A 115,343-nucleotide genomic window follows, 5' to 3' on the forward strand; every position below is an offset into this window, starting at 1 on the left:
CGCGCCGATGTCATCCTCGGGCACCACGATATGATAGGGATAGGCCCCGGCCCCCGGAATGGCGCGCGTGCGTCGCGCGCCGCCAAGGCTCAACACGCCCAGAACCGGCCCCGGCGTTTCCGCCAGAATGGCCCCGCCTTCTATGGCTCGCCGATAGCCGCGTGGCCCCGGCATGCCCGGAAGATTGGCGTCAAAGAACAGCCAATCTCCCAGCGCGCGCAGGTTCCAGGCGTCCACATCGCCCAACACCTCCGCGTCGATCGGAACGACAAGACGCTGGCGCAGATCGGCCACGACCCGATCGGACAGTTTCAGGATCAGCCCGGTGTCGTCATAGCGGATGACATCGCCGTTGCGCGCCCGCAAAAGCACCCGCCCGTCACCCGTTTGCTCGATACGTCTTTCGTCGGAAGACATTGCCTGCCCTTGCTGAACCCTGTTTCAAAGATAGTCCGGAATGTGTTGCCCTGTCACCCGGCCCTGTCACGACCGCCCTGCGTCACGTTCGGCTCCGATCGAAAATCAGCATGCCGCGATCCTGCCAGTCCTCGTTAAGGGCAAACCCGAGCCCTTCAAGCACGTCCTGATAAGCCTCCTGCGGCGCATCCTCACAGAACAGCTCCATCGGCAGAATAATTCGGCGCAACCGGTCGAGCTTCATGTTCACAAGCACGCCCGGCGTCACATCCCGGTCGCAAAGCCGCAAGACGGAAGGGCGGAAATCCTTGGCATAGGCCAGAAACCCGCTCGCCTCATCGGCCCCATCCGTGGCGAAAACGAGCGGCCCGTCGGTGACCCGTAACCGCGAGCTGTCCATCAGACCGTTGCGCCGTGCCAAGCCTTCGGTCACCCGCGCGATGTCGGGGCGGCTGTGCTGGGCCATGGCGATGAGATCGGGGACGGTCTTGAGCGCCTGAAGCACCACGACCCCCGCCTCGCCGCCGATGTTGAGCAACCGATCCCCGGCCTGCAACTGCGCGGTGATGAACCGCATGTGACGACGCGCGTATTTGCCCTCCGCGATCTGGTCGAGCGCATCGGGTCCGAACACGGCGGCATCGGCCGGGATCATGATGTCATGATTGGCGACCACGTCGATATGCGGATTGTCCTGCAATTTCACCTTCGGCGGCAGGAAATCGTCATGCCAGCCATCCGCGACCGGGTTGCGGCGCTCTTCTTTGGGTTTGTCGGAGGTGGTCTTTTCGACCTCGCTCATGAGCGCGGCGATCTTGGCCGGATCGCGGGCCTGCGGCGGTTTCGCGACCACCTTGTTGATCGGCACCTTGCCTGCCTCGATCAGCCCGCGCTTCATCTCGGCATAGGCTTCGGTCTGTTTGTACTCGTTGAGCCGCGCCTCCACCCGGTCGAGGGCCGCGAAATGGAGCCGGTTCAGAACCGGGTCCTTCAGCAACTCCTCCATGATCTCCGCTCGCCGCGCCGCATGACGCAGGATCGAGTCGTCTTTCACCTCGTTGCGGTCCTGAAGCGCCCAGTAATCCGCGTTATACTTGTCTTTCTTGTTGTTCACGTTGCCGCGGAACTTGCGGATCGCATAGGCGTCGATGCCCTTGACCGCATAGTGGTTCATCTGCGCCCAGTCATAGCCCAGCGTGCGCCGGATCGAGCGCCAGCCGCGAAACTTGAAATAATCCTCCATCGGCGCGCCCGAACCATTGAGCCAATGCACCGTGTCGGGATAGCCGTCCTTGAGATGCTTGGTCTTCATCTTCGGGCGGTGAATGCCGAGCTTCCAATATTCCGGGTCGAATTTGAACAGGGTCTTCACACCCCAGCCCTTGTTCCACAAAGGCGGTGCGGCATAGAGATATTGCTCGGTCACCGGATCGCGCGACCAGTCCTCGACATAGCCCGACCCGAAAATGCGCCATGTGATGACGATGCCATTGGCACCCTTCTCTTCCGCCTCGCTCAGCATGCCGTCAAGCGTGCCGTCGCCATGTTTGATGCAGAGAAACTCATCCGCATCGAACACCAACACCCAATCCGCCGCCGCCACCAGCGGCTCCTCCTGCGCATAGTTGAGCGCGGAGGGCTGCGGCTTGATACCTTCGGGGATGTCGTTGCGCCGGTGATAGCCAAGGCCCAGCTCTTCGAGCCGGATCAGCATATCGTCGGTGCCGTCGCTACAGTCGTTGGTATAGACCAGAATATCGGTAAAACCGACCGCCATATGATGGGCGAACCACTCCAGAAGATAGGGCGCTTCGTCCTTCATCATCGACACGGCCATCACCGTGCCATGCGGGCTGACATGTTTCTTCAGATCCATGCCGCGCGCTTACTCCAGCGCCAGAGACGGGTCGATCCCAACTTCCTTGCACATGCGATCGGCATAGGAATTCTCCAGCGGCACGTTCTTGCGCCACCACGGTTTGGTGCCGTTGGTGTAGAGATGAACGCTGACCGTGTTCTCGGTGAACCAGCCTTCGACACGCCCGTAAGGATCGTAGAAGATGTCGTTCAATTGGAACGGCACCGGATAGAGCACGTCGTTGGTCATCGCATGTTTGATGTCACCGGTCTGCTGGGCGAAATAGGTGAAAGCCTGCGGACCGAAGGCGGTGCGTTCGGTCTTGTAGATCCGAACCGGCAGAGGAATGGACGGGTCGAGCCGGTCCATCTTCTTGCGCTGGTTCTTGTTCCACCAGGCCGGGTAATCCGGCAGGTTGTCGTAATAATCCAGCAGACGGTCCATCAGCTCGCCCGTCTGCGGAATGCCGACCACACCACAGTTGAGCGCCCCGCGCATGCCGTGCCCCGCGTAGATATGCTCCCATTCGTCCGGGAAGGGCTTGTGGCAGAACGCATCGCAGTCGATCCAGATCGCGCCGGTCTTCTGGATCATCTTGTAGCGGAACACATTCGACAGGAAGGAAGCGGAGGTGTTCTCCACCACGCTCATGTCGATGTCCATGATCTCCGAGGCGGGGCGGATGTTGACGCCTTCGGGCGCGTTCGTCACCTCGTCGGTGCAATAGAGCGTCGTCGGATGGCCGTGCCGCAGGTGCGATTTGAGACACAACTGATTGAGATATTGCAGCTTGTCGCCGATCCACAGGGAGGCGACGGGACGACGGTTCAGTTGCATGATGATACTCTCTGCCCTGGTTGACCATATGAACGGGGTCTCTGCCCTTTTCTCGCGGAGCTTATCCCAAGCGCCCCGGCCTGTCTATTGCCGCTCACAGGCCGCCTAGGAGGAAAGTCGCGAGAAATCTTGCGAAACCCGGTGCTTGGCCCACCCGCACCACCGCAACTCGATTGCGCACAAGGCGATCTGTGCTAGTCTCCCGCAAAAGGCAAAATGTGACGAGATCCCGCCCCGTGTTCAATCCCCAGTCTCCCCTGACAGATGACATCGTGACACTCGAAAACGCGCTCATCGTGCCTTGGGGCGAAGGGCGTAAGCGCGGCATTTCCCGGCCCGCCGGGGTCTATGATGCACAGGGGGTCTATCAGCAGCTCAGTCAGTGTTTCCGCAACACCTCCGCCGCCACCACCACCGAGCCGAAAGGCCCGGTCCCAGAGGCAGAGGACGAGCTCAAGGGCACATGGCTGTTCGGCGGGCTGCTGTATCAGCATTTCGGTCACGCGCTTCTGGAATCCACCTCCCGGCTCTGGGCCCGCAGCGTGATGCCGGAGGTCGAAAACGTCGCCTTCCTGATGAAGAAACAGGTGAACCGCCCGCGTCGTTTCACCGATCCGATGGCGCCGATGATCGACATGTTCGCCGGAGGCATCGGCAAGCTCGCGGGGATCAAGGCCCCGACCCGTGTTGAGCGTCTTGTGCTGGCACCACAGGGGTTTGGCACCGGCGACATGATCGCCGGGAGCCCGGAGTTTCGCGCCCACATCCACAAGGTGCTCGCAGATCGCGTCAAACCCGAAGGGCCCGAAAAGATCTACATCTCCCGCACGGAGCTGTATTCGAAACGCGGTCGCTATTTCGCCGAGGACCGGATCGAAGCGCTGCTGAAAGCCGAAGGCTATCACATCTATCACCCGCAGACCCATGACCTCGAAGCGCAGGCGGCACAATATGCCGCGGCCCACACGATCATCTCGAGCGACAATTCCGCGCTGCACATGGCAGCCTTCTTCGCCCGGCCCGACAGTCGCCTGGCGATCATCCAGCGCCGCCCGGCCGATGTGCTCGACGACTATCTGACGCAATACCAATGGTTTGCCAGGATGCAGATCAACGTGATGGATGCGCTCAATGGCCGCTATTACCAGTTCGACGGAGCCGGACAATCGAACGAGCTTTACGCGGAGCTGGACTTCCCCACGCTCGGGCGCAAGCTTGTTGAAGCCGGCTACATCAATGACACAACGGGCTGGACCGCCCCCGGCCCCGAGGTGATCGAAGCGGAACGTCGTCTCTTGAGCGAGAAACTTGGCATCGAGATCCGGCTCGCAGAGATTTCGCACGAGGCTTAACACTCAACCGACCGGTCAGTTGCGTCCCAGCCCCTCTCACCCTATGGCTGGATCCCGTCATCAGGATAACGGTGGGCTTGAACCGAGCACACGAGAACATGTTTCATCCCCGCCATGCAAACGGTGAGCTTGTGGTACGTTCTGAAGGAAAGGGCATTGCGGAAATCGAATTCTGTTAAACTTTGTTAACAAAGAAATTCGATCTGTTGCCTATCCACCACACTGTTGAGCTCGCCCCATTTGCTTCCAGCGTGGTTTTTGGTACGCTACGGCCCAAACGCAAGAAACGCCCGGAAGGCGCCTATTGTTTTGTGTTATATGGGAATTTTGTATTCGACCTTGGTTGCGGGAGTAGGATTTGAACCTACGACCTTCAGGTTATGAGCCTGACGAGCTACCGGGCTGCTCCATCCCGCGACAGGGTCGAATGTGTGTTAAGCATCGTATGAGAGATTAATAAGCTGATTATTAGGTTTGGCGGTGACCTACTCTCCCACGTCTTAAGACGCAGTACCATTGGCGCAATCGTGCTTAACGGCCGAGTTCGGGAAGGGATCGGGTGTTTCACTGACGCTGTGACCACCAAACCGAATAATGAGCTTATGTCCAAGTCAAGTAAGTTTTGTGTATGCTTTTGATTTCGTTCGAGTAAGAGCAGTTTTGCTTTTACTGGATCAAATCAAGCCTATCGGGCAATTAGTACTGGTCAACTGAATGCATTGCTGCACTTACATCTCCAGCCTATCGACGTGGTGGTCTTCCACGGCCCTCAGGGATACCTTGTTTTGAGGGGGGCTTCCCGCTTAGATGCCTTCAGCGGTTATCCTTTCCGATCATAGCTACCCTGCACTACCGTTGGCACGATAACAGGTCCACCAGTGGATCGTTCACCCCGGTCCTCTCGTACTAGGGGCAACTCCTCTCAAGTATCCTACACCCACGGCAGATAGGGACCGAACTGTCTCACGACGTTCTAAACCCAGCTCACGTACCTCTTTAAATGGCGAACAGCCATACCCTTGGGACCTGCTCCAGCCCCAGGATGAGATGAGCCGACATCGAGGTGCCAAACACTGCCGTCGATATGGACTCTTGGGCAGTATCAGCCTGTTATCCCCGGCGTACCTTTTATCCGTTGAGCGATGGCCCTTCCACTCGGGACCACCGGATCACTATGGCCGACTTTCGTCTCTGCTCGACTTGTCAGTCTTGCAGTCAGGCTGGCTTCTGCCATTGCACTCAACGAGCGATTTCCGACCGCTCTGAGCCAACCTTCGCGCGCCTCCGTTACTCTTTGGGAGGCGACCGCCCCAGTCAAACTACCCGCCACACAGGGTCCCGGGCCCAGATAATGGGTCGCGGTTAGACATCAAGCAGAACAAGGGTGGTATCTCAAGGAAGGCTCCACAGGAACTGGCGTTCCTGCTTCAAAGCCTACCACCTATCCTGCACATGTTGTGCCTGATGCCAGTGTGAAGCTGTAGTAAAGGTGCACGGGGTCTTTCCGTCTAACCGCGGGAAGCCTGCATCTTGACAGGCAATTCAATTTCGCTGAGTCGATGTTGGAGACAGCGGGGAAGTCGTTACGCCATTCGTGCAGGTCGGAACTTACCCGACAAGGAATTTCGCTACCTTAGGACCGTTATAGTTACGGCCGCCGTTTACCTGGGCTTCAATTCAAGGCTTGCACCTCTCCTTTTAACCTTCAGGCACCGGGCAGGCGTCAGACCCTATACGTCGTCTTGCGACTTCGCAGAGCCCTGTGTTTTTAGTAAACAGTCGCCACCCCCTGGTTTGTGCCCCCAGCCAATACTTGCGTAGAAACTGGGCCTCCTTCTCGCGAACTTACGGAGGTATTTTGCCGAGTTCCTTCAACATCGTTCTCTCAAGCGCCTTGGTATTCTCTACCAGTCCACCTGTGTCGGTTTAGGGTACGATCTAATGAGAGGCTATTTCCAGGGACCGCTCAGCCGCCCATTCAATCCGATAAGGATGAACGACCTTTGCGATCCGTCACTTCTCTCTGGCCACTGAATATTAACAGTGTTCCCATCGACTACGCCTTTCGGCCTCGCCTTAGGGGTCGGCTTACCCTGCTCAGATTAGCTTTAAGCAGGAACCCTTGGACTTTCGGCGACAGGGTCTCTCACCCTGTTTGTCGCTACTCATGTCATCATTCTCACTGGTGATCTCTCCACGGGATCGCTCACGCGCCCGCTTCACAGAAAGCTTCGAGCCTCCAATGATCCCGAAGGATCTAAGGAGGCATGAAGCTATATCACACCACGCTCTGCTACCATGCCTTACGGCATCCTCGGCTTCGGCTCATGGCTTGAGCCCCGTTACATCTTCGCCGCAGGACAACTTATCTAGACCAGTGAGCTGTTACGCTATCTTTAAAGGATGGCTGCTTCTAAGCCAACCTCCTGGTTGTTTTGGTCGTCCCACCTGCTTTCCCACTTAGCCATGAATTAGGGGCCTTAGCCGGAGGTCAGGGTTGTTTCCCTCTCCACTACGGGCGTTAGCACCCGCAGTGTGTCTGCCATCTAGTACTCCCGGGTATTCGGAGTTTGGTTAGGATCAGTAAGCCTGTGGGGCCCCATTACCCATCCAGTGCTCTACCCCCCGGGGTATTCGGATGACGCTCTACCTAAATAGATTTCGCAGAGAACCAGCTATCTCCGAGTTTGATTGGCCTTTCACCCCTAGGCACAACTCATCCCGACCTTTTTCAACAGGTGTGGGTTCGGACCTCCAGTAAGTGTTACCTTACCTTCATCCTGGTCATGCCTAGATCACTCGGTTTCGGGTCTGATCCCACGAACTCATGCGCCCTATTAAGACTCGCTTTCGCTGCGCCTACACCTAACGGCTTAAGCTTGCTCGTAAGACCAAGTCGATGACCCATTATACAAAAGGTACGCCGTCAGGACTCGAGGTCCCTCCGACTGCTTGTAGGCGTCCGGTTTCAGAAACTGTTTCACTCCCCTCGTCGGGGTGCTTTTCACCTTTCCCTCACGGTACTGGTTCGCTATCGGTCAGTAAGGAGTACTTAGCCTTCGGGGGTGGTCCCCCGATCTTCAGACAGAATTTCACGTGTTCCGCCCTACTTAATACGTCCAATTGAGCTTCCTGTACGGGGCTGTCACCCGCTATGGCCAGACTTTCCAATCTGTTCCAGTCACTCTCATGGCTCGGCTGGTTCCCGTTCGCTCGCCGCTACTAGGGAAGTCTCTATTGATGTCCTTTCCTCCGGGTACTTAGATGTTTCAGTTCCCCGGGTTTGCTCTTAAAACCCTATGTGTTCAGGTTAAAAGTACCTGTTTCAGCAAGATATAAGCAGCCTAAGCTATTATATCGAACTGTCAGGTGGGTTCCCCCATTCGGAAATCCATGGATCAAAGCCTATTCTCGGCTCCCCATAGCTTATCGCAGAGTATCACGTCCTTCATCGCCTCTTACTGCCAAGGCATCCACCAAACGCCCTTCTCGCGCTTGATTTGATCCAGAAAGAGCAAAACTACATGATGTCCTACCGCCTGTCGGCGACTTGAGGACGAAGTTTGCGAGCAACGCGAGCTGGTAAAGACGCGAAGCTATACTTTCAGGACCAAAAGCATACTTTCCCGCTTCCGATCTTGTATGGGATCGGAAACGCGCTGCAGTTCCGCAGAACCGCAACTTGGTTAGTTTACTTGACTTGGGCAACATCATCTTTTCAGCCGCGATACAGACGTTGGACCGGGAATGTGGTCCGCTGAATGCCTTCCTTGCGGAAGCGACCGAGATCAACCCTCACTTGGGCGATCAACGATGTTGCATTTAATCTCTCTATACGATGTCAATTGTCGTCTAAGATTAGACGAGCAAACACTGATCTCAGTGCTTGCTGATGTAATCTTAGTGGTAATGGTGGAGCCTATCGGGATCGAACCGATGACCCTCTGCTTGCAAAGCAGATGCTCTCCCAGCTGAGCTAAGGCCCCATACTCGCTGTTTCAGCGAATTAGTGGTGGGTCGAGGAGGACTTGAACCTCCGACCTCACGCTTATCAGGCGTGCGCTCTAACCACCTGAGCTACCGACCCAAGTCCAGACCGGTAGGTCTGTGATACTTTACGAAGAGATATGAGGACGGCCTGGCCGAGTTTGATCAACTATTGTTGATCTATGCTACATTTTAGTGTCCTACCGCGCAGAGCGCTACTTGAGGACGTGTAGCTGCTAAGTGTTTCACGAGAAAGGCAAGCCATTCTGCTAGAAACATCCTTAGAAAGGAGGTGATCCAGCCGCAGGTTCCCCTACGGCTACCTTGTTACGACTTCACCCCAGTCGCTGAGCCTACCGTGGTCCGCTGCCCCTCCGAAGAGTTAGCGCACGGCCGTCGGGTAGACCCAACTCCCATGGTGTGACGGGCGGTGTGTACAAGGCCCGGGAACGTATTCACCGCGTCATGCTGTTACGCGATTACTAGCGATTCCGACTTCATGGGGACGAGTTGCAGACCCCAATCCGAACTGAGACATCTTTTGGAGATTAACTCACTGTAGATGCCATTGTAGCACGTGTGTAGCCCAACCCGTAAGGGCCATGAGGACTTGACGTCATCCACACCTTCCTCCCGCTTATCACGGGCAGTTTCCCTAGAGTCCCCGGCCAAACCGCTGGTAACTAAGGATGTGGGTTGCGCTCGTTGCCGGACTTAACCGAACATCTCACGACACGAGCTGACGACAGCCATGCAGCACCTGTCACTGATCCAGCCGAACTGAAGGAAACGATCTCTCGTAACCGCGATCAGGATGTCAAGGGTTGGTAAGGTTCTGCGCGTTGCTTCGAATTAAACCACATGCTCCACCGCTTGTGCGGGCCCCCGTCAATTCCTTTGAGTTTTAATCTTGCGACCGTACTCCCCAGGCGGAATGCTTAATCCGTTAGGTGTGTCACCGACAAGTATACTTGCCGACGACTGGCATTCATCGTTTACGGTGTGGACTACCAGGGTATCTAATCCTGTTTGCTCCCCACACTTTCGCACCTCAGCGTCAGTATCGAGCCAGTAAGCCGCCTTCGCCACTGGTGTTCCTCCGAATATCTACGAATTTCACCTCTACACTCGGAATTCCACTTACCTCTCTCGAACTCAAGACTAGCAGTATCAAAGGCAGTTCCAGGGTTGAGCCCTGGGATTTCACCTCTGACTGACTAATCCGCCTACGTGCGCTTTACGCCCAGTAATTCCGAACAACGCTAACCCCCTCCGTATTACCGCGGCTGCTGGCACGGAGTTAGCCGGGGTTTCTTTACCTGCTACCGTCATTATCTTCACAGGCGAAAGAGCTTTACGACCCTAAGGCCTTCATCACTCACGCGGCATGGCTAGATCAGGGTTGCCCCCATTGTCTAAGATTCCCCACTGCTGCCTCCCGTAGGAGTCTGGGCCGTGTCTCAGTCCCAGTGTTGCTGATCATCCTCTCAAACCAGCTATAGATCGTAGGCTTGGTAGGCCATTACCCCACCAACTACCTAATCTAACGCGGGCCGATCCCTCACCGAAATTCTTTCCCCCAAAGGGCGTATACGGTATTAAACCCAGTTTCCCGGGACTATTCCGTAGTGAAGGGTACGTTCCCACGCGTTACTAACCCGTCCGCCGCTAAACCCGAAGGCTTCGCTCGACTTGCATGTGTTAGGCCTGCCGCCAGCGTTCGTTCTGAGCCAGGATCAAACTCTCAAGTTGAAAGCATATTACTATGCTAACCTTGACGTCGAACCTCTGCACATCACTCCTGAAACCGGCTAAGGTTCCAGGAAACTGTTTCTCGTGCTTGGTATCAAAGATACCGAAAGCCGACAAACAGTGAAGCTGACACTCCATCATCGAACCTAAGTCCTAGGAGTGCGATATACAGACGTTCTTGTCGTTAAGACCAAACCGCCCACATATCTCTTCGTTCATCTATCAATTTCAAAGAGCCAGAGACAAAAACCAGACCAGTGCGCCCTAACTTACGGCGCGCCCGCCCAGATCTGCCTCAAAATTTTCTGCCTCGCTTCCCCTCAAGAACCCCTCTCTGGCGTCCCGTCCGTTCCGTCTGGCGTCCCGTGCCGCGCTGTCTGCGCCGCCGGTGAAGGGGGTTCTAAGGCGAGTGCTCAGAACCCGCAAGCAGTTTTTGAAAGAAAAATGAAAAAAGATCTCAAATACCTCCAAAACCCCTTATTTCATGCAACAAAACGCATAACTTTTTTGCAAAACCAAAGCCCCCCAAAAGCGCGCCACAAGCGCGCCCGCCACAATACTCTTGTGAATCACCGGGACATGCAGGTCGTTTTTCACCTCATGGGTGTAAACTTCCCCGAATTGCCCCGGCGTAAGGCGAGTAAAATGCCGGAATCATCTCGTTCTGTAGCCGTGTCGACCGCGAGTCGGTGCGACTCGGCTGCATTCTTGCCGACTCGCGTGACATGAAGACGACTCGGCCACGAAAAAGGGCGGGGTCTCCCCCGCCCTTTCCCATTTCCACTCTGTCGCAACGCTCAAGCGTAGCGCACATCCTCGTCACTGTCGCTTTCCAGCGGCTTGAGCGCATTGATCGCATCGTCGAGAGAGACAGCCCCGAGCGGTTCACCCGTGCGCGACACCACCGGACATTTGCGATCCGGGGCACGCGTGAGTTTCGGCAGCGCCTGCTCGATGGACATCCCGCCCTTGAGCGTCGCCCCCTGCCCTGTCTCGCCTTTCCTGGCAATCGAACGCAGGCGCACGACCTTGGCGCGGTTGATGTCGCGGATGAAGTCGGTGATGTAATCGTCCGCCGGCTTCATGACGATGTCCTGCGGGTCACCCGACTGAACGATTTCACCATCGCGCAGGATCGCAATCTGGTCGCCGATGTTGAGCGCCTCGTCGAGATCGTGGGTGATGAAGATGATCGTCTTGTGCAGTTCCTCCTGCAACTGCAACAGGATCGACTGCATGTCGGTGCGAATGAGCGGATCGAGCGCGGAGAAGGCCTCGTCCATCAGGAGAATATCCGCATCCGTCGCCAGAGCACGGGCGAGACCCACGCGCTGTTGCTGCCCGCCGGAAAGCTGCGAGGGATATTGCTCCTCGAACCCGGCAAGCCCGACCCGGTCGAGCCATTTGCGCGCCCGCGCGTCCGCCTCTTTGCCGTCGACGCCCTGAATCTCCAGACCGTACATCGCGTTTTCCAAAACGGTGCGGTGCGGCAGCAGGCCGAATTTCTGGAACACCATGGACATCTTGAAGCGCCGCAGATCGCGCAACTGCTTCGCATCCATCGCCAGAACGTCCTCGCCGTCGATCCAGATCTCGCCCGACGTGGGCTCGATCAACCGGTTGAGGTGGCGGATCAGGGTGGACTTGCCCGACCCGGACAGGCCCATAATCACCTGAATTCCCCTGGCCGGGATGTCGAGGTTGATGTTGTTGAGGCCCAGCGCATGGCCGTGTCGGTCCATCAGCTCCGGCTTGGTGGTGCCGGATTTGACATGTCCGAGCGCCGCAGTCGGGTTGTCGCCGAAAATCTTGTAGAGATTGCGGATCGAGACTTTGACATCTGCGTTCGGGGTATCGTCCATTGCGGGTTGTTCTGTCACGCTTGCATCAGTCATGGCCGGTCTCCCGATAGGCTTGCAGGCGTTTGCCGTAAGTCTGGCTCACCCGGTCGAAGATGATGGCCAGCGCCACAATGGCGAGGCCGTTCATCAGCCCCAGCGCCAGATATTGGTTGCCGATGGCGCGCAAGACCTGCGTCCCCAGCCCCTTCACCCCGATCATCGAGGCAATGACCACCATGGAGAGCGCCATCATGATCGTCTGGTTCACCCCGGCAAAGATATTGGGCAGCGCGAGCGGGATCTGAACCCCGAACAGCTTTTCGCGCGCCGACGCGCCAAAGGCATCGGCCGCTTCCATCACATCCTTGTCGACAAGTCGGATGCCGAGATTGGTCAACCGCACGATGGGCGGGATGGCATAGATGCACACCGCGATCAGCCCCGGCACCTTGCCGATGCCCAGAAGCATCACCACCGGGATCAGATAGACGAAGGAGGGGATGGTCTGCATCACGTCGAGGATCGGCGTCACGATGGACTGTGCCCGGTTCGAGCGCGACATCAGAATGCCGACCGGAATACCCAGCGCCACACAGACCAGAGTGGCCACAGTGATCATCGCCAGCGTCGCCATGGTGTCTTCCCACATGCCCATGAAGCCGATGAGCAACAAAGACAGCACAGCACCGATGGTGATTTTCCAGCTACGCGCACCGAGCCATGTGATGATCGCGATCACCAGAATGACAATCGGCCAGGGGGTGTTGATGAGAACCTTCTCGAACCAGACGAGAAATTTGAGAAGGGGATTGAAGAAGGCCTCGAGCGCTTCGCCATATTGGCGGGAAAAGGCGCGAAACCCTTCGTCGATCCCCTGCTTGAAAGCCGAGAGATCGCTCCGGCCCAGAGAGGGGAATTCAGTGAGAAACTCCAGCAAGTTTTCACTCCTATATATAGAGGATAGGGCCCGCGAGGGTATCGCAGGCCCAAAATGATCAGACAGATCGAACGGTCAGAGTGCGTCCTTGACCTTTTCGGCGACCTCGGGCGTCACCCACTGGGTCCAGATGTCCTCATGTTTCTCAAGGAACTCATAAGCGGCATCTTCGCCGATGGCCTGATTGTCCGTCATGTAAACGAGCATCTCGTTCATCACCTCGCCCGGGAAGACCCGCGCCTTGAGGTAATCGAGCACGCCTGCGGGCGCGATCTCAGGCACGTCCTTGGTCACGACGGTCGAGACTTCGGATTTGGTCCAGCTCGACGGTTGCGGATCGGCGCATTCATCGACCGATTTCACCATGCAGCCGTCCCAGTTCTCCGACCCGGCCCATTCGGTTTCGAACGGCAGAGACACGAGCTTGTACTTGCCGACCACGGCGGTCGGGTTCCAGTAATAGCCGAACCAGTACTCGTCCCGGTCGGCGGCTTTCGCAATCGCACCTTCGAGACCGGCCGCGGAACCCGGATCGACCAGCGTCCAGCCCTTGTCTTCCATGTCGAAGGCACGGAACATGTTCGCGTTGGCCGGCTGACAGCCCCAGCCCGCCGGACAGCCCATGAAGGCGCCTTTGCTTTCGTCTTCCACGTAGGGGAAGAATTCCGGATGTTCGAGCACCTTCTCGACCGTGTCGATTTCCGGGTGATCCTTCGCGAATGCCGGTGTGACCCACCAGCCCTCACCAAGCCCGGTGATCGGCCCATCGAGAAGCTTGATCATGCTGCCCTCTTCCAGCGCTTTCGCGAGAGGCTCGCGCACTGCGTTGGTCCAGAGCTCCGGCGCGATCTGCGGCTCGCCCTTCTCGTTCATCGAGGCGAACAGCGTGTTCGTACCGCCATTGATCAGCTCGACGTCACAGCCGAACCCTTCTTCGAGGATGATGGCATCGACATTGGCCATCAGCTCACCCGAGGCCCAGTTGAACTCGGCGATCTTCAGAGCGCCACAGTCCTCCGCCGCGAAAGCGCCGCCGGCCATGGTGCCCAGGGCCAGAAAACTGACCGCAAATAGTTTGTTGTTTTTCATAAGGGGGACTCCCGCTTACTTCGTGTGAGTTCTCCGATCCCCGCGCTCTTGGCGTCTCAGGACCAGTCACCACCCCGAATTGGGCGATTTCTCCGCGCTTGCCGTTCGCTGCCCATCGAAGGAGCGCCTCGGCCTCCCCCTCTCACATAAGCATGCAGAGAAGACCATGAGGCACGATCCGGCGGAGCGTGACCATAACCCAACATATCACGCCTCGTGATGCAACCATCTTCCCGGACACCGCGACCTCACGCCCCGTCTGACACGAAAAATTCACGAAACTTCGCGCAATCCCCGCAGGTGTTGCGCCAAAGCGACGCGCGCACTATCAGTCATGCACCTATGCGCACTTTACATATACGAAGGACAGGACATGGCCGCCGACCGCACTCTTACGGATGCCGCTGACCGCGAGAAATCGAAACACATCGGCGCCCTCGGTGCGCTCTGGCCTTTCATCCGGCCCTACAAGGGGCTGATGATCGCCGCCCTCGTGGCGCTGGTGATCACCGCCTGCATCTCCCTCATCCTCCCCGTCGCCGTGCGCCGGGTGGTCGACGGGTTCCAGAGCGCGGGCGTCGTCCTGCTCGATCAGTATTTCGGCGCGGCGCTGATGATCGCGGGTGCCTTGGCGCTCGGCACCGGCATGCGCTACTACCTCGTCACCCGTCTGGGCGAACGCGTCGTGGCCGACATCCGCAAGGCGGTGTTCGACCGGATGATCCGCATGTCGCCCGCCTTCTATGAGCGCATCATGACCGGCGAGGTGCTCTCGCGCATCACCACCGACACCACGTTGATCCTCTCTGTCATCGGTTCGTCCATTTCGGTCGCGCTGCGCAACGCGCTCATCATGGTGGGCGGGCTGATCCTCATGCTCTTCACCTCGGCGAAACTCACCGGGCTGGTGCTTCTGATCGTCCCCGTCGTGATCGTGCCGATCGTGGTTCTGGGCCGACGCCTGCGCAAACTGTCGCGCGAGAACCAGGAATGGATCGCCTCGTCTTCCGGCACCGCCTCCGAAGCGCTTCTCTCCGCCCAGACGGTACAGGCCTTCACCGGAGAGGCGCAACAGGCCGAGCGCTTCGATGCCGTCACCGAGAAAAGTTTCACCTCCGCCCACACCCGCATCAAAACCCGCGCCGTGATGACCGTGATCGTCATTGCGCTCATTTTCTCCGGTGTGGTCGGCGTGTTGTGGATCGGCGCGCGCGATGTCCGGACCGAGGCGATGAGTATCGGCGAGCTGGTGCAATTCGTGATCTACGCCATCATGGTCGCGGGCGCCTCAGGCGCGCTGTCGGAAATCTGGGGTGAATTGCAACGCGCCGCTGGCGCGACCGAACGCCTCGTCGAACTTCTGTCCTCCGAAGATCCGGTCAAGGACCCCGCCGATCCGAAACCCTACCCCTTGCCCGCCAAAGGCGCGATCTCCTTCAAAGACGTGCGCTTCTTCTACCCCTCGCGCCCGACGACGCCCGCCCTCGATGGTGTCTCCTTCGACATCCAACCCGGCGAAACCGTGGCGCTCGTCGGCCCCTCGGGTGCGGGCAAATCCACCATCATCCAGCTCCTGCAACGCTTCTACGATCCGCAGGAGGGTGTGATTTCGATCGACGGCATGCCCGTCGCAGACATGGCCCGTGGCGATTTCCGCCGTCACATCGCGCTGGTGCCGCAAGACCCGGTGATTTTTGCCGCCTCCGCCGCCGACAACATCCGCTTCGGACGCCCTGACGCACCGATGGAGGAGGTGATCAAAGCCGCCAAGGCCGCCGCCGCCGATGAATTTCTCTCGAAACTGCCTGAAGGCTACGAGTCTTATGTGGGCGAACGCGGCATCATGCTGTCGGGCGGCCAGAAACAGCGCGTCGCCATCGCCCGCGCCATCCTGCGCGATGCGCCAATCCTTCTCCTGGACGAGGCCACCTCCGCGCTCGATTCCGAATCCGAGCGCGCCGTCCAGAAGGCGGTCGAGGACATGGCCCGCACCCGCACCACGCTGATCGTCGCTCACCGCCTCGCCACCGTGAAGAAAGCCGACCGCATCCTCGTCTTCGAGGACGGCAAGATCGTCGCCACCGGCACACATGACGCCTTGGTGGCCGAGGGTGGGCTTTACGCGCGGCTTGCAAAGCTCCAGTTCACAAACGAAGCGTAACTCCGGGGAGAAACCGGTGAAATTCCCGTTTTCATTCCGTCACATTCGACGGATAGTCTGAGCCGACCCTATGACAGGAGATGAGTGATGGGACTGTTCAGCTTTGTGAAAGACGCCGGCAAGAAAGTGTTCGGCAAGAAGGAAGAAGAACCGAACGCGGAGGATCTTCTCGCCGAAATCAAGGCCTTGGGTCTTGAGGCCGATGGCGTCGAAGTGGCCGTGGATGGCGACAAGGTGGTGATCGGCGGCACGGTCACCGATCAGGCGACCAAGGAAAAGATCATCATGGCCGCCGGCAATGTCGAAGGCATCGCCTCCGTCGAGGACACGCTCGAAGGCGCCGACCCGGTGTTCCACGAGGTGAAGAAAGGCGACACGCTCTGGGCGATCTCCAAGACCGCGCTCGGTGACGGCAACCGCTACATGGAGATCTTCGAGGCCAACAAGCCGATGCTCTCCGACCCGGACAAGATCTACCCCGGCCAGATGCTGATCATCCCGCAGGGCTGATCCCGCCGAAACCGCCAAGACATCCGGAGGGCGTCCTAACAAGGGCGCCCTTTTGCATTTGGCAAAGGCCCTGCCCCGCTGTGCGCCTCTCCGCTTATCGTTTTCATTTGCGAAACAATGCAATAGTCGTTTCGAGACAATCTGATTAGTTTACCCCCCGTAGTGACGAGGAAACGGACCGCCCACGTTGGATGAGAGCACAAGACAGGATCGGCTCGAGGAACAGATCATCGCATGTCTTCTGATCGAACGGCAAAGCCCGTATGATACGCTCAAGACACTGTTGGCGCATCCCGATCTCGCCGACCCGATGGCCGCCGTCTTTGCCCTGACCACCGTGGCCGCCGATCTCTCCGGCTGGCACGAACCCGTCCTCCACGATCTGTCGAACCGCTGTTTCGAGGCCGCCACCCTGTTCATCTGTGAGTTCTGGGCCGATGGCTATCGGCTTGAACCGCCCGCAGATTGAGCCATCATAAGGGGAACCCCAAAGGCATAAGGCCCAGAGATGCCCGATGTTCTGAAAAAACCCCTGTTGCTGTTCCGGCGCTATTATCATGCGCTCTGGCTGCGGGTGACGCTCTATGCGCTTATGTCGCTCGCCGTCTCGCTGATCACGCTCGTGCTGCGCCGCTACATCCCCGAAGAACTGGCCCAGCGCATCGACACCGCGGCCGTGTTACCGGTCCTGACCATTCTCGCCTCCTCGATGCTGGCGGTCTCGACCTTCACCCTCAATGTCATGGTCAGCGCGCATAGTTCGGCAGCCAATACCGCCACGCCGCGCATTCACCGTCTGTTGCTTCAGGACACGACAACGCAATCGGTCCTGGCCGCTTTCATCGGCGCGTTCATCTTTGCGCTGAGCACCATCATCCTGTTCCGCACCCATCTTTACGGCGATGACGAGGCGGTGGTGGTCATGGCGCTCACCATTGTCGTCGTGGTGGTGATCATCATCGCCATGCTGCGCTGGATCGAGCATCTGAGCCAACTCGGCAGCCTCGACAACAGTCTCAATCTGGCCGAAACGGAAGCGCGGCGCAGCATGGCGGCGCTGCGCAAAGACCCTGCTTTGGGGGCCAACCCTCTGACGCCCGAGACGATCCTGCCGGAGGCAACATCGCCGCTCCGCGCTCCGAAAACCGGCTATATCCAGTTCATCGACACACGGGCGCTCAACAGTTGCGCAGGCGACCACGGGTTGGTCTATATTTTGCACCGCCCCGGCGCTTTCGTCCTCGAAGGCACGGCTCTCGCCCAGCTCTCCGGCATGTCGCCCGACAGCGATCTCGACGCCATGGCCCGCGCCTTCGTCATCGGCACAACCCGCACCCATGAGATCGACGCGGAGTTCAGCCTCAGCACCCTGTCGGAAATTTCCTCGAAAGCCCTCTCCCCCGGCGTCAACGATCCCGGCACCGCGATCGACGCCGTGACCCGGATGACCGCGCTGTTCTGGGAGGCCGCGCACATCGCGCCAACCGACACCGTGCGCGCGCCGCAGGTGTTCTGCCCGGCCCCCTCGGCACGAGCGCTGATCGACGCGGCATTTGCCGCCACCGCCCGCGACGGCGCCGGTCAGATCGAAGTCGCCCGCACCCTGCGCCGGTGTCTTCTGTCTCTGACGGGGGCGCCGGACGAGGCGCTTGCCGAAGCGGCTAGAGAGATGGCCGGGCGCGCTTTGGACTATGCCCGCGCAGCCTTGCCGCTTGAGAGTGAGAAACTGGAACTCGGCGACGTCCCGGCTCAGAGCTTCTCGACCACCACAGAGCCGACCGAATAGCCCGCCCCAAACGAGCAGATCAGCCCCAGATCGCCCGCGCTCATCCCGTCGTGATGCTGGGCAAAGGCAATGATCGAGCCGGCCGACGAGGTGTTCGCATAGTCCTGAAGGATGTTCGGCTGTTCTTCCGGCTCCGGCACCCGCCCCAGAACCTTCTTGCCGATGTAATCGTTCATCGACTTGTTCGCCTGATGCAGCCACATGCGTTTGAGCCCGGTCGGATCCTGCCCTTCTTCTTCCATATGCTGCGCGATGTGATGCGACACCAGCGGCAACACCTCTTTGAACACCTTGCGCCCGTTCTGCATGAACTGCATGTCGCGGCGGTCTTCCATCTGGTCATGCGCGCGGCGCAGGAAACCGTTGTTGTTGCGGATATTGTTGGAGAACTGCGTGGCACAGCGAGTGGAAAGCACTTTGAACTGCGGCGTCTCGGCTACGTCCGAGGACTCCAAAAGCACGGCGGTCGCAACATCGCCGAAGATAAAATGACAATCCCGGTCGCGCCATTCGAGATGGCCGGAGGGCAACTCCGGGCACAAAACCAGCGCGCGTTTGATCGAGCCTGCGCGGATCATGTCCACCGCCGTCTGGATGCCGAAGGTCGCCGAGGAACAGGCGACATTCATGTCGAAGGCAAAGCCGCCTGCGCCCAGAAGCGCCTGAATTTCCACGGCCATCGCCGGATAGGCGCGTTCCATGTTGGAGGCGGCGCAGAGGATCAGGTCGATGTCCTTGGCCTCGACACCGCCCATGGCAAGCGCCTGCCCCGCGGCATCGACGGCCATCTCCGCCATCAGCGAAGGCTCCTCGTCCAAGCGTGGCGCATAGCGCGGGCACATCCGGGTCGGGTCGAGAATACCCTCTTTCTCCATCACGTAGCGGCTTTCGATGCCGGAGGCCGCAAAGATGAACTCCGAGGAGGAATAGCTCTTCGTCTCGACCGTCCCTGCCGCGATCTCGTCGGCATGCTCGGCATTGTAAAGATCGACATAGGCATTGAACGACGCGACAAGCTCGTCGTTGGAAATCGCATAGGGCGGCGTAAAAACACCCGTTCCGCTGATCACAACCTCTTTCATCGCACCGCTCCTTTGACGTATTCAGAGTGCGCGCACACTAGTCAGGCGCAAGGGGTTCGTCCACTGTTCCTGACCGGGCGATATAAATTCTGACGTCGCGTCCAAGGGGGAATTTCGTGCATGACGCTGCGTTTCGCCTACCGGGGGCGCTCTTGCGCGGTGCGGGGATTGCCCGCATCATGACCGCGAGGAGACGCACGTGCCGGAACGAACCGCACGGCGGCATAAGGGGAGGACAGCATGCCATCCGATTTCAGCTCGCTTCAGGCGCGCAACGCTATTGACGCGGAAATGCCGTGGGAGGCACGCGATGTGCCGGTCACGATCTATGAACGCCTGAAGAAAACCACACAGGCATTCGGGGATCGCCCGGCGTTTTCCTATCAGATCACCTCCGGTCCCAAGGACAAGGCGGAGACCCTGACCTGGTCCCAGACGCTTCATAAGACCACGCAGGCCGCGAACATGTTCCGCGCGCTCGGTGTGCATGAGACCGACGTGGTTGCCTATATCATGCCCAATGCCAACGAGACGGTGCTGACCTTCCTCGGCGGCATGGTCGCGGGCATCGTCAACCCGATCAACCCGCTTCTCGAACCGGAACAGATCGCCGCCATCCTGCGCGAAACCAATGCCAAGGTCGTGGTGACGCTGAAAAGCTTCCCGAAAACCGATGTGGCCCAGAAGGTCGCCGAAGCGGTGCGTCACGCGCCGAATGTGAACACGGTGCTCGAGGTCGATCTCCTGCACTATCTGACCCCGCCGAAGAAATGGATCGTTCCGTTCATTCGTCCGAAGAACGACGATGCGCGCGCCCATCACGCCGACATGCTCGATTTCAACACCGAGTTGGCGAAATATCCCGGCGACAAACTCAGCTTCGCCGATGCCACGGAAGACCGCGTTGCCGCCTATTTCCACACCGGCGGCACCACCGGCATGCCGAAGGTGGCGCAGCACAAATATTCCGGCATGATCTACAACGGCTGGATCGGCTCGCGCCTGTTGTTCACCGAGCGGGACAACATCATGTGTCCGCTGCCGCTGTTCCACGTCTTCGCCTGTCAGGTGATCGTGATGAGCCAATTGGCCTCCGGCGCCCATGGTGTTTACCCGACCCCTGCGGGCTATCGCGGCGAGGGTGTGTTCGACAATTTCTGGAAGCTCTGCGAGCGCTGGAAAATCTCCTTCATCATCACCGTGCCGACCGCCGTCTCGGTCCTGATGCAGCGCAAGGTGGATGCCGACATCTCCTCCGTCCGCATGGCGTTTTCCGGCTCCGCGCCGCTGCCCGTCGAACTGTACAAACGCTTCGAGCAGGCCGCCGGTGTCGAGATCGTCGAGGGCTACGGATTGACCGAGGCCACCTGCCTCGTCTCCGTCAACCCGGTGGGCGGCCCGAAAAAGATCGGTTCCGTCGGTATTCCCTTCCCGCATACGGACGTGAAAATCCTGCGCCACACCCCCGAAGGTCCGGTGGAATGCGCCGTCGACGAGGTGGGCGAGATCTGTATCGACAGCCCCGGCGTTTTCGCGGGTTCGACCTACACCGAGAAGGACAAGAACCACGACCTGTTCCATCACGACGTCTATCTGCGCACCGGCGATCTGGGCCGGATCGACGCCGACGGTTATATCTGGATCACCGGGCGTGCAAAGGACCTGATCATCCGCGGCGGGCACAACATCGACCCGGCCGAAATCGAAGAGGCGCTGGCCGGACACGAAGCCGTCGCCATGGCCGGGGCCATTGGCCAGCCCGACGCGCATGCGGGCGAGCTGCCCTGTGTCTATGTCGAACTCGTGGAGGGGGCTTCAGTCACGGCGGACGAATTGATGGCCTACGCCAAGGTTCACATCCACGAACGCGCCGCGATCCCGAAACATGTCGAGATCATGGACGAGCTGCCGAAAACCGCCGTGGGCAAGGTGTTCAAACCCGACCTGCGCAAGCGTGCCATCACCCGCATCTACAACGCGGCTCTGGAGGCCGAAGGGCTCACCGCCCGCGTCATCCAGGTGATCGACGACAAGAAACGCGGCCTCGTCGCCCGGGTCGATCCGGCCGCCAAAGCCGAGGCCGAACAACTCTCCCATGTGCTGGGCCGCTTCACCAACCCTTGGGAATGGGCCGAGTGAATCAGAGAAGAAACATGGGCTGACGGCCCGAAACGACATTGCGAAAAGCCCCGCTCCAGCGGAGCTTTTTCGTGGGCCGGAACCTCATGTCTTTAAAATTCGACGGTCTTTTCTGGCCTTTAATCGAATTTCAACCTTTCCCACGCCATGATTGTGCCCAGATCGCCGCCTAGCGTGGTCACCAACCCGCCGGAATATGCCGGAATATATGGAAAACACCGGCCTCTTGACCCTTGAACCAAACGCCTAGACCCAAACGCTCTGAACGAAAGGACTGCGCCATGCTCGTCGGACTGCTTTCCCTCTCTTTGCTCACCGCAGCGCTCGCCACCGGACTTGGGCTGGGGATCGGCATGCCGCTTTGGCTCGGACTTGTGACCTTACCGATGATCGGCAGTGTGACGCTTCTCCTGCTGTCAGCCCTGCTCTACGGCTTGCGCGCCACCCCGAAGGAGCACACCGCACTTCCCGAGGGCGATCATCTCCTCGCCTGAGCGCTTTTAATCCTCCCGGATCTTGCGACCCATAAGCCGCGAGAGACGCCCCGGAGACAGTCGGTTGAGCCAAAAGGACAGCCGCGGCGATCCCGGCTGGCTGGTTTACGATCGGCGAATCGCCCAGGTCTTCGCCGACAACCGGTAGCGCGCAGACGGAGCGCTGTTTCGATCCGGCAGTGACGCGGCTGATGCAGGAAATCCGCAAACGACAGCCAGAGGCTAACCCGGTCAGGGGTGGCGCCTATTTCGTCTTCACCGTCTCGGCGATGCTCTCTGTCTGCACCTCACGCTGGCAGATCGCAGCGCTGGCCGGGGAAGAGCCGCCCCGAAAACAGCCTGCCCGATTTCTGCGAAGCAGGCTGCGAGACCGGGACACGGGCGTGATCCGCCTCAGAGCAGATCCTCTTCGCTCAGATGCGCATAGGCATCCGGGTAGATCAGCGTCTCCTGCGCCATGCCGGTGCCCGGTGCAATCGGATAGAGCAAAGTGTGTTCCGGCATCATCTTGGTTTCCAGACGCGACGCCGCCAGTTTGGAAAAGCCCATACGCGAGAAATAGCGTGCATCGCCGATCACGATCACAGCCTTCGCCCCCGCGCGCTTGGCATGATCCATGCCCCGCACCACAAGCTCCCGCCCCATGCCGCGCTCATGGTGGCTCGGCGAGACGGCCAGAATCGACATCACCCACCAGTCTTGCGGCAGCACCATCCGCGCGCAGCAGATATAGCCCAGAATGGACCCTTTATCGTCAAAGGCCACACGCTCCATCGCGACCGCCTCTTCGCGCCGCAATTCCCTGGTGAAGCGGTACATGTCGGGACCTCCGAATGTACTGTCCAAAAGGATTGACAGCGGAAGTTCATCGTCTTGCGTTAAAGCGCGTAAGTGCATTTCTTGCCCCATGAACATAAGGTTTCCCGTCAGCCTTGCAGATGCAGAAAGTCCAAGGCAAGCAAGAACATTCCCCGTGCAGCGCGGCAACGCCTTCTTTATCCGCTCGCCGAAATTTCATGCAACCGCATACCTGAAACTCATAAAAAAGGCTGCCCGAAGGCAGCCTTTTCATAGGTTTATGACGGGGCGATTACATCATGCCGCCCATGCCGCCCATGCCGCCCATGTCCGGCATGCCGGCGCCTGCGCCGTCTTTCGCCGGTTTGTCGGCAACCATGGCTTCGGTGGTGATCAGCAGACCAGCGACAGAGGCCGCGTCTTCCAGAGCGGTGCGAGTCACTTTGGCCGGATCGATCACGCCGAATTTGAACATGTCACCATATTCTTCGGTCTGAGCGTTGAAGCCGAAGGCGGTGTCGGTGGATTCGCGGACTTTACCGGCCACGACAGCCCCGTCCACACCGGCGTTTTCCGCGATCTGGCGCAGCGGCGCTTCGATGGCTTTGCGCACGATGGTGATCCCGGCGTTCTGATCGGCGTTCGCGCCTTCCAGACCTTCGAGAGCCTTGCCAGCCTGAACCAGAGCCACACCGCCGCCGACGACGATGCCTTCCTGAACGGCAGCGCGGGTCGCGTTGAGAGCATCGTCCACACGGTCTTTGCGCTCTTTCACTTCCACTTCAGTCATGCCGCCGACCTTGATCACGGCCACACCGCCAGCGAGTTTGGCAACGCGCTCCTGGAGTTTCTCACGGTCGTAATCGGAGGTGGTTTCCTCGATTTGGGTGCGGATCTGAGCCACGCGGGCTTCGATCTCGGCCTTGTCGCCAGCGCCGTCGACGATGGTGGTTTCGTCTTTGGTGATGGAGATTTTCTTGGCGGAGCCGAGCATGTCCATGGTGACATTTTCAAGCTTCATGCCGAGATCTTCGGAAATCACCTGACCGCCGGTGAGGATCGCGATGTCTTGCAGCATGGCTTTACGGCGATCGCCGAAGCCCGGTGCTTTCACAGCCGCGATTTTCAGACCGCCGCGCAGTTTGTTGACCACGAGGGTCGCCAGCGCTTCGCCTTCCACGTCCTCGGCGATGATGAGGAGCGGTTTCTGGGACTGGATGACCTGCTCGAGGAGCGGCACCATCGGCTGCAGCGAGGAGAGTTTCTTCTCGTGCAGCAGCACGATGCAGTCTTCCAGCTCGGCGACCATTTTGTCCGGGTTGGTCACGAAATACGGCGACAGGTAGCCACGGTCGAACTGCATGCCTTCGACCACGGTGGTCTCGGTTTCCATGCCTTTGTTCTCTTCGACGGTGATCACGCCGTCATTGCCGACTTTCTGCATCGCGTCGGCGATCTGACGTCCGATTTCGGTCTCGCCGTTGGCGGAGATGGTGCCAACCTGAGCGACTTCGTCGGAATCGGCAACCGGACGCGCGGAAGCTTTGATCGCTTCGACGACTTTGAGGGTCGCGAGGTCGATACCGCGCTTCAGGTCCATCGGGTTCAGACCGGCAGCAACCTGCTTGAGGCCTTCTTTGATGATCGCCTGCGCCAGAACGGTCGCAGTGGTGGTGCCGTCACCGGCTTCGTCGTTGGTGCGGGAAGCGACTTCCTTCACCATCTGCGCGCCCATGTTTTCGAACTTGTCTTCAAGCTCGATCTCTTTGGCCACGGACACACCGTCTTTGGTGATGCGCGGGGCGCCGAAGGATTTTTCGAGAACCACGTTGCGGCCTTTCGGGCCGAGGGTCACTTTCACAGCGTCGGCGAGGATGTTCACGCCTTTGAGCATGCGGTTGCGTGCGTCGACGTCAAACTTGACTTCTTTAGCCATTGTTCACTCCGTAAATTCGGTTTGAGGGGATCGGATGTCTCAGGCGATGATGCCGAGAATGTCCGACTCTTTCATGATGAGAAGCTCTTTGCCGTCCACGGTGATCTCCGTGCCGGACCATTTGCCGAAGAGGACGATGTCGCCCTCTTTGACGGACGGTGCGATCAGCTCGCCGCTGTCTTTGCGAGCGCCTTCGCCCACGGCAACGACTTTGCCTTCGGCGGGCTTTTCTTTCGCGCTATCGGGAATGATCAGACCACCTTTGGTCTTTTCGTCGCTCTCAACACGTTCGACCACAACGCGGTCGTGCAGCGGTTTGAATGCCATCTTCGAGGCTCCTTCGCTCAAAGTTTCAGGTTTGCATCCACCCTCTCGGGCGGGGATAAATCATGTGTTAGCACTCACCTCAGGAGAGTGACAACGACGCATAGTTAGGAAGGAGGCGGGAGTGAGTCAACAGGGGAGATGGGGAAAAATTTGAGCATAACCTTCGCAAGTTTCTCTTATCGCGCATGCACAAACCTCCCATGCACAAAGGTTTGAGATTACGCAAACATCAGATGCATTTCACACGAACGACAGCACCGTAAGGCACTACAGGATTTGAGAAATCAACGACAGGCACACTTTCACCTTGAATGCCAAGATCATTGATGTTTGCGCCAAATATCTGACCATTTGTCACATCAACAATCTTACGCAAATCGCTAGGGTTCGTTACGCGAGTTGGCTTAAGATCATCTGGAACGATACGGCGCCCCACGCATATTGTGCGCGCCGCGAGTTCTTGCGCAAAGCTAAGCAAAGCCTGGTTATTCTTGCGCTCAACAAGACTGACATATGCTTGTGCTCTCGTCATCGCTGCAACATCAACAAAGGCTCCCGAAGGCACACGTGCCGATTTGGTAATTCCTGTGGAAGGGCTGCTAATGTTTTGGAACTGTACGTCAACGTAAATGCCCTGCCGATCGCGAAGCACGTCGGTTGAATTGCGAATAATTGATGCGTGAATATACGCGTCTTTCTTAAGGGCGGGAACACTTTCCTTTTCCACCTTTAAGTCAACAATTTTATAGTAGCGCTCAAGTTCAGCGTCGCTCGGCTTAGGCAAGCGCACCAACTCATCTGCTTTTGAAGAAGCAGTCTCTTTCGCCATACAAGAAGCTAAAAATAATAAAAGAAAACTGATTAGAACTCGTCTCAAATTTCTTTCCCTCAATGAAACCAAACATGTGTTTCTTTTTCACACTGTGAACACGAAAATTGCAACCAATGAGCACGATGAAGAGCACAAATATGTGGCGGCGGCACGAGACCAGCCCCCACTCGTCGGTAGAATCCGAATTTCACGAAATCCTGTACAACCCCACCTCAACCTTCTCAAACCACCCATAATGATTGTCCCGCATCATCCGGGTGGCATTCTTAACCCCCGTTCCCCGCGCCACCTCCGCCCCTTTTGACGGCCCGTTCTCCAATAAATACGCCCGGCATTTCTCCGCATCCTGCCGATACGGCGTCACACGCCCGCCCGCCGGTGTCCCGCCCAAATTCGGGTCCCCCTCCCGGCGTTCGAACTCGGTCAATAACTTCCCCGCCTTCGCCTTATTCTTGCGCGGCACAAACGGGCGCGGTTCGTGATGCACCTGCACCGAACTCTCCGCCACATTCACCGAAATCACCCCAAGCCCCAGCCGCTTACAAAGCCCAAGGTTCCCCTTGAACATCCGCCACGCCGCCTTGCCCTTCCAACGCGGCACCGCCAGATAGACCTGATCGGAAATCGCCTGCCGCGCCACGCCCTGTTGCAACAGCAACAGCGAAAACCCGGTCTTCAGCTCAACGATCACCGTCTCATCGCCCCGGATCGCCACCACATCCGCATCCCGCACCTCGGCTTTCACGACATATCCCAGCCCCTCGAAATGGGCTTTCACGGGCGGATAAAGATCGGTTTCGCGCAGCTTGGTCATGTCCCATGTGTTACAGCCAAGCCGTGAGCGCTCGCAAGGCGTGACAACCCATGCTGCACCGCCTATAAGGCGTCCGAAATCGCCAATATCCATGGGACAGCTCACATGACCACGCTTGTTTTCGGCCACAAATCCCCCGACACCGATTCCACCGGCTCCCCGCTCATCTGGGCGTGGTATCTGAACGAAGTGAAAGGCGTCGACGCCAAAGCCGTCCTTCTGGGCGAGCCGAACACCGAGGCCGCTTTCGTCATCGAGAAGTGGGGCTTCGACAAACCGGAGATCATTTCCGAGGTTGCCGAAGGTCAGGACGTCGTCATCGTCGACACCAACAACCCCGCCGAGCTGCCCGCCGCGATCAACGACGCCAATGTCACCGCGATCATCGACCACCACAAACTCGTGGGCGGTCTTGAGACCAAAGGTCCGATCGACATCACCATCCGTCCGCTCGCCTGCACCGCCACCATCATGTACGACCTGATGGGCGACGACGCCGACAAGATGCCCGACAACATCAAGGGCGCGATGCTGTCCTGCATCCTCTCCGACACGCTGGAGTTCCGCAGCCCGACCACCACGGACGTGGACCGCGCACTGGCCGAGAAACTGGCCTCCGAACTGAACATCAACCTCGGCCAATACGCGTCTGAGATGTTCGAAGCCAAATCCGATGTGGCCGCCTTCACGGACGCCGAGTTGATCCGCATGGACTCCAAGGAATACACCGTCGGTTCGACCGACCTGCGTGTCTCCGTGCTGGAAACCACCGCGCCGAAGATGATCCTCGACCGCAAGGACAGCCTGATGGCCTCCATGCCCGCCGTGGCCGCCGAGGACGGCGCCCATGAGGTGCTGCTCTTCGTTGTCGACATTCTCAACGAGGAAGCCACGCTGCTGGTGCCCAACGACACCGTGAAAGCCATCGCGGAGGCCTCCTTCGGCTGCACCGTCGAGGGCGACACCGTGGTGCTTCCGGGCATCATGTCCCGCAAAAAACAGATCATCCCGAACCTCAAAGTCTGATCGACTTTTCAGGTTCAATAGGTTTTCAAGGGGTGCGGAAATCCGCGCCCCTTTTTGTTTGGTTGTGTCATGTTGTTCACCCCCCGCCGTCTTTGGCTGTTCACCCTTCTCTATGTCCTCGCCACCTTCGGCGCGGCGCCGATCCCGTTGGGGGAGTTGGCCGAAAAAGTCCCGGACGCCATTGGCGACGGCGGCGCAAGCGCCTTGTTCATGTCCGGGTTTCTCGGACTGGCCCTCGCGCCCCTCTTCGCCCCGCTCGCGCTTGTGCTCACGACGCCTCCCGTAGCGATCCGCGTCCTGATCTCGCTCCTGTGGCTGCCGAGTCTCCTGATCCTGATCATGTCGGGACCGGGGATGACACATATCTTTCTCTATATCTTCGTCACATGGGCGGCGCTGATTGGTCTCTGGGCCCAGCGCTCACGCATGGGGCAAGCCCTCCTCCTCACGGTCACGTTCATCTCCCTCTGGTCGCTCGGAACCATGGCCCTCGCAGCCTCTCAGATCATCGCCAAGACCCAAGGCGCGCCCTATTGCGTGGCCCGCTCCGGCGCCCCGATCCATTCCATCGCAGAGCTGCGCGGGCTGGCGTTTTACACCGACGAAACCGGGTTCAAATCGACATCGCGCTGGACCTTCCACGGCGTCCTCCTCACGGAAAATCAGGCCTGGAACTGGTCGCCACAGCGCCTGCGCTTCGATCCCATTCCCGAGCCGGTCTTCCCCGACACCCGCCGCCCGGAGTGTCCGCTTGAATCGCACTTCCTGCGCAGGCATATCTTCTGAACCAACCGCAGAAGCCCCGAAGGAAAGCCCCATGCTCAAATCCCCTGACTTCATGCGCGAGATGAAACGCGGCGAGGAAACCGCCGTCGCCGACCTCCTGACCGAGGCTTTCGGCCAGAAAGACGAAGCGCACCTGGTCGAGGCGCTGCGCAAATCGCGCGCCATCGCGGGGGAAATGGTCCTGCCCATGAACGGCGAAGTGATCGGATATGCCGCGCTCTCGACCATGCTCTCGCCCAAGGGCTGGCTCTGCCTCGCCCCCGTGGCAATCCGCCCGGACCTTCAGGGCCGCGGCTTTGGCCGTCGTCTCACCGGCATGATCACGCAATGGGCCGAGATGTCCGGTCAGACCGTCGTCGTCCTCGGCGATCCGGATTTCTACAGCCGCTGTGGATTCAAAATGATCGCCAACGGCTTCACCTCCCCCTACCCGCTCACACATACGTTGACGGCAGGCCCGGCCAAGGCCAAGGTGAAAGACCTGATCTATCCCAAAGCCTTCGGTGCCTGATGCCTTCATTTCCGCTTTTGTCCCGGATCACTGCCGGAATTTGTCTGGCCCTCGCGATCACGATTTTCGTCGCTCCGTCGTTGTTTTTCTGGCTCTTCCATCTCGACCCCTCCGTGACTGGTGCCGTCATGGCCCGCCGCGCCGCCGTTTTGTTCCTCGCCCCCGCCCTGTTGCTCTGGGGCCTTAAGGACATCGCCAAATCCGACATGGCGCGCATGGCCATCGCCCGCGCCATCGCCGTGACCATGCTCGCAATGGCGCTTCTCGGGCTGAGCGAATTCGCTCTGGGTCGCGTCGGACCGGGGATCGGCCTCGCCGTGATCACCGAGGCCGCGCTGTTCTGGCTCTGGTACGGTCTGATGAAAGACCCGCAGCGCTGATCTGTGCTGTCCTTTTGCGACCGCGCGCGCTAGGTAAGGCACAACGCAAACAGTGAGGCCGCGATGACCCGCCTGATCCGAGAGCTTTCCGAAATCTCCAACGAATACGACGCGTTGTTCGTCGACCTCTGGGGCTGCATGCACAATGGAGTCACCGCTTTTCCTGAGGCGGTCGCGGCGATGCAGAAGTACCGCGCAGGCGGCGGCAAGGTCGTTCTGGTCACCAACTCCCCCCGGCCCTGGCGCTCCGTCGCCGACCAGATCGCGGAATTCGGCGTGCCCGACGACGCCTGGGACGCCATCGCCACCTCGGGCGACTCGGCGCGGTTGGCAATGTATCTCGGCGTGGTCGGTCAAAAGGTCTGGCACATCGGCGAGATGTTCGAAGCAGATTTCTTCCAGCCGATGGAACTTCTCGACGCGCCGCTCGACGTGACCGTCGTGCCGCTCGAGGAGGCCGAGGGCATCGTCTGCTCCGGCCCCGAGGACCCGCTGGCCGACCCGGAGATTTACCGTCCGCAATTCCTCTATGCCAAACAGAAGGGGCTCAAACTCCTCTGCGCCAATCCCGACATCGTCGTGGACCGTGGCGAGGTGCGCGAATGGTGCGCGGGGGCATTGGCGGCGCTTTACACCGAGATGGGCGGCGAGAGCCTCTATTTCGGCAAGCCGCATCCGCCGATCTACGACCTCGCCCGCAGGCGTCTGGCACAGATCGCGCAGATCGACGACAACCGCATCCTCTGCATCGGCGACGGCATCGGCACGGATGTGATGGGCGCGATCGGCGAAGGGCTCGACGTGTTGTTCATCACTGGCGGTCTGGCGGCGCAGGAATTCGGCCCCGATCCGGTCAACCCCGATCCGATGCGCCTCAAGATGTGGCTGTCGGAACAGAACCTCTCGCCGACGGCGGCGATTTCCTTCCTGCGCTGAGTATTTTCGACAGCAAAGGAAACAGGGCGTCGGAGCGATCCGACGCCTTTTCTCATGTTTGAGAGGCCTGTCGGGGTCCGACAAAAGTCCGACACAAATCCGACGTTAATCCGACAGGGCAAACCGGGCCAGATCGCCCCCCTTTTTGCAACTTATTTACAATAATTGCGCAAACATGAAAATTTTCTTTCGCGCAATATTGTTTCTTAACTTCTTTTTCGCTATGCTGCACCGCAACATCACGAAGGAATCGGAGATCATGTTGGACAATCAGCCGCGCGGCACCATCTGCATCGAAGACATCGAGATCGGCATGACGCGCTCCCTGCGCAAAACCATCACCGATCATGACATCGAACTGTTCGGCGAGGTTTCGACCGACCGCAATCCGGTGCATTTCGACGACGCCTATGCCGAGGATACGATTTTCGAGGGACGCATTGCCCATGGCATGCTGACCGCCGGGCTGATCTCTGCCGTGATCGGCGAACAGCTTCCGGGGCATGGCACGATCTACATGGGGCAAACCCTCAAGTTTCTTGCCCCTGTGCGCCCCGGCGACACGGTGCTCGCAGAAGTGACAGTGACCGACATCCAGCACGCGAAACGCCGGGTTGCCCTTGATTGTCGCTGCACCGTGGGCGATACCGTGGTCCTGAAAGGCGAGGCCATGGTGCTTGCGCCCAGCAAAAAGTTCGACTGACGACGCGGGGGCTGCCTCGCGAGGAGCCCCATGCAGATCTACACGCACTGGACCGACATTCCCGACGAGGCCAAAGGCTGTTCCGCGGCCATTGGCAATTTCGACGGCGTCCATCGTGGCCACCGCCATGTGATCGACCTTGCCCGCGCCCATGGCCCGCTGGGCATCGTCACCTTCGAACCGCATCCGCGTGAATTTTTCGCCCCCGGCGCCCCGCCCTTCCGCCTGATGAACGCCGAGTCGAAAGCCAACCGTCTGGCGAAACTCGGTGTCGAACGCCTGTTCCAACTGCCCTTCAACGCCGATCTCGCCGCCAAGACGCCAGAGCAATTCGCCCGCGAGATCCTGGTCGAGGGGCTGGGCCTCAAACATGTGGTGGTCGGCGCGGATTTCTGTTTCGGCGCGAAACGCGCGGGCACGGTCGAAGAGCTGAAATGTTTCGGTGCGCAGATGGGGTTCGAGGTCACCGTGGCCGAGCTTCTGAAAACCGGCAGCGGCGTATCCTCCTCCTCGGCGATCCGCGCCGCGCTGGCCGAAGGCGATCCCCGCCGCGCGCAAGAGATGCTGGGCCACTGGCACCGCATCGAGGGCAAGGTGAACCATGGCGACAAGCGCGGCCGCGACCTCGGCTTTCCAACGGCGAACATGTCGATCGACGGGCTGCACGCGCCGAAATTCGGTGTCTATGCCGTGCTCGTCGATGTGCTCACCGGCCCGCACAAGGGCCATTACCAGGGCGCGGCCTCACTCGGCGTGAAACCGACCTTTGGTGCGAACCTGCCCTGTCTCGAGACCTTCATCTTTGATTTCAAAGGCGATCTTTACGACGAACATCTCTCCATCGCCTTCGTGGATTATCTCCGTCCCGAGCTGGTGTTCACGGGCCTCGATCCCCTGATCGAGCAGATGAACGCCGATTGCGATCAGGCGCGGGAGATCCTCGGGGCCCTGGAATGAGCAAACGCCCCCGGTTCTGGGAAACCGTTCCGCTCGCCAAGATGACCGAAGACGAGTGGGAAGCGCTTTGCGACGGCTGCGGCAAATGTTGCCTCAACAAGATCGAAGACGCGGACACCGGCGAGGTGTTCCTGACCCGCGTCGCCTGTCGCCTTCTGGACGATTATTCCTGCCAATGCGGGCAATACGAAATTCGCAAACGTCTCGTCCCAGAGTGCATTCAACTCACCCCCGAGAACATCGCCGATCACGCCTATTGGATGCCCGCCACCTGTGCCTATCGGCTGTTGTGGCAGGGACGCACCCTGCCCGACTGGCACCCGCTTCTGACCGGCGATCCGGAGAGCGTTCATGCCGCAGGCATTTCCGTCCGCGGCATGACCGTGCCGGAGTTTGAGGTCGACGAGGAGGATTGGGAGGACCATATCATCGAGGAGCCCAACTGATGTTTTTCGGATCTGACAACACCTCCGGCGTGCACCCCAAACTCATGGAAGCGCTTACGAAGGCCAATGACGGCTATGCCGCGCCCTATGCGAATGACCTTTGGACGGCCGAGCTGACCGAGCGGCTGCGCGACATGTTTCAGGCCCCCGATGCGCTGGTCTATCCGATGACCTCCGGCACGGGGACCAACGCCGCGCTTCTGGCCGCAATGACCCCGCCCTGGGGCATCATCTATTGCCACAAGACCGCACATATCGAGGTCGACGAGCGCAATTCCGTGCCGTTCTATTCGGGCGGGGCCAAGCTCAAACTCATGACAGGCGAAGGCAGCCGGATGACCCCGGAGGAGCTGCGCCAAGCGGTGATCAACGACAGCTCCAAGGACGATGTGCACGCCAGCCCGCCCGCCGCCGTCTCGCTGACCAACCTCACCGAGTTTGGCGAGTTCTACCGCCCGGCCGACATCGCGGCCCTTGCAGAGGCCTCCCGCCTGCCGCTGCATTTCGATGGCGCGCGGTTTGCCAATGCCATGGCGGCCAGTGGTGCCACTCCTTGGGAAATGACCCGCGAACTGGCGACACTGTCGCTGGGGGCGACGAAAACCGGGGCGATGGGGGCCGAGGCCGCCGTTTTGTTTGACCCGAGTTACAAAGAGGCGTTCGAGAGCCAGCGCATGCGCGGTGGGCATAACCTGTCGAAAGCGCGCTATGTTTCGGCGCAGATGCTGGCGTGGCTCGAAGATGATCTCTGGCTTGAGCTGGCGACGCAGGCCAATGCTATGGGTGCGCGTCTGGCACAGGGAATTTCGGAAATCGGCGGCGAACTGGCTTACAAGGTCGAGGGCAATCTGGTCTTCGCCCGCCTGCCCCGCAAGATGCATGTGAAAGCCAAGGCCAAGGGGGCGGTCTATAACATGTGGGGACCGGGCACCGCGCTCACCGGCGATCCGAACGCGCCGCTTCTGGCCCGGTTCGTGGCGAGCTGGTCCACGACCGAGGCCGATGTCGATGCGCTTCTGGCTGCGTTGAGCGACTGAATGAGGGCGGGTTTCCCCGCCCCTCTGCGCCCTGCGCCTCAGAGCGTCCCGAGATAGTCGTCCAACATCTCCAAACGATCCTGCCCCCAGAACCGCTCGTCCGTGTCGGTGACGATGAAGAAGGGGGAGCCGAATACCCCCGCCGTCATCGCGTCTTCGAGATTGCGTGGGTAAAGCTCCGCCCCTGTCAGCATACCGGTCATCGACAGCATCGGGTCGAAGCCCGCGTCTTTCAGCGCCGCGGTGATGACCGCATCCTCGGAAATGTCCTTGTCATCGCGCCACATTGCAGCGGACAAGCCGTTCACCAGCTTGCCGAGATCGCCCTCGCTTCCATTGCGCACCGCCTCCTGCGCCGCGATCAGCGCATAGGAGGCCGGGGCCACATTCGTCGGCCAGAAGGGTGGCGTGAGGTTCATCGGCAGACCGGATTTTGCCTTGAAGCGCTTCAGCTCCTGCATCCGGTAGACCTTGCGGCCCTCGGGACGTTCGGAGGGGCGTGGCGCTCCGAGACGATCAAACGCCGTCAGCAGATCGAAGGGCTTGTACGTGACAGTCGCCCCATGTTTTTCCGCGATCTTTTCGAGCCGTCCGTCCGAGAGATAGATCCACGCAGACAAAAATGAAAAATAATAGTCGATATGTGCCATTTGCTCTCTCCCGGCGCCGCATGATGTTTGCAAGAAGCTAGCGGGGTGGTAAGCGGTGTCAACGTTACGATTCCGTGACGGCCAGGCCGAAAATCACCCCGGGAAAGCTGCTATGCCCATGACTCACGAGCCCAAACTCATCGCCGGTAATGCCAACCGCACCCTCGCCAATGCCATCGCGCGCCGCCTCTCCATGCATCGCGGCATGTCGATCGACCTCTGCGACGCGCGTGTCGAGCGGTTCAACGATGGCGAGATCTTCGTCGAGGTCTACGAAAACGTGCGCGGCGAGGACATGTTCGTCGTTCAGCCGACCTCAAACCCGGCGAACGACAATCTCATGGAGCTTCTGATCATCACCGACGCGCTGCGCCGCTCGTCTGCCGGTCGCATCACCGCCGTGGTACCCTATTTCGGCTATGCCCGTCAGGACCGCCGCACCAAGGCGCGCACACCGATCTCCGCGAAACTCGTCGCCAATATGATGGTCGAAGCGGGCATCGAACGCGTTCTCACCCTCGATCTGCACGCGACGCAGATCCAGGGCTTCTTCGACATCCCGGTGGACAACCTCTACGCCTCGCCGGTCTTCGCCCTCGACATCAAGCACAATTTCAAGGACGGCATGGACGACATCATGATCGTCTCCCCGGACGTCGGCGGCGTGGCCCGCGCCCGTGAGCTTGCCAAGCGGATCGACGCGCCGCTGTCCATCGTCGACAAGCGCCGCGAGAAACCCGGTGAGGTCGCCGAGATGACCGTCATCGGCAACGTCGAAGGCAAGAAATGCATCATCGTGGATGACCTTGTCGACACCGCCGGCACGCTCTGCAAGGCCGCCGATCTTCTGATGGACCACGGCGCCGCCGAAGTGCACGCCTATATTTCCCATGGCGTTCTCTCCGGCCCGGCGGTCGAACGCGTGACCAATTCGCGCCTGTCCTCGCTGGTGATCACCGACTCGATCGAGGCCAATGATTCGGTCGCCAAGTGCAAGAACATCCGCGTGGTCCCCACCGCGCCTCTGTTTGCGCAAGCGATCATCAACACCTGGAACGGCACTTCCGTCTCCTCTCTGTTCGAAGACAAGACGCTGATCCCGCTCTACGAAGGCGTGTATCACCCGTAACTCCGGTGTCATGGTCACGAGAAAGGCGCGCAGGACCTCCTGACGCGCCTTTTTTCATGCCGGATCGGTCGATCAGAGGTCCCAGTCGTCCTCATGGCGCACCGCCCCGAAGGCGGTCCAGTCGGCGCGCACACGGGCGATCTTGGTATCCCCCCAGGTGCGAAAGACGATGACGAAACCGTCCTCTGTGACCATCTCGGCGGAGATGTCGACGCGGTGATTGGTCGAATGGTCGATGTCCAGCATCGACAAGCTCACCTGCACCAGGGGCGGGCGCATGAAAGCCTCGTCGAATTCCACGACCCGGCGCAGTTCACGCGGGCCCTTGCCGGTCCACATCGCCCCGCCGTCCTGGAAATCGGAAAAAAGCACAAAGGATCCCTGCGTGATCCCGAGCTGATGGCTGTCAATTCTCAACATCGGTCTTTTTGATCTTGTCCCCCGCGCTCAGACTGCCTCGAAACGCCCAGGAAAGGAAAGAGGGAAAAGTCGCCCCTGCCCTTGCTAAAACTGCGGTTTCCCAGCGTGTTTGGCGCGAATTCTGGCGATGATTGCGGGGCTTTCGATGCGGGACAGCTCTTTTTCCGCCTCATGTGCAAGGTCGATGCCATGGGTCGCACAAAGCGAAGCGAGCGTCACCATGACCCCACCGATTTCCTGTGGCGCATCGCCTTGAGGGCGGGAAAACACATAATCGACCAGTTCGTGGGCAAACGTCCGGCTCGCCCCCAGCGATTGTACCAGTTCCAGCGCTTCTTCCAGAAACCGTCGGTTGCGCTCTGCCGCATCCATCGCGATCTCTTCGCCGAAACAGGTCAGCACCCAGTCATGCACCGCATCTTGAAATTTCTTGTCCATCAAACCATCCCTTCAAACAAAAAGGCCCCGCATCGCGCAGGGCCTTTCCAATTCCGTATCGACATCCAATCAGAGATTGGTGTGGAACCCGAGGTCCTCGGCGATGTGCACGAGATCGGCGAGGAAGGAATGCGTTTCCGCCTGTTCTTCCTGCGTCGCTTTGTTGTGCTCGGCGCGGGCCTGCGTGATCATCTCGTTGACGATCTCCTGGGACATTTCCCCGCGCGGCAAAGCCACCTCGGCCAGCACGGAAATATGTTCGGGAGACAGCTCGGCGAAACCGCCGGTCACGATGAACTCCAGCTCGCCCTCCGGCCCGATCGCGATCAGGCGACCGGGGCGCAGGGTGAGGATGGTGGGCTCATGGCCCGCCATCGCAGTCAGACGACCTTCGGAACCCGGGATCTGGACCTGCTCCACAGTCAGAGACGCTAGTTTGCGCTCGGGAGAGACGAGATCGAATTGGACTGTAGCCATAATCGGCCTCCTTCCGGGTTACTGTTAAGCGGCTTCCGCAGCGAGTTTTTCGGCGCGTTCCAGCACTTCGTTGATGCCGCCAACCATGTAGAAGGCCGCTTCCGGCAGGTGGTCATACTCGCCGGCCACAACCGCCTTGAAGGACGAGATCGTGTCTTCGAGCGGAACCTGCACACCGTCGGAGCCGGTAAACACTTTCGCCACGTCGAACGGCTGGGAAAGGAAACGCTGGATTTTCCGGGCGCGGGCCACGGTCAGCTTGTCCTCTTCCGACAGTTCGTCCATGCCGAGGATGGCGATGATGTCCTGCAGCGACTTGTAGCGCTGGAGGATACCCTGCACGTCACGGGCCACCTGGTAGTGTTCTTCGCCGACGATCTGCGGGTCGAGGATCCGGGACGAGGAGTCCAGCGGGTCCACAGCCGGGTAGATCCCGAGCTCGGAGATCGCACGGTTGAGAACGGTGGTTGCGTCCAAGTGGGCAAAGGTCGTGGCCGGTGCCGGGTCGGTAAGGTCGTCGGCGGGCACGTACACAGCCTGGATCGAGGTGATCGAGCCGTTTTTGGTGGAGGTAATCCGTTCCTGCATCGCACCCATGTCGGTGGCCAGCGTCGGCTGGTAGCCCACAGCGGAGGGGATACGGCCGAGAAGTGCGGACACCTCGGAACCGGCCTGCGTGAAGCGGAAGATGTTGTCCACAAAGAACAGAACGTCGGTGCCGGACTGGTCACGGAACTGCTCAGCCAGCGTCAGACCGGTCAGAGCGACGCGGGCACGGGCCCCCGGAGGCTCGTTCATCTGACCGTAAACCAGAGCCACTTGCGACTCGGAGAGGTTGTCCGGCTTGATCACGTTGGATTCGATCATCTCGTGGTAAAGGTCGTTGCCTTCACGGGTCCGCTCGCCAACACCGGCGAACACGGAGAAGCCCGAGTGCACTTTCGCGATGTTGTTGATCAGTTCCATGATGAGAACGGTTTTGCCCACGCCGGCACCGCCGAAGAGACCGATCTTACCGCCTTTGGAGTAAGGCGCGAGAAGGTCGATCACCTTGATGCCGGTGACGAGGATCTCGGTGTCGGTCGCCTGCTCGGAGAATTCCGGAGCTTCGGCGTGGATCGGACGGCGTTCGGTGGCTTCGACCGGACCTTTTTCATCGACCGGCTCGCCGACGACGTTGAGGATACGACCAAGGGTCGCATTGCCGACCGGAATGGTGATCGGGCCACCGGTGTCGGTCACGAGCTGACCGCGCACGAGACCTTCGGTCGCGTCCATGGCGATGGTACGCACGGTGTTCTCGCCGAGGTGCTGAGCCACTTCGAGGATCAGACGGTTGCCATTGTTGTCGGTCTCAAGCGCGTTGAGAATTTCAGGAAGCGCGTCTTCGAACTGCACGTCGACAACGGCGCCAATCACCTGAGTGATCTTGCCTTTCGATCCAAGTTGAACCATTGTGTGTTCCTTTGTTTCTTTCCAAATTGCCAGCGATAGCTTTGTGGCACCTGTGATTGATTACGGCACGGTCACGCGCCGCACGTGAGACTTGAGAGCTAAGTTATATCATACCAGCCGCCAGGGATTTGCACCTCTCCGGTTGTACAGAACAGCTTACGCCCGGGGTAGATTTTCGAATACTTCCCGAGGAACGCTTTCCTGCATTGCCGAAACGACTTCCCACGTGCGGCATTGCCGTCGTGCCGCAGGTGGAAATCAATCGCATACGCGCTTCCACCGGCAAGCTCCGCCATCGAACAGAGGTCCGCCCCGTAGTAATGGAACCCGGACAGATCGTAGGACGAGAACACCGGGCTCTCGCGCTTCGTGACGATGAAACATTCGTCCAGCGACTCGACGCGCCCCGGCATCTCGCCATGCCGACGGTCCTTGCCGTATTTGTCCGTGATGCGCAGGATCTGGTGACGGGATTGCCCGTTGTCCTGCCGCCACGCACAGCCCGCGACACCTGCGACCAGCCAACGCGGGTCATGCTGTTCCAGCTCTTCGAGCGCCTCGACGAGACGATCGAAACCGTGGTCGATGAGGACGATGTCCTCATGGCAGTAGATGATATACTTGCCACGACATTCGCCATACAGCCGCTTGTGCCAGTTGTAGCCGTCGAACTCGTTGCGCGCCCGGTTGTCGGCAACCAGAAACTCCGAGTTCTCAGTGGTGAACCCAAACTCTGCGAAGGACGTCAGGAGGTTGTCGTACCGCGCCATGTCACGCACCAACGAGCACACGGAGAACGTGTACTCATGGTCCATTTCAGGCTCAAAATATCGCGGTACGACAGACAATCCCTACTCCACCCATCTAGAGCGCTTCAGCGCCCGAAATGATTTCGATCAGCTCGTTGGTGATCACGGCCTGACGCGAACGGTTGTACTCGATCGTCAGCTTGTCGATCATGTCGCCCGCGTTGCGCGTCGCGTTGTCCATGGCGGACATCCGCGCGCCCTGTTCGGAGGCGGCATTCTCGAGCAGAGCCGAGAAGATCTGCGTGGCCACACCGCGCGGCAGGAGGTCGGCAAGGATGCCTTCCTCGGAGGGCTCGTAATCGTAGAGCGCGCTCACCGCACCCTCTTCGACTTCGTAAGCCGCCGGGATGATTTGCTGGGCGGTCGGAACCTGCGTCACGACGTTCTCGAACTTCGCGTAGAAGATCGTCGCCACGTCGAACTCGCCCGCGTCGAATTTCGCCAGAAGATCCTTTGCGATCTCCTGTGCGTTGACGTAGCCGACTTTCTTGACCTCGGTGAGGTCCACGTGACCGACGAACAGGTCCGCATAATCCCGCTTGAGCTGCTCACGGCCTTTCTTGCCGACGGTGAGAATTTTCACCGTCTTGCCAGCCGCCAGAAGCTCTTTGATGCGGGTGCGCGCCAGCTTCACGATATTCGTGTTGAAGCCGCCGCACAGACCCTTCTCGGACGTCATGACGACGAGCATCTGCACATCGTCCTTGCCGGTCCCGGCGAGAAGCCGGGGCGCGGTATCGGAGCCACCGACCGATGCCGACAGCGCACCCAGCACAGCGTTGAACCGCTCTGCATAGGGGCGCGAGGCCTCGGCCGCATCCTGTGCCCGCCGCAGTTTCGCAGCGGCCACCATCTGCATGGCCTTGGTGATCTTGCGGGTCGATTTGACCGACGAGATCCTGTTTTTGAGATCCTTGAGGCTGGGCATCTAAGCGTCCTTCAGGATTAAGCGTAGGTTTTGGCGAATTCGTCCAGAACCGCTTTGAGTTTGTCGGCCGGCTCGCCTTTGATCTTCGGATCCTCAACGGTGATCCAGTCGAGCACGTCTTTCTTCTGGTTGCGCAGGAACTCGAGAAGTTTGGCTTCGTATTTGCCAACTTCGGAGACCGGGATGCTGTCCAGGTAGCCGTTGGTGCCCGCGAAGATGACGCAGACGATTTCGGCGTTGGTCAGCGGCGCGTATTGTGGCTGTTTCATCAGCTCGGTCAGACGCGCACCACGGTTCAGAAGTTTCTGAGTTGCGGCGTCCAGATCGGAGCCGAACTGAGCGAAGGCGGCCATCTCGCGGTACTGAGCGAGCGACAGTTTCACCGGGCCAGCCACGGAGGACATGGCTTTGGTCTGAGCCGAGGAGCCCACGCGGGACACGGACAGACCGGTGTTCACAGCCGGGCGGATACCCTGGTAGAACAGTTCGGTTTCGAGGAAGATCTGACCGTCGGTGATGGAGATCACGTTGGTCGGAATGAACGCGGACACGTCACCGCCCTGGGTTTCGATGATCGGCAGAGCCGTCAGCGAGCCAGCGCCGAAATCTTCGTTCAGCTTCGCGGAACGTTCCAGCAGGCGCGAGTGGAGGTAGAACACGTCACCCGGGTAAGCTTCACGCCCCGGCGGACGGCGAAGCAGCAGGGACATCTGACGGTAGGACACGGCTTGTTTCGACAGGTCATCGTAGATGATCAGGGCGTGACGGCCATTGTCGCGGAAGTACTCGGCCATCGCGGTCGCGGTGTAGGGCGCGAGGTACTGCATCGGCGCCGGGTCGGACGCGGTGGCAGCCACGATGGTGGTGTATTCGATCGCACCGGTTTCCTCGAGCTTCTTGACGAGCTGAGCCACGGTGGAACGCTTCTGACCGACAGCGACGTAGATGCAGTAGAGTTTCTTGCTCTCGTCGTCGCCAGCCGCCTCGTTGTAGGACTTCTGGTTCAGGATCGCGTCGAGCGCCACGGCGGTTTTACCGGTCTGACGGTCACCGATGATCAGCTCACGCTGGCCACGGCCGATCGGGATCATGGCGTCGACGGATTTGAGGCCGGTGGCCATCGGTTCGTGCACGGATTTACGCGGGATGATGCCCGGCGCCTTGACGTCGGCGATGCGACGCTCGGAAGCGGCGATGGCGCCTTTGCCGTCGATCGGGTTGCCGAGACCGTCGACCACGCGGCCGAGAAGCGCGTCGCCGGCGGGCACGTCCACGATGGACTTGGTGCGCTTGACGGTGTCGCCTTCCTTGATGTCACGGTCGGAGCCGAAGATCACGACACCGACGTTGTCGGCCTCGAGGTTGAGCGCCATGCCCATGATCCCGCCCGGGAACTCGACCATTTCACCGGCCTGGACGTTGTCGAGGCCGTACACACGTGCGATCCCGTCACCGACGGAGAGCACGCGGCCCACTTCAGCGACTTCGGCCTCCTGGCCGAAGTTTTTAATCTGCTCCTTAAGGATCGCAGAAATTTCAGCTGCCTGGATTCCCATTATCCGACCTCTTTCATTGCATTCTGGAGGGAGTTGAGCTTGGAGGCGATCGAGGTGTCGATCATCTTCGAGCCCACCTTAACGACAAGACCGCCGATGATGGCTTCATCCACGGTCGCATTGATGTTCACGGTCTTGCCAAATTTCTCGGAGAGGGTCTTGGCAAGTTTGGTGGTCTGCGTCTTGGTCAACGCCTTGGCGGAAGTCACCTCGGCGGTCACTTCGCCGCGCGCCTCGGCCAGCAGATCGCCAAGCTTGGCGACGAGCTGCGGCAGGACGAACAGACGGCGGTTTTGCGCCATCAGCCCGAGCGTGCCGGTGACGATGCCGGAGAGACCGGCCTTTGCGGCAATCGCCTTGATCGCGGTTTCAAGCTCTTCGCGGGTATAGACCGGCGAAGTGATCAAAGCCTTGAGATCGTCGCTCTCGGCGAGCGCGGAAGACAGCGTCGCCACGTCCCCCTCGAGCGCCGCGATGGCATTGCTTTCCTTGGCCAGTTCAAAAACGGCCGTTGCGTAACGGACGGCGATGCCGCCGGAGATCGAAGCTGGTTCGGACACGTCCACCCTTCCGATGTCTTAGGGCCCGTCCCCGGTCGCCCCTTGCGGGATCTCGTGTCGGGAATGAGCAGCTTGATTGACCCGCGCAGCACACGCAGGCAACAAAATCAGCGTGGATGTAGCAGAGCCCAGACCATGCCGCAACCTTGTTACGACAGTTTAGCGCCAACACTGGCAAACTTGCTTTGTTTGGATTTCAGCGGCTTAGGCGGAAACCACCGCCGGGGCGCAAAAAAATTTCACACAGGATGCGGAAGGCCTTCACGGATTCGTGCGATTCCCCTCTCCGCGCCCCATTTTCGCCGCCTTGGGACGGTTGCCCGACAGCCTCGAAAATCCGTAACGGACGGGCGGAATTCACGGCAATATGGTGCCGTTTCCGTTCTTTGCTGCGGGCGTCACACCGGCTTCGCCTCAGGCACAGGGCGGAGCCCTTCGAGCACCCCTGCCTTGCGCCGCACCGCCTCGGGCGTGCCCGACCCGGTCTGGGCGTAAACCTGTTTCGAGGCTTCGACCACAAGAACCCCACCGGCAAGCGCCGTCGGCATCTGCCGACCGATCCGCTCCCAAAGGGGCCCCCAGCGTTTCCAGAACCGTTTGTGCGACGGCGGCTGGAACAGCACAGCCGCATGGCGTTCCGGCACGAACCGCGCGCGCCGGAGCTGAATTTCGAGCTGTCCCATGCTGTAGGGCCGCCCATAACCGAATGGCGTACTGTCAGACCGCGACCAGAGCCCGCCCCGGTTCGGCACCACGAAGAGCACCTTGCCCCCCGGCCCCAGCACCCGCCAGCATTCCTCAAGCAGAGCATCCGGTGCATCCGACATCTCAAGCCCGTGCATCACCACGAGCTTGTCCACGAACCCGGTCTGGATCGGCCAGCGCGTCTCAGGACACAGCGCCGAAACATTCGGCAGGCCCGCAGGCCAGTGCATCACGCCCTGCTGATCCGGCATCAGCCCCACGACGCGGCGGGCATCGTCGAGAAACGGGCGCAACAGCGGCACGGCAAAGCCAAACCCCGCCACGGTCTGGCGTTCGGCATTGGGCCAGAACTCCACGACCTGATCGCGGATCGCCCGCTGCGCGGCGCGGCCGAGCCCGGTGCGGTAATAGAAATTTCTCAGCTCAACGACGTCGAGATGCATTGCATTCCCTTGGACTTCCCAGAATGCTGGGCTTCACGGTTACCATAACCGCAAGACACCGGAGAATGCCATGCCAGAGATTACGCCGAAATCCGCCCTCGAGATCGTCACCGTCGCGGCCCTCTCCGACAATTACGATTTCCTCGTCCACGATCCGGTGAGCGGGCGCACGGCGCTGGTCGATGCCGCCGATCCCGCCCCGATTCTCGATGCCTTGTCCGAGCGCGGCTGGACCCTCGACGAGATCTGGCTCACCCATCACCATTGGGACCACATAGATGGCGCCGCGGGCGTGTTCGAGGCCACGGGGGCCACCCTCACCGGTGCGAAAGCCGATCAGCATCGCCTGCCGCCGCTCACCCGTGTGATCGAGCCGGGGCAGAGTTTTGACTTCGCGGGGCATGAGGTCCAGATCCTGGGCGCGGATGGTCACACCGTCGGCCATATCGCCTATTACATCCCCGACGCGAAGGCGCTGTTCTCCGCCGACAGTCTGATGGCTCTGGGCTGTGGCCGATTGTTCGAGGGCACGCCGGAGCAGATGTGGGGGACGCTCTCGCGCTTCGCCGCCCTGCCCGGGGACACCATGGTCTACTCGGGTCATGAATATACCGCCTCGAACGCCCGCTTCGCGCGCACCGTCGAGCCCGACAACACCGCGCTGCAAAATCGTGCCAAAGCCATCGAAGAGGCACGCGCCAAAGGCGAGGCCACCGTACCCTCCGCGCTGTCTCTGGAGCTGGCGACCAATCCGTTCCTGCGCGCACATCTCCCCCAGGTGAAACAGGCGCTCGGCATGACGGAGGCCCCGGATGTTGCGGCCTTCGCCGAAATCCGGGCGCGCAAGGACCGGTTCTGACACCCGGTCTGCCCCTTGTTTTCCTGTCAAGTCATCATAGATGATTGTGAACGAATGAGGGGAACATTCGGCCCAAACCGCACAAAACTTGGCGCCTCCGAAAAATTTACCGGCGTTAACCACTTTTTTCCTTGAAGCTCGGACGTATCAATCGAACTTTAAGAGTATGAGGCCACGGTAGGGTGCGGGGCCAGTCCCCCTCCAGACCCCGAATGCGAAGGAGCACAGAACGACGTGCCGTCATTTTCGAACACCCTTGAGCAAGCCATCCACGCAGCTCTGGCGCTGGCCAATGCCCGCCGCCACGAACTCGCCACCCTGGAACACCTACTGCTGGCGCTGATCGACGAACCCGACGCGGCCCGCGTCATGCAGGCCTGCAACGTCGATCTCGAGGAGCTTCGGAAAACCCTTCTGGATTATATCGAGGACGATCTTTCGACGCTCGTCACCGATGTCGAAGGGTCCGAAGCGGTCCCGACCGCCTCTTTCCAGCGTGTGATCCAGCGTGCCGCGATCCATGTTCAATCCTCCGGTCGCACCGAAGTGACCGGGGCAAACGTGCTCGTCGCGATCTTTGCCGAACGCGAATCCAACGCCGCCTATTTCCTGCAAGAACAGGACATGACGCGCTATGACGCGGTGAATTTCATCGCCCATGGTGTGGCCAAAGACCCGGCTTTTGGCGAACAGCGCCCGATCACCGGCGCCGACCAGAACGAGGAAGAGGCCCAGACGCAACAGGCCCAGCCCGCGGGCGAGGACAAGGAATCGGCGCTGGCGAAATACTGTGTCGACCTGAACAAGAAAGCGATGAAAGGCGATGTCGATCCGCTGATCGGTCGCGCCGAAGAAGTCGAACGCTGCATTCAGGTGCTCTGCCGTCGCCGTAAGAACAACCCGCTTCTGGTGGGCGATCCGGGCGTGGGCAAAACCGCCATTGCCGAAGGTCTCGCCAAGAAAATCGTCGATGGCGAAACCCCGGAGGTTCTGGCCCATTCCACGATCTACTCGCTCGACATGGGCGCGCTTCTGGCCGGGACCCGGTATCGCGGCGATTTCGAAGAACGCCTGAAAGCCGTGGTCAAGGAGCTCGAAGATCATCCGGACGCGATTCTCTTCATCGACGAGATTCACACCGTGATCGGCGCCGGCGCCACATCCGGCGGCGCGATGGATGCGTCCAACCTGCTGAAACCGGCTTTGCAAGGCGGCAAACTGCGCTGCATGGGCTCGACGACCTACAAGGAGTTCCGCCAGCATTTCGAGAAGGACCGCGCCCTGTCCCGTCGGTTCCAGAAAATCGACGTCAACGAGCCGTCTGTGGACGATGCCGTAAAAATCCTTCAGGGTCTCAAGCCCTATTTCGAGGAGCATCACGACATCCGCTACACCCATGATGCGATCAAGACCGCCGTGGAACTGTCCGCGCGCTACATCCACGACCGCAAACTGCCCGACAAGGCGATCGACGTGATCGACGAGGCCGGGGCCGCGCAACATCTCGTGGCCGAAAGCAAACGCCGCAAAACGATCTCCCCGAAAGAGATCGAAGCGGTGGTGGCCAAGATCGCCCGCATCCCGCCGAAGAACGTCTCCAAAGACGACGCCGAGGTGCTCAAGGATCTCGAAGCGACGCTCAAACGTGTGGTCTTCGGTCAGGACAAGGCCATCGAAACCCTGGCCTCCGCGATCAAACTGGCCCGCGCCGGTCTGCGCGAGCCGGAGAAACCGATCGGCAACTATCTCTTCGCGGGTCCGACCGGCGTGGGGAAAACCGAAGTCGCAAAACAGCTCGCCGACACTCTGGGCGTGGAGCTTCTGCGCTTCGACATGTCGGAATACATGGAGAAACATGCCGTCTCCCGTCTGATCGGCGCGCCTCCGGGCTATGTCGGTTTCGATCAGGGCGGTCTTTTGACCGACAGCGTGGACCAGCACCCGCATTGCGTGCTCCTGCTCGACGAAATCGAAAAGGCGCACCCGGATGTCTACAACATCCTGTTGCAGGTAATGGACAACGGCAAACTGACCGATCACAACGGCCGCACCGTCGATTTCCGCAACGTGATCCTGATCATGACCTCCAACGCCGGTGCGACCGAGCAGGCGAAAGAGGCCATCGGTTTCGGCCGCGACCGCCGCGAGGGCGAAGATACGGCCGCTATCGAGCGGACCTTCACCCCGGAGTTCCGCAACCGTCTGGACGCGGTGGTCTCCTTCGGTCCGCTGCCGAAAGAGGTCATCCTGCAGGTCGTCGAGAAATTCGTGCTGCAACTCGAGGCCCAGCTCATGGACCGCAACGTGCACATCGAACTGACCCGCCCGGCCGCCGAATGGCTCGCCGACAAAGGCTATGACGACAAGATGGGCGCACGTCCGCTGGGCCGCGTCATCCAAGAATATATCAAGAAACCGTTGGCCGAAGAACTTCTGTTCGGCAAGCTCGCGAAGGGTGGCGTGGTCAAGATCGGCGTCAAGGATGGCAACATTGACCTGATCATCGAGGAACCCGGCGCCCCGCGCATCGGGCGTTCGAAGAAACCGCCTCTGCTCACCGCGGAATAAGCCTTTGAAAAGCCCCGTCCCTTGACGGGGCTTTTTCATCGCGCAACGGTGCCCCGAACGATCACCAACCGATGTCTGTCATGCGTGCCCTGATTGCCCCCCTGGTTCTTGCCCCTCTCCTCGCCACCCCGGCCCTCGCCCGTGACCCGGTGCTCGCCCCGCCCATCGACTGTGTGTTAGGCCAGTCCTGTTACATCCAGAATTACGTCGATGCCGATCCCGGCCCCGGTGCCGCCGATTTCACCTGCGGCACGCTGAGTTACGACGGTCACAAGGGCACGGATTTCGCCCTCCCCGTCACCCTCGACATGTGGCAGGGCGTCGATGTCCTCGCCTCCGCCCCCGGCACGGTGAAGGCCATTCGCGACGGCATGGAGGATGTTCCCCAAGGCAGCGAGGGGGCGCCCGACGTCACCGGCAAGGAATGCGGCAATGGTGTGGTGATCGACCATGGCGACGGCTGGAGCACGCAATATTGCCACATGATGAACGGCACCATCGCGGTTCAGCAAGGCCAGCGTGTCGGGGCTTCCACCGTTCTGGGACAGGTCGGCCTCTCCGGCATGACCGAATTCCCTCATGTTCACCTCGCCCTGCGCCACAATGGCAAGGTCATCGATCCGTTCAACCCCACAGGGCTGATTGCCTGCGGCGAAGAGGCCATGTTGAACGGCACGCTCTGGGACCGCGACATGGTCTATCACGCGGGCGGCCTGCTGACCCTCGGCCTTGACACCAAGGTGCCGGATTACGAGAGCGTCAAGGCGGGAACGGCGGGCCACGACCCGCTCGGTTCCGACAGCCCCGCGCTTGTGGTTTTCGGCTTCGGCTATGGCACGTTGCAAGGCGACATTCTTCGGATGAGCATTTTCGGCCCCGAGGGCGAGGTCATCAGCCACGACGCCCTCCTCGACAAGGATCAGGCCCGCATGTTCCGCGCCGTCGGGCGCAAATCTCCGGGCGCGTGGCCCATAGGCGGCTATACCGCCACGGTGCAACTGATCCGCAAGGGCGCAGAGATCGACCACCTCGAAGAGCGCTTTCGCATTGATAAGTGAAATTATTTCTCGGTCAGCTTCAACTCGATCCGACGGTTCTGCGCCAAGGCCTCGGGGCTGCCCCCCACCGCAATCGGCTGATATTCCCCGAATCCCGCCGCCACGAGACGTGACGGATCAAAGCCCAGATCGTTGACCATGTAGCGCACCACGGCGAGCGCGCGGGCCTGAGACAGCTCCCAGTTGTCACGATATTCTCCGGTCCCCGACAGCGGCGTCTTGTCGGTGTGGCCATCGACGCGAATGACCCAGTCGATCTCGGGCGGGATCTCCGCCGCCACCTCGGACAGGATGCGTGCCACCCGCGCGATCTGCGTCTTGCCCAGAGGCCCCAGCTCGGCAGAGGCCGGTTCGAACAGAATCTCGGAGGAGAACACGAACCGGTCCCCGACGATTTTCACCCCTTCACGATCGCCAAGAATTTGCCGCATCCGCCCGAAAAACTCCGAACGATAGCTCTGAAGGCTTTTCGCCTCCTCCTCCAACCGTTTGCGCTCCGCCTCTTCCAAAGCGGCCCGCGCCCGTTCTTCGGCGGCGACCTGCGCCAAAGCGGCGTTGAGCCGTTGGGTCAGGCTGTCGATCTGAACCTCGTTCTCCGTATCTGCCGCCGTGCGCACATCCAGCGTCGATTGCAGCGCCGACAATTGCTCTCGCATCTGTGCCACTTGCGCATTCAGAAGCGCCAGCTTGCGTTCGCCCTCCGCCGATTTCGCCTCTTCGTCGATCAGAGCCGCCTGTGCGGTCGCCAAAAGCGCCGCCTGTTTGTCGCGATCCGACACATCGCTGTCGAGTTCGGCCTGCAACTTGTCCCGCGCCGTGCGCGCCGCCGCCAGAAGCGTCAAAGTCTCCTCGGCCTGCTTGCGCGCCTCCTCCAAGGCCAAAGTCATCGCGGTCAGCTCATCGTCCGATCCGGCCATCCGCTCCTGCAAGGCCTTCAACGCCGCCGCAGCGGCCAGCCGGTCTTTCTCCGATTGAGAAAGCTGTTCCTGCGCCGCCGCCAAAGCCGCCTGCCGTTCGTTCGTTTCCGTCTTCAACTGCGCCACCAAAGCGTCCAGCGCCTCACGCCGCGCCGCCGCCAAACGCGCCTCTTCCTCCGCTGCGTCGATCTCGTCGCGCGCCTTTGCCAGTGCAAGCTGCGCGGCCTCCTGATCCGTGATCAACTGCGCCTTCGCCGACTCCAGATCCTCGATCTGTGCGGCCAGTTGCGCGCCTTCGGTCAGTGCTGCATCGCGCTCGGCCAACAGGCTTGCCACCTGCGCTTCGAACGAGGCGATCCGTCCGGTCAGCACGGCATTCTCGCCCTGCAAGCCCTCGATGGTCGCGGTCTGAGCCTTGGCCCGGGCCTGCACATCCGACAGCGTCGCCTGCAACGTACCGATCTGGGTCTCAAGCCCGAGGCTCTTCTGTTGTTCCAGCCCAAGCGCGGTGGCCAGCGCGTTCAATTCGCCGGTCAGGGCATCAAGCTCGTGTTCCTGCCCGGAAATCTGGTCGCGCAGCATGGATTGCACCACCATGAAGATGGTCAGAACGAACATCAGCACCAGCAAAAGCGCCGTCATCGCATCGACAAACCCCGGCCAGATCGAGCCAGACATGCGATGGGAGGAGCGGCGCAGAACGGCCATGGGCTATTCGCCCAATCCGCGCAGTACGCGGGTCAGCTCGGCCAGTTCGGAGCGCAGTTCGGAGACGCTTTCCTGACGCCCCGCCGAGAGTTCCTCGAGAATGCGCAGAAGTTGCACGTCAATCGAGCGCAACCGCATGCGGGCCTCGGCGTCGAACGGCTCTTCCTCTGTCGCGAACCGGCTCTCCATCACCCCGATCAACCGCTCCTGCCCCTCGGCGATCCGTCCGAGCAGAGGCGCCGCGCCGCTGTCCGCATCCATTTGCAACACCAGCCGGTCCATTGAGGAGACCAGTTGTTCCAGACGGTTGTCGACCGCGACACGGGCGGCGTCAGAGCGGGTGAACATCTCCTGCAACTGTTGCATCTGCTCGCTCATGTAATCGAGCACCGCGACCGCCCCCGACATCTCGCCCTCGCCCACATCCGAGGCAAAGCCGATGCGGGTGATGGTGGACATCCACTCTTCCAACTCGCGGTAGAACCGGTTCTGACCATGGGTCGCGAACAGTTCGAGCATACCGACAACCAGCGACCCCGCGAGCCCCAGAAGCGAGGAGGCAAAGGCCGTCCCCATACCGCCGAGCTGGCTTTCCAGCCCGCCCATGAGCTGGCCCAAAACATCGCTCGCGCCTTCTCCCTCAGAGGGCGACAGCGAACGGATGGTATCGACCAGCGCCGGAACGGTGGTGGCGAGGCCATAGAAGGTCCCGAGAAGACCTAGGAAAATCAGCAGGTTGGCAATGTAACGCGTGATGTCGCGCGCCTCATCGATACGGGTCGCGACCGAATCGAGGATGGAGCGCGAGGAGCTTGCCGAGATTTGCGAATGCGCGCCGCGACCGCGCAGCAACGCAGCCAAAGGCGCGAGCAAACGTGGGGCCGCCTTGCCCGGAACATTCGGGCGCTGGCCGGTGAAGCGTTCGATCCAGTTCACAGAAGCCACGAGTTGCGCCACCTGCCAGAAACACGACAGGATACCGATGAAGAACACCACGGCGATAAAGAAGTTGAGATAGAGATTGGCAAAAAACACCGGTCCAACCCGCGGCAGAGCCATGACAAGCCCGGCCACGACCAGCCCCAGCACGACGATCATCAGCGTGATCTGGCGCACGGGTTGGGAAAAGAATTTCAGCTCGGCCTGACGCTTTTCAGCCTGCGGTTTAGCCTGACGCTTTCGCGTGTGATCGGGTTGGTCCATCGACGTCCTGACCCCTTGACGGTTCGTGCTCACGATAGGGGCTCTAAAGCCCTCTGCCAACACGCGATTTCGTGTCCGGACGTTTCCTTACGTTTTAAGCCGATGCCGGACCATCTCGGAAAGCTCTGTCAGCTCAAGATCTTCCATTCCGAGCTGGGCCAGATGCTCGGCGGTCGAGAAAAGATAGTCGCAATTCGGCCCCCGCCCGCCACAGGCGCCGGCGATCACCTCGGCCTGTCGCTCAAGGCTCAAGGGCCCGGTGTATTGCACATGTGCCGGGTCGACCACATAGGCCAGTGCCGGAACATCGCGCCCATCCGACAGGGTCAACACCACCTCGTGTTCGAGATAGGCCGAAGACACAAGCTCGCGTTCGCGCAACTCCGCCAGGGCCTGTTCCGCCACCTCCGGCCCGACGCGAAATGCCAGCCCCTGACAGGAGGCCCCCGCCTCCGCATCGAGCGCCAAAACCAGCCCCGGCACCTCGGGCGAGCCGCGATGGTGGATCGACCACATGCAAAAGGACCGCGCGTACCCGGAAAGCACCGCAGGCAGACGCTCGACGAACGCAAATCCAGGACTCCACATCAGGGAGCCATAGCCAAAGACCCAAAACCCTTCGCGCAGGTCCACATGCACAAGCGCGTGATCCGCCGCATCATAGGAGGACATCGCCCTCTCTCCTCTTTTCAGCTCCGCCTCCCCCCGTTAAACACGGGCCATCCGGGAAAGAAAAGACGGGACCCCAAGATGCGCAAACTGATCTGGCTCGTGCTGGCCGTGTTCATTCTCTATTCCGGCTATTGGATCATCGGTGCGCGCGGCACGGAACACGCGATTGCCGCCTGGATCGACGCCCGCGCCAGTGAGGGTTGGCAGGCGGAAACCGTCGAAGTCAAAACTCGTGGTTTCCCGGCCCGTTTCGACACCGCGATCATGGAGCCGCGTCTGGCCGATCCGCGGACCGGCGTGGCGCTTTCGACGCCCAAAATCGAAATCCTGAGCCAGAGCTTCCGCCCGACCCGGTTTACCCTGCACATGGCGCCGGAGTTGACGCTGGCCTCCCCCTATCAGCGCCTCGACCTCACCCAGGATTCGGCGGAGGCGCAATTGTTCGTCGATCCCGGCCCGAACCTGACGCTCGATCATGCCTCCGTGGCGATCGACGGGTTGAAACTCCTGTCGACCGCGACCTGGGGCGTGACGCTCGACAGTGCGCAGGTGGCCTCTCAACGGCGCGCCGACGACGCGTTGACCCATGACATCACTCTGAATGCCCAAGGTTTCGCACCCACAGGTGGTCTGGTCGAAGATCTGGACCCCAAGGGGCTTTTGTCGGACCGCTTCGAAGAGCTCGACCTCAAAATGACCGCGAGTTTCGACAGCCCCTGGGACATTCACGCCCTCGAAGGTCCGCGCCCGCAGCCGACCCATATCGACGTCGAGAATTTCTCGGCCCATTGGGGAGAGCTGAAACTCAAGCTCACCGGTGCCTTCGACGTCGACAAGCGCGGCTATCCCGTCGGCAAGGTGGCGGTGAAGGCGGAGAACTGGCGCGAGATGATCGAGCTGGCGATTGCCACCGGCGCGATCCCGGAGAACATGAGCAATCTGGCGCTCCGCGGCGGCGAGATGTTGGCCGGGCTGTCGGGGCGCAAGGATACGATTGACGCGGAGCTGAACCTGAAAGATGGGATGATCACGCTCGGGTTCATCCCTCTGGGGCCTGCACCGCGCATTGTCATCCGCTGAGGTCTCGCCCCTCTCGCATGGACCTTAGGGGCACACCTTGATGAGGCAAATCATATTCCCGAAATGAAACGGCTCCCCAAAAGGGAGCCGTCGCTTTTCCGCCAACGGAGGTCGTACTCAGCCGCCTTTTTTTCCGCGTCCGAAATCCGGCGCGTCCGTGTCCTGCCCCGCCTCGATGATGCCGCGACGGATGGCGCGGGTGCGGGTGAAATAGTCATGCAGCGTGTCGCCATCGCCGGTGCGGATCGCCCGTTGCAGGGCGAAAAGCTCTTCGGTAAAACGCCCGAGAATTTCCAGCGCCGCCTCCTTGTTGGTCAGGAACACGTCGCGCCACATGGTCGGGTCGGAGGCCGCGATGCGGGTGAAATCCCGGAACCCTGCGGCGGAGAATTTGATCACCTCCTGATCGGTCACCCGGCGCAGATCGTCGGCGACACCCACCATCGTATAGGCGATCAGGTGCGGCACATGGGACACCACGGCGCAGACAATGTCATGGTGCTCCGGGTCCATCCGCTCGATGTTGGCGCCAAGGGCGGACCAGAAATCCTCGAGCTTCTTGACCTCGCCCTCGTTCGCGCCCTCGGGCGGCACGATCAGGCACCAACGGTTGTCGAACAGCTCGGCAAAACCAGACCGGGGCCCGGAATGCTCCGTCCCCGCCATCGGGTGGGTGCCGATGAAATGAGCACCCTCGGGGATATGCGGCATGACGGCGTCCAGCACGGATTTCTTCACCGAGCCGACATCGGTCACCACCGCGCCGGGTTTCAGCGCCGGGGCAATCTCCGCCATCACCGGCCCCATCGCGCCGACAGGCACGGCGAGCACGATCAGATCGGCGTCTTTCACCGCCTCGGTCGCGGTGTCGCAAACCCGGTCCACTAGGCCGATCTCGCGCGCCGTGTCACGCGTGGCCTGAGAACGGGCATAGCCCGTGATCTCGCCCGCCACGCCCGCGCGACGCATCGCCAAGGACATCGAACCCGCGATCAGGCCCAGCCCGATCAGTGCGACACGGTTGTAGATCACCCCGGACGCAGCTTCAGACACAGTTTCAGACACCGGCCTGTTCCCCTTTGAACTGACCGATCACATGGGCAACACGGCGGCAAGAGGCCTCGTCGCCAACGGTGATCCGCAGGCAGTTCGGAAGACCATAGCCTCCGACCCGACGCACGATGATGCCCTGAGATTTCAGGAACTCGTCACAGGCCTCCGCCTCCGCCTGATCGGTGAACCGTGCCAGGACAAAGTTCGCACAGGAGGTGTCGGACGGAATGCCCAGCTCCATCAGCGCCTCGGCAAGCCAGGCCCGCAGCCGGGTGTTGTCCTCGCGGCATTTTTCCACCCAGTCGCGGTCCTTGACGGCGGCTTCGGCCGCGGCCAGTTGCGCCTCCGAGAGGTTGAACGGCCCGCGCACACGGTTCAGCACGTCGATGATGTCCTTGGGACCGTAGCCCCAGCCGACACGCACCCCGCCCAGACCGTAGATCTTGGAAAAGGTCCGCGTCATCACCACATTGTCACGCGCCTCGACCAGTGCCGCCCCCCCGTCGAAGCCCTCGACGAACTCGGCATAGGCACCATCGAGCACCAGAAGCACCTGCGGCGGCAGGTTGGCGGCGAGATGCGCGATGTCGCGCTGGCCGATCATCGTACCTGTCGGGTTCGCCGGGTTGGCGATGAACACAAGCTTCGTGCGCTCGGTGCAGGCTTCGAGAATGGCGTCCACATCCACAACGCGCTCGCGCTCGGGCACGCAGACCGGCGTCGCCCCTGCGGCACGCGCGGAGATTTTGTACATGGAAAAGCCGTGCTCGGTGTAGATCACCTCATCGCCCACACCGGCGTAGGCCTGGCAGAGGAAGTGGATGATCTCGTCCGAGCCGACACCACAGATGATGCGCTCCGGGTCGAGCCCGTGCACATCGCCGATCGCCTTGCGCAGACTGCTGTGATCGGTGTTCGGATAGCGATGGAGGGTGTGAACCGCCTTGGCAAAGGCTGCCTTCGCGCTTTCCGGCGCGCCGAACGGGTTTTCGTTCGACGACAGCTTGATCACATTTTCGACGCCCTGCACATGGCTCGCCCCGCTCTGATACAGAGCGATGTCGAGGATGCCGGGTTGCGGTTCGATCAAACGGGTCATGGGTCCACTCGCTTAGAATTTACCCGCTCCTCTTAGCGCCGCGTGCCGGACTTTGCCAGCGGCATGAGCAGCACAGACGCAGTTGTTGCGCGCGCGCTTCGGTTTCCACGCGATCACAGGCCTAGGCGACCGCGCCCGCCGCCGGTTTCCACCGAAACCCCGCACGTAGGATGCCGTGATCGTTGGTGCCCGTGGCCTTGTGGTCCTCGATGTTGAGGTGGTCGTTGTCCACCGTCATTTCGTCGAAGGCCCAGAGCCGCCGCTTCGAGTGATCGTAGAACTCCTGCGAAAACAGGATGTGATCAAGGCTCTCACGTTCCTTCTTGAAGACATGGGTGTAATAGACATCCCGTGTCGAGCGATATTCCTGAAGCGTCTGCGCGGTATAAAGCGCATTGTCGCCACCGCCTTCCGACAGACCCGTCAGGTATTGCGGCTGCTCCGTGAGGATGTTGAGCGTGTTCGACAGCTTGCCGTCATTCATGTCGCCGATCACCACCACGGGCGTGTTCGTGCCCTTGGTGAGATTGGTGATGATCATCCTGAGCGCCGTCGCCTCCGCCGTGCGCCGGATGGTCGACACGGCATAGCCCAGCGCGTTGAGGTGATCCTTGTGCAGATCCGCCTCGTACCACTCCTCGCGCCAAAGCTCCGTCGGGCGACGGGATTTGAAATGCGCAACAAAGACATGGATCACCGGCGTGTCCGGATGCGGCTGTACCGTAAAATGCAGGACGGGCCGCGAAAACGTCGTGAGCGCCACGGCGATGCGGTCCTGCTGCGGGTCGTCACCGCCGGAGGCCAGCACCATGTCCTCGGGGAAATCGACGATCCATTCCGGCTCATCAACAAGGAGATCCATGCGCACCATCCCGGCGCAGACGATACGATTGCCCGGATGACCGGGCGGCACCAGCGCCCGATGTGTCGCATCCAGCCCCGCCATCTGCATCGCCTCCCGGAGCGCCTCCCCGGCCCAGAGTTCCTGAAACCCGACGACATCGGCGGCGATCCGTTTCAACACCGCTCCGGTGTAGAAAATCTTCGCCTCGTATTGTTCCTCGGTCCAGCGCGACCCGGAATACATCGCCACGCCCGGCGATTGCAGATTGTAGAGATTGAAAGACCCAAACGAAATATCACGCGCCGCCATATCACAGCCTCCTGAAATACCCGTCTCAGCATAGCACGAAAGGGGATTCGGATCAGGCCGGGTTTTCCTGGCCTTGGCACGCCAAAGCAAAAGGCCGCCCCGAGGGACGGCCTTTCGAAAATCTTCGATCTTCGGCTCAGATCAGTTCTGAGCGTAGAATTCGATGACGAGGTTCGGTTCCATCTGCACAGCGTAGGGCACATCGGAGAGGCCCGGGGTGCGCACGAAGGTCGCGGTCATTTTGTTGTGGTCGACGTCGAGGTAATCCGGAACGTCACGCTCGGTCAGAGCCACAGCTTCGAGCACGGTGGCGAGCTGTTTGGATTTCGCACGGACCTCGATCACGTCACCCTCTTTCACGCGGTAGGAGGGGATGTTCACGCGCTCACCGTTCACGAGCACATGGCCGTGGTTCACGAACTGACGGGCCGCGAAGATGGTCGGCACGAATTTCGCACGGTAGACGACGGCGTCGAGACGGCGCTCGAGCAGGCCGATGAGAAGCTCACCGGTATCGCCACGCTGACGCTCGGCGTCGGCGAAGATGCGGCGGAATTGTTTCTCGGTCAGGTCGCCGTAGTAGCCTTTCAGCTTCTGTTTGGCGCGGAGCTGCAGACCGAAGTCGGACAGCTTGCCCTTGCGGCGCTGACCGTGCTGGCCCGGGCCATATTCACGACGGTTGACCGGGGACTTCGGACGGCCCCAGATGTTTTCGCCCATGCGGCGGTCGATTTTGTACTTGGCAGACGTGCGTTTGGTCACGGCTGATCTCCTTCTGAATATTTCGAAGGGCGTTGTCCTCTCCCCGGACGGTCTGAGCCGCACCCCGGGTTGACAGGGTTCCTCTTGCGAGGGCCACCAACACCAATGAATAACCCGGCGCACATCGCTGCACACCGGATGGCGGGCTTATACAGCCGCGCGCCCCGGTGTCAAGCGTCACAGCGCGATTTCAGGCCACATTGTGCAAGAGGATCGCCGCTTCCGCCGCCGACAGGGTCCGGCGCGCCGCCGGGCCGTAATCGCCCGGCTGATCCGCGAGATGCGGGAAACGCTCCAGGAGACGGGCGCGCTGCTCTTCTTCGACCATCGCGAGATCGGTGAAGCCCGGATGGTAGCTTTCGGTCTCCAACCCGTTGGCAAAGATCACCTCATGGGCGTCGAACAACAGATGGATATACTCCACCGCGCGCAGGTGCCGCTCCACGGTGATCGAGCGGTCGTTGACCAGATCGCGCGCCGCCACCAGCACTTCGTCGGCATTGAACAGATCCCGCGCGGCTGGTCCGCGCAACAGCATCCGGTGGTTCGGCGACACAATGAGATCCTCATCCGGTTGCCCCATACCGAGGGCATCGGCCCGGAACCGGATCGGGCGCAGTTGCGGCAGGGCATAGAGCCGCGCACCGGACATATGGCGCTGCCCGATCCAGCGCAGCTTCTGCACGCCGTTGTCCTTGGTCTGCACCGCATCGCCCTCGCGCAGGGCCTCGACCGCGCGCGGCCCTTGCGGCGTCAAAACTTTCGTCCCGGAGGTAAAGCAAATCACGCCACCGGGGCGGCTTTCCTCGGCATCGCGCGCACTCGCAACATGGGTCGAGACCACCCAGAGATCGGTATCCGATGGCGGCACTTCCCCCACGAACATCAGAAGCGGCGCGCCGAGATGCGGCGTGTCGATCAGGGTGATCTCATAGCGCTTGAGCCCGTCGGTGACGTCGAATCCGCCATCGAACAGACGCCCGCGCGCCTCCTTGTCCTGATAGATCGGGACATCCGCCACAGCGGCCCCGATCAGTCGGCGCACGGATTGAGCCGCACGCTGGTGCAGCTCCGCCCGCCCGATTGCCCCGTCGAGCACATAGACATCGCGCGCACCGTCGACACAGACCGCCTCGCCCGTCCAGCGCCAGGAAGCGCCCACGTTCAATGCGGTCAGCGGCGCATTGGACAGCCCGTCGAGCTCTCCTTGCGTCCACGCGATGACAAACGTGCCGGAATAGCCCGTTCTCATTGCCTGTATAGCCTGCCAAATTCTTTTTATTACGCACAGGCTAGCACAGGCGAATCGCTCTGTTAACGGCTTTTCGAACGTTTTGTCGCGTTTCGCAAAAATGTCGCGACATCCGCGTCTCCACGGCCCCCGTCAGACGACGCTGACCTCCGCCACCGCCGCCGCCAGCGCCGCAATCCCCGGCTCGGGCGCAAGACAGACCATCAGCCCGCGCTTGCCGCCGTTCATCACCACCGGGGCCTCGACTGAAATCACCGTCGCATCGAACACCACCGGCACGCGCTTTTTCTGGCCGAAAGGGCTGATACCGCCGGTGTGAAACCCGGTCAGCCGTTCGGCCTTCACCGGCTCCATCATCTTCGCCGTTTTGCCCTTGAGCGCCGCAGCGACCTTCTTCATCGACAGCGACCGATCCGAGGGGATCACCGCGCAGGCCGGTTTGCCGTCGACCTCGAGCATCAGCGTCTTGAACACCCGCGCCGCCTGCCAGCCGATCGCCTCCGCTGCCTGCAACCCGATGGGCCCATCGCCCCCGCCATAGTCGTATTCGAACAGATCATAGGCAATCCCTGCCTTGTCGAGAAAGCGCGTGGCCGGAGTTGCTGTGCTCATCGGGGATCTCCTTTTACCCTGCCCTCTATAGACCAAGGCCTCACGCGGGCAAACCGCAAGCCCCCGCCCGCGTGAGGCCTTTCTCGGGAGCCATGCCTCGAACGCATGACGGGACTGCCATTTGGGCATCTGTTTTCACAAATCGCCCGACATATATGCGCACGAGAATAAATGCTGCACATTTTTGATGCGGTTTGAAAACTTTATCTCAAGGACCGACAAACATGACGACCCTGTCCCACACCCTCGCGCCGAGCTCCGCCTCCGGCACCAAAGGGTTCGGCGCTGGCCTGTTCGGCAAGCTTGCCGCGTACCGCCACGCCGCCAAGACCCTCAAGGCGCTCGAAGCGCTGTCCGACCGCGAACTCGCCGACATCGGCCTGAACCGCTCGGACATCACCGATGTGGCCTATGGCCGGATGACCCGCGCCTGATCGCATAGCATCAGAGCTATCGAAAACGCGCCCCCGGACCACCGGCGGGCGCGTTTTCTTTTATGGCCTTCACTGCGCCAAATAACTTGACAGATTAACTCAGGCATTATAGCCCCATCGCAACGCAAGCGCCCGCGCGGCAGCCAGCCCGACACCGCATCTTGGGAAACGGGGCTTGCCGATGATCCTTTCAGTTCTCTGCATGACAACCGGCACAGGGCTCGCCCCGCGCCGCCCCCTCTCCCGTTCCGTTGCCAGGGTCGTCTGACCCAAGCCAGCGCGCGGGGTGGTCCTTCGTGTCCCGCGCGCGTCCACCCATCACGTGAGGCCTCGCCATGAACAAACCGCTCACCGCAGAAGACATCCGCGCCGCGAAATCCGCCAACACCGGCAAGCGCGACCGCGATCTCGCCGACAGTCTCGGCATTTCCGAAGCCGAACTGGTGGCCGCCCATGTCGGGACGACGCCGGGCATGACCGTCACCCGGATTGACGCCCATCCCGACGCGGTCATGCCCCGCCTCACCGCTCTGGGCGAGGTCATGGCGCTGACCCGCAACGCCTCCTGTGTGCACGAACGCGTCGGCACCTTCGAGACCTACAAATCCGGCCCGCATGCTTCCATGGTGCTCGGCAAGGAGATCGACACACGGATTTTCCCGAAGTTCTGGACCTTCGGCTTCGCCATCGAAAACGAAACCGAAAAAGGCATCCGCCGCACGCTGCAATTCTTCGACGCCTCGGGCGATGCCTTGCAGAAAATCTTCCTGCGCGACGGCTCAAACCACGATGCCTGGCAACCGCTTGTCGATGTGCTGGCGCTCGAGGACCAGTCGCCGGAGATCGCAGTCGAACCGCGCCAGCCCACGGAGGGCGCAAAGATCAACGCGGACAAGCGCGACATCCTTGTCGAGGAATGGGCGCGCATGACCGACACCCATCAGTTCAATCGGCTGGCCGCGAAACTCGGCATGAACCGCCTCGGTGCCTATCGTCTCGCCGGTGCGCCCTTCGTGCGCAAGATCAAGCCCGAGGCCGTCGCGGATTTCCTCGACGCTGTTTCCGCCGCACATCAGAAGGTTGTGCTCTTTGTCGGCAATCGCGGCAATATCCAGATCCACTGGGGCACGCTCGACACGATCAAACCCATGGGACCATGGCTCAACGTGCTCGATCCGCGCTTCAACCTGCATCTGCGCGGCGATCATCTGGCCGAGGTCTATGTCGTCGACAAGCCGACGAAGCGCGGCCCCGCAGTCTCGCTTGAGGCGTTCGACGCCGACGGCGGGCTGATCTTCCAGTGCTTCGGCCAGCGCGAGAATGACGACGACGATCTGGCCCAATGGCATCAGATTCTTGCCGATCTGCCGGAGGCGTAAATGAAGCCCCTCCTTCTGAGCGCCGCCCTCCTCCTGCCGCTCTCTGCCCACGCCCAGAGCTACCCGGAAGCGACCTCCATCGTCGCCATCGGCGGCCCGGTGACCGAGATCGTCTATGCTCTGGGTGAAGGTGATCGGCTGGTTGCCCGCGACACCACCTCGCAATTTCCGCCTGAGGCCGAGGCCCTGCCCGATGTCGGCTATATGCGACAACTGTCGGCCGAGGGCGTGCTTTCCGTCGGCCCCGATCTGATCCTCACCCGTGACACCGCCGGTCCGCCCGAAGTGCTCGACCAGCTCCGCGCCGCCTCGATCCCCTTGGTGCCGGTCAAGGACGGGTTCTCCGAAGCCTCCGTCATTGCGGCGATCCACACGGTCGGCGAAGCGCTTGGCGTCCCCGCCAAGGCCGACAGCCTCGCCACCGAAATCGAGACGCAATTCGACAGCCTCGACCAGGCCCGCACCGAAGCGGGCACCCCGCCCCGCGTGCTCTTCATCCTGTCCAATCAGGGCGGGCGTCTGAATGTGGCGGGCGACGGCACCGGCGCGGATGGGATCATCGCGCTCACGGGGGCAGAAAACGTCATGTCCGGCGCGTTTCAGGGCTACAAGATCATGAGCGACGAGGCGATCATCGCCGCTGCCCCCGATGTCGTCCTGATGATGGACAGCACCGGCCAGAGCGAGCATGACGCCAACAAGAGCGATATTCTCGACCTGCCCGCCCTGTCGCAAACGCCCGCCGGACAAAACCACGCTTTCGTTCAGGTCGCCCCCGCCGCTCTCGGCTTCGGTCCGCGCACCGCGCATTTCGCCACCGAGTTGCACAACGCGCTCTGGGCTGCGGCGGAGTAACCCATGGCCATCGTGGAGACCCGAAGCGCCCCCCTCGCGGGCGACCGTCGCGACAAGGCGCGTTTTCTGCGCCTCGTGCTTATGGCGCTCCTTGCCCTGACCATGCTTTTGGGCCTCGGATGGGGCGCTGCGGGCGACACCGATGTGATCGGCGCGCTCATGGCCAAGGCCGGGATCGGCGAAGCCTCTTTGCGCGACATGACCATCGTCTGGGACATCCGCATGCCGCGCGTCCTCACGGGCGCGCTGGTCGGTGCGGCCCTGGCTGTGGCCGGTGCAGTCATGCAGGGCCTGTTCCGCAACCCGCTCGCCGATCCCGGCCTTGTCGGGGTTTCGGCAGGTGCGGGCTTTGGCGCCGTGGCGGCCATCGTGCTGGGCGGGCTTCTGCCGCTCGCGTTGCAAAATCTCGTCGGCGCCTATCTCGTACCGGTCGCGGCCTTCCTCGGCGGCTGGATTTCCACCCTCGTACTTTACAAGATCGCCACCCGCGGCGGGCGCACCTCGGTCGCCACCATGCTCCTCGCGGGCATTGCCCTCGGGGCGCTCACCGGTGCGTTGACCGGTTTCATCGTCTACAAGGCGACCGACGATCAGCTTCGTGACCTGACCTTCTGGGGCATGGGCTCGGTGGCGGGCGCGACATGGGCCAAGCTCCTGACCGCCGGGCCGATCATTGCGCTTGCCCTCCTCGCCGCCCCGTTCCTCGCCCGCGCCCTCGATGCGCTCGCCTTGGGCGAGGCCGTCGCAAGCCACATGGGCATCGACACCCAGCGGATGAAGCGCATCGCGATTCTTTCCGTCGCGGGATCGGTCGGGGCCTCGGTCGCGATCACCGGCGGCATCGGCTTCATCGGCATCGTCGTGCCGCATCTGCTGCGCCTTCTCCAAGGCCCGGAACATCGCAATCTCCTGCCCAATGCCGCGCTTCTCGGAGCCATCACGCTGCTGATCGCCGACATGATCTCGCGTGTGGCCGTCGCCCCCGCCGAACTGCCCATTGGCATCGTCACCGCCTGTCTCGGCGGGCCGTTCTTCCTCTGGATCCTGTTGAAAAACCGCGCCCTTCTGGAGAGCTGAGATGATCACAGCCACCGACATCACCGTCCGCTTCGACGCCCGTACCATCCTTGATCGGGTCAGCTTCGCCGCCGCCCCCGGTGAAGTCACCGCCATCGTCGGCCCGAACGGCTCCGGCAAGACCACGCTCCTGCGCGCCATCACCGGCGAACAGGCGTTCGAGGGCGAGGTCGCGCTCGACGGCGTGCCGCTCTCGCATCTCTCCCCGCTCGATCTGGCGCAGCGTCGTGCGGTCCTGCCGCAATCGGGCAGCGTCGCCTTTCCCTTCACCGTTCTCGAACTCGTGCGCCTCGGTCTCACCGCCGGGCTGGCGACGGGACGTACAGAGGGTTTGGAACACCTGCCCCGCACCGCGCTGGCCCGCGTCGGGCTTGAAGGCTTCGAGGGTCGGATGGTGCAGGAACTCTCGGGCGGCGAAAGACAACGCGCCCAGCTCGCCCGCGTTCTGGTGCAAATCTGGGAGCCCGTTCTCGACGGCCATCCCCGCTGGCTCATTCTCGACGAGCCGGTTTCCGCACTCGACATCGGCCATCAACTTGCCGTGATGGAGCTGGCCCGCGATTACGCCAAACGCGGCGGCGGGGTGATCGCAGTGATGCACGATCTGAACCTCACCGCCATGTTCGCGGATCGCGTCACGCTTCTCGGCAGCGGACAGGTTCAGGCCGAAGGCACGCCCAAGGACGTCTTCACCGACCACCGTCTGTCGGCCTGTTACGGCTGCGCTTTGCGCACCAACACGCCGCCGCCGACCGGGGGGCCGTGGATTTTGCCGCAGGCCTCTCAGTTCTCTCTGTAGGCGTCACATATAAGGCCACTTCACAGAGGCGGCCTTTTGATATGTTTCATTAATTTCAAACGATTAATCATCACACTGCGGCGATGATCGGCTCCCAGACCATTTCCTCGAACGCCTCGCGGAAGGCGAATTTCTTGAGATGCAGGTCGATGATCGCACGGGCATGCCCCATGCCCGCATCGTCCTTGGCCGAGAGCCGCACCGTCAGTCCGGTTTCGGTCGCCTCAAGCGTCGCCGGTCCCGGCGGAAGCGCTGCACGCCCCTCGGTCGGCGTATAGGCGACCTCCACCTTATGGGCGAAATGCTTGCAAAGCTGTTGCAGATATTTGGACGCATGCGGCGTCTCGAAACGACCGATCTGGATGTGCATGAGGTTCTCCTAGTTTTTCTGTCAGATTACGGGTTGCAGCCCGGTCGCGCAATAACCTATGAAAACAATCAAGAATGGACCCCTGAGTCCCGCACATAGGAGAAACGCATGTCCCGCACCTTGTTGAAAGCCGCCCTTCTGGCGGTCATGGCCACCGCTGCGCAGGCCGAAGACGTCACCATCGACACCGCGACCGGCCCTGCCACCGTGCCACACGCGCCGAAAACCGTCGCCGTCTACGACATGGGCGCACTCGACATGCTCGACGCGCTCGGCGTCGAGGGCATCTCTGCCACCTCCAGCACATTCCTGCCCTATCTTTCCGAGTACCAAAGCGACATCGGCACCCTGTTCGAACCGGATTTCGAAGCGCTCAACGCGCTGGCGCCGGAGCTCATCATCGCGGGCGGGCGCTCCGCAACCCAGGTGGATGCGCTGGCGAAACTCGCCCCAACCATCGACATGACCATGTGGGGCGACAATCTTCTGGATCAGACCCGCGCCCGGCTCGCGACCTATGGCGCGCTCTTCGACAAGCAGAACGAGGCCGCAGCCCTGACCGCCAAGCTCGACGACGAGATCGCCGCCACCGAGGCCGCCGTTCGGGACAAGGGCACGGCCCTTCTGATCCTGACCAATGGCGGCAAACTGTCCGCCTATGGCGCGGGCGGGCGGTTTGGCTGGATTCACAGCGAGATCGGTCTGCCGGAGGCCGTCGCCGGCCTGACAGATACCTCGCATGGCGAATCCGTCTCCTTCGAATTCATCCGCGAGGCCGACCCGGACTGGATTCTGGTTCTCGACCGCGTCGCAGCCATTGGCGGCGAGGGCGAAAGCGCGCAGGCGACGCTCGACAACCCGATCATCGCCGACACCAAGGCCGCGAAAGCCGGGCATATCGTCTATCTGAACGCTGGCGGCATCTACATCGCGGGCGGCGGCATCCAATCCACGCTCGAGACCCTCGACATCATCAAAACGGCGTTCGGCGACGCCTCGTGAGCCGCAAGACCCTCGTCCTCGCCACTCTGGCGGTCCTCGCCCTCGTGAGTTTGCTCACGGGGGTGTCGTCGTTGCGCGGAGGCGACCTCTGGCTTCTTTTCGTCAGCCGCATTCCCCGCACCGCCGCCGCCCTTCTGGCGGGGGCGGGCCTCGCCGTCGCGGGTGTCATCATGCAGATGCTGAGCCGCAACCGCTTCGTCGAACCGGCCACCGCGGGCACCGGTCAGGCCGCCGCTCTCGGTCTGGTGGCGATCACGCTTGTCCTGCCCGGCGCGGCGATCTGGCTCAAGATGACCGCCTCGACTGCCACCGCTCTGATCGGCACCGCAGGCTTCCTCGCCATCGTCCGCCGCCTCCCGCGGCGCGATCCGCTCATGGTGCCGCTCACCGGTATCGTCTATGGCGGCATTCTGGGCGCGCTCACGACCTTTCTCGCCTATGAACGCGACCTGCTGCAATATATCGACATCTGGATGACCGGCGAGTTTTCCGGCGTCATGCTCGGGCGTTACGAATTCCTTTGGTTCGGCGGCGCGCTGACCCTAGCGGCCTATCTCTATGCCGACCGTTTCACCATCGCGGGGCTGGGCGAAGAGGCCAGCACATCGCTCGGCCTCGATCATCGCCAGATCATGGCGCTGGGGCTGGCCATCGTCTCGATCATCACCGCGATCACAGTCGTCACCGTCGGCATGATTCCTTTCGTCGGCCTTGTCGTGCCCAACATCGTCGCCCGGATCATGGGCGAAAACCTGCGCGCCACCCTGCCCGTCGTGGCCGCCAGCGGTGCGGGGCTGGTCCTGGCCTGCGATATTCTGTCCCGCATCATCCGCTACCCGTTCGAAGTGCCCGTCGGCACGGTTCTGGGCGTTCTGGGCGCGGCAATTTTCCTTTGGCTTCTGAACGGGAGAGCCGCCCGTGGTTAAGACCCGTTTCCTGCCGCTCGGCCTGCTCTTCGCGCTGTCCGTCTTGGCCTTCATGACACTTGGCGCGCGCGGCAACTGGGATTTCGTCCTGCCGTTTCGCGGCATGAAGCTTCTGGCGCTGGTGACCATCGCCACCGCCGTCGCGCTCTCGACCATGGTGTTCCAAACGCTCACGGCCAACCGCATTCTCACCCCCTCGATCATGGGATTCGATGCGCTCTACCTGATGCTGCAAACCGGGCTGGTGTTCTTTCTCGGCGGCTTCGGCTTTGCGACCCTCGACCCGACGCTGAAATTCATCCTCGAGACCGCACTGATGCTCACCGCCGCGCTCCTTCTCTTCGGCGCGGTGCTGCGCAATGCCGCCGATCTGAGCCGCATGGTCCTCACCGGGTTGATCCTCGGCGTGCTCTTCCGAAGCCTCACCGCCCTGATCAACCGCCTGATCGACCCCTCGGAATTCTCGGTGGTTCAGCAGGCGAGCTTTGCCCGCTTCAACGCCGTCAATGCCGACCTGACATGGATCGCCACCGGCATCACGCTCGCCGTCTTCCTCTGGCTGATGCGCCAGCACCGTGCGCTCGACGTGATCTCATTGGGACGCGAGGCGGCGATCAACCTTGGCGTCGATCACGACCGCGCCACAAAGCGCCTTCTGGTGGCGGTTGCCCTGCTGGTCTCCGTCTCCACCGCGCTTGTCGGCCCCATCGTCTTCTTCGGCCTGCTGGTCTCCGCGCTCACCCATCGCCTGATCGGCACCTGGCGACACGCCGCGCTTTTGCCCGCCTCCGCCCTGACCGCCGCAACCGTGCTGGTCGCAAGCCAGACCCTGTTCGAACGCGCGCTGCGCCTGCAAACCTCGGTCTCCGTGGTGATCGAAGCGCTTGGCGGGCTGGTCTTTCTCTTTCTCATCCTGCATCGGAGGCCCCGATGATCGAAACCCGCTCGCTCTCCGTTCATCTGACCGAGACGCCCATCCTGCACGACGTGACGGTCAAAATGCCTCTGGGCAAAATGACCGCCCTTGTCGGCCCGAACGGCGCCGGGAAATCGACGCTTCTCTCCGCGATGGGGCGTCTGATCAAGCTCGAACATGGCGAGGTGCTGCTCGATGGCAAACCGCTCTCCGCCTACCCACCCAAGACCCTCGCCAGGCATCTCGCCATCCTTCGGCAGGACAGCCAGATCACCCCACGCCTCACCGTGCGCGACCTTGTGGGTTTCGGGCGTTACCCTCATAGCCACGGCCGCCCCGGCCCGGCGGACGTCGAAGCGATCGAAACGGCCATCGCGCGGCTCGATCTGAAAGACTTCGCCGACCGGTTCCTCGACACGCTCTCCGGCGGCCAGCGCCAGCGCGCGCTCATTGCCATGGTTCTGGCACAGGACACCGACGTGCTTCTGCTCGACGAACCGCTGAACAACCTCGACATTGTCCATGCCCGCACCGTCATGCGTGTCGCCCGCGAAGAGGCGGACAAGGGCAAGACCGTCGTCGTGGTGCTCCATGACCTCTCCGTTGCCGCCGCCCATGCCGAACATGTGGTCGCGCTCAAGGCCGGGCGTCTGCATTCCGAAGGCGCGCCCGACACGGTTCTGACCCGCGACAACCTTTCCGATCTCTACGACACCGAGGTGCAGGTGATCGAGGCGGAAGGGCGGCGCATCGTGCTGACTGTCTGAGTGCTGACCGTCTGACCTGCGCGCGTGTGTCCGATGGACAATCCCGTGCCAAGCCCCGAGAGTGACACGGCACAAACCATCCCCCGGAGCACGCCCAGAGGCCCCCATGACCCGCATTCTCTTCGACCTTGACGGCACGCTGATCGACAGCGTGCCCGACATCCACGCCATGGCCAACAGGCTGCTGGATCAGGAGGGCAAACCCACTGTGTCTCTCGCCGAGGTGCGCAGTTTCGTCGGCAGTGGCGCAAAAGTGCTGATCGAGCGTCTGCGCGCCGCGCGCGGCATCCCCGACAGCGAACAGGATCGTCTGCACCAGACTTTTCTCGGGCTTTACACCGAGGCCGTGCACCTGACCCAGCCCTATCCGGGTGTGATCGACGCGCTCTCGACGCTCAAAGCCACCGGTCATCGACTTGGCATCGCCACCAACAAACCCGAGAACGCCGCCCGCGCGGTGCTCGATCACCTCGCGCTCATGCCGTTTTTCGACGTGATGATTGGTGGTGACAGCCTCGCCACGCACAAACCCGATCCGCTGATGCTGACCGAGGGCTATGCCCGGCTGGGCGACGGGCCGATGCTGTTCGTCGGCGACAGCGAGATCGACGCCGCCGCCGCCAGGAACGCCGGAGTGCCCTTCCTGCTGTTCACCGAAGGATACAGACAAGCCCCCGCAGAGACGCTGGGGGCCTTGGCAATGTTCTCGGACTATATGGAACTGCCCCGGCTGGTTATGTAGCACCCCCGCGACATGACCGCTCCAAGACGGAAAAACTGTTTCCTTTCAATATGGCCTATCACAACGGCATAGCATATTGACTCACAGCTTCAGAAAACGGCCTTCACGTTCGGACCAGGGATTGTGTCGTCGTCATCCGCGCGACACCGGCTTCAACGCTGGTGATCCGGAGGTTATCAAAAGACGGGCCTGACGATCCGGCGAGGAGCGCCCGGCCATATCAAACGAGCCACCGTTCGCTGAAGCGTTTCGCCATCGTGGACCTCGAATGGATGCACCACGGACCGTTGAGATGGACCGTGGTTCGGATCGGGTGTGGCCTCGCAAGTGACAGTCGAAGCCGGGAAGGGTCATCCCCCTTTGCCAAGAAATTCTACCAATTCCGCAAATCGAATCGTTCACCGCGTTTCCCCTCCGCGCCCCTTGGCGAGATGCCCCCATCGCCTTGAGCGGCCTATTCCATCACCGTTTCCTTACGGTTTCGCCGAGATAACATATTGAATTGGGACTGAACCTTGCAGCCTGTCGGCGGATCTCAGCCCGTCGTGGTGCGGCGACGCGCCGAAAGGTCGGTTCTATGCTACCGTCTCATAGCGACGACCCCAGACGAGATTTGTGAAAACGGCCTATTCGTTGACGCCTTCGGTGCCAGCGGCTGGTGACGTGCACGCGGATATTGAGGACACCCGGGTTTGCTGAAGCCGACGAAATGTTCTGACCATGACAAGACGGCCAAGCCCATGCTGCGCGCGGCCGAATATGTGCGCATGTCCACCGACCACCAACGATACTCGACCGAGAACCAGACCGAGGCGATCAAGGACTATGCCGCGCGCCGCGGCATGGAAATCGTGCGGACCTATGCCGATGAGGGCAAGAGCGGCTTGCGCATCGAGGGCCGCGACGCGCTCAAGGCGCTGATCGAGACCGTGACCTCCGGCCAGGCCGATTTCGAGGCGATCCTGGTCTATGACGTCAGTCGCTGGGGGCGGTTCCTGGACGCCGACGAGAGCGCCTATTACGAATATGTCTGTCGCCGTTCCGGGATCGACGTGCATTACTGTGTCGAGCCGTTCGAGAATGACGGCGGCCCCGTCGCGACCATCGTCAAGAGCGTCAAACGCGCCATGGCCGGCGAATACAGCCGGGAGCTGTCAAACAAGGTCTTTGCGGGCCAGTGCCGCCTGATCGAGAAAGGGTTTCGACAAGGCGGCCCCGCTGGATTTGGCCTGCGCCGCCTTCTGATCGACCAGAATGGCGTGCCGAAAGGGGTGCTTGCCCGGGGCGAGCACAAGAGTCTGCAAACCGATCGCGTCATCCTCGTTCCCGGCCCCGAGGACGAGGTCGCCATCGTGCGCGGCATCTACCGCGACTTTGTCGAAAAGGACCGAACTGAGGCGCAGATCGCCGAAGGACTGAACGCACAAGGCATCCTGACCGACCTCGGCCGGGCCTGGACGCGCGGCACGGTTCATCAAGTGCTGATCAACGAAAAATACATCGGGACGAATGTCTGGAACCGGGTGTCGTTCAAGCTCAAGAAAACCCGTGTGCGCAACGATCCGGCAACCTGGCTGCGCGCGCCGAACAGTTTTCCGGCACTTGTCTCCCCTGACCAGTTCGAAGCGGCCACCCGGGCCATTGCGGCCCGTTCCATGGGCTTGTCCGACGGCGCGATGCTCGATGCGCTGGGGCGCCTTTTATCTCGACACGGTGTCCTGTCCGGCCTGATCATCAACGAGGCTGAGGACCTGCCGTCGAGCAGCGCCTACGTCAATCGGTTCGGAAGCCTGCTGCGTGCTTACAGTCTGGTCGGCTATCACCCCCGTCGGGACTACCGCTATATCGAGATCAACAGGCGCTTGCGCGACATGCACCCAGAGATCATCGGCGAGGTCATGGACGGCATTCGCAAGGCCGGTGGACGCGTCGCCACGACCGGTTCGGGATGTCTTTGCCTCAACGGGGAACTGTCCCTGTCGCTCGTGATCGCCCGTTGCACCCAGACACCGGCGGGCTCGTTGCGCTGGCGAATCCGGTTCGACACCGGCCTTGTGCCCGATATCTCGGTCGTGATCCGGATGGATCTGCGCAACAGGCGCCCGCTCGACTACTTCCTGTTTCCCCTCATCGACATCGGCATGGGCCAGATCCGCCTCGGGGAAGACAACGGCCTTGCGCTGGACGCTTTCCGATCAGAAACGCTTGCGCCGCTTTTCACATTGGCGGCGCGACAGAGACTAGGGGAGGTCGCCTGATGAACGGGCCCCGGCCACAGAGCTTGCAGATGATCCCGGTCGCACAAATCGAGGTCATGAACCCGCGTGCGCGAAACCGGCGTATTCATCAGGAGATCGTCGACAATATCGACGCCATCGGGCTCAAGCGCCCGGTGACCGTGCGACACGACCCACACGCCCCGGATCGGTACGATCTCGTTTGCGGAGAAGGGCGGCTCGAGGCCTTCAAGATGCTGGGCCAGACGGCCATTCCCGCAGTGGTCATCGAGGCGAGCGAAACCGACTGCCTGGTCATGAGCCTGGTCGAGAACATCGCCCGGCGCCACCACCGGCCGATCGACCTCATGCAAGAGATCGGCAGCCTCCGGCAACGCGGATATTCCGAAAGCGCGATCGCGGACAAGATCGGCTGCGCGCCCAGTTGGGTCCATCTGATCTCATCCTTGCTGGAGAAGGGCGAGGAACGACTGGTCGCCGCCGTTGAAACCGGAGTCATTCCGATCACACTGGCTGCCGAAATTGCCCGGGCCGAGGGGGACGAAGTGCAAGACCTGCTGATGGATGCCTACGAAGCCGGGCACCTCAAGGGCAAGAAGCTCACCCAGATCCGCCGTATTCTCGACCAACGCGCGGCACAACGAAAAGCCTTGAAAACCAATCCCCTCGGACGCGGCGAAAAAGAGCGCAAGCGAAAGCTCACCCAAGCCGACCTGATGAAGCTTTACCAACGGGAAGCCGACCGACAGCGTATCCTCGTCCGTAAATCCGACGTGACGCAGGCACGTCTTCTCTTCGTTGTCGAGGCGATGCGCGACCTTCTGTCCGGCGCCGAGTTCACGGACCTGTTGCAGAAAGAAGGGCTGAGCGACATGCCGAAGGCCCTCGCCGAGAGGTTGCAATCGGGACCGGCCTCATGAGCGGGAACAAACCCGATTTTCAAACCGTGAAGCTCGGCTTCGAGACCGAGCCGATCATGCTGCGCCTCGACCAGATCCTTTCACTCAAGACGCTTCGCCCCGGCACGAAGGACAGCAGCAAATACAAGCAGATCCTTGGCTCCGTAAAAGCCGTGGGTCTGGTCGAGGCGCCCGTGGTAGCGCGACACCCGGATGCCGCAGGTGTCTTTTTCCTGCTCGACGGCTCTCTGCGTCTCGAGGCTCTGAAAGATCTCGGGGTGCAGACCGTCGAATGCCTGATCAGCACCGACGATGAAACCTACACCTACAACAAGCGCATCAATCGCATTCCACCGATCCAGGAGCACAAGATGATCACGCGGGCGATCGCCCGCGGCGTGCCCGAAGCCGCCATTGCCGAGGCGCTCGGGCTGGACATCAAGTCGATCCTCCGGCGTTCTCGTCTCCTCAAAGGGATTTGCCTGGAAGCCGCCGATCTTCTGCGCTCCGCCTCCTGTCCGATGGCGAGCTTCGATGTCCTGCGCAAGATGGTGCCGCTGCGCCAGATCGAGGCAGCAGAGCTGATGATCGGGCAGAAAAATTTCACGGTCGGATTTGCCAAGGCGCTTCTCGCCGCGACCCCCGACCCTCAGCTCATTCATCCCAGGCGGCGCCCCGGCCGCTCCGACGGTCAGGGCATATCGCGCGATGACATGGCCCGGATGGAGCGCGAACTCGCAAGCCTGCAGGCACAGGTCAGATCATTCGAGGAAAGCTTCGGTATCGACACCCTTCACCTCACTGTCGCACGAGGATACTTGCGCAAGATCCTGGGCAATCCGCGTATCGCCAGTTGGCTTGAACAAAATCGCGGGGAATACCTTGGAGAGTTTCGAACGATTGTCGAGGCTGAACAGGCCAGCCAGCCTCAGGCAAGATGATCCATTCGGAGCCCCGGCCCCGAAACAAGCATGCGGACCACGGGAGCCCCCCACGGTGGGGTGGATCGAGCGGCAGGGAGCCCCCTCCATTTATGGGTGGCCCTTCCCACTCGGCGGACCACGTTCAGGAGGCCAGTCACAGCCCCCGAATGACCTCCGCCGCAATCTCGAATGAGCGGATGCCAGCGGCCTGATCGTGGATCATCCCCGTCACCATCAACTCATCGGGCGGATACTTATCAATGAGAGCCGACATCTGGGCCGCAAGCGTCGAGGGCCCGCCCACGGCGGCACAGCTCAGCATCCGGTCGACCTTCACCCGCACCGGACGACAAAGTATTCCTCGCATTGATCCGGGATATTCTGATCCGGCTTGCGAAGACCATCTCTGAGGCTTCAAAAGCGATCATCGGCTGGTTTAGCTCTGCGCGCCTGGAAGAAAAATCTGAATGGGATTTCAAACAGAAGCATGACTTATACACCAATCTCGAAAAAGAAGATTTGCGGACGCTACAGGGTGAAAAGGTCAAAAGTTATGAAGAACTCCTCATAGCAAATTGGCTCTACGAAAATGGCGTCGAATATGAATACGAGCCAGACTATGAATTCGACACGTCAGATCCCACAAAGAGGAACTATTGTCCGGATTTTCGCCTGACGGAGAGCGGCGTTTATATCGAGCATTTCGGCGTCCGAAAGCAGATGCATATTGTTAGTAAGTTGCCGCTTGTTTCGCTATAGCGTTGCCGCTCAACACAATTAGCATTGCCCACCGGGGCATGACGAGCGATGAGCCAGCCCCGGCCCACTCTCCTCAAAAAGGGCCGTAGGGGCGGGGCTGGCGGTGGTTAAGTTCAAGTGCTTCCGATTTTTCCTTCTATCTGAACGATAGTCTGCGCAAATTCTTTCTTCGTAATGATCGTGCCATTTTTCCGGCATTTCACTTACCGATCAGGCGTTTACGCTGAAATGAATACTGCATCAGGTACGTCCTCCCCGATCAATCGTTTTGCTCTCTCTGTGTTTCTGTCCTTTATGGCGGCCTTCCGAACTCGTTGGAATACAGGTGCATAGTGCTTCCAAAGAGTTCCCGCTTTGGGTTCGTTTGACACTCTCGCGTCTGAAAATACGGCCAATTGAGAGACACTCCACAAAATCGGCCATTGATTTCATTGAACTTTCTAAGCGGCCCTGCAGGCAAAAGCGCCAGTCGGGTGGGTATAAAACTGCCAAAAATAGTTCGCAAGTTCCAACAAAAAAGCCGCCCATTCGGGCGGCTTCATCACACTATCAACAGTTTCTTGGGGCCGGGACCTACGAATCTACGAACTCAAGAACCTCCTGCCGGACGTAGATCGCACGAAGTACGACCTCCCGCGGCGCAATGGGGGCCCACGCCAAAGTCAGTAGGCGCAAACCGACATGACTACATTAAGTAGTTGAAAATAAAAAGAAACCACCGACAACCTGGGTTGCCGGTGGTCATTTGATCTGTGTCGGAATGGTCAAAAAACGCCGAGAATGGACATTCTATGCTGGGTCTCACAAGCGTCTGACGTCCGACAGCCAAACACCGACTTACCCAAATCTGAGTGCCATTGATTTCAATTACTTAACCTACCATCCGACAAACGTAAATCCGCTCTCCGACACCCAAAAACCGTTCTGCGACAGCTCCAGACCGCCCTGCCCCTCCAGATCACGAGACCATCAAACACAAAAAAGCCGTCCCCTAGGGGACGGCTTCATAGCAATAGAACTTATTGATTGTGTCAGATCGTTTTTTTGCGCCTACGACGCGCTTTGCGATCTTCTTCATACCGCTGCAGCGCGGTACCAGTATCAATGACGCTCCAATTCTCGGCGACGAACGGGTTCAGTTCCTCGTCGCAATTCATCCGGATTTCGTAGGCTTCGGCAAAATCGCCCATATCGAGATTGTCCTGTTCACAGATGAGGCACTCACCGATTGCCTCGATCGCCATCTCCATGGCGACGCCCAGACGCCCGACCGCTGCATGGATCAAGATCTTGATGAATTCATCCTGCTCCAACAACTCTTGCCCCTTAAGCCCCGCATTCGACAAGAGCTCCGAAAGAGCGGTCCGCATAGCTGCAGCTTCGTCGCGGGCAAGCGCGCAGTAGATGCGATAGACCCGCTTGTGGTTCCATTTGAACCCCTTCACGTTGCGCAGATACAGGAAACACAGGCCAAAGCCCCAGGAACGCCGGTTCGCCGTCAGACGCAGCAACCAGTCCGCGATTTCGGCATTCTCATCGCTGAGCTTGCGTGCGTAGCGGTAACAGGTCTCGCTGATCTCAAAGGTCCGGCAGGCCAACGCGATACTGACGCCCTGTCGTTTCACAGCCGCTTCGGCCATCTCCTTGCGCTGAGACGGCCTTAGGGCTTTTTTCCAAGCGCTTCCTTCAGCAGATCATTCTGCATGCTGATCTCGGCATACATCCGCTTCAGACGCCGGTTCTCTTCGGCCATGGCCTTCATCTCGGCGATCATCGAGGCATCCATCCCACCAAATTTGGCGCGCCATTTGTAAAAGCTCGCACTGCTCATCCCGTGTTCACGGCACAGCTCGGCAACAGGTACGCCGTTCTCAGCCTGCTTCAGGATGGTCATGATCTGCGAGTCGCTGAATCGTTTGTTCTTCATCCGAATTCTCCTCGGTCAAGCTGCCAGGAAAATTCTACTTATGAACACCACTAATTTGCGGGGGGATTACCATCTCGCAGAGGTACGAACGCGCCTCGACATTGATCACCAGCAACCTCCCCTTCGAGGAATGGACCGAAACGCTCGGATCAGAACGTCTCACCGGCGCACTTCTCGATCGGCTCACCCATCATGTCTCCATCCTCGAGATGAACGGTGAAAGCTACCGCCTCGCACAGAGCCGAAAAGAAACCCAGAACAACTGATCAGGAATTGCCCCTCACGGGGCAATGCGCCCGGGAACCCGCTTGCTATGTGAGGAGCCGCAGGCCCCCGGGCGCCTCTAAAATCAAACAAACGGCTCAATCCAAACTGGCCTACTTTTACGCCGCCCTAATGGACCAATTTTGCGCCGCCCTTGACAAATTGAGGCGGCTTCAGAGACATCTGCATTAGCAAGCTCCGATCTAAGTTGATCGCGTTTGGAAATGAGCGAGGTAGCATTGAACTCCAACACAGTGATACAATTCTTCAGGGAAGGCGCCGACATTTGATGCCTCAGGAGTTCTATTAACTCCGGCGGCATTGGAGAAATGTGATCCAGATGTGAGCGGATCATCAAGGCTGCAGCACGCAGGATTTTGGCATACTCTTCGATCAAAACTTCTGTGCGCTTAAAAGATCGAATTTCATCAATCATAGGGCACACTCTCCAGCTTTTCCTGCCCTGCGAGGACATGTCGCTTTGTCGTTATTGCGAAGCATACTGCGCCCAAGGGTTTTCGACTGTACGAAGGTAGTGAAGAACGGCATTAGATTGCGCTACGTCTTGCGGGCTACCCGGCTCGTGACGAAAATACTTGTGGTAGTTTTCTCGGATCAACTGCCAATACATATAAGGGGGAGGTAGAATATCGCTCTCCATATAGTCATAATCAAGTACAGTTTCCATTGACCGACCCGCATTATTAGACCAATCGATCATTATAATTTCTGCTTGTGTAATATCGATACTTTTTTGAACACTAGCTAACTCTCGTCTAAGAGCGTCACGATGTGTTCTCAATACCTCAATATCGCGCTCTAAATCCAGATATGCCATTGCAAGAAAAGCATCATCATCAGGTTTTTGCAACGCTACGCGCACACCTCTAGGTAAAGGCACATTATGTTGCACCTTCGCAAAGACATGTCCCCGAAACACCTCAACCATGCGAATATAATCCGTCATCATTTGATCTGCACGCTGGAAAAGCGCGACAATCTCTCTCGCTTCGCTCATAAGTCACACTCCATCCAGTTGGCCGCATTCCGTGCTGCTTGCAAAGCAGAAGTTGGAGCGTTCCACTCCGTATACCAATATTCACGAATTCGATTGGGAGGCACTGAATCAATCATGAAAGTCTGCGTGCCGCCACCATCAAGCATCATTCCGGGTTTTCCTGCGGCACTTAAATCCTGCGGCCCAATCTCGCCTTCAAAAGCGGCGGGTGGAGGTGGCACATCAGCCACAACATAGGCTCCGCCATTGTTCCAATCATTTCGTACTGCATCACGCGAACGCCACTCAGCTTCCGTTCGAGGCGGTCGCTCTGGACTCCAAAATCGACCACTAATGCCTCCCTCATTACTGATCACGCGATAGACACGATCACCGGGTTGAAAAATACGGTAAGTTGGTTTCGCCCCAAACGTCTCTAAAGTTTCTAAAAACTTCGAATGATTGGCTGACGCGATCAAAGCATTTACCGCATCTTTTTCCGCCTTGCTCAAGCCAGTTCGCTTCGCATGAGCATGAAGATCCGCCAGAATTTCGTTTTTCCACTGACCGGCACTTCGCTTTATAGCTGCTATCCGTACTCTATCCGTATCAGCGGTTTGCCTCGCCCCCGCCTCTATCGCTGAGGCATCAAAACCAGGGCGCCCCATATGTCGTTCCCAATTCGGGAAGGGCCCCATTTCAATAATCAGTTTGGTCGCCCGCCGCACAACAATGGACTGCGCGGGCAGCACGGAATAGGCGCGGCTCGCATGGCGCGCCAGACCTTGTAGGATTTTATCACGGATCGCATGCGCAGCCTCGTCGAGTTTTTGGCGTGACATGGCCCGAACCATTTCGAGCGTGGCCAGAGCCTCGGCGACTTTGCCGGGCATGATATGTCTTGCCAGCGCAATTTTCTCAGCGAGGACGCCTAAGAAGTCATCGAACTTCCCGGCAACGAAGCCGACCTGAGCCACTACGTCGTCGGCCAGTTGGCGGACAAAGCGATAGCCGTTCGGAGCTTTGCCCATTTTGAACAGCGCTTTGTTGATATAGACGAGCACCCGGCCAATCTCACCGGCATTGCGCCAGATGACCTTGATCACCCCCTTGGCCAAGGATCCAAGCGACGGCACCAGCCCGATCAAACAGGCGAAAACGCCAACCCAAACAGCGATTTCATTGTAGCGCTTGTCCCAGACCAGAGCCTTGCCATTGGCAACCAGATCGCGCACGTCCGCCACCTGATCGACAACGGGAATGGCGGTGACAACAGCGTTGGTGATGATCTGGCCGGTTGACATTTCTTCATTGAAGTCGCCCGCCAATACGCCGCCGGTCCAACTTGCCGCATCGCTGGCGCTTTGAACGATGGCTGTGGCAGCTTTTTCATACCAGGCTCGTTCGTCTTCGACAGGCGCAGGTTCTTCAATAGGCTCCGGTTCCGTCGGATCGTCGAAGAAGAAGACCTCAACTTCACCACTATACTCCCCGAGATCGACGTGAATGAATTCGTGTTGTGACTGGTCGGTTACGGTCAGGACGCCTTCAGCGATGACTTCCCCGCCGGGCTCACCGTTGTTTGGCTTTTGGACAACGTAAATCGCGTCCGTTACCGGCATTTCATTCGGGTATTCGTAGCGAATATGAATCCAGTTGCCGGTATGGCAATGCGCGCATCCATCCTCTGCGGTACGCCCGCCCTCGGAAGAGGCTGCATTCTGGGCCTCTTGGTATTCACTGTCTCGATCAGCCATAAAAGCCCTCAATCTATTGCCAAACGGCGTTCAAATTCTTCAATCAACCGGGGCATCATGTCTGCTTCGGCGTATCCTGTAAAAAATTGCCTGAGTTTCTCGTGGAGTGGGTCCTCGAGGAAAAACGGTGTGAAAACGAGTGCGCTGAGCGCATGCGAGTAAACTGCCTTCTCAGATTTGAACCCCCATTTTCGGCCCTGTGCGGCACATGCCGCCCGGAACGCTCCGCTGGTCTCCTGTGGCATGAGCTTCGGATGTATGTGCGCCAGATCACGCAGTGCCTTCGGGCCATCGAGGGCAACTTTGGGCAGAGCTGTCAGGGCAAGCCGTAAAGTCTCATCCGACATCAGTCCAAAGGACCTATGCTGGTCCATGGCATCGGAAAACTTCTGAATACGAACAATCGGACTGTGCTGTGAGCCTCGCAGGAAGGTCTGCCGGATGGGCTGGAGGCGAGGATCATCAATTGCATAGGTTCCGTGAAAATAGGAAAAGCTCGCAAGTTTTGCGATTTCGTTGCGTGCCACGAACCCAAGATTTTTCGCCATGTTGGCGACAGATATTACGCAAGCCTCAACCTGCGAGAGAGGTGGATTCCCAAGCCATTCCCGGTGAGTGGGAGACATGTCAAAAAGCTTCTGGGCAAAGTCTCGCTCAAATGCAGTCCTGCGCCCTTGGTTTAAGGCAGCCTGTTTGTGGGCAGTCAAAATGAAAGGCGCTTTCACGCTCTCGTTCCCGGTTGCGGATTGACTGATTTTCAACGCCAGCCCCCCCGTTATGGCAAAGAGGAAAGGAAAGGGGCACTCACCCCGTGGTTGCAAAAACGCGGGAAAGTCACTCTGGTTTAGCAACATCATCCCACAGATGTCGCGCGCCGATTTCGGCTCCCAGAACCTGAAATAATACCAATTCCCATTTTCATCCTGCACCTTGGTAAACTTCCGAAAATGCTTCCAGACATCTTCGAACTCCGCGCGGGAGCGTAGGTATATTCCCGGCTCGCAATGCCACATATGCACCGTCGTCATCGTCTCGGGCATATCCGGCAGATGGGTGAACAGGCGGCGGACAAAGGGGCTGTCCGGGTTCAGTTCGAACAGGTAGGGCGCAACGTCTTTTTGCTCCTCCGCGGCGTCTCCTTTGAACAGGCAACGGAACGGCAGGCCGCAGTCTTCGAATTCGCTCAGGCCGGACTGAAACTTGCTTGCATCGAGGATGGCATAGGTCTTCATCGGAGGGACATGTTCGACGCTGCCGTAATGCACGATCTCCGCCTCGGTCGGTGCGGGCTGTCCGAAGAGAGGCTCATAAAGCTTGTCGGGCACATTTTTCATCGGCCAAACGTCCGATTGTCGGTCCAGCGGTTCGACGGGGAATTCGTCGAGGGTCAGGTAGCTTTGCTTGTCGTCTGCGTGCGCGAAAGGTTCTAAAGTCCCTATTTCGACCGGATTTCCGGAATGAACGATGCCTGCTAGGGCTGTAAGTTGTGTGGACGTGGTATCGGATCGCTCTTTTATAGGGGAGACGTTCCCCAAATGGATGAGCGTCAGGTCGCGGTGTAAAATCTCAGCCTCGACCCCTGAGCGATAGGTGGCATATCCATCGGCCCAAACAACGACTGTACTCTGGTGGAGAGTCCCAGAGCGATCATCCCGCAAAATACAGTTACCAATCCATGCTTCGAATGAATTCATATTAAAACCCGTCTATATGGTCGGTAGATAGCACGGGAAAAGTCATTGCATAAAGGGGATAAACCGAAGTTCCATCCCCCTGTGTCGTTACACTGTCCCATTGGCGCTGAGGTCACACAGCTAGCAGATGCGTTGCGCTCTCGTTGCAGGATCTAATTAACGACTTGGAGAGCTTGTAGTTTGCTGTTCACCGCCGCCTCATCCAACATCCGCTCCGGGTCGGCTGCAGTGCGGCAGTGAAGCGCAGGGCTGAGGTTGGCGTTGGGGCCGGTTACACCTTCGAGTCATCGCCCATGTCGTCTAAGATTTTTAATTCTTTGGGTCAGAAATGCTTGATGTTTGGGTCAGAATTGCGTGAGGGCGCTCACTGATTTGACTCGATTTCCTCACCCGATTGGGTCAACTCCGCGTGACGTTCTACAACATTTGTAGAACGTCAGACGAACCTGACCCAACCGTCAGAGTTGGACCAGAAGTCGGATGTGAGACGCTTGTTCAACGAGCGCCAAATCTAAAAACCGCGCCGATCAAACGATCCGGCGCGGTTTTTGTTTTTTCTGGGACGTGTGAGGTGGGACGGCTTTCGGCCCATACCGGCCATTGACCAAGGGGTGTTGATGCCGCGGCGCGGCCCGTCAGAGGGGACATTCGCTGCGACCGCAAATTCTGCGCAGTGGTAAATTCATGGTCTGTGGACGAAGTCGACCTTGACCCCATCTGATTGAACGGACGCTTTTGGTGGTTCGCGACACCGCAAATGTGAGGAAATGTATCTTAGCCTCGCCTCTCTTTAAGCCGTGGCACATAATGTTTCTTATAACGCTCCAGTTCATGCTGCGCCTTAGGTCCCCTTTTGGTCGAACCTTGACGATACTTAGCGATCCATTTTCGTTAAAGAGGGGCAAAAATTACTTGTTGTCACGACACTCGATCTTCATCTGTACCGGGCCCTTGTGACGTAAAGTGATGCCAGGTGACGTTCCAATTAGTTGGCCGGGCAGCAGTTTCAGCTTAAACCGCGCGTAAACCCGTTCAATCACATGGGCCGCAATCTTATTGGCCAGATAAAGCCCGACGCAACGATGTGGCCCAAGGCCGAAAGGCAGATAGCCGTCGCGCAGGCGTGGCTGATCGTCAACAAAACGCGATGGATCAAACCGGTTAGGTTCGGGCCAGAACTCTGTGTGCCGGTGCAAGAGGTAAGGCGATATTAAAACAGAGCTGCCACGGGGAATGTGGTATCCCCCAATGATGTCGTCGCGAATGACGCGACGCTCGATGATCCAGATTGACGGATAAAGCCGGATCGCCTCGGCAAAGATATGTGCAGGCTCGGCTGTCTCGAACCCATTGGATGCGTGGATGAACGCCCATGACAGGGCATTCGCCGTGGTTTCATGACCGGCCAGCAACAGCGTGACAGTCGCATCGCGAAGCTCTTTGTCGTTCAGCTGTATCTCGCCGCCGGCTTCGTGCGCAGCCAGCAATCTGGACAGCACGTCATCAGGGCGGTCCTGGCACCTGCGGCGGGTCTGGATCAGATCGAAAACGATCTGGTCAATCTCACCGACGGCTTTCTTGAATGCGGGCCGGTGCAGCCGCGGGGAAATCATGGATGCGTCGAGCGGGGCTTCGATCCGGCGCCACGTATCAGCCAATAGCGTTTCAAGCGCAGTGTTGATTTTCTGTGGATCGATGTCGGAAGAAAACAGGATCTTGATCGCGATGGCGATGACCAGCTGCATCATCTCGTCGACGATATCGATTTCCTTAGTCTGCTGCCATCGTTCCAGCATGGGGTCGACCAATGCATCAATGACAGGTCCGATGTTCTGAAAACAGGACGGTTGAAAGGCTGGCTGGATCAGCTGCCTGTGACGGCTCCAAGCCCGCTGATCGGCCGAAAGCAGGCTGTTGCCTGTCGTTGCGGCGATCCGGTCTGCGCTGCGGGTGGCTTTGTCGTAGTTGGAGGCCTGTCGCGACAGGACATGATCGACATATTCGGGCCGGTTGATCAGATGGGCAGTGATCGGTCCAAACCGTAATCGCACGATGTCGCCGTGATCACGCACAGCGTCGGCCAGAAACCCCAAAGAATCCGCTTTGAATTCAGAGAGCGATCCCCAAAGCATGCTGCCTTTAGGGCCAGGCGCACGCATCATTTGGGGTAGTTTCCATGGTCAAAGCTGCGGGCCCAGCGATCTGCCACAATCGCTTTGGTGGCAGGGTCGAGTTCGGTGAAACTGTTTTTCTGATAGCCTTTGAGCACATCAACATAGCGGCTCAGTTCCGGCTCAAACCTCGTAAAGCCTTCCAATCCCAAATGCGCATAGACTTTGCTGATTTCATTGACCGGATCGGACTCGAGATCATCAAAGCGGATATCGATGAAACGGTTTTCGGGGATCAACGGAATATCCTCGAAAAAGGCGTCGTACATGACCTCGTGGCGTTGCAGGATACCTTCGTCAATCGCGTCGATGTCGGGTTTTTGCAGATATGTGTACCACCCCGCCGTATCAAAGAAATGCCGCTGCGACTGGAACACCCGATACGGGTCGCGGTGGATATGGACGAACCGTGCGTCGGGAAACATTTCCAGAATTGTGCGGATGCGGGCCGTGTGCGGCGGCGACTTGATCAGCAAAGTGCGATCGTCATTCAGCGACAGTTTCTTGCAGAACTGCACAAAGGCGGCTTTCCACGCCTCGACTTTGGTCCGGTCGACATCGCGGAACGTCATGTAGCGATCATAGTGTTCCATGCGTCGGGGAAAGCTGGTGCCAAGATACAGCGACGTTAGCGTCATCAGCAAAGGCGCGAATTCGTCTTCTTGGGGTGACGTGAACTTTAGCGCCATGTTGTCCATGGGCCGTCTTTCAGGGACCAGCCAAGGAAACATGCGGGTCGTGAAATTTTCGGTGGTCAGAAAGGTGTAGGGGTTCACGACCTGATAGGTATTGGGGAACTGGAATTGCGCACTGTCTTGCGCCAGAAGTTCGTGCAGCAAGGTCGTGCCGCTGCGCCAATGCCCCAGAATAAACAAGGGTGCTTTCGGCTTTTCCGCCTGTTCGATCGCCTTGCCATAGCGCACCGTCTCAACTGCGGCACAGGCTGAATTAGACAGGCTGGCCAAGGTAATCACAGCAGCACGATGAAGATAGGCGGGCGAGATCTGAAAATGGTTCTCGGCCAGTAACTGACACCATTTTCCAAAGGTGATACCAGTCAGGTAATTATGACTTATACTCCAGCGATGCTTAAGTTTTCTGCTCATAAGTGTCTATTGCACAATCTACGGTATAGCGACATATTGATACGGCAAAATATTGAAAGTAAAGCCGGAGCCGGCTCATGACCCTTCCCTCGCATATTGTTGAGATGTTGGCGAGAATTCGCAGACGGTTCCAAAATGCCCCATTGCAAGAACGCTTGCTGCCCAGCGATGCAGAGTTCACGACGTTGCGCCCTGTTCGCAATGCCAGCACTGCTTCGGTTGCGAAATACTGGCAACGGTTGCGCGCGACCGCATCGCAAGAAGATCAAGACGCGCTAGCAGACCCGATCACGATGGCCGATCCGGGCCAGTTCAGTGCGAATATCGAAAACTTCATTGGCACCGTGAAGCTGCCTGTCGGTATCATCGGCCCGTTGCGGATCAACGGGTTGAATGCGCATGGCGATTTTCACGTCCCCATGGCCACGACCGAGGCTGCTCTGGTCGCCTCCTATGCGCGCGGCGCCTATGCCGCCACGAAATCCGGAGGGATCAGCACCGCGTTGCTATACGAAGGCGTCATCCGCACGCCCGCTTTCGTTTTTGACGGCCTTCTGGATGCGGGCCTTTTTGTTGAATGGGTGGTCAGGGAAATTGACGCGCTCAAGGCCGCTGCCGAAGCCACCACACGTTTCGGCAACCTGGTGTCGGTCGAGCCGATGATCGACAACAACGTCGTGTTTCTGGTGTGCCGCTATACGACTGGCGATGCGGCAGGCCAGAACATGGTTACTATCGCCACCAATGCCCTATGCGAGGATATCGCAGCGCGCTGCCCGATCGCGATGAATGCATGGTATATCGAAGGCAATTTCTCGGGCGATAAGAAAGCGTCTTTTCTGGGCTTGGTGACCGGACGCGGCCGCAAGGTCAGCGCGTCTGTCACCCTGTCTGCGGATGTGGTGGAAAAGACGTTGGGCACAAGTGTGAAGGCGATGCTGGATTACGGTCAGGTTGCCAATCTGGGTTCGCATCTGTCCGGTCAGCTTGGGGCGCAGGCGCATTTCGCAAACGGTTTGGCGGCATTCTACATTGCCACAGGGCAGGACGCAGCATGCGTCGCCGAAAGCGCGATGGGCATCACCCGAATGGAAGCGCGTGGCGATGATCTGTTTTGTTCGGTCACAATGCCCAACATCCTTGTGGGTTCCGTGGGCGGGGGCACCTCTTTGCCCAGTCAGGCCGCGGGTTTGAATGTTCTCGGATTGAAGGGCGCCGGCAACGGTGCCGCCTTGGCCGAGGTTGCAGCAGCGACATGTCTGTGCGGTGAAATCTCGATCGTGGCCGCGATTGCGGCGGGGCACTTCACGCGCGCGCACGAAAATCTGGCCCGCAAAAGATGAGTTTGTCCGCACTCTGGATCTATCAGAAAGAACGCTTCCCGCTGTTCAAGACAGCGCCGCTATTGGCGGTATTTTCCGCCGCCAGCCTATCTGTGTCGGCAGAATTGTCCGGTCGGCCATTGCCCGATTGGGGCGGTTATCTCGCCGGTTTTGTCATTGCGATGCTGTTGTTTTTCCAGATGCGCGTTTGCGATGAATACAAAGACCTCGAGGACGACCGGCGCTACCGGCCCGACCGCCCGATCCCGCGCGGGCTCGTCTCGCTGCGCCTGATCATCTCGCTTGGTTTGGTGTCGCTGCCCATCACTGCGCTGGCCGCGTGGCTTTGGCATCCACCGGTATTGTGGCTGCTGGCTTTGGTTTGGGTCTGGCTCGGGGCGATGACGGCAGAATTCGGCGTCGCCGAGTGGCTCAAGGCGCGACCGGTGCTCTATCTTCTAAGCCACATGGCAATCATGCCGCTGATCGATCTTTTGCTGACCGGTTTGGAATGGCTGCCGTTCGGGGGGCCCGCAACGTGCCTGTTGCTCTTTCTAGGTTTATCCTTTGTGAATGGGTGCGTCTTGGAAATCGGCCGGAAACTCTGGTCGCCTGAAAACGAGATTGCCGGGGTCGAAACCTATTCGGGGCTGTGGGGCACACGGAAAGCCGCGCGTATTTGGGGTGTCTGCGTGCTGTTGTCATACGCCTTATTGCTTGGCGTGGGTGCGACGACCGGCGTTCTTTGGATCAGCGCCGCATTGGGCGGGATTGGCGTGACGATCTGTATGGTGTCCGCAGCCAGCTACGCCCGATTCCCGACCGAAAAGGCCGAAAAACGCATGGATACAATTGCCGGGCTATGGGTCTTTGCGTGTTATGCGATTGCCGGGTTTTTACCCGTTTTTCTGAGGTTTGTTTGATGTCCCATATCGTTGCCCAAGACGCGGCGCTACACATCCAAGAGGTCGGTGGGAAAGCCGTTGCCTTGTCGCGACTTTCAGGGTTCGGATTTAATCCGCCCGCTTTTTTTGTCATCCGCCCCGATGCCTTCGAGACGGATGACGTGGTTGCCGGTCTGGACGATGCGATTGCCGGTTTGGGCGAAGGGCCGTTCGCCGTGCGAAGTTCGGCACGTCAGGAAGACGGGGCAGAGCACAGTCATGCTGGCCAATTCGACACCGTTTTGAATGTGGCGGCCAAGGATGTCTGGCAGGCGGCCACACAAGTCTGGAAATCGGGGTTCTCGAAAACGGTCGCGACCTATCGGGCGGTCAAATCCGGCGGCAGTGCCGAGGGACCTGCTGTTATCGTGCAGCGCATGATTGATGCGGTCTCTGCCGGTGTTGCCTTTTCCGCCGACCCTGTGACCGGTCAGCGTGGTCAGATTGTGATCTCGGCCATTGATGGTTTGGGTGAACGTTTGGTGTCGGGTGAAGAAGATGGCGAAGACTGGCGCGTGGGCGCAACCGTAAGCGGGCCTTCCGACCCCAAGGTTTTGACAAAAGAACAGGCACAGGACGTGGCCGATCTTGCCCGCAAGGCCGAAGCCAGATTTGGCGCACCACAAGACATCGAATGGGCCTTTGATGCGGACGGGCTGCATATTCTGCAATCGCGGCCCATTACGACCGCGCTGTTGCCTGAACCGCAGCCGGACACATCGCTGACGATCTTTGACAACTCGAACATCGTTGAAAGTTATCCGGGCATGGTCAGCCCTTTGACCTATTCTTTTGCGGTCCATGTCTACGCACGGGTCTATCGGGCATTCGTGTCGCTTTTGGGGGTGTCTGATCAAACCGTTGCTTCGAACTCTGCTGTCTTCGGCAACATGCTGGGGCGGGTCGATGGGCGCGTTTATTATAATCTGGTGAACTGGTATCGGGCGTTGGCTTTGCTGCCGGGGTTTTCGTTAAACCGCGCCTATATGGAGACGATGATGGGGGTTTCCACCCCGATGCCGGAAGAGGTTACCAGCGCCATCGGCCCCCCGCCCGCACAAGGGGCCGCACGTGTGCGGGAATACCTGAAGCTTGTGAAAGTAGGTACAGGTCTTCTCTGGCAAGCGGTTAGTCTGCCCAAGACAAGAGCACGGTTTTACGACAGGCTGAATGCCGCGCTGGACGGTGGGTTTGACACCGAAACGGCAGGCCCGACGGCGCTGGCGGCTGAATATCGCAGGATCGAAAGCACGTTGCTGGACCGATGGGATGCGCCTCTGGTGAACGACTTTCTGTGCATGATTGCCTTCGGGGCGTCGCACAATCTGTTGGAAAAGTGGCTCGGTCCCGAAGGGCTGGTTCTGCACAACGATGTCATGATCGGTCAGGGCGATATTATTTCGGCTGAACCTGCGCAACGCATTGCCAGAATGGGGCAAATGGTTCGTGATGCAGGGATTGCCGACACACTGCGCGAACAGGGGTTGGGCGCGCTCGATGCACATCCGGAAATCGCGCTAGAGGTGCGATCCTACCTTGAAAAATTCGGTGATCGCTGCACCGAAGAACTGAAGCTGGAAAGCATTCCACTGAGCGAGGATCCGACTAGCCTGCTTCAGGCGATCGCGGCCAGTGCATCGCGCAGCGTCGTAGCCAGTCATGACTCGCGGGACCCCGACTGGGATGCACTATTCCCGAAGAACCCGATCAAACGGTTCTGCGCGAAATGGATCATAACATGGACCAAGGCACGTGTTCGGGATCGTGAAAACCTCCGGTTCGAGCGTACGCGCATCTTTGGCTACACCCGCCGGGTGTTTCTTGCTTTGGGACGGGAATTCGAAGCGCGCGGGCTGTTGGCCGCGCGGCGCGATGTGTTCTTTCTGACCACCGAAGAAGTTCTCGGGGCGGTCGAAGGATTTGGCTTGTCGCCGAACCTGAAAGCCATGGTCGAGTTGCGCCAAGCCGAGGACGCGGCGGCGGCGCTTCGTCCTGACCCGCCAGAGCGCATCGAACTGAGAGGTCCGGCAATCGCTCCGGCTTGGGAGGAGACGCCTGTCGAACGGGACGCCGCAAAATTGCGTACCGCCACGGGCTGCTCGGCCGGTCAGGTCAAAGCCCGTGCGCGCGTCATTCGCGATCCGCGAACCGAAGCGCTTGCCCCCGGTGATATTCTGGTTGCGCGCCATACCGACCCCGGATGGATCGCGGTGTTTTCGAACGCCTCTGCGATTGTGGTCGAACGCGGATCGCTACTGTCACACTCGGCCATTGTAGCGCGTGAACTGGGCATTCCCTGTGTTGTTGGGCTGAAAGGCGCCACGCAATGGATTTCGGACGGCGAAATGATTTCTGTCGATGGGGCCACGGGCCAAGTGGAGCGATGCAATGCAGACGTCCGAAATCGAAGCCAAAGCAGCTTTTGACCATATCCGCTACGCCCAGCTTTGGGAGGACGCAGATGTCTTGACCCAAGGCCTTGGCGATTGCACCGGGGGAACATTGGTCTCGATCTGCTCGGCGGGGGACAATGCGCTGGCGATGTTGACGCTGGACCCCAAGAAGGTTGTCGTTGTGGATCTGTCTCCGGCACAGATTGCGTGCCTGAAACTGCGGATCGGGACGTTTCGAAACCTCAGCCATCCCGAGTTTCTTGAACTGATGGGCGCGCGGCCCAGCAGTCAACGCGCATCCCTGTTGGCGAAAGCGCTGATTGGTCTGGATGACGAAACCCGTGCGTTTTGGGATGAGCTGACCCCAGAGGTCGAACAGCACGGCGCTGGGGGCGTTGGCAAATTCGAACGCTACTTCCGGATTTTCCGCACGCGTTTATTGCCCTTGGTCCATTCGCAAAAGACAATTGACGCAATCTTTGTCTCAAGGACGAAAGCAGACCGTCAGGTGTTCCTTGAAACACGCTTTAATACGTGGCGCTGGCGGTTGCTGTTAAACGCCTTCTTCTCGCGTTTCGTGATGGGCCGCATGGGGCGGGACAAAGCGTTCTTCGATCATGTCGAGGGCAGCCCCGCCCAGCACGTTGCCCGCCGAATTCATCATGCTGCGGTCGACTGCGATCCGGCTGAAAACCCCTACCTTCACTGGATCATGAAAGGCACCCATGGGGCTGCCCTGCCCATGACATGGCGAGAAGAGCATTTTGACACCATCAAAGCGCGCCTTGACCGGATCGACATTCGGCCCGGATCACTAGAGGCGTTCATTTCGACCGGAGAAAAGGCTGACGGTTTCAATCTGTCTGATATCTTCGAATACATGTCTCCCGACGTATTCACGCAGGTCTATGGTAGCATCCTGAGCGCGTCTGCGCCCAAAGCGCGCTTGGTCTATTGGAACATGATGGCGCCACGCCGTGTGCCGCATTGTTATTCGTCTCGGGTCAAAACCCTAGGCGACGTCGAAGACCACCTGAAAGCAGAGGACAAGGCGTTCTTCTATTCGGATTTCGTTGTCGAAGAGGTGATCGGTTGAGTCCGGTTTTGCAGATTGCCCTGACTCTTGGGTCGGTCGCTGCATTGCTGGGCCTCATGGCGGTTGTGCGCAGGCTGGCAGCCCAGTGGCAGATCAGCGCCGAGGTGCAGCGCAAGCTAGTGCATGTCGGAACTGGGCTTTATGCGCTTAGCTTGCCGTGGCTGTTTCCGGATCGCTGGCCTGTCTATGCGCTGGTTGGGGTCACCCTGATCGTGATGATGGTTCTGCGTCTGCCGAATTCGAAACTGGGCGGGGCGTTGCACGGGGTCGAAAGGCAGTCTTATGGGGATCTGCTTTTGGCGATTTCCGTCGGGCTCTGCCTGTTTCTGGCCGGAGATGACCTTTATCTCTATGTCTTGCCGATTGCGGTTCTTACCTTCGCCGACGCGGCTGCCGCGCTTGCCGGTAGCACCTACGGAAAACGGTTTTTCCGCGTGGAAGACGGTAACAAAAGCATTGAAGGCAGCGTTGTTTTCTTCGTCATCACGCTGGTGATCTCGATGCTGTGCCTGATGCTTATGACATCTTTCGCACCCCTGAATATCATCATGTTGTCTTTGATGGTCGCGGGCTTTGGCACATTGGTCGAGGCGGCAAGCTGGCGTGGGTTCGACAATTTCTTTCTGCCTTTGGGACTGCTGATTTTTCTGGCCGTCCACGCAGCAAGCCCGCTTCAGGAACTGGCCATGCTGGCGGTTACGTTTGCGCTCAGCATCGTTGCGTTCAAAGCTATCTCACCCAAAATCGGGCTGACCAATCACGCGTCGCGTGTCTACGTGATCACCGTGTTTTTGCTGCTCGCCGTAACGGCCGTTCAAAACGCGCTCGTTCCGATCCTTGTTCTTGCCGCACACGCATGGAGCCGCACCGCCGCCCCTTGCAACAGCAGATTTCCTGATCTGGATATTGTCGCGGCATTGGCTTTGGTCAGTATCGGCTGGCTGACGCTGGGCAATGCGACGGGATGGAATGCTGTTTCCTTCTACGGGATGACCTCGATGGGGATGATGGTTGGGCTGTGCGCCATTGCTGTCACGCCCCGCAGCATTCTGGCTCGCGTGGCCATTTTAGCGGCGATTGTGCTGGCGCTTTGCGTCGTGCGTTACTTGGTGATCGGTCTGAATCCCGACCCTGCAAACTGGAACGGCCCGATGTGGTCCGTCACGGTCGCCAGCCTGGCCTCGGCGACAGCTGTGCCATCGCTTGTGCCGCAGGCCTTTGCGCAGGCGCGCGTGTTAAAGCTGACACTGCTATCGCTTGCGATCCCTCTGGCCACCTATCTTTATTCAATCGACTATTCGGGTTTTTTCACATGACGCAGCACAGTTTCCGCGCTGATGGGGCAAAGATTACAGTTTATCTTGATGGCCCTGTTTGGGACGGCAAACCAACCGCCACCGTAGGCGCATTCGCGTGCAAAACAAAAGAAGGCGGCGCGGCTGTCTTGCAGCAGGCCATCGACTGTATTCGCGACAATGGCATCACGCACATCATCGGCCCGATGGACGGCGATACGTGGCACAGCTACCGCTTCGTGACGCAAACCGATGAAAGCCCCGCATTCCTGCTCGAGCCAAAAAACACGCCCGATGCGCTTGAGGTGTTCAAAGATGCGGGCTTTTCTGAGATCGGCAGCTATTTCTCGGCTCGTGTTCCGCTGGCACAAGCGGCTAAAACCGCACCGCCCGCCACAACGGATTTCGAGATCGAACACTGGGACGGCACGGATCCCGAACGGCTGTTCGGTCAGGTGTTCGAACTGTCCTGTGAGGCATTTGCCAACAATGCCTTCTACAAACCCATCACCCGAGACGCGTTTCTGGCGATGTATATGCCCATCGTGCCCATGCTGAAGCGAGAGCTTATTCTTTTCGCCAGACAGCCGGATCAAACGCTGGTGGGCTTTCTGTTCGGAACGCCAAACTATGCCGAGGGGCCAAAGCCGAGCAGTGTCATTCTGAAGACCTATGCAAGCCTTATGAAAGGGGCGGGCCAGCATCTGGCTTATACGTTTCACAAGACGGCGGCTGTGAACGGATTTGACACCGCCATCCACGCGCTGATCCACGATGATAATCTGTCGGCGCTGCGCAGTGCGGCCGAGGGAGCAGATGTGTTCCGCCGCTACGGGCTGTTCGGGTTGAAGCTGGATGACTAGCATTCTGGGTGATTTCGCCGCTGCGGTCGCGCGCCTTCCCGACAGGGTGGCGATTGTCGACGGCGCGGGGAAGGAAACCACCTTCAAACAACTCAAGGACCGCGCAGACGGGTTCGCACGGGCGTGGCAGGCGCGCGGGATTGGGCAAGGTGATCGGGTGTTGCTTGCGATGAAACTGGATGCCGACCTTTACGCAAGTCTTGCAGCGCTCTGGTCTCTTGGGGCGACGGTTGTGCTTCCTGAACCTGCGATGGGGTTGGCGGGCCTGCGTCATGCGGCCAGGGTTACCAACGTGTCTGCGTTTTGCAGCTCGGGCCTTTATGGTCTTTTGAAATTCGCCTTGCCGGAATTGTGGTCGCTGCGCCATTTGCGGCCCCAGGTTCGCGACGGTAGCCCACTGGACTTACCTGCCCCGAAAGACGCTGACATCGCTTTGATTTCTTTCACCTCGGGGACGTCCGGAGCGCCGAAGGCGATCCCGCGCAGCCACGGATTTCTTTCGGCCCAGCATCACGCAATTGCGCCCCTTCTGCATAGCAAAGCGCCCGAGCGCGATCTGGTCGCCTTTCCGGTTTTCGTTCTTATCAACATCGCAAGCGGGCAGACCTCTGTACTGCCAAACTGGAAAATGTCGCGTTTGGCGGACCTTGGCGCTGGGCAGCTTGAACAGTGGATCATCCGCCAAGACGTGTCGCGCGCGCTGTTGCCGCCGTCACTGTGTGAAAAGCTGGCGAAAGTGACACCCACGGCACCAATCCACACCGTTTTTACCGGCGGTGGTCCTGTTTTTCCTGATCTTATCAGCCAGTTGAAATCGGCCAAACCCGATCTGCGGATCGTTTGCGTTTATGGCTCAACCGAAGCCGAGCCCATTGCGCACCTCAATGCTGACGAGGTCACATCGGACGATTATGCCAGCATGAAGTCGGACAAGGGGCTGCTTGTGGGTTATCCGGTCGACGATCTTCAAGTCCGGATCGTTGAGAGCGAAATCCAGGTCGCGGGTGCGCATGTGAACAGCGGATACCTGGACCCCAATCATGACGCGGAAAACAAGATTCACGACGGCGCAGTTGTTTGGCACCGCACGGGGGATGCGGGGTATTTCGACGACCAAGGGCGGCTCTGGTTGCTGGGGCGCGTGGGGTCCGAGGTTTATGTAGACGGGGAACCGGTCTTCCCGTTCTCGGTCGAGGTCGCGGCGCGCGGGTGGGACGGCGTGAAGCGATGCGCCCTGTCGGCCAAGGGCGACAAGCCTTGTCTGGTCATTGAGGGCGACAAACGCCACTTAGTGGAATGGCGCCAAAAGGCAGCTGAGTTGAGCATCCTCAGCGTGAAGATCGTATCGAAGATACCAATGGACAAACGTCACGCCTCTAAAGTTGATCGCAAGGCTTTGAAAAAAATATGAAGTATTAATCAAGAAATTTACTGGCAGGGTTGAAGTGGTCCCATCTTTTCGGACAGTTTTGCAGCTTTGCTAAGGTGTATCGGGTTTAGGTTTCATGCTGCGTGTCGCTCTTCCAGGCCCGCCCAATATGCTTCGTCTGGCGTTCGCTGATCAAGCGCGGAATGGGGTCGCTCGGCGTTGTAGAATGCCATCCAGTTTTTTACGATCCTTCGGGCCTGGAAGCCGTCAGTGATCTCTTCGAGGTAGATCAGCGCGCGCGTCAAAATAACTGAACTCAAACGCACCACCATTTCGCTGAAGCGCGGTATCAATTTCACGCAGCACCTCCCCGCGATCCCCCAGCAATGCGAGCTTGAGGTCCAGTTTGGCGCCGGCTGCGCGCACTTCGATACGTAGCCTTGCCAGCGCCAGTCAATCTTTAGGCCATGTAGTGACACCGCATCTTGGGGCACCCAATCTGGCGAAGATGGTGGGCGCTTCAAGATAACTAAGCCGATGACACGCTCAGATTTAAGGAGACCGTATCCGCGCAATGTTTCACCTTGATCTGATGTGATGAGGTCAAGTGAATTACGAAAAGGGCCGCCAAATTCAACTTGTTGGGAAGGGGTTTCTAAACGACCCACATCAGCAAGCTGGGATGCTGTTAGGCTATCAAAGTCTCTTATCGCAAGTCGTTTCATACCTTCGGTCAATGTCAAACGAACCCACTCTCATGCGCCGCTTTGTCGGACACACCATTCACCAAGGATCATCTCGATGCTGGACAAGTCTATAAAGCGGACTTTCGTCACCTCGCAGAAGTTCCGCCATTTTGGGCTCGAACCGGATCTCGGAGGCAGCGCAGCAATCCTATGATATGGTGCCTCGTCAACGTCGGGTTGTCGTTGTGGGAGGGCGTGGCGGATCGGAGGACCAGTCATGCAAACACCAAACCTACCTGCCATTCGCGCACTTCGCCCCGCTTGGAACATAGGTCGTATCGTCGGCCAGAAACGGCCGCTCAAACCCAAACATGTCTGGGCGATCAGAGTGCGGCTGGAACTGGCCGAAAACCACCGTGATCTGGCCCTCTTCAATCTTGCCATCGACAGCAAGCTGCGCGGCTGCGATTTGGTGAAGATGAAGGTGGTCGATGTCATGGCTTCAGGCCAAATCAAGGAGCGCGCGTCAGTTCTGCAAAGCAAAACGCAGAAAGGCCATGTAGGCCAGAACGTCGTGTTCGCTCTCATCCATCAGCTCGGCCAGTTTTGGCCAGCGAGAGCGCAGCTGATCGGCGACGCGGCGCCAGGTTTCGCCCGCCTGCTTGCGATCGGGCTGGTCGAAGGCCTGGCGGATCGCCGCGGCGACAACTGTGTGCTGACCGCGCGAGACATGGGCCAGGGCATTGCGCATCCAGTGGACGCGGCAGCGTTGCCATGTGGCCTCGAAGACGCGCTCTATCGCGGCCCGGAGGCCGCTGTGGGCGTCGGAGATCACCAGCTTGGTGCCGTCGAGCCCGCGAGCTTTCAATCCGCGCAGGAAGTCCATCCAGAAGGTTTCGGCTTCGGACGGCCCCAGCCCGAGGCCGATGATTTCCCTGCGTCCGTCGGTGTTTGCCGCCACGGCGATTATCGCGGCGACGCTGACGATCCGGCCGCCCTGGCGCACCTTGAGGTAGGTCGCGTCCAGCCAGACATAGGGCCATTCGCCGGTCAGGGGCCGGTCGAGGAACTCGTTTACCCGTTCGTCGATATCCTTGCAAAGCTTGGACACCGTGCTCTTCGAGATGCCGGACAGCCCCATCGCTTGGGCCAGGCGCGTGGAAGCGCCACCGATCCAGGCCTCCTGGATCACGGCCACGAGGGCCTTCTCGGACGTCTTGCGGGGTTCCAGAAAGCCGGGGAAGTAGCTGCCCTGTCGCAGCTTCGGTACCTTCAGGTTCAGCGTGCCCAGACGGGTATCGAGAGCGCGCTCTCGATACCCGTTGCGCCAGGTCGCGCGATCCGTGCTGCGTTCATGCTTGCCAGCGCCGATCAGGCCTTCGACATCGGCCTCCATGATCAGCTGAAGAACGGCCTCAGCGACTGCGCGAAGAAAATCGCCGCCGTCCTGCTTGGCCAGAAGTTCGGAAAGGTCCATGTTGGTCTTGGTCATCGGGGTCTCCGTGTGGTTCGTGGTTGAAGTCGCGAAACTCCACCCGACCATACACCTCGATGGCCACCCGGCATTACACCGTTGAAGGCGCAGAAATTACACCACGTCCGCGGACACTAACTGAGTGACCGCTAAGGGAAGAACCCGGTACATTTGCAATCAGGATCAATGCTTTCCTGTGTTGAGCAGCTTTAAGACAAAGCATAGTCAGCTGCTTGGTCATTGGCTCCTAGAGCTTCATTCTGGGTTCGCAGTTTCGGCACAGAACCGAATAAGAAAAGCATCGCTATCTGAGTTTCCAAAGAGGCCATGTGCAGAAGCAACATCGCCAGCCAGACTTCCAACGCCCATTGGTGCGTCTCTCACAATGCTAAAGGTAATAAAGTCCTTCGTGCTGTACGTATTCCCCCATGCAGATGAGAACAGGAAATAGCTGTCAAGTGCATCGCTGAAAACGACGTCCCACAGCCACTCGACTGCTTCAGGCAAAACTACTTCAGCAGCACTCAAATCCGATTCAATTTTCAAGAGTGTTTGGTGATCCTTTGCGAAGTAAGCGTTTCCAATCTTCCTGAGTCTTAGATTGCCGTTGGCTGCGGGCTGGCCTTCCCACCATTCAGACAGATCAGTCAGGCTCTCGCCATCATATGCTGCAAAGCCACTACTATGGCTTGTCAAGGTCAACCCAGACGGCTCGTGAGAAACAAAGCTCATGTAAGGAATGCCACCGCTTGTTGTTCGCGCAAGCGCTTGAAAACCGGCGACCCTGATAGGAGTGCCGGGAGTCATTTCCCACAATCCTTCGCTTTCTATAATCAGTTTGGGGGTGTCCCTGCGACTTTGAGTCAGCGGCTCACCTGCCCATACAAGGACCTTCCCTGATGCCTGATCAGGGACGATGTCACCTGAAAACTGGTAATCAAATATAGGATATTGAAGATCGGTATCAAATCGGCCAACAAGGGCCCGATCTTCCAAGAGTAGTAGCAAACGTCCAGTGTCTTTGTTGAATAACACATCAAAAATCGAAAACGGCGACTGAGAATAGAGACTTAACAGATCCTTTACTCTGGCGACTTGTTGCCAAGAACTCTCAGAACCCGTGCGAAACCATATTCTACCGTCGACGTGAGCAAAGTCCCCCAGCCCATCAATATCGATTGGGACAGACATTCTGGGGTCCCAGCCCGGCGGTGTTTGAACTTTCGTTGCGAGGGTTCCGACAACCTTATACAGTTCGCCTGATTTTACGGCGAAAATCGGACCATCGCGATCAAGCCGCCGTCGGTCTGTGCGATCAAAGTGTGTTCGCCGCCAATCCGGGTCTGCCAGTCCATCCAGATCAGATAAATTGGACAAACCGTGACGCTGAAACTGACCATCCGCTGTAAGCCTAAAGAGCGCGGGTTCACGTATCGAAGTATAAGCCCAAGTCTCTCCTTGCCGATCAACTATGATGTTCGGCATCAAGCGATTCCAGTTTGAAAGCGGTGGTCCTTCAAATACAGTCAATGCCCAATCTTTTATGGTCAAGATTTCGTTTCGCCCAAGTTTGATGAAGGAATTCGCATATCCCGGCACCGTAAGAACTTCAGTTTGAGACCCCCAGTGCTCTTTGGAAACCGAGACGCTGACTGCTAAAGGTACTGCGCAAAACTCTTCGGCATGCAGTGCGCTGTTGCACGCGACAGCAACTGCCAGAAAAATGGGAATCCTGTTGAGCATTGAGGCCTCTCTTTGCAACGGGTAAATCCGTCATTGGAGTTACTAATCTTTGAGTGCGACTTTAGTGCAGGCGCCGGGAATGCGCCATGTGGTTAGCGTTTTTCCAATGAAACCGGACCTTTGTCATCAGTTTGCGAATGACCGCTTCGTCCCGCATAGCTGACGTCTGACCGCTGCCGAAGTTCGCAAACGCGGCGAACGGCGGCTTCGACGGGCCGCAGCGCAGCATCGGTTGCCCTCGGTGGATGGCAGCTCAGGGCCGGACGGAATGCTAACCCTGATCTCGGCCCTAAACTTTGCAAAGCCCGCTATCTGCGCATTGCTGACGTTTGCCCAATACGCAGCGAACGGCAGCTCCCCGCCGATTCTGTTGAAAAACTGATGTTTGCGAGCGCAGAATTTGCGGTTCCCAAATGGGCGTGAGCGCCTTTCCTTTCAGGCTTTTTGCGGTTGCTGCGGCGCAGGAAAGATCTTGGCCAGTTTACGGAGGTTTTGGGCGGTTGCGGCGAGGAGGAATTCGTCATTTGCGCCGCAGGGTCCACGTAACCTGAGCCGGTTCAGGCCAAGAATTCGTTTGAGATGCGCGAAGAGCATCTCGACCTTCTTTCGGAGCTTCATCGAGATATCGTATTGGTGGGTTTTGGCGATATCACGGGCAACTTGGCGGGCGTCTTCGTGTTCTTCGCGGGTGATTTTGCGGGCTTCTGCATTCGGGCAGCAAGTTGGTTTCGATGGACAGGTTTGGCAAACCTCCTTCAAAGCTCGATAGCGGGCTGTGCCTTTTCCCGAAGCAACTTCTCAATGGCGAGCGGTCGCGCACCCATGATCAAGGGCAGCCTCTTCTTGGTCACGTATCTCTGCCGGAAGTTCTCGAGCGCCGCGGGCGAAACCCAGACGTCCTCGCCGTAAGGCTCGGATGCGATCAGCGGTGCCGCTTCGGGATGGCAGAACACGCGACGACCTCGGGAGGGATCGAACCCGAGAATGATGAGCGCCAATTCTCCGCTCATCCCGGGACGCGGAAGTGCAAGCTTCGACTTGATCTCCTGAGGATCCACGAGAACGGCCCCCAGGCCAGCGGCATCAGCCAAACGGCACACACGCTGCAAGCGCCCCTGCAGCAACATCGACAGAATGACCGACAGCTTCACCCTCCCCTTCTCTGCTGCCTTGGCGAGCGTCACCATGGTCGTCGGCTTCTCCGCGACTTCTGGAAGGCGCACCTGCATCCGCTCCAGGAAAGCCGCCAGCTCCAACCCATCGACTGCCTTGCTCATCTTGCTGGAAGCCGCCTCCACCTCCGTCAGCCGCGTGAGCGCCCCGATTTCAAGAAGGGCTGCGACCGTGGGGCGGGACGCCCCCAGCAACTCCGGCAGGCGGCTGACCGGCACAGCATGCTTCAGCATTCGAATGGACGCGCGCGCGTCTTCGTAGCGCAGAAAGATGTGACCGCACGGGGTCTCCCGGTCAGAGGCGGAAATGAGCCCTTGATCGGCGAGCAGGTTCCGGAGCGTCATCGGATGTACGAGTTCTCCGGCCGCGATCTTCGCCACACTGCTGACACGGGGGGCCTCAACAGGGCTGCCCAAGAGGATCTGCCCTTTTGTCAGGGGCACCGTATCGAGGATGTGCTCCCGCAGAAGAGGGCGGATGGACCCGGGATCCTTGGTCAGCCGCGATGCGGACATCCAAGCATAGAGCATGCCATATGCTGTCTTGGGATGCATGGAGCCAGGATTGGTCTCGGCACGCTTCAACAGATCCATAAAGGTGGTACGGATCGCCGCCTCTCCCTCGCTCACCACCGCCCACCCCGCGCGGCCGGCTTCATCCCACATGCTTTCGGTCATGCTGGAAGCCTTCTGCCCAGATCCGAACGCGATGACCGCACCCAGCATTTCGGTGGCACGGACGGCCTGCTCGATCCCCTGACCATCAAGCCATGCGGGGCCAAAAGCGCCCGCCAGCCTGGCGACGACATAGTCCTGCAGCGGCGAAGGCCGCAGCGAGGCGTTAGGCCCGACCGCCAGCGCATCTTTCTCCCAAGGCAACGCCTGAAGTTCATGCGCACCATCGTCCCATTTCCCGCCGCGGTGGCTGAGCAACGGGATCTGATGCACGGGACAGACCCTGACCACGGACAGTGACCAGATCAAACGGTGCCGCCACCAGGTGGCGGGACGTGCAGCACCCGCGGCATCCTCGGCCAGGCAGGAGGGGCAGAAGCGGGTGACGGGCCCAGTCAGGAACTCCGCAGCGAAGCGCTCACCGCGGAGGGCATATTGCCGATCACCGAGCGCTGTCACAGCGTTATGCGCGACTGGTGCGCGCTCCTGCCCGGAGATCGAACACAGCCGCGCAAGCGCACACTCTTCGCCACGCTTCAAGGACCAGAGGTCGATGCCAAGGTCGTTCAAAAACGGCACAAGGCGCCCACCCGTGTGAAAGGCCGCGCTACGCGCGGCCCAGGAGAGCGGAGTTTCATCCGGATGAAACGGCAGGTGGGGGAAAAGCATCGCCATGACTCAGCCCCTCCGCCGCGTCGAGGTACGCGGTGCCACCTCGGAGGCCTGATCGAGGCGCAGAAGCCGATACTGCTCGGCAAAGAACACGTTCTGGTCGGCAGGACACCCTTCATGCATGGCCCAGGCACGGGCGAAGTGATCGAGCGTCAGATCGCCGGCCTCCGCATAGAGGGCCACCTCGATCGCGCGCACGATAAGTTCGATCGCCCTGCCGAACCGGTAGCGCGCCCCATGGAAGACCCGCCCGACAAGGTCGGCCTCGACCGGCGCACCAAGGCCAGCCCGATGGCAGTAGTCGACGACGATCTGCTGGAAGAGGTCACCGTGCAATTCCGGAACCAGCGTCGCAAAAGCGACCGTCGAGAAGCGCCGCTGAACCTGGGGATCCGTCCGGATAACCTGCGCAAGCTCCTCGGTGCCGGAGAGGACAACGATCACGGCATCCTCCCCCTGCATCAGAGCCTTCAACGCGCGCAGAATGAGGTTTCTGTCCGCGCAAAACAGGTCGTGGGCCTCGTCGATCCACAGGACGACAGTACCCGTTACGCGCATGCGCTCGCGAAGGATCTGGACAAGCGACCAGACCTGCCGGGTCGGCGACACAGTTCCGTAGCCACTCTTCTCGAGCATCTCCAGCACCATGCTCTTGAGGGTTGCCGGGCTCGGTACGGAGCATTCCAGGAACCTCGGGCGGCCGTACTCCCCCTCTGCCAGGACAGGAAACTTCATCAAGGCGCGGTGAACGAGGTGGGACTTGCCGCTGCCTGCGCCGCCCACGACCATGATGCCGCGCGTTTCATTGGTCCGGGTGAAGCGGATCGGCTCGGGGGAGAGTTCCCCCTCGCCGTCCCGTTTCAGGAGGCGCGCGAGTTGGCCCGTCAGCTCGGTATCCATATCGGAGCCAACGTGGAGGCTCCGAAGATGTTCGAGCGTACGTGCGGTTTGAGCGTGATGCGACATGATCAGTCCTCTTCGATGTTCAGGGTCGTCTGGGTCTTGGGCGCGCTGCCGGCACGTTTTTCCGCGGTGCGCTGCGCCGGAGGCGTGGCATCGGAGGGCTCGACGTGATCGCGAATGGCACGGCCCAGCTCGCTGTCATTCTGCGGGCTGGAGGCGCGCTCATGGAATTCCACGCCAGCAAGCACGTTCTGCTCCGCACGATTGAAGGCTTCAGCAGACCAGTCCTCCAGGTTCAGGCTCGCCTCAGCCATGGCGGCTTCGTTGCGCTCTTCGATCGCCTTGATGGCCTGACGGACAGCCGGCAGATCCAACCGGTTCGACTTCGGGTTACCGGCACGAACCGCGCGAGTTGCCGTCAGCCAGGTTTGCGCGGAAACGCCTTCGAGGCTGGCGTCAACAGACGGCACCTCATGCCACCGATCTCCCAGCTGAACCGAAACCGCACCGATGTCCTTGGGATGCCAGCGCACATTGACGGTGCAGCTGTCCTCACGACGGAGCCACGTCGCCAGTTTCTCGGAGTGATAGCGGACCTTGAGGATGGTGATCCCGGTCTTGTCCAGCGTAGCGGTCTTGTGCTGACCGAACACGGTGCGCGCGGTGTGCATGTCCGGCGGAGGCATCACGCCCCATTGCGTGCTCAGACGACGCCAGCAGGCGATGGGCGTTTCTCCGTCCAGCCCACGGTGAGGCGTGTTGTGGTAGATGTCGACGACCCAGCGAACCAGCGCAAAGGTCAGATCATCTACGGTCAGCGCTGCGCGTTTGGTGGGGTCAGAGTCGCCTTTCTCCAGAATGTTGGAGAAGGTACGGCCAGACAGGCGCGGCATCAGATCCAGGACGAAGGTCTTGAACACACGTTCGATGGTCCCGCGAACTTCCGGAACGCCGTTGATGGCGATTTCCGTGGCGATCCCCAGATCGGCGCATGCGAACCGAAAGCGTTCAGACTTGAATGCGGCACCGCCGTCGGTGACGATCAACTCGGGCTGACCATGCATGTCCCAGGCAGTAAGCGCACCGACGGCGTCTGCCCACTTGCCCTTGTTCGTCATGATCATCTGCACCGCCTGCGTTGCGGCCTCTCCCCCGGGTTCCCGGCTCAGCACCATGGAGAGAATGCAGCGCGTGGTGCAGCAGATCGCGGCGGTGATCCACCAACGCGCCTTCTTCTTGTCGAGGCCCAAAGCTGCCCTCTCCTCGTCCGTCAGGAGATCGTACATGCCGGAGCTTTTCATGAGTGTAATGAGGTCGATCTGCCATTCGTCGATCTCCACCCGCTGAAGCGGTCGCGCGAGATACAGTCCTTCAAACACCGGGCGGTATTTCTTCCGCGCCGCGGCTTCGCCTTCCCGGGCCAAGGTCACTTGGAAGGGATCGAGTTCGCGCACAGCGCGGCGAACCGTCTCACGGCTTGGCGTGGTCAACACACCCAGCCCAACTTTCACCCGTTCGGCATTACGCTTGGCGAAGGCGATTTGGACGCCTTCATGGATCATCTTGATCGTCGGCTTCTCGGGCGAAAGATACTTCCGCACCTCAGTCATGAGCATGCCGATTTCTTCAGGGCCCATCACCCGGGTACGATTGCCGCGACGATGCATGGCATCGGCCAGCCCGATCAGCCCAAGCTCTTCCTTCGCGACCAGCCAACGGCGCAACGTACGGGGAGAAGGCGCTTCGCCGAAGTTCCGCGAGATGTCGAGCCTGTGGTCGCCAGCGCGGGTATCCTTCCCCGCATACTCCAAGGCCTTGCCCTTGATCAGCACCATGTTGGCGCCAAGGCTTTCATCCGTCATCTTGATCAGGCCATCGCGGCGCAGTTCCAGCAGCGCCTCGCAATAGGCGTCCTTCTTCGAAAGGCGCGCATGGCTCTTGAACGGCAGATCGTTCACGAAACCCGCAGACTGAACCAGGCGCTTGCGAGCAGAGGCAACATCGTAGTAGCCGGTCTCGACGCGGATACGTCCCTGCGCCCCCAAGCGGCTCAACTGTCCATGCGTATACGCCTGGGCGAGACCGACACTGTCATCGGCACCGAAGACATACCCGTCTTCGGATTGGTGAATGACCTTGCAGGCCATCCCGTTGATATGCACCCGGTCGAACTTTCCGAAGGCATAGCGTGCGTTGTCGATATTGAAGTTGAGTTCCATTTTCTTTCCTTTGGTGTCGTCCGGTCGTTCCGGAATTTGAGCGCGCGAAGAGACCCCACTGCCGATGCACAGTCGGGCCGCCGCAGCGGTTGATGGGGGATGATTGGTGGAGGGTCTTAGGCGGCGCTGCGGTTAGTGCAGCGCCATAACCCTGATGACCTGGGAGGTTTCGCTGATCTTCTCCTGGCGCAGGAGTTGGAGGTGCCCCGATCCGATGTGGCGGACCACGGCGCGCAAGCCGGTACCCTCCATCCCGATCCGGTCGCGCAGGGCCCCGATCGTCTCGACGCCGCGCATCATACCGATCACCTCGGCAGCTGCCTTATCTGCGTCAGGCTCCGCGATGCGTACCGAGTGAAGATGCGTGGCGTTGTGAAGGGCGACAGGGCACACATCACGCTCGGTGAAGAGGCGAAAGTCATCGAACACACCCTGGGAGAGCGACTGGTGCTTGACCCTCGCCAACTCGTCCTCGTATCCGGCGCTGACACGATGGATCGGACGCACCGCGTAGCCGATACGACGACCGTCCCGCAGTCGGCAGACAAGGTCGACATAGTGGGTGTAGTACTCGCCATCGGCGTCATACCAGTCAAAGGCTTGCTGCTCCACGAGGTCTGCCGTGGTCGGCGCATAGCGGAGGATGAGCGCCACCTTCTTCTCAAGGTTGCTTTCCAGGCCGACGCCGCGCCCGTGGCCTTCGCCAAAAGTGATATGTCCCGTGAAATGGGACTTCGATGCGACTTGAGTGCTGCGGTTGCCAGCGCTCACCTCGGGCAAGCGAATGCCGCCCGGCAGAAAGGGATAAGACATGATTTCTCCCGCCCCGAGAAATTGACATTCTCGGGCTATGAAAATTTTTAGAGCTTGCGGAGAGCCGTCCTTGTCCTGACGGCAGCATCATGCTAATCGGCAGGTGCAACACAGGGATCGGGCTTTCGCACGGTTCATTCGGGCGCCAAGCGCCTATATCTGGTTTTGGGTGTTTGAGCCTCTTTGGACAGTTTCTTCCGATGAGCGCCTGCAACCTGAGTGGAGCTGAGAGATCAGAACCGCGTCAGGAGATCAGCCGCATATTCGGGAATTGCCCATAGGACATGCGTCTTCCCCTTGTCCAGCCCGCCGGGAGAGCGGGGTTTTGGGGGCCGAATTTTCGCAAATTCCGGCCTCAAGATCGGAAAGGCGCATGCCTCCGATTTTCAGGTCATCCAGCAGATTTTGCGAAAAGATGACCGGAAGTTCTTCAGCGCCGCCCGAAACGCGGGCGCTGTGAGCTTCAAAAGATTTTTGAATGGTCATTTTCATCGGGATAACTCTGTGGATAGTTGAGAATGCACGCCAATTCGGCGGCGCACATCATGAAATCACTCCGATTTCGCGAATCGAATTCGGCAAATCATTCGGCTTTCCGGGCCAGGAAGCCGCCGGGATTCGGTCAGGACGCACCGCTGCGGGCGAGCTGCGACAGCCGCCGGAAGAGCTTGTCGGACAGGATCGTCCGCCGCTCCCACTCCTGTGTGTGCAGATCCCTGGCACCATCCCCAAACCAGAGCTTCAGACTGCCCTGGTCGGATCGGTGCGAGAACACGGCATGCGGCCCGTTTGAACTGACCTCGACAGAGACCGGGGCAGAGTTGAACCCTTCGTCGGCATCCTCGAACCCCTCCTCGAGCCAGTGGCCGCAAAACGCACCAAAGGTACGGTGCAGCTGCAGGCCAGAGACAGGCAACCGGTTCAGGGCATCGAGCAACTTGCTCTCCCCTCCCGCGTCGCAGTTGGCTTCCCATTGGATATGACCGTCAAGAAACAGGTTCCCGCGCACAAGCCGAAGCTGCGAGAGCTCCCGCACGGCCTCAGGTGCATCCTTGGTCTCCAACCCCATGACAAGTGCCAGGGTGAGATGAAAGATATCCTCCCCCGTCATGTCCGCCGCCGCCCGGCCACGGCCGCCAGGCGTTCGCAGTCCGGCCCGCGCCATGGCACGCGTCATCGCGTCGACCTTGTTGGGGTTCAGGTCGAACCGCTGGGCAAGCACCCGCACCATTTCCCCTTTCGTCGCCATGAAAGCTGTCCTCGTGAAGTGTCGTTGGGAGCGTTATGCCACCCAGCACATCACGCGTCAAGTTTACGGTAAAAGTTTTTCCGAAAAATATGCGAGCTACCACTCGCCGTCTGAGCTTAAGCCCCGCGCGCCTTGAGCGGCGCACCGCAGCACCGGCACACCGGGCGCTTTGCCTTCAACTCCTCCAGGCGGTGCAGCGGCGCGCTTTCCACAAAGCGCCGGACCCTCTCGGGGTCGACGCGGGCACTGCGCGCAGACTCCCGGTAGACCAGCCAGCAATGGACTGACCCCACGACGCTGATCACTATGCCAGCTATGCAGATCAACGGACCAATCATGGGCTTACCTTTCTGGAGGTCATCCTGGGCGCAACCAAATGGCACGCGCCCTCAAGAGGCTGCACCCTGACCGATGGCGTGTCAAATCTGCGGTGGCATGGTCACGTCATTGCACCAGCGCGCGCCGCAGATCTTCATGCTCGAAGGCGCTGGCCATGCGGTTGATCTCAGTTGACCGCGCACCGACCGACCTCGCGGTCTCGCGCCAGGTGGCGGTGACCGTTGCCACCTCCTTGATGATTACGCGCGCCTGCGCGAGCGTCAGGGCGAAGTATTCTGAAGCCTCTTCCAGCAGTTCGAGCGAACAGGTGCCCTCGTCGAGATCGATATTGGTGGTCAGCACCCGCGCCTTGATGTCGGTCGGCACCGGATTGAGATCGTAGACCGGCGACAGCGACCATCCTGCCTTGCCACGCCAAAGGAAGCCGTGGTTGCGCAGATGATCGTCGACATTGGAGATCAGCACGCTGAAGACGACACGGCGATACAGGGCCTGGGCATCGGTCTTGCCCTGTGCGCCATGCTCGGCCAGAGAGTCGACGATTTCGGGGTAGCTCCCGCGCTCGCCATCCTTGGCGCCCATCATCGCCATCGCTGACAGGAACGGGATCCGCACGGCGCCTTCGCGATCGAACCGCCGCGACAGCATGACCTTCTTGCCCGCCACATCGACGAGTTCGTGGTGCGGCGTGACGATACCGGCCTGGCCGGCCAGTCGGAGGGCAATCTCCTCCCATGTCTCCATGCTGTATTCGTCGGTTTCCTTCGGAAACTTGGCAATAGAGAGATGACCATGCTGATCGATGACCGAGGCCTTCGGACGCGCTCCGCCGAGCGATGAGCCAGGCGCAAAGATGAGCTGGAGGTCCTCGTCGGTTTCCTCATCCCGCAGGATCCGCTCGGTGACCTGAAGGAGACGTCCGAGTTCGATCAGGGCGGGAACGCCCGCGCGGATCGGTGCCAGGAATGGCTCTTCTCCCACTCGACGGAAGCGAAGCGCGCCAAGCCGGGTCTCGTCGGCGACCCCCAGAAGATAATCGCTTTCGGTCAGCGTGCGCACCGCACGGCGATCCTGTTCGGCGCTGCGTCGCTCCGAACGTTGCATCAGGCGGCGGCCCCAGGTGTCGGGCGCGGAGTCGCCAATCGAGCCAAAGGTCGACAGGCCCGCCGGTGGAGCAAAGGCGCCACGCGTTATGGGGAGAGCAGGCTCAAGCGAGAACCGTTCTGCATCCTTCAGCCAGGCAGGATCGTACTCGAACAGGATGGTCTCACCACCGCGGGCACGGTTGCTGCGCGCCAGTCCGACAAGATGCAGGCGACCCTTCAGATCGACGTGGACCTCAAAATCAGCCATTGCGCGACGGTCCCGCTGGCCGCTTGAGGTGGACACTCTTCGGCAAGTCGGCACTGGCTAGCGCCTGGCCGACGCTGTCGTTGGCGACATCCGCCACTTGGCTTAGCCCCTCCAGGAGCCCAAGCGCCTGGAGGACGCTGGCATAGATGCCGATGCTGACACTGGTGTCTCCGGCCTCGATCTTCTGGAGTGTCGACCGCGATGTGAAAGCTCGCTCCGCCACGACGGCCATGGGCAGTCGCCGACGCCGCCGGGCGTCCTGGATGTCCGCGCCTAGCTTGCGCAGCGCGCGCCGCACTGCGGCCGGAGGGTTGTGAGGTGTCGGCATTTGTCATCTTCACACTACATAATGAGGATATTTGTAGCACGAAGATTACAATTTATGAAGAGGCTATGTAGCGCACCTCAACGCCAACTGGCTGAACTGTGCGCCCTGAATTCGTCTATGGGCTATAGTGGGTCGCGTACCGAGAACCATGTCACCATCGGGAGCAATGCAGACCACCCCAACCGCGCCTTCGTGATCAGCCCAAATTAGTGGGGTCAAACTCTCGCGAGCTCCCCAGCGGCTCCGTGCGTGGACACGCCAGTCTTTGCCATCACAGGTTGGCTTCGCCACCTCGACCGCAAACGCACCAGGTGATCGCCAACAGAAATCACAATAGTTAAATCCTGCCTTTTGATTTTTGTCTTGACCTTGAAGTCGCTTTCTACCTATATAGCTTTCATGAAGCCCGGAGATACCCCATGCACATGACGCACCACATCACGAGCAGGATGAACCAACGTGGCATCCGCAAGGACCTAATCGATTTGACACTCGACCTCGGCGACATAAAGGGCGACAAGATCATCCTCTCGTCGAAAATCATTGATAAAGAAGTGAACGACCTTCAGTACCGGCTCAAGATACTCTCAGATGCTCGCAAGAAGGGCGGCATCGTCGTGGTGGCAGATGGCGACCACCTGATTACAGCCTACCACATGAACAGCTTTAACGTTAAGCTCGCCTAAAATAGTTAAACCCTACCTCTGAGGTAAGCATGAAAATACAAGACCTGCTCCACCAAACGCGTGACGCCATGCGACCCGAAGAGGCCTACGCGCTTCTTGTCGCCATGGCCGCAAATCTGAAGTCCGGTGGATCAATGGGCGAAATCAAAGTCAGCCAGCCCCGCCACAGGGAGGTTCTGCCGCTCCTCGAAGGGTCCGCGAAGGCCCTGCTGGCCCTGGAGCCGGAGGAACGCTTTCGCACCCTGACCAGCTTTTTCGCGTCTCCCGAGGCGGAGCGAACTGATCTTGGCTGGCTCCGCGAGGAAGCAGTAGAGCAGATCATCGACATGATCGATGGGGCGATGAGCGTGCGTTTCTCCCATGCGGCAAGTTTCGTACCCTGCCTCGCCTATGCACACCGCATGTCACTTGCAGGGAAAGCCCCGAGCGTCCGGTTCTCCTGGATCAACGAGGATGAATGCCAGTTGATGCGGGATATGGCTGCGGCGCTCGGCCTGGAGGACATCATCGCGGTCGAGCTCGCTTGGCCTTGGGAGCGCCGAAGATCCGATGATGATGCGGACGTCGAAGTCGTACTCCCACCGTTTGGTATGCCGATCAAGCAGCTGGAAACGGTCCCTCATCGCACACTCGGGCTTCTGGGGCTTCAGGAAGGGCGGAAAGCACGCCTCAATGCTGAAACCGTTTCCATTGCAGATGCCATCGAGAATACCCGCGCTCGCGTAATCCTGTGTGTGCCAGAGGGGGAGCTGTTCCGCATGGTCGGGACGGAGCCCGTTGCCAGACGCGCTCTGCTCGACAGCGGCCGCCTGCAAGCCGTCATGAGTGTGCCGTCGGGCATGATGCTTGCCAATACCTGGGTCAAGACCAGCCTTCTTGTCATCTCTGCCGCAGATGCGACCTCCAGTGCCGTGCGCTTCATTGATCTGGGGCACAGGACACTGTCTCAGAAAGGCCGCCGCGGCCGCGCAGAAATTCTGAATGACGTTTCGTGGCGCGATATGCTGAAGGGCGAGACACCGGAAGACCGGACGCTGGCCCGGGATGTGACGCGTGACGAGGTTATTGCAAACAACACCGTTTTGGTACCGGAACGGTACTTGAACGTTGGAATGCGTGAGAAAATCGACGCATTTCTGGCGCAGTCGGATGTGGCCGAGCTCTCGGATGTGGTTGAGCTGGTCCGTCCTGTCACAATCTCTGCCGATGAGGAAGGAGAATACACCCTGCTCGAGGCCGCGCCCGGTGACGTGAATGAACGAGGCTTCGTCTCAACTCCCAAACGGGAAATCGCCGTCGATCGGGCGAAGTACAACAAGGCCTTCAACCAACAGCTCCGCCCTGGGGATGTGCTCCTTTCGATCAAGGGTACCATCGGTGTGGTCGGCGTTGTGCCACCTGACGTCCCGCGTGAAGGAGAGGACACTATCTGGACCGCCGGACAGTCTCTGATGATCCTGCGCCCGAAAAAGCGCGTTAAAATGAGCAGCCTCGCGCTCTACGAGTATCTCTCGAATGACACCGTCCAGGACTATATCCAGTCGATTGCCGGCGGCGCTGCCATCCAGACCCTTGCGATGAAAGACCTCAAGGGATTTCAAATCCCGATGCCCGATGAGCAAACTGTGCGATCCATCGAGGAAAGCTTCGCCGCGCGGCAGGCGATATTCGACGAGATAGATGAGATGAAATTGAAATTGGAGAATGTACGAGCCCAGGGGTGGCCACATGGGCTCTTAAACTCCCCGACCTAAAAGCATACCAACAATCCACAATTTCCGTCCAAGCGGAGATTCCCATTTTCCGCCCAGTCCCTTACCTTAAAGGCAAAGCGGGATTGCATCTCGACAATTCAGGAGATCGGCTTTGAGCCAGGACACCATCAACAACAACGCCTCTTTCATCTGGTCCATTGCGGAATTGCTCCGCGGTGATTTCAAGCAATCCGAGTACGGCAAGATCGTTCTTCCCTTTACAATCCTGCGGCGTCTTGACTGCCTCCTCGAGAACACCAAGCAGGCCGTTCTCACGACCGCATCCGGCCTCCCCGACGAGATGGACGAGCAGATGCGCATGACCATCCTGTCGGAGATCGCGGCCGCTGGCGGCCAGATCTACAACACCAGCCAGTTCACCTTCTCCACCCTGCGCCAGCAGGACGCCGGGCAGTTGCGCAGCAACCTGGTCGACTACCTGACCGGCTTCAGCCCGAACGTGCGCGACATCTTCATCGAGAAATTCAAATTCACCGAGATCCTGAAGGACCTTGATGAAAAGGGCTCGCTCTGGATGGTGTTCGACCGGTTCTGCCAGTTGCCGATCCACCCGGACGAGGTTTCCAACCTCGAGATGGGGTACCTCTTCGAGGAGCTGATCCGCCGCTTCTCGGAAATCTCCAACGAGACCGCCGGTGAGCACTTCACGCCGCGAGAGGTGGTCCGCCTTCTCGTCGACCTGCTTCTGGCCAATGATGACGAGGCTCTGTCCGGCAAGGGGATCATCCGCCGTGTCTACGACCCGGCCTGTGGCACCGGCGGCATGCTCTCTGTCGCGGAAGAGGCCATGAAAGAGTTCAACCCGGCGCTCAATGTCGACCTCTTCGGCCAGGAGTTGAACGGCGAGTCCTTCGCGATCTGCAAGTCGGACATGATGGTCAAAGGGCATGACGCCTCGCGCATCGCCTATGGCAACACGCTGACCCAGGATGCGCACAAGGGGGAGACCTTCCACTACATGCTCTCCAATCCGCCCTATGGCGTGGACTGGAAGAAATACGCCGCGCCGATCAAGGAAGAAGCCGAGGACCTCGGCTTCGACGGGCGTTTTGGCGCTGGCCTTCCTCGCATCTCCGATGGTCAGCTGCTCTTCGTGCAGCACATGATCGAGAAGATGCGCGATGACGAGAAAGGCTCCCGTGTCGGCATCGTCATGAACGGCTCTCCCCTCTTCACCGGCGGCGCGGGATCCGGGGAAAGCGAGATCCGTCGCTGGATGCTGGAGAACGACCTGGTCGAGGCGATCATCGCCCTGCCAACGGACATCTTCTACAACACGGGCATCCAGACCTACATCTGGATCCTCTCTAACAGAAAGCCGGAAGAGCGCCGCGGCAAGGTGCAGCTGATCGACGCCTCGGGCGAGCGCTTCTGGCAATCCATGCGCAAGTCCCTGGGCTCCAAGCGTCGCGCCATCGGGGATGACGCCCGTGCCGAGATCGTGCGGATCTATGAGGAGTTCCTGAATGGGGCGGCTGGCTACGGCGATGTATCCAAGATCTTCGACACCACCGATTTCGGATATCGCGAGATCCGGGTGGAGCGCCCCCTGCGTCAGCGCTTCGAGGTGACCGACGAAGGCATCGCGGCTCTGAAGGCCACGAAACCCTTCCAGAAGCTCGAGCCGGAAGAACAGGAACAGATGGTCGACCTGCTTCACGATGCCCTGGGCGGTGAGAATGACACCTCTCCGAAGGGTGTCGAGAAGGGGCTGAAACGCATCGCGGCGGGCATGGGCATCAAGATCGCAGCACCCCTGAAGAAGGCGATTGTCAGCGCCATGTCCCTGCGTGACGAGAATGCGGAGCCGGAACTCGACAAGGACGGCAACCTCGTGCCCGACACCAGCCTTCGGGATCATGAGCTGGTCCCAATGAAGGAAGACTGGCAGGACTACTTCGCCCGCGAAGTCGAGCCTTTCGTGCCGGATGCCTGGGTGGACACCTCGCATCGGGACGCTTCCGATGGCGAGGTCGGCCGCGTGGGCTACGAGATCAACTTCAACCGGTATTTCTACCAGTATGTGCCGCCGCGGCCGCTGGCGGAGATCGATACGGAGCTGAAGACGCTGGAAGCGGAGATTGCCGGGCTGCTGAAAGAGGTGGTGGCATGAGCGGGTTCGCGACCGTCCCTGCCGCACCGGGAATCCCTGCATTCCGAGCGCGGTTTCTTTTTCGACAGCAACGCGAACGTGCCCGCACAACAGATGCGCAGCTGACGGCCAGTCAAGCATACGGCGTCATCGCGCAGGCACGATACAATGAGCTTTCCGACACACGAGCGACTGCCGCTCTCGCTGGCACCGACAATTTCCTGCATGTCGAGGTAGATGATTTCGTCATCAGTCTGCGCACTTTCGAGGGTGGTATCGAGCGCGCTATGGAGGCAGGTTGCATCAGTCCAGCTTACACCGTCATGCGCCCGACGGATCGTGTCGCACCTGATTTCTTCCGGTATCTTCTGAAATCTTCTGCGTTCATCCAAACATTGCAGACTGCCGTCACTGGTATCCGCGACGGCAAATCTGTTCGATACGAACAGTTTGCAGACTTGGTATTGCCGACTCCCGACCTCCCCACCCAAAAACGGATCGCCGCCTTCCTCGACCGCGAGACCGCGCGGATTGATGAGCTGATCGCGAAGAAGGAGCATCTGCTCTCTGCGCTGGATGCAAAACTCCGGGCGGCAATCACCAAAGCCGTCACTCAGGGCGCCAATTCAGATGCAGAGATGAAGGATAGCGGAGTCGATTGGATCGGCCAAGTTCCGACACACTGGTCCATCACCAAGCTCGGCTATCTCGGACGCTGTGCAAATGGGATCAATATTGGCGGCGATGCCTTCGGGTCGGGTTTTCCATTCATCAGCTACGGCGATGTTTACAAGAATCGTGTCTTGCCAAACACTGGATCAGGGTTGGTTCAGTCGAGCGTATCTGACCGAGCCTCCTATACGGTCAGAGCAGGAGACGTTTTTTTCACGCGAACATCAGAAACCATCGATGAGGTCGGCTTCTCAAGTGTTTGCATGGAGACCATCGAGAATGCAGTCTTCGCAGGTTTCCTGATCCGCTTCCGCCCCTCGAAAGGAAAACTTCACCCTCTGTTTTCGAAGTTTGCATTTCAACACTCCGGGCTTCGCGACTATTTCGCGAAGGAGATGAATTTGATTACGCGTGCGTCCCTGAGTCAGGACTTGCTCCGCAACATGCCCGTTGTACTGCCCCCGATGGAAGAGCAGGAAATCATTGGCCAACACCTCGAAAAGTTAGAGGCAGCGACCCGCACCATATCAAAAAAGACACGCGAAACGATAGAGAAACTGAAAGAACGGCGCGCCGCCCTGATCACCGCCGCCGTCACCGGCCAGATCGACGAGGACACCTACGGCAAGGCGGGCAACACCTCGGAAACGCTCGACCGTATCGAAGAGGAGATGCAGGCATGAACCTCAATAAGAATGAGCATGGACAGTGTCCGCTGGCTTGGGGCGACCGCGTCGATCACCCCAAGTTTGGCTTCGGAAGAGTCGTATCCGAACCTATCGCCATGTCAGGACCAATCAAGGATCCTTCCTCCCCTAGCGGATACCGGACTGGACCTAAAGGGTGGCGCATGGACATCGAGTGGGAGGATCAGGACCGCGCGCCCTCTTCGATGGGCAGCAAGTTTCTGACGCTTGTAGAAAGGCCTGATGCGAAGGGCGGGCTGTTCTGGGAACATGAATACGGAAAGCTCCTGAAGCAGGTACAAGTACATCGCGCCGTGACCGATGGGGCTATGCAACGTGCGTTTCGAGATCGAAGTGAAGAGCGCGTCGACGTCGCCAAGCTTCGCGTTGCCCTCGCACAGGAGAAGGCCGGCATCAAAGCTCTACTGGACTTCCTGGATGCCGACGAAGCCGGCAACCACCACTGATTGACGAAGAAAGAGATTCCATGCCCAGCCCGACCATTTCCGCTCAGAAGTTGCACACCGAAGAAGCCGTCGAACTCCACTTCGTCGATCAACTTGTCACGCGCCAGGGCTGGCGTGAACGCCCCTACACGGCCTTCGACCGCAAGACCGCCCTCGACCCCGAGATGATCGAGGAATACGTCCGCACGACGCAGCCCGACGCCTGGAAGAAGCTCAGCGACCAGTACCCCGGCAAGGAGCGCGAGACCCTGACCCGCCAGGTCGAGGAGCGCCTCAAGTCCGTGGGCACCCTCGAGGTGCTGCGTCAGGGCATCACCATCGTGCCCGGCATCAAGATCACGCTCTGCACCTTCAAGCCCGCCTCCGGCCTGAACCCGGCCACCCTGCGGGCCTACGAGGGCAATATCCTTGGTGTGATGCGGCAGGTCCGTTACTCCCTGCGATCCGAGAACGCCATCGACGTGGTGCTCTTCATCAACGGCATCCCCTTCTCCACGCTGGAGCTGAAGAACACCCTGACCGGGTCGACCTACCAGGCGGCCGAAAAGCAGTACCGCAAGGACCGCGCGCCGAATGGTGAGCCCCTCCTGACCTTCAAGCGCGGCGCCCTGGTGCATTTCGCGCTGGATCAGGACAACGTCTCGATGACGACGCAGCTCAACAACGGCAAGACCCGCTTCCTTCCCTTCAACCGCGGCCGTGACGGCGGCGCCGGCAATCCGGATGTCGAGGACGAGTTCCGTATCGCCTATCTGTATCGGGACATCGGGGCCCGGAAGGCTGTCTTCTCGCGTGAGGTCCTTCTCGGGATCCTGCATCGCTTCGTCCTTGTGGATGAGGTCGAGCAGCCCGGCGGCCAGGTAAAACGGACCACGATCTGGCCGCGCTTCCAGCAGCTGGATGCAGTGCGCATGCTCATCCAGGATGCCAAGGCGAACGGCGCCGGTCAGAACTACCTGTTCCAGCACTCCGCCGGCTCCGGCAAGTCCAACACCATCGCCTGGGCTGCCCACCACCTGGCGACGCTCCATGACGACAATGACCAGGCGATTTTCGATACCGTGATCGTGGTCACCGACCGTGTGGTCCTGGATCGGCAGCTGCAGCAGACCATTAAGTCCTTTGCGCAGACGGAAGGCTACGTGAAGCCGATCGACGGCACCTCGCGCCAGTTGAAAAAGGCCATCGAGGATGGCGCCAAGATCATCATCTCGACGATCCACAAGTTCTCGACCGACCAGCTCTCGGTCCTGAAGAACGAGAACCACAAGCGTTTCGCGATCATCATCGATGAGGCGCACAGCTCCCAGTCCGGCAAACATGCCGACAGCATGGCGCGCGTTCTGGCTGACGGCGAGCTTACCGAGGAAGAGAAGGAATTCGACGCCACGGAGCAGGCCCTCCTGGAGCTGCAGCGCCTGCGCGGGCCCCAGGCCAATCTCTCCTACCTCGCCTTCACGGCAACCCCAAAGAACGTCACCTTGGAGCGCTTCGGCCGCGTGGGAGAGAACGGCCCGGAGCCGTTCCATCTCTATTCGATGCGTCAGGCCGTCGAGGAAGGCTTCATTCTGGACGTGCTGCGCAACTACCAGACCTACAAGTCCTATGCGAAGCTCGAGAAGGCGATTGACGAGGATCCGGAACTTCTCGAACGCAAGTCTTCCCGCAAGGTTGCGCGCTTCATCGACTTCCATGAGACATCCATGGCTCAGAAGGCCGAGGTGATCGTCGAACACTTCCGCCGCCACGCGCTGCCGGAGCTTTCCGGTCAGGCCAAGGCCATGGTGGTGACCTCGAGCCGAGAGCACGCGATCAAGACGCATCAGGCTATCACGAAATACATCACCGACAACGGCTACACGGATGTGACCTCGCTGGTGGCCTTCTCGGGTGAGATCACGATCGATGGTCAGCCCTATACTGAGCCGGGGATCAACGGCTTTGCCGAGACAGAGCTGCCGCGGCAGTTCGATGGCCAGACCTACAACGTGCTCGTGGTCGCGGAGAAATACCAGACCGGCTTCGACCAGCCCAAGCTTGTGGCCATGTACATCGACCGCCGGCTGAGCGGGCTGCAGGCCGTTCAGACCCTGGCGCGCCTGAACCGCATCTACCCCAGCAAGAACCGCACCTATATCCTCGACTTCCGCAACACGGTCGAGGAGATCCAGGCCGCGTTCAAACCGTACTACAACGTGACCCAGCTCGAGGACATCTCGGATCCCAATCAGGTTTACAACCTCGAGGCCCGCCTGAAGGCCTTCGGCGTGCTCGACGCTACCGAGATCGATCGCTTCGTCACCCGCTTCCTGCAGTCCTCCAAGCGGGCAGATGAACGCCCGGTTCTCGAGGGTATCGTCCGGCAGGCGGTCACCCGCTTCAATGAAAACCTGAACGACGATGACCAAGAGGAGTTCCGCCAGGTTCTGGCGTCTTTCCTGCGGTTCTATTCCTTCATCGCCCAGGTGGTGGATCTCGGGGACACGGATCTCGAGAAGCTACACCTTTACGGCACCTGGCTCAAACGCATCCTGCCCACCCGGCAGGCGCCGCAGGGCGGGGATGTTACCGACGACATGCTCGAAATGGCCGCCTTCCGTCTCCAGAAGGAAGGCGAGGAGCAGGACGCGTCCCTTGGCAAAGATGATAATCAGGCATTGAGCCCGATCGACCGATTTGGGGCCAACCCCTACACCGAGGAAGAGTCGAAGACTCTCACGGAGATCATCACCTCCTTCAATGCGCGTCACGGCACCGAATTCTCGGAAGAGGACTACATCCGGTTCGAGGCGGTGAACAACGACATCCTCGATGATGACGTCTGGGCGGAGATGCTGCGGAACAATGACCCTCGGGACGTGCGTCCGCGCTTTGACGCGGAGTTTATGCGCCGGGCCATTCAGGCATTCCAGCGGGACAATGCCATGCGGAACGCGTTCATGCAGGACCAGGAGGCGCGGAATATGCTCATGGGGCTGATGTTCCAACGTGCTGTGCGTGGAGCTGGACGGGCGGCTTAGAGAGCAAAGCCCCGGGGACGGCGTAGCTGCCCCCGGGCAGTTCCAAGAGGCGTGAAGCCTGGCGCAGAGGTCAAATCTGACCTCTGCTGGGAGAGATTGATCATGACCTCACGCCGACTGGCACAGCGACGATTGGGGGTACGCTAATGAGGAGGTGTCGGACAAAACAAAAAGAGAACAAAATAGCACGCATAGCATTGAACGATCACGTAAAGCGCTATATATTGATACGGGCAATGTCCGCTTGGTAGTAAGACCGCATGTCTTTTCCACCGGCCCGACCCGGCCGGATAAGCCTGTATACTGGTCGCGGGGCGGCGGGAGCCGTCCGTTTTCGATGGAGGAAGGCATGCGGAACCCGCGAGGATCGACCTTTGGCTGATATGTTCTGAATCTGCCTCAAGTGATCTTGTCGAAGCAAATCGACCATCAGAGGTCGATTTTCGTCCGGATCTTGATAAAGTCGATATAGTTAGTCGCAGTTGAGCCGAGCAGCCAATCCCATGATCACCCAGAAAACAAAATACGCCCTGAAGTCTCTCATGGTCATGGCAGACGAGAAAGCCGGGGAGGGAAGCGCTCTGCGGATCGAGGAAATCGCCGAACGCTCGGGAGCCCCCAAGCGGTTCCTCGAACATATCCTGCTGGATCTGAAACGCGCGGGCCTGATCGGAAGCCGGCGGGGGCGCAAGGGCGGTTACGAGCTCATCAAGGATCCCAAACGCATCTCCCTGGCTGA

98 protein-coding genes, 3 tRNA genes, 3 rRNA genes and 6 pseudogenes (2 of these 110 only partly in view) are annotated in these 115,343 nt (G+C 59.8%); 52 read left to right on the top strand and 58 right to left on the bottom strand.

Going from position 1 to position 115,343, the window contains the following annotated elements:
- From CEW89_RS09055 to CEW89_RS09065, 3 genes are all read right to left on the bottom strand, one after another.
- Positions 1-417: the start of a hypothetical protein gene (locus tag CEW89_RS09055; RefSeq protein ID WP_096805683.1), read on the bottom strand. It extends 966 nt beyond the left edge of the window; only the first 417 of its 1,383 coding nucleotides appear in the window; it begins with the start codon at positions 415-417; its stop codon lies off the left edge, out of view.
- Between the two features lie 82 nt (positions 418-499).
- Positions 500-2,293 carry a glycosyltransferase family 2 protein gene (locus CEW89_RS09060; RefSeq protein WP_244906183.1) on the bottom strand — a complete coding sequence of 598 codons (1,794 nt, stop codon included), beginning with the start codon at positions 2,291-2,293 and terminating at the stop codon, positions 500-502.
- A 9-nt stretch (positions 2,294-2,302) separates the two neighbouring features.
- Positions 2,303-3,112, bottom strand: coding sequence for a hypothetical protein (locus tag CEW89_RS09065; RefSeq protein ID WP_096805684.1), 810 nt, complete (start codon positions 3,110-3,112; stop codon positions 2,303-2,305).
- Positions 3,113-3,384: 272 nt separating this feature from the next.
- On the opposite strand from CEW89_RS09065, the gene CEW89_RS09070 reads away from it, so the two are divergent.
- On the top strand, positions 3,385-4,464 hold the full coding sequence (locus CEW89_RS09070; RefSeq protein WP_157779811.1) for a glycosyltransferase 61 family protein: 1,080 nt from the start codon (positions 3,385-3,387) through the stop codon (positions 4,462-4,464).
- 340 nt (positions 4,465-4,804) lie between these two features.
- On the opposite strand, the gene CEW89_RS09075 is transcribed toward CEW89_RS09070, so the two are convergent.
- From CEW89_RS09075 to CEW89_RS09115, 9 genes are all read right to left on the bottom strand, one after another.
- Positions 4,805-4,881, bottom strand: a tRNA-Met gene (locus CEW89_RS09075).
- 55 nt (positions 4,882-4,936) lie between these two features.
- Positions 4,937-5,051 (bottom strand): 5S ribosomal RNA (gene rrf / locus CEW89_RS09080).
- 88 nt (positions 5,052-5,139) lie between these two features.
- Positions 5,140-7,965, bottom strand: a 23S ribosomal RNA gene (locus CEW89_RS09085).
- 409 nt (positions 7,966-8,374) lie between these two features.
- A tRNA-Ala gene (locus CEW89_RS09090) sits at positions 8,375-8,450 on the bottom strand.
- A 24-nt stretch (positions 8,451-8,474) separates the two neighbouring features.
- A tRNA-Ile gene (locus tag CEW89_RS09095) sits at positions 8,475-8,551 on the bottom strand.
- A 185-nt stretch (positions 8,552-8,736) separates the two neighbouring features.
- A 16S ribosomal RNA gene (locus CEW89_RS09100) occupies positions 8,737-10,203 on the bottom strand.
- Together the 16S, 23S and 5S rRNA genes with 3 tRNA genes alongside form the textbook arrangement of a ribosomal RNA operon.
- A gap of 797 nt (positions 10,204-11,000) precedes the next feature.
- Positions 11,001-12,098, bottom strand: a complete 1,098-nt coding sequence (locus tag CEW89_RS09105; RefSeq protein WP_096805686.1) for a quaternary amine ABC transporter ATP-binding protein — start codon at positions 12,096-12,098, stop codon at positions 11,001-11,003.
- A complete protein-coding gene (locus CEW89_RS09110) occupies positions 12,091-12,981 on the bottom strand; it encodes an ABC transporter permease (RefSeq protein WP_198403529.1) in 891 nt (296 codons plus the stop codon). The genes CEW89_RS09105 and CEW89_RS09110 overlap by 8 nt, the downstream gene beginning before the upstream one ends.
- Before the next feature lie 75 nt (positions 12,982-13,056).
- On the bottom strand, positions 13,057-14,070 hold the full coding sequence (locus CEW89_RS09115; RefSeq protein WP_066705092.1) for a glycine betaine ABC transporter substrate-binding protein: 1,014 nt from the start codon (positions 14,068-14,070) through the stop codon (positions 13,057-13,059).
- Positions 14,071-14,443: 373 nt separating this feature from the next.
- Here CEW89_RS09115 and CEW89_RS09120 point away from each other — a divergent pair, with 373 nt between their 5' ends.
- The 4 genes from CEW89_RS09120 (at position 14,444) to CEW89_RS09135 (ending at position 18,527) form a co-directional block, all read left to right on the top strand.
- Positions 14,444-16,231: an ABC transporter transmembrane domain-containing protein gene (locus tag CEW89_RS09120; RefSeq protein WP_096805687.1), complete on the top strand. Its 1,788-nt coding sequence runs from the start codon at positions 14,444-14,446 to the stop codon at positions 16,229-16,231.
- Between the two features lie 87 nt (positions 16,232-16,318).
- Positions 16,319-16,741, top strand: coding sequence for a peptidoglycan-binding protein LysM (lysM, locus tag CEW89_RS09125; RefSeq protein WP_096805688.1), 423 nt, complete (start codon positions 16,319-16,321; stop codon positions 16,739-16,741).
- A 187-nt stretch (positions 16,742-16,928) separates the two neighbouring features.
- Positions 16,929-17,210 (top strand): hypothetical protein, encoded by a 282-nt coding sequence (locus CEW89_RS09130; RefSeq protein WP_096805689.1) that lies wholly within the window; start codon positions 16,929-16,931, stop codon positions 17,208-17,210.
- Positions 17,211-17,249: 39 nt separating this feature from the next.
- A complete protein-coding gene (locus CEW89_RS09135) occupies positions 17,250-18,527 on the top strand; it encodes a DUF2254 domain-containing protein (RefSeq protein WP_096805690.1) in 1,278 nt (425 codons plus the stop codon).
- Here CEW89_RS09135 and CEW89_RS09140 read toward each other — a convergent pair.
- A complete protein-coding gene (locus tag CEW89_RS09140) occupies positions 18,491-19,609 on the bottom strand; it encodes a beta-ketoacyl-ACP synthase III (protein ID WP_096805691.1) in 1,119 nt (372 codons plus the stop codon). The genes CEW89_RS09135 and CEW89_RS09140 overlap by 37 nt on opposite strands.
- A 240-nt stretch (positions 19,610-19,849) precedes the next feature.
- Here CEW89_RS09140 and CEW89_RS09145 point away from each other — a divergent pair, with 240 nt between their 5' ends.
- From CEW89_RS09145 to CEW89_RS21470, 3 genes and pseudogenes are all read left to right on the top strand, one after another.
- The gene (locus CEW89_RS09145) at positions 19,850-21,748 is read left to right on the top strand and encodes an acyl-CoA synthetase (protein WP_096805692.1); all 1,899 of its coding nucleotides are present in this window, start codon (positions 19,850-19,852) and stop codon (positions 21,746-21,748) included.
- A 281-nt stretch (positions 21,749-22,029) separates the two neighbouring features.
- Complete coding sequence (locus CEW89_RS09150) at positions 22,030-22,242, top strand: hypothetical protein (RefSeq protein ID WP_096805693.1); 213 nt, start codon at positions 22,030-22,032, stop codon at positions 22,240-22,242.
- Between the two features lie 110 nt (positions 22,243-22,352).
- Positions 22,353-22,586, top strand: a pseudogene (locus CEW89_RS21470) (hypothetical protein); the annotation flags it as partial.
- 49 nt (positions 22,587-22,635) lie between these two features.
- On the opposite strand, the gene CEW89_RS09155 reads toward CEW89_RS21470, so the two are convergent.
- From CEW89_RS09155 to CEW89_RS09175, 5 genes are all read right to left on the bottom strand, one after another.
- Positions 22,636-23,061 (bottom strand): GNAT family N-acetyltransferase, encoded by a 426-nt coding sequence (locus CEW89_RS09155; RefSeq protein ID WP_157779812.1) that lies wholly within the window; start codon positions 23,059-23,061, stop codon positions 22,636-22,638.
- A gap of 271 nt (positions 23,062-23,332) precedes the next feature.
- Entirely contained in the window at positions 23,333-24,976 is a 1,644-nt protein-coding gene (gene groL / locus CEW89_RS09160; protein WP_066705113.1) for a chaperonin GroEL, read from the bottom strand.
- Between the two features lie 39 nt (positions 24,977-25,015).
- Positions 25,016-25,303, bottom strand: a complete 288-nt coding sequence (gene groES / locus CEW89_RS09165) for a co-chaperone GroES (protein WP_066705114.1) — start codon at positions 25,301-25,303, stop codon at positions 25,016-25,018.
- A 229-nt stretch (positions 25,304-25,532) separates the two neighbouring features.
- Positions 25,533-26,180 (bottom strand): hypothetical protein, encoded by a 648-nt coding sequence (locus CEW89_RS09170; protein WP_157779813.1) that lies wholly within the window; start codon positions 26,178-26,180, stop codon positions 25,533-25,535.
- Positions 26,181-26,322: 142 nt separating this feature from the next.
- Positions 26,323-27,042: a DUF2161 domain-containing phosphodiesterase gene (locus CEW89_RS09175; RefSeq protein ID WP_425321027.1), complete on the bottom strand. Its 720-nt coding sequence runs from the start codon at positions 27,040-27,042 to the stop codon at positions 26,323-26,325.
- A gap of 12 nt (positions 27,043-27,054) precedes the next feature.
- Here CEW89_RS09175 and CEW89_RS09180 point away from each other — a divergent pair, with 12 nt between their 5' ends.
- The 9 genes from CEW89_RS09180 (at position 27,055) to CEW89_RS09220 (ending at position 33,731) form a co-directional block, all read left to right on the top strand.
- Complete coding sequence (locus tag CEW89_RS09180; protein WP_096805696.1) at positions 27,055-27,975, top strand: manganese-dependent inorganic pyrophosphatase; 921 nt, start codon at positions 27,055-27,057, stop codon at positions 27,973-27,975.
- Positions 27,976-28,044: 69 nt separating this feature from the next.
- Entirely contained in the window at positions 28,045-28,761 is a 717-nt protein-coding gene (locus CEW89_RS09185) for a hypothetical protein (protein WP_096805697.1), read from the top strand.
- Between the two features lie 31 nt (positions 28,762-28,792).
- Positions 28,793-29,272: a GNAT family N-acetyltransferase gene (locus CEW89_RS09190; RefSeq protein ID WP_096805698.1), complete on the top strand. Its 480-nt coding sequence runs from the start codon at positions 28,793-28,795 to the stop codon at positions 29,270-29,272.
- Positions 29,272-29,652 (top strand): hypothetical protein, encoded by a 381-nt coding sequence (locus CEW89_RS09195; protein ID WP_066705125.1) that lies wholly within the window; start codon positions 29,272-29,274, stop codon positions 29,650-29,652. Before CEW89_RS09190 ends, CEW89_RS09195 begins: the two co-directional genes overlap by 1 nt.
- A gap of 63 nt (positions 29,653-29,715) precedes the next feature.
- A complete protein-coding gene (locus tag CEW89_RS09200) occupies positions 29,716-30,588 on the top strand; it encodes a TIGR01459 family HAD-type hydrolase (protein WP_066705127.1) in 873 nt (290 codons plus the stop codon).
- Between the two features lie 259 nt (positions 30,589-30,847).
- Positions 30,848-31,291: a MaoC family dehydratase gene (locus CEW89_RS09205; protein WP_066705277.1), complete on the top strand. Its 444-nt coding sequence runs from the start codon at positions 30,848-30,850 to the stop codon at positions 31,289-31,291.
- A gap of 30 nt (positions 31,292-31,321) precedes the next feature.
- Positions 31,322-32,248, top strand: a complete 927-nt coding sequence (locus CEW89_RS09210; protein ID WP_096805699.1) for a bifunctional riboflavin kinase/FAD synthetase — start codon at positions 31,322-31,324, stop codon at positions 32,246-32,248.
- Complete coding sequence (locus CEW89_RS09215) at positions 32,245-32,694, top strand: YcgN family cysteine cluster protein (RefSeq protein WP_066705131.1); 450 nt, start codon at positions 32,245-32,247, stop codon at positions 32,692-32,694. Before CEW89_RS09210 ends, CEW89_RS09215 begins: the two co-directional genes overlap by 4 nt.
- Positions 32,694-33,731, top strand: coding sequence for a threonine aldolase family protein (locus CEW89_RS09220; protein WP_096805700.1), 1,038 nt, complete (start codon positions 32,694-32,696; stop codon positions 33,729-33,731). The genes CEW89_RS09215 and CEW89_RS09220 overlap by 1 nt, the downstream gene beginning before the upstream one ends.
- A 38-nt stretch (positions 33,732-33,769) precedes the next feature.
- Here the strand turns inward: CEW89_RS09220 and CEW89_RS09225 are convergent, their stop codons facing one another.
- Positions 33,770-34,381: a 2-hydroxychromene-2-carboxylate isomerase gene (locus tag CEW89_RS09225; RefSeq protein ID WP_066705135.1), complete on the bottom strand. Its 612-nt coding sequence runs from the start codon at positions 34,379-34,381 to the stop codon at positions 33,770-33,772.
- Positions 34,382-34,493: 112 nt separating this feature from the next.
- Between CEW89_RS09225 and CEW89_RS09230 the strand changes: the two genes are divergently transcribed.
- Entirely contained in the window at positions 34,494-35,510 is a 1,017-nt protein-coding gene (locus tag CEW89_RS09230) for a ribose-phosphate pyrophosphokinase (RefSeq protein ID WP_066705137.1), read from the top strand.
- A gap of 72 nt (positions 35,511-35,582) precedes the next feature.
- Here CEW89_RS09230 and CEW89_RS09235 read toward each other — a convergent pair whose 3' ends face one another.
- From CEW89_RS09235 to CEW89_RS09275, 9 genes are all read right to left on the bottom strand, one after another.
- On the bottom strand, positions 35,583-35,930 hold the full coding sequence (locus tag CEW89_RS09235; RefSeq protein ID WP_066705139.1) for an H-type lectin domain-containing protein: 348 nt from the start codon (positions 35,928-35,930) through the stop codon (positions 35,583-35,585).
- An 84-nt stretch (positions 35,931-36,014) separates the two neighbouring features.
- Entirely contained in the window at positions 36,015-36,368 is a 354-nt protein-coding gene (locus CEW89_RS09240; RefSeq protein WP_066705140.1) for a hypothetical protein, read from the bottom strand.
- 69 nt (positions 36,369-36,437) lie between these two features.
- The gene (gene atpC, locus CEW89_RS09245; protein ID WP_066705142.1) at positions 36,438-36,845 is read right to left on the bottom strand and encodes an ATP synthase F1 subunit epsilon; all 408 of its coding nucleotides are present in this window, start codon (positions 36,843-36,845) and stop codon (positions 36,438-36,440) included.
- A 24-nt stretch (positions 36,846-36,869) separates the two neighbouring features.
- A complete protein-coding gene (atpD, locus tag CEW89_RS09250; protein ID WP_096805702.1) occupies positions 36,870-38,300 on the bottom strand; it encodes a F0F1 ATP synthase subunit beta in 1,431 nt (476 codons plus the stop codon).
- Positions 38,301-38,398: 98 nt separating this feature from the next.
- Complete coding sequence (locus CEW89_RS09255; protein ID WP_066705147.1) at positions 38,399-39,115, bottom strand: hypothetical protein; 717 nt, start codon at positions 39,113-39,115, stop codon at positions 38,399-38,401.
- Positions 39,116-39,164: 49 nt separating this feature from the next.
- Positions 39,165-40,037 (bottom strand): F0F1 ATP synthase subunit gamma, encoded by an 873-nt coding sequence (locus tag CEW89_RS09260; protein ID WP_066705149.1) that lies wholly within the window; start codon positions 40,035-40,037, stop codon positions 39,165-39,167.
- A 17-nt stretch (positions 40,038-40,054) separates the two neighbouring features.
- Positions 40,055-41,593: a F0F1 ATP synthase subunit alpha gene (gene atpA / locus CEW89_RS09265; protein WP_066705151.1), complete on the bottom strand. Its 1,539-nt coding sequence runs from the start codon at positions 41,591-41,593 to the stop codon at positions 40,055-40,057.
- A complete protein-coding gene (locus CEW89_RS09270) occupies positions 41,593-42,153 on the bottom strand; it encodes a F0F1 ATP synthase subunit delta (protein WP_096805703.1) in 561 nt (186 codons plus the stop codon). The genes atpA and CEW89_RS09270 overlap by 1 nt, the downstream gene beginning before the upstream one ends.
- Before the next feature lie 398 nt (positions 42,154-42,551).
- A complete protein-coding gene (locus CEW89_RS09275; protein WP_066705155.1) occupies positions 42,552-43,301 on the bottom strand; it encodes a class I SAM-dependent methyltransferase in 750 nt (249 codons plus the stop codon).
- Between the two features lie 70 nt (positions 43,302-43,371).
- On the opposite strand from CEW89_RS09275, the gene gloB reads away from it, so the two are divergent.
- The 3 genes from gloB to CEW89_RS09290 all read left to right on the top strand — a co-directional run bounded on the left by gloB (position 43,372) and on the right by CEW89_RS09290 (position 47,786).
- Positions 43,372-44,160, top strand: coding sequence for a hydroxyacylglutathione hydrolase (gloB, locus tag CEW89_RS09280; RefSeq protein WP_096805704.1), 789 nt, complete (start codon positions 43,372-43,374; stop codon positions 44,158-44,160).
- 234 nt (positions 44,161-44,394) lie between these two features.
- Positions 44,395-46,728, top strand: coding sequence for an ATP-dependent Clp protease ATP-binding subunit ClpA (gene clpA, locus CEW89_RS09285; protein WP_096805705.1), 2,334 nt, complete (start codon positions 44,395-44,397; stop codon positions 46,726-46,728).
- A gap of 80 nt (positions 46,729-46,808) precedes the next feature.
- Entirely contained in the window at positions 46,809-47,786 is a 978-nt protein-coding gene (locus CEW89_RS09290; protein ID WP_096807184.1) for a M23 family metallopeptidase, read from the top strand.
- A 2-nt stretch (positions 47,787-47,788) separates the two neighbouring features.
- Here CEW89_RS09290 and CEW89_RS09295 read toward each other — a convergent pair whose 3' ends face one another.
- The 3 genes from CEW89_RS09295 to CEW89_RS09305 all read right to left on the bottom strand — a co-directional run bounded on the left by CEW89_RS09295 (position 47,789) and on the right by CEW89_RS09305 (position 51,286).
- Complete coding sequence (locus CEW89_RS09295) at positions 47,789-49,411, bottom strand: peptidoglycan -binding protein (RefSeq protein ID WP_096805706.1); 1,623 nt, start codon at positions 49,409-49,411, stop codon at positions 47,789-47,791.
- A gap of 3 nt (positions 49,412-49,414) precedes the next feature.
- Positions 49,415-50,614 (bottom strand): biopolymer transporter ExbB, encoded by a 1,200-nt coding sequence (locus tag CEW89_RS09300; RefSeq protein ID WP_244906184.1) that lies wholly within the window; start codon positions 50,612-50,614, stop codon positions 49,415-49,417.
- A gap of 87 nt (positions 50,615-50,701) precedes the next feature.
- Positions 50,702-51,286 carry a gamma-glutamylcyclotransferase gene (locus CEW89_RS09305; RefSeq protein WP_096807186.1) on the bottom strand — a complete coding sequence of 195 codons (585 nt, stop codon included), beginning with the start codon at positions 51,284-51,286 and terminating at the stop codon, positions 50,702-50,704.
- A gap of 78 nt (positions 51,287-51,364) precedes the next feature.
- On the opposite strand from CEW89_RS09305, the gene CEW89_RS09310 reads away from it, so the two are divergent.
- Positions 51,365-52,366: a DUF2125 domain-containing protein gene (locus tag CEW89_RS09310; RefSeq protein WP_157779814.1), complete on the top strand. Its 1,002-nt coding sequence runs from the start codon at positions 51,365-51,367 to the stop codon at positions 52,364-52,366.
- A gap of 117 nt (positions 52,367-52,483) precedes the next feature.
- On the opposite strand, the gene CEW89_RS09315 is transcribed toward CEW89_RS09310, so the two are convergent.
- The 6 genes from CEW89_RS09315 to CEW89_RS09340 all read right to left on the bottom strand — a co-directional run bounded on the left by CEW89_RS09315 (position 52,484) and on the right by CEW89_RS09340 (position 58,297).
- Positions 52,484-53,347, bottom strand: coding sequence for a prephenate/arogenate dehydrogenase family protein (locus CEW89_RS09315; RefSeq protein WP_244906204.1), 864 nt, complete (start codon positions 53,345-53,347; stop codon positions 52,484-52,486).
- Positions 53,348-53,423: 76 nt separating this feature from the next.
- Positions 53,424-54,518: a histidinol-phosphate transaminase gene (hisC, locus tag CEW89_RS09320; protein ID WP_096805708.1), complete on the bottom strand. Its 1,095-nt coding sequence runs from the start codon at positions 54,516-54,518 to the stop codon at positions 53,424-53,426.
- Between the two features lie 121 nt (positions 54,519-54,639).
- Positions 54,640-55,671 (bottom strand): endonuclease/exonuclease/phosphatase family protein, encoded by a 1,032-nt coding sequence (locus CEW89_RS09325; protein WP_066705170.1) that lies wholly within the window; start codon positions 55,669-55,671, stop codon positions 54,640-54,642.
- A 141-nt stretch (positions 55,672-55,812) separates the two neighbouring features.
- Complete coding sequence (gene rpsD, locus CEW89_RS09330) at positions 55,813-56,433, bottom strand: 30S ribosomal protein S4 (RefSeq protein WP_066705172.1); 621 nt, start codon at positions 56,431-56,433, stop codon at positions 55,813-55,815.
- Between the two features lie 190 nt (positions 56,434-56,623).
- A complete protein-coding gene (locus tag CEW89_RS09335) occupies positions 56,624-57,685 on the bottom strand; it encodes a Hint domain-containing protein (RefSeq protein WP_096805709.1) in 1,062 nt (353 codons plus the stop codon).
- Between the two features lie 132 nt (positions 57,686-57,817).
- Positions 57,818-58,297, bottom strand: coding sequence for an aminoacyl-tRNA deacylase (locus tag CEW89_RS09340; RefSeq protein ID WP_096805710.1), 480 nt, complete (start codon positions 58,295-58,297; stop codon positions 57,818-57,820).
- Positions 58,298-58,521: 224 nt separating this feature from the next.
- Between CEW89_RS09340 and CEW89_RS09345 the strand changes: the two genes are divergently transcribed.
- From CEW89_RS09345 to CEW89_RS09365, 5 genes are all read left to right on the top strand, one after another.
- On the top strand, positions 58,522-58,731 hold the full coding sequence (locus CEW89_RS09345) for a DUF1127 domain-containing protein (RefSeq protein ID WP_066705178.1): 210 nt from the start codon (positions 58,522-58,524) through the stop codon (positions 58,729-58,731).
- A gap of 335 nt (positions 58,732-59,066) precedes the next feature.
- Positions 59,067-60,110: a hemin-degrading factor gene (locus CEW89_RS09350; RefSeq protein ID WP_096805711.1), complete on the top strand. Its 1,044-nt coding sequence runs from the start codon at positions 59,067-59,069 to the stop codon at positions 60,108-60,110.
- The gene (locus CEW89_RS09355) at positions 60,111-60,965 is read left to right on the top strand and encodes a heme/hemin ABC transporter substrate-binding protein (RefSeq protein ID WP_096805712.1); all 855 of its coding nucleotides are present in this window, start codon (positions 60,111-60,113) and stop codon (positions 60,963-60,965) included.
- 3 nt (positions 60,966-60,968) lie between these two features.
- Positions 60,969-62,042 (top strand): FecCD family ABC transporter permease, encoded by a 1,074-nt coding sequence (locus CEW89_RS09360; protein ID WP_096805713.1) that lies wholly within the window; start codon positions 60,969-60,971, stop codon positions 62,040-62,042.
- 1 nt (position 62,043) lies between these two features.
- The gene (locus CEW89_RS09365; protein WP_096805714.1) at positions 62,044-62,841 is read left to right on the top strand and encodes a heme ABC transporter ATP-binding protein; all 798 of its coding nucleotides are present in this window, start codon (positions 62,044-62,046) and stop codon (positions 62,839-62,841) included.
- Positions 62,842-62,911: 70 nt separating this feature from the next.
- Here CEW89_RS09365 and CEW89_RS09370 read toward each other — a convergent pair whose 3' ends face one another.
- Positions 62,912-63,211 (bottom strand): DUF2218 domain-containing protein, encoded by a 300-nt coding sequence (locus tag CEW89_RS09370; protein ID WP_096805715.1) that lies wholly within the window; start codon positions 63,209-63,211, stop codon positions 62,912-62,914.
- 108 nt (positions 63,212-63,319) lie between these two features.
- On the opposite strand from CEW89_RS09370, the gene CEW89_RS09375 reads away from it, so the two are divergent.
- From CEW89_RS09375 to CEW89_RS09410, 8 genes are all read left to right on the top strand, one after another.
- Positions 63,320-64,213, top strand: a complete 894-nt coding sequence (locus CEW89_RS09375; RefSeq protein ID WP_066705192.1) for a siderophore ABC transporter substrate-binding protein — start codon at positions 63,320-63,322, stop codon at positions 64,211-64,213.
- Complete coding sequence (locus CEW89_RS09380; RefSeq protein WP_066705194.1) at positions 64,210-65,139, top strand: ABC transporter permease; 930 nt, start codon at positions 64,210-64,212, stop codon at positions 65,137-65,139. The genes CEW89_RS09375 and CEW89_RS09380 overlap by 4 nt, the downstream gene beginning before the upstream one ends.
- On the top strand, positions 65,132-66,073 hold the full coding sequence (locus tag CEW89_RS09385; RefSeq protein WP_244906185.1) for an iron chelate uptake ABC transporter family permease subunit: 942 nt from the start codon (positions 65,132-65,134) through the stop codon (positions 66,071-66,073). Before CEW89_RS09380 ends, CEW89_RS09385 begins: the two co-directional genes overlap by 8 nt.
- Positions 66,070-66,822 carry an ATP-binding cassette domain-containing protein gene (locus tag CEW89_RS09390; protein WP_096805716.1) on the top strand — a complete coding sequence of 251 codons (753 nt, stop codon included), beginning with the start codon at positions 66,070-66,072 and terminating at the stop codon, positions 66,820-66,822. Before CEW89_RS09385 ends, CEW89_RS09390 begins: the two co-directional genes overlap by 4 nt.
- 106 nt (positions 66,823-66,928) lie before the next feature.
- Positions 66,929-67,564: a phosphoglycolate phosphatase gene (gene gph, locus CEW89_RS09395; protein WP_066705200.1), complete on the top strand. Its 636-nt coding sequence runs from the start codon at positions 66,929-66,931 to the stop codon at positions 67,562-67,564.
- Positions 67,565-68,304: 740 nt separating this feature from the next.
- Positions 68,305-69,822, top strand: a complete 1,518-nt coding sequence (locus CEW89_RS09400) for a recombinase family protein (RefSeq protein ID WP_280522636.1) — start codon at positions 68,305-68,307, stop codon at positions 69,820-69,822.
- 29 nt (positions 69,823-69,851) lie between these two features.
- Entirely contained in the window at positions 69,852-70,721 is an 870-nt protein-coding gene (locus CEW89_RS09405) for a plasmid partitioning protein RepB C-terminal domain-containing protein (protein WP_244906186.1), read from the top strand.
- Positions 70,718-71,641 carry a plasmid partitioning protein RepB C-terminal domain-containing protein gene (locus CEW89_RS09410; protein WP_096805718.1) on the top strand — a complete coding sequence of 308 codons (924 nt, stop codon included), beginning with the start codon at positions 70,718-70,720 and terminating at the stop codon, positions 71,639-71,641. The genes CEW89_RS09405 and CEW89_RS09410 overlap by 4 nt, the downstream gene beginning before the upstream one ends.
- 136 nt (positions 71,642-71,777) lie before the next feature.
- Here CEW89_RS09410 and CEW89_RS20780 read toward each other — a convergent pair whose 3' ends face one another.
- A complete protein-coding gene (locus tag CEW89_RS20780) occupies positions 71,778-71,990 on the bottom strand; it encodes a hypothetical protein (RefSeq protein ID WP_157779815.1) in 213 nt (70 codons plus the stop codon).
- On the opposite strand from CEW89_RS20780, the gene CEW89_RS09415 reads away from it, so the two are divergent.
- Positions 71,990-72,382, top strand: coding sequence for a PDDEXK family nuclease (locus tag CEW89_RS09415; RefSeq protein ID WP_066705212.1), 393 nt, complete (start codon positions 71,990-71,992; stop codon positions 72,380-72,382). The genes CEW89_RS20780 and CEW89_RS09415 overlap by 1 nt on opposite strands.
- A 1,391-nt stretch (positions 72,383-73,773) precedes the next feature.
- On the opposite strand, the pseudogene CEW89_RS09420 reads toward CEW89_RS09415, so the two are convergent.
- Positions 73,774-74,309, bottom strand: a pseudogene (locus CEW89_RS09420) (transposase); the annotation flags it as partial.
- A gap of 71 nt (positions 74,310-74,380) precedes the next feature.
- Between CEW89_RS09420 and CEW89_RS09425 the strand changes: the two are divergent.
- A pseudogene (locus CEW89_RS09425) lies at positions 74,381-74,575 on the top strand (ATP-binding protein); the annotation flags it as partial.
- 83 nt (positions 74,576-74,658) lie between these two features.
- Here the strand turns inward: CEW89_RS09425 and CEW89_RS20785 are convergent.
- The 6 genes from CEW89_RS20785 to CEW89_RS09450 form a co-directional block, all read right to left on the bottom strand.
- A complete protein-coding gene (locus CEW89_RS20785; RefSeq protein ID WP_157779816.1) occupies positions 74,659-75,009 on the bottom strand; it encodes a hypothetical protein in 351 nt (116 codons plus the stop codon).
- A gap of 51 nt (positions 75,010-75,060) precedes the next feature.
- A complete protein-coding gene (locus CEW89_RS09430; RefSeq protein ID WP_096805719.1) occupies positions 75,061-75,591 on the bottom strand; it encodes a hypothetical protein in 531 nt (176 codons plus the stop codon).
- Entirely contained in the window at positions 75,588-77,327 is a 1,740-nt protein-coding gene (locus CEW89_RS09435; protein ID WP_096805720.1) for a hypothetical protein, read from the bottom strand. The genes CEW89_RS09430 and CEW89_RS09435 overlap by 4 nt, the downstream gene beginning before the upstream one ends.
- Positions 77,328-77,335: 8 nt before the next feature.
- The gene (locus CEW89_RS09440) at positions 77,336-79,021 is read right to left on the bottom strand and encodes a DUF4123 domain-containing protein (protein WP_096805721.1); all 1,686 of its coding nucleotides are present in this window, start codon (positions 79,019-79,021) and stop codon (positions 77,336-77,338) included.
- 908 nt (positions 79,022-79,929) lie between these two features.
- Positions 79,930-81,183, bottom strand: a complete 1,254-nt coding sequence (locus CEW89_RS09445; RefSeq protein ID WP_096805722.1) for a cytochrome P450 — start codon at positions 81,181-81,183, stop codon at positions 79,930-79,932.
- Positions 81,180-82,298, bottom strand: a complete 1,119-nt coding sequence (locus CEW89_RS09450; protein WP_096805723.1) for a sulfotransferase family protein — start codon at positions 82,296-82,298, stop codon at positions 81,180-81,182. Before CEW89_RS09450 ends, CEW89_RS09445 begins: the two co-directional genes overlap by 4 nt.
- Positions 82,299-82,375: 77 nt before the next feature.
- Here CEW89_RS09450 and CEW89_RS09455 point away from each other — a divergent pair, with 77 nt between their 5' ends.
- The 7 genes from CEW89_RS09455 to CEW89_RS09485 are packed head-to-tail and all read left to right on the top strand — an operon-like array spanning position 82,376 to position 91,622.
- The gene (locus CEW89_RS09455) at positions 82,376-83,641 is read left to right on the top strand and encodes a hydroxymethylglutaryl-CoA reductase (protein WP_096805724.1); all 1,266 of its coding nucleotides are present in this window, start codon (positions 82,376-82,378) and stop codon (positions 83,639-83,641) included.
- A 2-nt stretch (positions 83,642-83,643) separates the two neighbouring features.
- On the top strand, positions 83,644-84,543 hold the full coding sequence (locus CEW89_RS21215) for a UbiA family prenyltransferase (protein WP_425321028.1): 900 nt from the start codon (positions 83,644-83,646) through the stop codon (positions 84,541-84,543).
- Positions 84,543-86,990: a PEP/pyruvate-binding domain-containing protein gene (locus CEW89_RS09465; RefSeq protein WP_244906205.1), complete on the top strand. Its 2,448-nt coding sequence runs from the start codon at positions 84,543-84,545 to the stop codon at positions 86,988-86,990. The genes CEW89_RS21215 and CEW89_RS09465 overlap by 1 nt, the downstream gene beginning before the upstream one ends.
- Positions 86,953-88,053: a BtaA family protein gene (locus tag CEW89_RS09470; RefSeq protein WP_096805727.1), complete on the top strand. Its 1,101-nt coding sequence runs from the start codon at positions 86,953-86,955 to the stop codon at positions 88,051-88,053. Before CEW89_RS09465 ends, CEW89_RS09470 begins: the two co-directional genes overlap by 38 nt.
- The gene (locus CEW89_RS09475; RefSeq protein ID WP_096805728.1) at positions 88,050-89,369 is read left to right on the top strand and encodes a diacylglycerol/polyprenol kinase family protein; all 1,320 of its coding nucleotides are present in this window, start codon (positions 88,050-88,052) and stop codon (positions 89,367-89,369) included. The genes CEW89_RS09470 and CEW89_RS09475 overlap by 4 nt, the downstream gene beginning before the upstream one ends.
- Complete coding sequence (locus CEW89_RS09480; protein ID WP_157779818.1) at positions 89,366-90,211, top strand: hypothetical protein; 846 nt, start codon at positions 89,366-89,368, stop codon at positions 90,209-90,211. Before CEW89_RS09475 ends, CEW89_RS09480 begins: the two co-directional genes overlap by 4 nt.
- The gene (locus CEW89_RS09485) at positions 90,204-91,622 is read left to right on the top strand and encodes an AMP-binding protein (protein ID WP_096805730.1); all 1,419 of its coding nucleotides are present in this window, start codon (positions 90,204-90,206) and stop codon (positions 91,620-91,622) included. The genes CEW89_RS09480 and CEW89_RS09485 overlap by 8 nt, the downstream gene beginning before the upstream one ends.
- 92 nt (positions 91,623-91,714) lie before the next feature.
- On the opposite strand, the gene CEW89_RS09490 is transcribed toward CEW89_RS09485, so the two are convergent.
- Entirely contained in the window at positions 91,715-92,305 is a 591-nt protein-coding gene (locus tag CEW89_RS09490) for an integrase core domain-containing protein (RefSeq protein WP_096805731.1), read from the bottom strand.
- A 238-nt stretch (positions 92,306-92,543) separates the two neighbouring features.
- Here CEW89_RS09490 and CEW89_RS21220 point away from each other — a divergent pair.
- A pseudogene (locus tag CEW89_RS21220) lies at positions 92,544-92,819 on the top strand (site-specific integrase); the annotation flags it as partial.
- On the opposite strand, the pseudogene CEW89_RS09500 reads toward CEW89_RS21220, so the two are convergent.
- From CEW89_RS09500 to CEW89_RS09555, 11 genes and pseudogenes are all read right to left on the bottom strand, one after another.
- Positions 92,817-93,758 (bottom strand): annotated as a pseudogene (locus tag CEW89_RS09500) (IS256 family transposase); the annotation flags it as partial. The pseudogenes CEW89_RS21220 and CEW89_RS09500 overlap by 3 nt on opposite strands.
- A 237-nt stretch (positions 93,759-93,995) precedes the next feature.
- A complete protein-coding gene (locus tag CEW89_RS20790; protein WP_157779819.1) occupies positions 93,996-95,483 on the bottom strand; it encodes a hypothetical protein in 1,488 nt (495 codons plus the stop codon).
- Positions 95,484-95,918: 435 nt separating this feature from the next.
- Positions 95,919-96,263 (bottom strand): annotated as a pseudogene (locus CEW89_RS09510) (transposase); the annotation flags it as partial.
- Complete coding sequence (locus CEW89_RS09515) at positions 96,239-98,005, bottom strand: TniQ family protein (RefSeq protein ID WP_096805733.1); 1,767 nt, start codon at positions 98,003-98,005, stop codon at positions 96,239-96,241. The gene CEW89_RS09515 and the pseudogene CEW89_RS09510, both read right to left, overlap by 25 nt.
- Before the next feature lie 3 nt (positions 98,006-98,008).
- Positions 98,009-98,968, bottom strand: coding sequence for a TniB family NTP-binding protein (locus CEW89_RS09520; RefSeq protein ID WP_096805734.1), 960 nt, complete (start codon positions 98,966-98,968; stop codon positions 98,009-98,011).
- A gap of 2 nt (positions 98,969-98,970) precedes the next feature.
- On the bottom strand, positions 98,971-101,124 hold the full coding sequence (locus tag CEW89_RS09525; protein WP_096805735.1) for a Mu transposase C-terminal domain-containing protein: 2,154 nt from the start codon (positions 101,122-101,124) through the stop codon (positions 98,971-98,973).
- A gap of 132 nt (positions 101,125-101,256) precedes the next feature.
- Complete coding sequence (locus CEW89_RS09530) at positions 101,257-101,937, bottom strand: PDDEXK family nuclease (RefSeq protein WP_096805736.1); 681 nt, start codon at positions 101,935-101,937, stop codon at positions 101,257-101,259.
- Between the two features lie 252 nt (positions 101,938-102,189).
- Positions 102,190-102,429, bottom strand: a complete 240-nt coding sequence (locus CEW89_RS09535) for a hypothetical protein (RefSeq protein ID WP_096805737.1) — start codon at positions 102,427-102,429, stop codon at positions 102,190-102,192.
- 130 nt (positions 102,430-102,559) lie between these two features.
- Complete coding sequence (locus CEW89_RS09540) at positions 102,560-103,186, bottom strand: hypothetical protein (protein WP_096805738.1); 627 nt, start codon at positions 103,184-103,186, stop codon at positions 102,560-102,562.
- Positions 103,187-103,630: 444 nt separating this feature from the next.
- Positions 103,631-104,878, bottom strand: coding sequence for a type II toxin-antitoxin system HipA family toxin (locus tag CEW89_RS09550; RefSeq protein WP_096805740.1), 1,248 nt, complete (start codon positions 104,876-104,878; stop codon positions 103,631-103,633).
- Positions 104,871-105,206, bottom strand: coding sequence for a helix-turn-helix domain-containing protein (locus CEW89_RS09555; protein WP_096805741.1), 336 nt, complete (start codon positions 105,204-105,206; stop codon positions 104,871-104,873). The genes CEW89_RS09550 and CEW89_RS09555 overlap by 8 nt, the downstream gene beginning before the upstream one ends.
- A gap of 419 nt (positions 105,207-105,625) precedes the next feature.
- On the opposite strand from CEW89_RS09555, the gene CEW89_RS09560 reads away from it, so the two are divergent.
- From CEW89_RS09560 to CEW89_RS09590, 7 genes are all read left to right on the top strand, one after another.
- On the top strand, positions 105,626-105,892 hold the full coding sequence (locus CEW89_RS09560; RefSeq protein ID WP_096805742.1) for a hypothetical protein: 267 nt from the start codon (positions 105,626-105,628) through the stop codon (positions 105,890-105,892).
- 29 nt (positions 105,893-105,921) lie between these two features.
- Positions 105,922-107,646: an N-6 DNA methylase gene (locus tag CEW89_RS09565; RefSeq protein WP_096805743.1), complete on the top strand. Its 1,725-nt coding sequence runs from the start codon at positions 105,922-105,924 to the stop codon at positions 107,644-107,646.
- A gap of 112 nt (positions 107,647-107,758) precedes the next feature.
- Positions 107,759-109,780 (top strand): type I restriction-modification system subunit M, encoded by a 2,022-nt coding sequence (locus tag CEW89_RS09570; RefSeq protein WP_096805744.1) that lies wholly within the window; start codon positions 107,759-107,761, stop codon positions 109,778-109,780.
- Complete coding sequence (locus CEW89_RS09575; RefSeq protein ID WP_096805745.1) at positions 109,777-111,114, top strand: restriction endonuclease subunit S; 1,338 nt, start codon at positions 109,777-109,779, stop codon at positions 111,112-111,114. The genes CEW89_RS09570 and CEW89_RS09575 overlap by 4 nt, the downstream gene beginning before the upstream one ends.
- A 167-nt stretch (positions 111,115-111,281) precedes the next feature.
- Positions 111,282-111,584 carry a hypothetical protein gene (locus CEW89_RS09580; RefSeq protein ID WP_096805746.1) on the top strand — a complete coding sequence of 101 codons (303 nt, stop codon included), beginning with the start codon at positions 111,282-111,284 and terminating at the stop codon, positions 111,582-111,584.
- A 20-nt stretch (positions 111,585-111,604) separates the two neighbouring features.
- Positions 111,605-114,604, top strand: coding sequence for a type I restriction endonuclease subunit R (locus CEW89_RS09585; RefSeq protein ID WP_096805747.1), 3,000 nt, complete (start codon positions 111,605-111,607; stop codon positions 114,602-114,604).
- Positions 114,605-115,107: 503 nt separating this feature from the next.
- Positions 115,108-115,343 carry the 5' portion of an RrF2 family transcriptional regulator gene (locus CEW89_RS09590; protein ID WP_096805748.1) on the top strand. It continues 232 nt past the right edge of the window, so 236 of the gene's 468 nt are visible here — the first part of the coding sequence; it begins with the start codon at positions 115,108-115,110; its stop codon lies beyond the right edge, outside the window.

The sequence above is a fragment of the Celeribacter ethanolicus genome (assembly GCF_002407265.1).
Lineage (GTDB): Bacteria > Pseudomonadota > Alphaproteobacteria > Rhodobacterales > Rhodobacteraceae > Celeribacter > Celeribacter ethanolicus.

What these genes read in the sequence shown, in the direction of transcription:
- CEW89_RS09485 (WP_096805730.1), top strand. Translation starts at nt 90,204, where the DNA reads ATGACTAGCATTCTGGGTGATTTCGCCGCTGCGGTCGCGCGCCTTCCC.
- hisC (WP_096805708.1), bottom strand. Translation starts at nt 54,518, where the DNA reads ATGACCCGTTTGATCGAACCGCAACCCGGCATCCTCGACATCGCTCTG.
- CEW89_RS09150 (WP_096805693.1), top strand. Translation starts at nt 22,030, where the DNA reads ATGCTCGTCGGACTGCTTTCCCTCTCTTTGCTCACCGCAGCGCTCGCC.
- CEW89_RS09295 (WP_096805706.1), bottom strand. Translation starts at nt 49,411, where the DNA reads ATGGCCGTTCTGCGCCGCTCCTCCCATCGCATGTCTGGCTCGATCTGG.
- CEW89_RS09355 (WP_096805712.1), top strand. Translation starts at nt 60,111, where the DNA reads ATGAAGCCCCTCCTTCTGAGCGCCGCCCTCCTCCTGCCGCTCTCTGCC.
- CEW89_RS09305 (WP_096807186.1), bottom strand. Translation starts at nt 51,286, where the DNA reads ATGTCCTCCTATGATGCGGCGGATCACGCGCTTGTGCATGTGGACCTG.
- groL (WP_066705113.1), bottom strand. Translation starts at nt 24,976, where the DNA reads ATGGCTAAAGAAGTCAAGTTTGACGTCGACGCACGCAACCGCATGCTC.
- CEW89_RS09535 (WP_096805737.1), bottom strand. Translation starts at nt 102,429, where the DNA reads ATGAAAATGACCATTCAAAAATCTTTTGAAGCTCACAGCGCCCGCGTT.
- CEW89_RS09490 (WP_096805731.1), bottom strand. Translation starts at nt 92,305, where the DNA reads ATGAAACGACTTGCGATAAGAGACTTTGATAGCCTAACAGCATCCCAG.
- CEW89_RS09065 (WP_096805684.1), bottom strand. Translation starts at nt 3,112, where the DNA reads ATGCAACTGAACCGTCGTCCCGTCGCCTCCCTGTGGATCGGCGACAAG.
- CEW89_RS09275 (WP_066705155.1), bottom strand. Translation starts at nt 43,301, where the DNA reads ATGCATCTCGACGTCGTTGAGCTGAGAAATTTCTATTACCGCACCGGG.
- CEW89_RS09390 (WP_096805716.1), top strand. Translation starts at nt 66,070, where the DNA reads ATGATCGAAACCCGCTCGCTCTCCGTTCATCTGACCGAGACGCCCATC.
- CEW89_RS09300 (WP_244906184.1), bottom strand. Translation starts at nt 50,614, where the DNA reads ATGGACCAACCCGATCACACGCGAAAGCGTCAGGCTAAACCGCAGGCT.
- gph (WP_066705200.1), top strand. Translation starts at nt 66,929, where the DNA reads ATGACCCGCATTCTCTTCGACCTTGACGGCACGCTGATCGACAGCGTG.
- CEW89_RS09470 (WP_096805727.1), top strand. Translation starts at nt 86,953, where the DNA reads ATGCAGACGTCCGAAATCGAAGCCAAAGCAGCTTTTGACCATATCCGC.
- CEW89_RS09585 (WP_096805747.1), top strand. Translation starts at nt 111,605, where the DNA reads ATGCCCAGCCCGACCATTTCCGCTCAGAAGTTGCACACCGAAGAAGCC.
- CEW89_RS20790 (WP_157779819.1), bottom strand. Translation starts at nt 95,483, where the DNA reads ATGCTCAACAGGATTCCCATTTTTCTGGCAGTTGCTGTCGCGTGCAAC.
- CEW89_RS09340 (WP_096805710.1), bottom strand. Translation starts at nt 58,297, where the DNA reads ATGAGCACAGCAACTCCGGCCACGCGCTTTCTCGACAAGGCAGGGATT.
- CEW89_RS09410 (WP_096805718.1), top strand. Translation starts at nt 70,718, where the DNA reads ATGAGCGGGAACAAACCCGATTTTCAAACCGTGAAGCTCGGCTTCGAG.
- CEW89_RS09450 (WP_096805723.1), bottom strand. Translation starts at nt 82,298, where the DNA reads ATGAGCAGAAAACTTAAGCATCGCTGGAGTATAAGTCATAATTACCTG.
- CEW89_RS09465 (WP_244906205.1), top strand. Translation starts at nt 84,543, where the DNA reads ATGTCCCATATCGTTGCCCAAGACGCGGCGCTACACATCCAAGAGGTC.
- CEW89_RS09195 (WP_066705125.1), top strand. Translation starts at nt 29,272, where the DNA reads ATGCCTTCATTTCCGCTTTTGTCCCGGATCACTGCCGGAATTTGTCTG.
- CEW89_RS09215 (WP_066705131.1), top strand. Translation starts at nt 32,245, where the DNA reads ATGAGCAAACGCCCCCGGTTCTGGGAAACCGTTCCGCTCGCCAAGATG.
- CEW89_RS09310 (WP_157779814.1), top strand. Translation starts at nt 51,365, where the DNA reads ATGCGCAAACTGATCTGGCTCGTGCTGGCCGTGTTCATTCTCTATTCC.
- CEW89_RS09115 (WP_066705092.1), bottom strand. Translation starts at nt 14,070, where the DNA reads ATGAAAAACAACAAACTATTTGCGGTCAGTTTTCTGGCCCTGGGCACC.
- CEW89_RS09350 (WP_096805711.1), top strand. Translation starts at nt 59,067, where the DNA reads ATGAACAAACCGCTCACCGCAGAAGACATCCGCGCCGCGAAATCCGCC.
- CEW89_RS09375 (WP_066705192.1), top strand. Translation starts at nt 63,320, where the DNA reads ATGTCCCGCACCTTGTTGAAAGCCGCCCTTCTGGCGGTCATGGCCACC.
- CEW89_RS09445 (WP_096805722.1), bottom strand. Translation starts at nt 81,183, where the DNA reads ATGATGCGTGCGCCTGGCCCTAAAGGCAGCATGCTTTGGGGATCGCTC.
- CEW89_RS09060 (WP_244906183.1), bottom strand. Translation starts at nt 2,293, where the DNA reads ATGGATCTGAAGAAACATGTCAGCCCGCATGGCACGGTGATGGCCGTG.
- CEW89_RS09565 (WP_096805743.1), top strand. Translation starts at nt 105,922, where the DNA reads ATGAAAATACAAGACCTGCTCCACCAAACGCGTGACGCCATGCGACCC.
- CEW89_RS09365 (WP_096805714.1), top strand. Translation starts at nt 62,044, where the DNA reads ATGATCACAGCCACCGACATCACCGTCCGCTTCGACGCCCGTACCATC.
- CEW89_RS09405 (WP_244906186.1), top strand. Translation starts at nt 69,852, where the DNA reads ATGATCCCGGTCGCACAAATCGAGGTCATGAACCCGCGTGCGCGAAAC.
- CEW89_RS20780 (WP_157779815.1), bottom strand. Translation starts at nt 71,990, where the DNA reads ATGCGAGGAATACTTTGTCGTCCGGTGCGGGTGAAGGTCGACCGGATG.
- CEW89_RS09540 (WP_096805738.1), bottom strand. Translation starts at nt 103,186, where the DNA reads ATGGCGACGAAAGGGGAAATGGTGCGGGTGCTTGCCCAGCGGTTCGAC.
- CEW89_RS09580 (WP_096805746.1), top strand. Translation starts at nt 111,282, where the DNA reads ATGGACATCGAGTGGGAGGATCAGGACCGCGCGCCCTCTTCGATGGGC.
- CEW89_RS09180 (WP_096805696.1), top strand. Translation starts at nt 27,055, where the DNA reads ATGACCACGCTTGTTTTCGGCCACAAATCCCCCGACACCGATTCCACC.
- groES (WP_066705114.1), bottom strand. Translation starts at nt 25,303, where the DNA reads ATGGCATTCAAACCGCTGCACGACCGCGTTGTGGTCGAACGTGTTGAG.
- CEW89_RS09135 (WP_096805690.1), top strand. Translation starts at nt 17,250, where the DNA reads ATGCCCGATGTTCTGAAAAAACCCCTGTTGCTGTTCCGGCGCTATTAT.
- CEW89_RS09555 (WP_096805741.1), bottom strand. Translation starts at nt 105,206, where the DNA reads ATGCCGACACCTCACAACCCTCCGGCCGCAGTGCGGCGCGCGCTGCGC.
- CEW89_RS09210 (WP_096805699.1), top strand. Translation starts at nt 31,322, where the DNA reads ATGCAGATCTACACGCACTGGACCGACATTCCCGACGAGGCCAAAGGC.
- gloB (WP_096805704.1), top strand. Translation starts at nt 43,372, where the DNA reads ATGCCAGAGATTACGCCGAAATCCGCCCTCGAGATCGTCACCGTCGCG.
- CEW89_RS09435 (WP_096805720.1), bottom strand. Translation starts at nt 77,327, where the DNA reads ATGGCTGATCGAGACAGTGAATACCAAGAGGCCCAGAATGCAGCCTCT.
- CEW89_RS09550 (WP_096805740.1), bottom strand. Translation starts at nt 104,878, where the DNA reads ATGGCTGATTTTGAGGTCCACGTCGATCTGAAGGGTCGCCTGCATCTT.
- CEW89_RS09575 (WP_096805745.1), top strand. Translation starts at nt 109,777, where the DNA reads ATGAGCGGGTTCGCGACCGTCCCTGCCGCACCGGGAATCCCTGCATTC.
- CEW89_RS09370 (WP_096805715.1), bottom strand. Translation starts at nt 63,211, where the DNA reads ATGCACATCCAGATCGGTCGTTTCGAGACGCCGCATGCGTCCAAATAT.
- CEW89_RS09220 (WP_096805700.1), top strand. Translation starts at nt 32,694, where the DNA reads ATGTTTTTCGGATCTGACAACACCTCCGGCGTGCACCCCAAACTCATG.
- CEW89_RS09440 (WP_096805721.1), bottom strand. Translation starts at nt 79,021, where the DNA reads ATGAATTCATTCGAAGCATGGATTGGTAACTGTATTTTGCGGGATGAT.
- CEW89_RS09290 (WP_096807184.1), top strand. Translation starts at nt 46,809, where the DNA reads ATGCGTGCCCTGATTGCCCCCCTGGTTCTTGCCCCTCTCCTCGCCACC.
- CEW89_RS09520 (WP_096805734.1), bottom strand. Translation starts at nt 98,968, where the DNA reads ATGTCGCATCACGCTCAAACCGCACGTACGCTCGAACATCTTCGGAGC.
- CEW89_RS09345 (WP_066705178.1), top strand. Translation starts at nt 58,522, where the DNA reads ATGACGACCCTGTCCCACACCCTCGCGCCGAGCTCCGCCTCCGGCACC.
- atpA (WP_066705151.1), bottom strand. Translation starts at nt 41,593, where the DNA reads ATGGGAATCCAGGCAGCTGAAATTTCTGCGATCCTTAAGGAGCAGATT.
- lysM (WP_096805688.1), top strand. Translation starts at nt 16,319, where the DNA reads ATGGGACTGTTCAGCTTTGTGAAAGACGCCGGCAAGAAAGTGTTCGGC.
- atpD (WP_096805702.1), bottom strand. Translation starts at nt 38,300, where the DNA reads ATGGTTCAACTTGGATCGAAAGGCAAGATCACTCAGGTGATTGGCGCC.
- CEW89_RS09235 (WP_066705139.1), bottom strand. Translation starts at nt 35,930, where the DNA reads ATGTTGAGAATTGACAGCCATCAGCTCGGGATCACGCAGGGATCCTTT.
- CEW89_RS09255 (WP_066705147.1), bottom strand. Translation starts at nt 39,115, where the DNA reads ATGGACCATGAGTACACGTTCTCCGTGTGCTCGTTGGTGCGTGACATG.
- CEW89_RS09530 (WP_096805736.1), bottom strand. Translation starts at nt 101,937, where the DNA reads ATGTCTTATCCCTTTCTGCCGGGCGGCATTCGCTTGCCCGAGGTGAGC.
- CEW89_RS20785 (WP_157779816.1), bottom strand. Translation starts at nt 75,009, where the DNA reads ATGATTGATGAAATTCGATCTTTTAAGCGCACAGAAGTTTTGATCGAA.
- CEW89_RS09190 (WP_096805698.1), top strand. Translation starts at nt 28,793, where the DNA reads ATGCTCAAATCCCCTGACTTCATGCGCGAGATGAAACGCGGCGAGGAA.
- CEW89_RS09175 (WP_425321027.1), bottom strand. Translation starts at nt 27,042, where the DNA reads ATGGATATTGGCGATTTCGGACGCCTTATAGGCGGTGCAGCATGGGTT.
- CEW89_RS09145 (WP_096805692.1), top strand. Translation starts at nt 19,850, where the DNA reads ATGCCATCCGATTTCAGCTCGCTTCAGGCGCGCAACGCTATTGACGCG.
- CEW89_RS09230 (WP_066705137.1), top strand. Translation starts at nt 34,494, where the DNA reads ATGCCCATGACTCACGAGCCCAAACTCATCGCCGGTAATGCCAACCGC.
- CEW89_RS09400 (WP_280522636.1), top strand. Translation starts at nt 68,305, where the DNA reads ATGCTGCGCGCGGCCGAATATGTGCGCATGTCCACCGACCACCAACGA.
- CEW89_RS09120 (WP_096805687.1), top strand. Translation starts at nt 14,444, where the DNA reads ATGGCCGCCGACCGCACTCTTACGGATGCCGCTGACCGCGAGAAATCG.
- CEW89_RS09155 (WP_157779812.1), bottom strand. Translation starts at nt 23,061, where the DNA reads ATGTACCGCTTCACCAGGGAATTGCGGCGCGAAGAGGCGGTCGCGATG.
- atpC (WP_066705142.1), bottom strand. Translation starts at nt 36,845, where the DNA reads ATGGCTACAGTCCAATTCGATCTCGTCTCTCCCGAGCGCAAACTAGCG.
- CEW89_RS09335 (WP_096805709.1), bottom strand. Translation starts at nt 57,685, where the DNA reads ATGAGAACGGGCTATTCCGGCACGTTTGTCATCGCGTGGACGCAAGGA.
- CEW89_RS09515 (WP_096805733.1), bottom strand. Translation starts at nt 98,005, where the DNA reads ATGGCGATGCTTTTCCCCCACCTGCCGTTTCATCCGGATGAAACTCCG.
- CEW89_RS09560 (WP_096805742.1), top strand. Translation starts at nt 105,626, where the DNA reads ATGCACATGACGCACCACATCACGAGCAGGATGAACCAACGTGGCATC.
- CEW89_RS09325 (WP_066705170.1), bottom strand. Translation starts at nt 55,671, where the DNA reads ATGGCGGCGCGTGATATTTCGTTTGGGTCTTTCAATCTCTACAATCTG.
- CEW89_RS09200 (WP_066705127.1), top strand. Translation starts at nt 29,716, where the DNA reads ATGACCCGCCTGATCCGAGAGCTTTCCGAAATCTCCAACGAATACGAC.
- CEW89_RS09205 (WP_066705277.1), top strand. Translation starts at nt 30,848, where the DNA reads ATGTTGGACAATCAGCCGCGCGGCACCATCTGCATCGAAGACATCGAG.
- CEW89_RS09455 (WP_096805724.1), top strand. Translation starts at nt 82,376, where the DNA reads ATGACCCTTCCCTCGCATATTGTTGAGATGTTGGCGAGAATTCGCAGA.
- CEW89_RS09260 (WP_066705149.1), bottom strand. Translation starts at nt 40,037, where the DNA reads ATGCCCAGCCTCAAGGATCTCAAAAACAGGATCTCGTCGGTCAAATCG.
- CEW89_RS09315 (WP_244906204.1), bottom strand. Translation starts at nt 53,347, where the DNA reads ATGTCCTTGGCGATGCGTCGCGCGGGCGTGGCGGGCGAGATCACGGGC.
- CEW89_RS09185 (WP_096805697.1), top strand. Translation starts at nt 28,045, where the DNA reads ATGTTGTTCACCCCCCGCCGTCTTTGGCTGTTCACCCTTCTCTATGTC.
- CEW89_RS09140 (WP_096805691.1), bottom strand. Translation starts at nt 19,609, where the DNA reads ATGAAAGAGGTTGTGATCAGCGGAACGGGTGTTTTTACGCCGCCCTAT.
- CEW89_RS09360 (WP_096805713.1), top strand. Translation starts at nt 60,969, where the DNA reads ATGGCCATCGTGGAGACCCGAAGCGCCCCCCTCGCGGGCGACCGTCGC.
- CEW89_RS09430 (WP_096805719.1), bottom strand. Translation starts at nt 75,591, where the DNA reads ATGAGCGAAGCGAGAGAGATTGTCGCGCTTTTCCAGCGTGCAGATCAA.
- CEW89_RS09240 (WP_066705140.1), bottom strand. Translation starts at nt 36,368, where the DNA reads ATGGACAAGAAATTTCAAGATGCGGTGCATGACTGGGTGCTGACCTGT.
- CEW89_RS09105 (WP_096805686.1), bottom strand. Translation starts at nt 12,098, where the DNA reads ATGACTGATGCAAGCGTGACAGAACAACCCGCAATGGACGATACCCCG.
- CEW89_RS09480 (WP_157779818.1), top strand. Translation starts at nt 89,366, where the DNA reads ATGACGCAGCACAGTTTCCGCGCTGATGGGGCAAAGATTACAGTTTAT.
- CEW89_RS09225 (WP_066705135.1), bottom strand. Translation starts at nt 34,381, where the DNA reads ATGGCACATATCGACTATTATTTTTCATTTTTGTCTGCGTGGATCTAT.
- CEW89_RS09525 (WP_096805735.1), bottom strand. Translation starts at nt 101,124, where the DNA reads ATGGAACTCAACTTCAATATCGACAACGCACGCTATGCCTTCGGAAAG.